The organism is Amycolatopsis sp. MEPSY49 (assembly GCF_051337345.1).
Classification (GTDB): domain Bacteria; phylum Actinomycetota; class Actinomycetes; order Mycobacteriales; family Pseudonocardiaceae; genus Amycolatopsis.
Window position 1 is genome coordinate 465,189 of sequence record NZ_JBDLYJ010000003.1, and the last position, 115,343, is coordinate 580,531.

Sequence of the window (115,343 nt, forward strand, 5' to 3'; positions counted from 1 at the left end):
TTCCATGGACTCGCTGCTCCTGTACGTCGACATCCCGTTGTTCCTGATCGCCGTCTGGCAGCTGTCCCGGCGTGGCCCGCACGCAGGCATGATCGGCGGCACAATGCTGATCTTCGTCCTGGGCGCGGGCATGTACTTCGGTGGATACCGCCACGTCGGCGGGTTCGTGCTGTTCGTCTTCGCCACCTGGTTCCTGTTGATGCAGCTGTTCAGGTTCGCCAGTTACCGCAAGTACTTCTTCCACGTGGTGCCGTTCGTGATCCTCTATGCTGTCGGGACCGCGTACCTGCTGCGGCAGCTGGAGTTCAAGAGCTTCTTCTGGTGGTACTTGCCGTTGACCGCGCTGTTCCTGACGGTGAACCTGGTTCGCCAGCTGAAGACCAAGGACGCGCGCAAGGCGTTCGCCGAGCTCGATCGGACGGTGGTGGAGGCGATGCCGGCGGGAGTGCGGCAGAGTGTCGAAAAGGAGCTCTCGGGCGGTTCCACGGTCAGGCAGTATGTGGTGAGCTCCGTGATAATCTTCGCGGCGCTCTTCGCTGCATCTTTCTACCTGTTCTTCGGTGCAGTTTGAGCAATCGTGCGGTCAGTCGCCGTCGCGACGGTCATACCGTTCGTTGTATTTGCGCATGTAGTTGCGGAGGTAGTTCCTGGTGTAGTTCTTCGAGTAGTCCTTGTCGTACACCGAGTGCCGCGCGTTGAAATGTCTGTCGAACTCAGCGTCGAATTCCGCGTCGAAACTCGAGTCCGCCCACCCGGAGCCTCGCGTACGCAGTGCTGCCCACACAATACCGCCGATGACGGCGGTAGCCACGGGAATGACGACGAGAACCCAAAGATGGGTCAACACGAAGATCGCCATCGCGACAACGATGACCGCGGGTATCGCGGCTTTCGCGAGCCGCCTGCCAACGGCTGAATCGCGGCGGGTGGCCGGCTGGTTTTCCGGCTCGACGTCAGGGGTCGTGGCCGATTCAACTTTTGGTGCGTCGATGGCTCCGAATTCCGGATGTGGATGTGGGAGATCGCGGAAAAGCAGTATCAAATCGCCGCGTGTCTTCGCGATGGCTGCCTTTGCGCTGCGTTCGCTGAACTCGTCCACGTCCAGTCGTCCGCTGCTCATATGTGTGCCCAAAGCGGCAAGCGCCGACTCGCGCTCGTCATCGCTGATCCGGATGTCGGAAGAATCGGTCACAACTGTATGGTACGTCGTCGCCAGCCTGGTCGTAACCCTGAAATTGAACTTAGTACGAGTGGGTGAGTCGTGGCGATTGAAGCCGGGCTCACTGTGATCTCCGTTTCGCGGCGTGGCCTCAGGGCGTGAGAGGCCGGCGCCGGGAATATGACCACTGGCCGACCCAGGCCAAGCTGGCGCCTACTGTGGCGGCCGACGCTGGGTGTCGCACACGACGCAACATCCGACTGGCTCGACGTGGGCCGCGTTCGCGGAACTCGTCGAGCGCAACAACGGGATCTTCGGACCGCCGGTCGTCGTGGCGCTGGCCGGTCGCATTGAACTCCGTCCTCACGGCGCCGATTCAGCGCCGTGATCGCCAGTCTGTGCGCCAGTTGCCGAACGGCCTTCCTCGACTACGGTCGCATCATCGCCGATCACGGGCGATCGCTCCTGAAACCTCGCCGCAAAATGACACGCGGCGATCTTCAGTCAGGCGGGCTGCGGTTGTCGACGTGGACCGCTGCCGTTGTCGATATCGATGAACGCGACCGGCTCTTCCTCGGCCAGCGGGGTGCCTGGACGGTGGCTTGATTCGACGAGACGTCCAGCGACCGGGCTCAGCAACTCCACGGTCTCGGAACCGTTCAAGAGCGCAGCTGCGACAAAACCACCCTCGGCGATGAAAGCGCCGGGGCGCGCGGCTCCTGGAAGCATGACGACATGAGGTGGGTTTCCTTCTGGCGTCGAAGGCGACCAGAAGAGCCCGCGCCACGGGCGAAGGGCTGCGTGAGCGGCGAACCCCAGGTTCAGGACCTGGCGCCTGATGCCGCGCCGCTCGGAGGCGACCGGTCCGAAGCTGGACGGCGGTGATGGCCTGAAGGTCGCCACGGTGCCGTGTTCCATCACGATCCCGGAATAGTTAAGCAGGGCGCCTCCGATCGGTGCCCGTAGTCGCAGGTGCACACCGTCAGGCCGCCTCACGGTGAGAAGCACGCGATCGGCGGGGAAGGTCTCGAGCATCGGCTGTTCCCAGCTCACCACCCGCAGGCGGGCCGGGTTGCCGTCCGGGAACTCGGCGGGCGCAATGCGTAGCTCGTGGACTCCCGTCCCCGAGACGACGTGCAGCAATGGCCTCGCGAGTACCTTCGTCTCAGCCGGTGGGTCTTTTTGGGTTCCGGTGCTCGGTTTGGTTACGGGACTGTCGCGCTTTCGCCCTAGAATCTCATCGAGCCATGCCATGGTCGCGGGCTGTGAGCGACGAGGTGCTTCGTCGGTCGGTCGGCGAGTGCGACGACGCCTTGCGGAGTGTGACGCGTGCCGGCCGAGCAACGTGTCCCATGCGGGGGAGTCGGAGTCTGCGTCGGTGTCGGTGTGCAGTACCGGCGGTTGTGCCGCCCTTGGTGTCGTCTGCTTCCGCTGGAGGATCTGGGGTTGACCCGTTTTGACGGACAGGGTCGTTGAGGTGTGGTCAGGCTACGTGACGTGTGGTTGTTTCGTAGGTGACGGGGCTGAGGTAGCCGAGGGTGGAGTGCAGGCGGCGGGTGTTGTACCAGCCTTCGATGTACTCGAAGATCGCCTTGTGCGCGGCGGTGCGGGTGGGCCAGGCCTGCCGGTCGAGCAGTTCGGCCTTGATGGTGGCGAAGAACGACTCGGCGACCGCGTTGTCCCAGCACTGTCCCTTGCGTCCCACCGATAGTCGCACGCCGGCGTCGTCGGCGAGGGTGCTGAACTGGCGGGAGGTGTACTGGCAGCCGCGGTCGGAGTGGAAGATCACTCCGGGCTCGGGGCGGCGCTGGCCGAGGGCGTTGCGTAGAGCGTCGGCGACCAGGTCGGTACGCAGGTGATCCGCGGTGGCCCAGCCGACGACCCGGCGGGAGTTCAAGTCGATGACGGTGGCCAGATACAGCCAGCCTTCCCAGGTATGGATGAAGGTGATGTCCCCGCACCATCGGGTGTTGATATGTGTTGCGGCGCAGGAGAAATCCCGCTGGAGCAGGTCGGCGGGCATGGCCGCTGCCGGGTCGGGGTGGTCGTGGTCCGCCACCGTTTCGGGGTCCGTCCCGCCAAGCCCGCGGTGCGCAGGAGCCGGGCGATCCGCTTGCGGGAATGCCGCCGGCCACGGGCGCGGAGTTCGGCGTGAACCCGAGGCGTTCCGTAGGTGCCGTTCGACTCGTCGTGGATCGCGACGATCTCCTCGGTCAGCTTCGCGTCGTCGTGTTCACGCGGGGAGGGGGTGGCGGCGCGGTGGGCGTAGTAGGCGGCTCGGGAGACCTTCAGCAGTTCGCAGGCACGTTTGGCGTTGCCGCTGCCGGCGTTCTCCGCCTCGATGAACGGGTACACGTTCACCGGGTCTCCTTCGCGAAGAAAGCCGTCGCTCGTTTGAGGATCTCCACGTCCTCGGACAGGCGGCGGTTCTCCCGCCGCAGCCGGGCCAGCTCGTCCCGCTCGTCGCTGGTCAGTCCACCGTCGGTGCGGGTCCGGGCGTCGCGTTCGGCCTGCTTGACCCACTCGCGCACGCCGGTCTCGGTCAGGTCGAAGTCCTTCGCGACCTGGCCGATCGAGCGGTCGCCCCGCTGGCACAGCTCGACGATCTCGGCCTTGAACTCAGGCGTGAACGAACGACGAGGCCGAGGCTTCTTCCTGCCCATGGTCTCCATGATGGAACATCCTTCCCGAGGGCGTCAGCCCTGATCTTGGATGTCCGTCAAAACGGGTCAGGCCCACGGCGGCTTGCAGCATGCGGAAGTACCCGCGCAGCAGATACTCCGGGGTGTTGGCCGGCCAGTGCCGTGCGCGGTACTGCTCAGCCCAAGTGTGCAGGCGATCGCGGTAGCCCGCGACGCGAGCCAGACCGAGCATCGTCAATGCGGCGACCTGCAGCTCTTCGTGTCCAAGGAGGAAAACGTCCGGCCCGTCAGAGCGGAAATGACTGTCTCGGGCAGTGAAGCTTCGCCCTGTCACGGTCCGTAGCTGATCGTTGACATCCCATGGTGACCAGCCGGTCAACTCAGCCAGGTCGGGCGCGGACAAACCACCGCCCGCCGCGGCTACGAGCCCCAGTAGGTCTTGTTCGGCGACCGAGCCGCGCAGTAGCCGCTTCAGTTCACGCTGCGTGTCCTCCTGAATCTCTCGAGCTTCTGCTGAGGGACTCAACGATCGAATGGTCATCTTGTCCCGGAGCGGGTGGTAGCTGGGCACATCAGTCGGGATCGGTGGGTTTGGTCGGCCAGTCACAATGACCCGCATCCCGAACGGTGGCTCCACAGGCAGCACCGCAGCAATGCTGTGAGAGTCCGGCCCGTCGTGCACTCCTCGATCTTCGTCTAGACCGTCTACCAGCAAGACGAACTGCTCGCTGCGGCGGTCGCACGCTTCGGCTGCCTCGGCGAGTAGTCCCAGCAGGTGTGCTTCCCGGTTGGACTCCGTCAAGAACGGTGGGATTGACTCGCCCAGCAGCGACAGCAGCTGCTCCATCACGTTGTCGATGAACGCGCCGCGATCGTTCTGGGCCGCCAGCCGGGCGGTGATGAAGAAGGACACCATCCGCACCCCAGCGGGGGGATGGAGGACGAACCAGGACACCAACGCCGATTTGCCTGACCACGGTCCTGCCCGCAGCCATTGGTAGGTCCCGGCCGTTGCCGGCGAGGTGCAGAACTCTGCCAGTTCATTCAGCTCGGCATCCCGGCCCAGCAGTTGGGGAGGAGCGATTCGCTGGACTTGCCTGCGATACCGAGTTTTGACTGGAATGCCGGTCAGCAGGTTGACGTCGCCGATGTGGACTCCGGAGTTGGCGTACCCGTGCGTCGCGGTCGCGGCGCCGCTGCCGGTCACCGTGATCCGTTGCCTGCGATCCGTCATTCCTCACCCACTACGCCAGCGCCGACGTCCATCGATGGCGTGCTTCAGTCCAGCTGCACTCCGCTAACAGCGTCGCCGCCCCCGGACGATTCTGCATCGCCAGTACGTTCTGCCCGAACCGAGTCGTGACCGGGCGTGCCGGTGACGCCGGTGACCGCATGTCCCCCGGAGGCCGATTTCGCCTTGCCGGTGTCGGTAACCACGATCGCCTTGCTGGTTCTGGGCGTCCGTACCACAGCCCACACCGCGACGCCGACAGCGGCGACAGCTCCCAAAGCCGATACCGCCGTCGCGACCTTGTTGGCGTCCTCCCATCGCGCGATCGCGATCCACGTACCCAGGCCAGCTACCAACACGCAGGTGACAAGCAGCGCGACACGTCCAACAGTCATACTCGATCAATCGCTGTAGGTTCCCGGATTGCAACATGCCGAACGATGCTGGTCGCGCCGTCGTCGCATTACAGCTGACCTCGCAGGTGCGTCAAGGCCTACCCGGGCAACGCAGCGGCCGCACACCTGACGCGACGTTGGCTGTCGAACTAGGGGCGATTTATGGGCGAAATTGCAGGTCGAACGACGTCGACTGGCGTCGACTCAGAGCATGAGCGATTGCAAACATCCCAGCTAGATCGACTGACGTCGACTCCAAACGACTCGAACCAATAATCCGGAGGGTTCTTGGTTCGAGTCCAAGCGGGGGAGCAAAGCCCAGGTCACAGACCTGGGCTTTTTTGCTACCCATGGGTGGGGGCGATTTGGTGTCCATCTTGACGGTCGTCCAAACGGCGGCCTGATCGCGCGGCCCGAGTGATCGCCGGCGGCTGCCGGCCCGGCCGATGTCGACGTCGCGGCCGACGATCATCGGGATGAACAAGATAGGCGAGAACCGGGTGCGAACCTGGCGGCGTGCTGGTCCGCTGGCAGCGTCCTGGCGAACCGGCGGCTCGTTTCGGGTACTGACCGCCGTCACCAACGGCGAGTTGATCGCTACCGCGCAGTTTCCGGTGACCGGGTGAGCCAGGCCCGCGAGTTGTGCCGGGTCGTCGGACGTGGAACGCACCGGTATCTGTGGTTCGTCGGCGATTGACAAGGTGCCGCCGCCGGTCGCGAATGCACTGCCTTCGGCATGACCGGGCGCGAGCGACCCATCGGTGGCATGGATGAATGTTCGCGGCTCGGTCGACAGGTGCCGTCGACCGCGGCTTTGCGTAACGGCGGACGACGGGGTCTGCCTTAGCGCCCCGCGAACCGGTGCAGGGCGTCGAGCACGGCGGGGGCGGGGGTGTCCGGGTGGTCGGTGTCGTGCAGCAGGTGATCCACTCCGGGCAGCGGCACCCGGCCCGGTCCGCCGACGTGCGCGCGGCGTAGGGCGGCGGTCAAGGCATCCGTGGTGGCGCAAGGGACTTGGGCGTCGTTCGTGCCGCAGGTCAGCATCACCCTCGTTCCCGGCCGCAGAGCTGCGGCGGTGACCGGCGGGTAGACGGCGTCGTCGCTGCGCACGAACCGGCTGCTCTGCCCTTGGAAGGCCGTGAAGAGCTGGGCGAGGACGGGCGGCAGGTCGGTGGTGTCGACCGGTCGCTGTTCGCGCAGGGCGGTGACGGCGGCGTCGATCGCCGCGTCGATCGCGCGCTGCTGCTCCGAGGTGAACTGGCCCTGCCGGGCCGCCTCGGCGGTCTGGGCGTGCAGTTGCAGCGCGACGAGGTCCAGCAGGCGGATCGCCTGCGGCTGCAGCAGGGCCAGGCCGGCTGGGCGCGGGTGGACGGTGCCGCCGAGCAGCAGTGCGGTCATCGCGCCTTCGCTGTGCCCGACGACCATCAGCGCGTGCGGGTCGGTTTCCGGCTGGTCGCGCAACACCTCGTAGGCGGCGCCGGCCTGGCGGACGAACGCGGGGTAGTCGAGGGTTTCGGGGTGGTCGCGGTAGGCGCCGAGTCCGGTGCGGCCGGTGCCGTACTTGTCGAACCGCAGCGTGGCGACCCGGTCGCCGCCGAGTGCGGTGGCCACCTGCGCCAGAGTGTCCGGAGTCGCGTGTGGTGGTTGGTTGCCGTCGCGGTCGGTGGAGCCGCTGCCGGGCAGCAGCAGTGCGGCGTGCAGCCGTTGCCCGGCACGGTGGGCGGGAACGTGCAGCGTGCCGTAAGTCGCTGTCCCGTCGGCGGTGAAGACGACTTCGCGGTCGGCGGCGGGCACCAGGCCTGGTTCCGCCTCGGCCGGGGTGGCGGTTACGGCGGCCAGCGACAGCACGGCCGCGGCGACGTGGGTGAACATCGGTTTCCTTTTCAGCGCAGGGCGTTTTCGACCAGCGTGACGGTCTCGCGCGGGTTGTCGACCTGGAGGACGAGGCGGGCGTAACGCTCGTCGGCGAGTTCGATCACGACGGCCTTCGACGCGTCCTTGACGTCCCAGAAGACCTTTTCGCCGTCGAGGTGGAACGTGCCCGCCGTGATCACGCCGGGCAGGTGGGCGCCCGGCGCGCGGATTCCCTTGGCATCGGCGGCGATGCCGGGATCCGCGGTCGCGCCGCGGACGTTGGCCAGCGGGATGGTCAGGCTGCTCTTGAAGGCCCAGAGCTTGTCGAGACCCTCGATGACGACAACGAGGTCGTCGCCGTCGATGTGGACCAGTGCCATGTCATTTTCCTTGTCAGTCAGAGGAATCGAAGCGTTGGGTCAGCGCGGCGTCGACACCCTCGGGGTTGCCGCGCAGGAGGATGCCCAATGCGGCCGCCGTGAGGCCGCCTGCCAGGGCGGTGGAAATGTCGAGCGCGTCGGCGATCGCCTGGTCGAGCGCGGCCAACGCCGCGCTCACTTCGGTGGCCACCTCCTCGTCGGCCGGGGCCCGGTCGACCGTCGCGAGCAGCAGCAGGCCGAGGTCGGCCGACGTGACGAGCCGCAGCGCGGTCGCGGCATCCGGTGCCACGGCGAGCGCTTCGGCCAAGGGGCGGACGTCGTCGGCGATGTGGCGGCGCAAGGCGGCCAGGTAGAGGCCTCGCTTACTGCCGAACGTCTTGTAGAGGCTGTTGCGGTGCACACCGAGGTGGGTGACGAGGTCGTCGACGGACACCCCGTCGAACGCGCGGCCACCGAACAACCCCACGGCGGTCCGCACCACCTCGTCCTCGTCGAACGCCCTTCGCCTGCCCATGTCGTGACAGTATCCTTTTGAGGAACGATCAGTTAAGAACGATCGTTCCTCAAAAATCGCCACTGTCGGAGGGCGTGCCGGGGCCCGGCACGCACTTGGGATCAGTCACTTCCCGAACCTGCCGTCGTCAAGGATTGGACAGCGGCTTTCTTGTCTGCTTGACACAGAGGGGAGCCATGAAGGGCGTTCGGACGCCGGGTTTCAGAGGTAACCGACCCCGGTCAGTACCTGGGCCGCTGTCCAGAGCCGTCGGCCGATGGCCGGGTCGGCCGCGTCGCGGCTGAGCCGGGCCTCGGTGACGCGGCCGCGCGTCTCCGCGAGACCGGCCGGTCCGAAGAACTGACCGCCCCGCACGCCGGCCGCGGTGGCGGCGTGCAACTGCGGCAGCGCGCCCCGTTCCACCGGCTGGGTGGCCAGCAGGCCGAGCCGTGCGATTGCCCGCCCGAGCCGGCCGCGGTGTTCCCAGGCGCGCGGGGTCAGGTTGGTCCGGGTGAGACCGGGGTGGGCCAGCACGCTCGCGATCGGCAGTTCCGCCGAACGCAGGCGGCGGTCCAGCTCGAGACCGAAGATCGTGGTGGCCAGCTTGGACCGGCCGTAGGCGGTGGTGGCCCGGTAGCCGCGTTCGGACATCAGGTCGTCGAAGTCGAGGTGCGCGTTCTTGTGGGTGATGGAGCTGAGGTTGACCACCCGCGCTTCCCGCGCCGCGGCCAGGTTGTCCAGCAGCAGGCCGGTCAGGGCGAAGTGGCCCAGCATGTTGGTGGCGAACTGCAGCTCGAAGCCGTCGGCCGAGGTGCGGCGCGGGCCGAGCAGGACGACGCCGGCGTTGTTGACCAGCAGGTCGATCACCGGGTGGTCGACGGCCAGCTTGGCGGCGAAGGCGCGGACCGATTCGAGGGAGGCCAGGTCGAGTTCGCGCACCTCGGTGTCGCCGTCGATCCGGCGGGCGGCCTGCTCGCCGGCGGCGGTGTCGCGGACGGCGAGGACGACGTGGGCGCCGTGGCGGGCGAGTTCGGTGGCGGTGACCAGGCCGAGGCCCGAGTTCGCGCCGGTCACGACGGCGACGCGGCCGTGCTGGTCGGGGATGCGGTCGGCGGTCCATCCGGTCATCTGCTGCTCCTGAAGGGGTGTCGGTGCGCTGTGCCGGCGACGTTAGGAGTGCTCCGGCCGGTGTCGGTCGGACTCGGTTCCCTGGGTTTGCGAGACCCACCTTGGGCGCCCGCGCGGGAGGCACACTGGGGGTATGAGCAGTCCCTACGCGCGCGAGCTCGGTGACTTCCTGCGCGCGCGGCGCGCCCGGTTGCGTCCGCGCGACGTCGGTCTGGAGCCGGGCGGGCGGCGCAAGGTCGCTGGGCTGCGGCGCGAGGAGCTGGCTCTGCTGGCCGGGTTGAGCACCGACTACTACCAGCGGATCGAGCAGGGCCGCGAGGTCCGCCCGTCCGACGACGTCCTGGCGGCGCTCGCCGGCGCGCTCGGCCTCGGCGACGAGGAACGCCGGCACCTGTTCGTGCTGGGTCACGCCGCCCGCCGGGCGGTGCCCGTCCCGGTGGACCGTGAGCCGGAGCGGGTGCCGGCCGGCACCCGCCGGCTGCTGCGGGTGACCGATACCCCGGCGGTCGTGCTCGGCAGGCACCTGGACCTGCTCGACTGGAACCCGATGGCCGAGGCGCTGCTCGGTGACCCGGGGGCCTACCCGCCGGACCGGCTCAACATGCTTCTGCTGCTGTTCGACGATGTGCGGACCGCACAGAGGAGCTGTCCGGATTGGGAGAAGCAGGCGCTGGACTACATCGGCATGCTGCGGGCCGCCGTCGCCGCCGACCCCACCCATCCCCGCGCCACCGCGATCGTCGGCGAGCTGAGCATCCGCAGCGCCGAGTTCCGGCGGTTGTGGGCCCGCCACGACGTTCGCGAGTCGGTGAGCGGCACCAAGACCTTCCGGGTCCCCGCGGTGGGCGACCTCCTGCTGGACTGGGACACCTACCCGCTGCCCGGCAACCCCGGACCGGTCATGCTGGTGTTCACCGCCGAACCGGGCAGCTCCGACGCGGACCGGCTGCGGCTCCTGGCGTCGCTGCACGCGTCCCGCTCCGCACTCGCCGACGAGCTCACCTCCTGACATCCCGCGTCGACTCGACCCGGCTGGCGTCGCCGAACAGGCGGCTTCGCCGCTCACGCCGTCCAGCCCGGTGGATGTCGGCGCCAAGCCCTGCGGTGACGGGCGCCGGCAGCCGGTAGCGGTCGGCGGCGAAGTAGGTCCACCAGCTCAGCCGTTCCCGCCGGGCCCCCAGCGGGCGGAGCACCCCAGGCGAGCTGTCGAGCACCCGGTGTTCGCCTTCGCGGCCCCGAGAGTTGTCGAATCGGTTGATCCCGCCACCCGGCCGGGGCGGCGACAGCCCGAACCCGTCGGCCAAGGCCGGCAGCAGTTCGATCGTCGCGGGGTTCAAGGTCCCGCCGGGCAGTGCCAATGTCCACGACCAGTCAGAGCCCGTGATCGGCATCTTCGCCCGAACCGCGGCGCCGCCGGACCTCGTCAGCGGTGGCGGCGTTGATGTGGACGAGAGTGGTGACGAAGTAGCCGATCAGGGTTCGGTGCCCCAGGCGAGGGCACCGGCCTGGTAGGCCGTCGTGGTGGCGAGGTCGCTGAACGCCGTCGCCGCGCGGTAGCTGTGGTCGTCGGCCTGGTTGAACGCCGCCCAGTCGGCCTTCGCGACCCGGATCTGGACCTCGCCGGTGTTCGCGCCGGCGGCCAGGGTGCCGCCGCTGAAACCGACCTCGACGTAGGCGTCGGCTCCCGGTCGCGGCGTGGCGAGCTTCACCACCCGCAGCGAGACGTTGGCGCAGCCGACCACCGCGTAGTCGCACCAGATCTGGTAACTCGGGTTGGTGGCGTCGCCGGTGAACCAGTAGCGCGCGGTGACGCCGGTCAGGGCGACGGACGTGCTGCCCCGGTTCACGATCTGAAGGCCCGTGCGGATCTGGTTGTCGGTGGCGCCGCTGCTGGAGCGCTGCTGGACGGCGAGCGAGCCGGTGCCGGGGTCGCCGCCGGTCGTCGTGGTCGTGACCGAAACCGAGCTGCTGGCCGGAGACTGGTTGCCGGCGGCGTCCCGCGCGCGCACCGAGAACGTGTACGCGGTGCCGGGGGTGAGACCCGTGACCTGGTAGCCGGTGGTCGTGGTGCTGCCGACCGTCGCGCCCGCCGAGTTCAGCACGTCGTACCCGGCGACGCCGACGTCGTCGGTGGCCGCGGTCCACATGAGACTGACGCTGGTGCTGCCCGCGGCGGCGGTGACGCCGGTCGGTGCCGACGGCGGGGTGGTGTCCCCTGTGGACGGTCCAGGCGGGCTGCCCCACAGCACCGTGGAGCCCTGCGCGAGCACCAGCCGCGAGGCGTTCGCGGGCGCGGAACCGCTGGGCGCGAGGCCGGTGTGCGACCAGTCGTTGCTCGGATCCCACGTACCGGCGCTGCTGATCCGGAACTGCACTTCCTTGCGGTAACGGGACTGCCCGCCGGGCGCGACCCCGCCGGAGCACTGGACGTCGACGTAGTAGGTCGAGCCGGAGAACTGGCGGACGACCGGTGCGTCACATTGGTTGTACGCGGAAGAGACCGAGATCTGGCCGGGCGTGGTGGCGCCGTCGAGCGTGAAGTAGTAGCGCAGCGAGCCGGTGAACGTGCGAGCGGGCCACGCCGACTTGTTGATCACGTACGCCTTGACCTCGGTGAACGTGCCGCCGTCGGGCTGGTTGAGGGCGCCCTGCGCCAGGATTTCCGGGCCGTCCGGGGTTTCCGCCGCCGGGAACGACGCCAGCGGCGCGCCGCCGTACTCGCCGTAGAGGCGGGCCAGCGCGCTGGTGAAGCCGGCGTTGTAGTCGAGGGCGACCTCGTTCATCGTGTAGTTGCTGCGGTCGTCGGTGTAGGCGTCGTTGGGCGAGGAGGGACCGCCGACGAGCGCGCCGTACAAGGTGTGCCGGCTCACCGTCGGTTCGGTCATGCTGTCGGCCCAGGAGCCGTGCGCGGTGCGGTGGTGCGGGTTGCGGGGCGGGTTGACGCCGAACCCGACCTCGAAGCTCGCGCCGCGGGGGTTGTCGCCCAGCGCGTAGTCGATCTGCCGGACGCCGAAGGCGTGGTACGTCGCCGCGCGCGTGGGATCGGTGGCGCGCAACCAGTCCGAATACGTCAGGGCCACGAACGCCGTGTTCGCCGCGTACCGCAGCGAGCCCCACTGGTCGAGCACGGCCTGGCCGCCGGGGGAGTAGGGCACGCGCTGGCCGTTGACGCCGGTGGTCCACCAGTCCAGCCAGCGGTTGGCGTCGGCGACGTACTCGGGGTCGCCGGTGAGCTGGGCGAGCAGCACGTAGGCGCCGTAGGACTTGTCGTCCCAGGCCAGCGTCCAGCGGTAGGACCGGGTGGTGGTCTGCGGTTCGGTGGACAGCTTCTCGTACTCGGTGCGCGCCTTGGTCAGGTAGGCGCTGTCGCCCGTGGCCTTGTAGAGCCAGATCGCGCCCCACACCAGCTCGTCCTGGTAGCCGCTCCAGGACTTGTAGAAGTTCTGGGCGTCGGTGATGCAGTTCGAGTAGGCGCCTCGGTGGTTGTCGGCGAACGAGTACAGCTGCTTGGCGTGCGTGAGCAGGGTGGCCGCGTAGGCGGGATCGTCGGCCTGGAACACGAGTGAGCCGGAGGCCAGCTGCGCGGCGGCCTCGCCGGCGAGGTCCGAGCCGGGGCAGGAGTCGTCGACGCGGTAGGCGGGCCGGGCCATGGTCATCGTCTCGGCGGGGCCCCACCACTTGTGGTCGTCGTCGCCCTTGCCGACCTGGCCGTACAGCACGTCGGGCTGCGGGTGCGCCTTGATCAGCCAGTCGGCGCCCCAGCGCAGGTTCGCCAGCAGGTACGGCCACTGGCCGGAATCCCGGTAGGCGGCGCGGTTTTCCAGGCCGCCCCAGGCGAGCATGGTCATGCTGGACTCGAACGGCAGCCCGAACTTGACGTGGTCACCGGCGTCGTAGAAGCCGCCGGTGAGGTCCAGGCCGGCGTCCTTGCCGTCGTCGAGGGCGGACGGGCCGCGCCAGGAGACCCGGTTGCCGCCGGGCAGCACGCCGGAGCGCTGGGCGTCGTAGAACCAGACGGCCTTTTGCAGGGCCTCGCCGTAGTTGAACTTTCCGGCGGCGGCGGTACCCGCGGACGCGTTGGGGATCGCGAGGCTCAGGCCGAGCACGAGCAGCGCGACGACCACCCGGGAAATCGCCTTCGTCATCGAAGTGCGCACGCCGCCTCCTGGCATCTGGGAGCGCTTCCAGATTGGAGCGTAAGGGATCGTGCCCGCCCAGTCGTGGTCCACTCGGATGAAAAATGGGAGCGCTCTCAGAAATCGGCGGGTGTGTTACCGCGTGGCGGCCCGGTAACGACCCGGGGTCCGGCCGACGAGCTCGGTGAACGCGTCGATGAAAGCTGCCCGGGTTCGCCCACCCCAGCCGGATCGCCGTGTCGGTCACCGATCGGCCTTCGCCGAGTTCGAGCAGGGCCCGCTGGACGCGCAGCAGCGTGCGCCACTGGTGGAAGCCCATCGACAGCTCACCGGCGAACAGCCGGCTGAGGGTCCGTTCACTGGAGCCGGTCCGGTGGCCCAGTTCCGCCAAGGTCGCCGGGCTCGCCGGGTCGGCGTGCAGCAGGTCGGTGACGGCCTTCAGTCGGGCGTCGCGCGGCTCCGGGAGGCGCAAGGGTTCCTGCTCGGCGCGCACGAGTTCCGAGAGGACGACGTCGAGCAGCAGCCGGGAGCGGGGACCGTCAGCGGGCTCCCCGAGCTTCGCCAGGTAGGCCTCGCGCAGCAGCGGGCTCGCCTCGAACACCGACGGCTCCGCCGGCAGCTGCCCGGCCAGCGCGGCCGGGACCTCGAGCAGCCGGATGTCGGTCCGGCCGTGCGAACGGCTGCGGTGGACGTGGAACGGCGGCACCCACGTGATGCGGTTCGCCGGCGCCACCCAGGTACCGGCGCGGGTCGACGTGACCAGCGCCCCGGTCGCGGCGTACCGGAGCTGGCCGAAGTCGTGGAAGTGCGCCGGGACGACGTCGCCGTGCGCCAGGGGTTCGCAGACCGCCGGATCGCCGGCCCGGACGAGTTCGATCATCGGCACCCAGCCTAGCCTGGCGGGTTGTCGGAAAATCCTGGCGTGACGCCGGTGGTCCGCCCGCGCGGGGACGGCCATCGTCGGGGTATGCGAGTCATCACCCAGCACGCGTTCGGGGGCCCGGAGGTCCTCACCATCGAGGACGCGTCCGCACCCCGGCCCCTGCCGACCGAAGTCCTCATCCGCGTCGAAGCGATCGGGCTGAACCCCCTCGAACCGCGCCTGCGCGCCGGTGAATTCCCGTTGCTCGGCCCGCCGCCGTTCGTCCTCGGCTGGGACATCAGCGGCGTCGTCGAGGACTCGCCGCAGACATGGCGGTTCAAGCCCGGCGACGAAGTGTTCGGGATGCCGCTGTTCCCGCGGGCGGCCGGCGGGTACGCCGAGTTCGTGGCGGCGCCGGCCCTGCACCTGGCGCGCAAGCCGGCGTCGCTCTCCCCCGTCGAGGCGGCGGCGCTGCCGGTCGTCGGGCTGACCGCGTGGCAAGGTCTCGTCGACCTCGCCGGTGTGACCGAAGGCGACCGCGTGCTGGTCCACGGTGGTGGCGGCGGGGTCGGCCACGTCGCGATCCAGCTCGCGAAATCCCTGGGCGCGTACGTGATCACCACCGCCGGCGGGGACAAACGGGAGTTCGTCGAGGGGTTCGGCGCCGACGAGGTCGTCGACTACCGGGCGGTCGACTTCACCGAGGTGGTCGCCGACGTCGACGTGGTGCTCGACACGCTCGGCGGCGACACCGCCGAGCGCTCGCTCGAGGTGCTCCGCCCTGGCGGCCACCTCGTGACGGCGGTAGCCGAGGAGGACAAGGCGCTCATCGCGAAGTTCGAGGCGGCCGGCATGCGCTTCAGCGGCATCGCGGTCGACCCCGATCCGGTCGCCCTGCGCGGCCTCGCCGACCTCGTCGGCCGCGGCGAGCTCCGGGTCCACGTGCAGGAGACCTTTCCGTTCGACCGCGTCGCCGACGCGCACCGGCTGCTCGAGCGGGGTCACCTGCGGGGCAAGGTGGTGCTCACCGTCTGATCCCCGGCGGCCGGGGCGGGGGCGGCAGCGGCACGTGCGGGTCGAGCTCGATGCCGCCGGCGCGCAGGGAGTCGTCGATGATGCGCCAGATCCAGCGCGTGAGCAGGTCCGTGAGCTCGGTCCGCGTGACGCCGCGGGGGCTTTCGAGCCACTGCGCGGTGCACGAGTCGACGAGACCGACGACGCCGAACGAAAGGACTTCGGCGACGCGTTCGTCCAGCTTGAACACCGTCAGGTAGAACTCGAACACCTGCGTGAGCTGCCGCGCGATGACGGTCTTGACGTCGGAGACCGCGTTCCGCCCGCCGATCTGGGCGTGCCGGGTCAGGTAGCGGTAGAGGTTGCCGTTGCCGGCGAGCCAGCCGGTGTGCGCGTCGACCGCGACGGTGATCATCTCCAGCGCGCTGCCCTGCGGCTCCCACACCGGCAGCAGCGCGGTGGTGATGAGCCCGGTCGCCCGGTCGGCGATCGCCCGCTTCAGGTCGGTGGCGTCGTCGAAGTGCTTGTACAGCTGGGGCCGCGCCACGCCGGCGACCTCGGCGATGCGCTCGGTCGACACGTCGGGGCCGTGCTCGGCGATCGCCCGCAGGGCGGCGTCGACGAACTCGTGCCGCCGGCGCTCCCGCTGCCCCGCCCAGCGGGCCGCCCGGCCGTCGCCGGGACCGGAGGAGGACGTCACTTCGGAGACCCTACCGGGGAGCCGAGTAGGGGCTACGCTTCTGTATCTGTTACTTTGAGGCCCGAGTTATCACGGAGCGTGGTTGCGGCGCGGATCGGAGTGCGCGATGTGGGGAGCGGTCGACGACGGCGGCCTGCCGGACGCCCGGCTGATCGCCGAGTTCCGCCGGGGCGACGCCGGCGCGGCCGGCCGGCTGTTCCGCCGGCACGCCGAACCCCTGCGCCGGCTCGCCGCGGACTTGGGCGGCCGGCCCGCCGACTGGGACGACCTGGTGGCGGAGACGTTCACCTGCGTCCTCGCGGTGCTTCGCGCCGGTGGCGGGCCGCGGGAGCACCTCCGGCCGTACCTCGTGACGACGATGCGCGACCTGGCCGCCCGGTGGGGTGGCCCCCGGCCGGAGGCCGACGAGCTGGTCGGGGCGGCTTTCCGCACCCTGCCGGCCCGCTGGCGGACGGTGCTGTGGAGCACCGTCGCCGAAGGGCGCACGGAGGCCGACCTCGCCCCCGTGCTGGGGGTCTCGCCGACCGGGGTCGCGGTGCTGGCGGCGCGCGCCCGCGAGGCGCTGCGGCACGCCTACCTGCAAGCCCAGCGGTCGCCGGCGTCGGTTTCCGGGAACCGGCGATGAACCCCACCGCCACACCCATCTTCGACGCGGTCGTCGCCGAGACCGGCGTGCAGTGGCCGGGTCCCGCGACCGACGACGACGAAACGGACCCTCCGGAGCCCCAGGTGACGGCCGTCAGCCCGTGAGCAGTTCGGTCACCTCTCGGGGGATGACTAACTCTTCTGGGTTAACTCAGTCGGCGGGTCCGGTGCCGTCGTGGCGTCACGGGCGGCGATGAGCGCCCTCGCACTCCCGAGACCGACGGGAGGGCGGGCCAGTGGGCGATCGAAACCACGCCGACGGCGCCGTGCGCAGGCTGCGCGGCCGGTGGCGGCTGGCGAGCACCACCAGCGGGTGGCGCTTCCCGAGCGACTGGGCGGTGCCCGAAGTGGACACCGTGTGCAGCTCGGCGCTGTTCCGCGGCGATCTGACGGCGGCGCTGACCGACCTCGGCGGATCACGGGCGCGGACGGGCGCCGGGCTGGCCGAGACGCTGTACGACGTCGCCGCGCTGCACACGGTGCTGGACGGCTGCGCGGACACGGCGCAGTCCGCCATGCTCCGCGCGGCCGCGATCGGCTGGGCGGACGCCGCAGGGGCCGAGCCGGAGACCGGCCCGCGGCCGGCGACGGTTGCCCGGCCGGCGGCCGGAGGTGCCTCGCACGAACGTGCCCCGAGGTCGTCGTGCCCGGCGCCGCGGGCTTGGCGGATGGCTGCCGACCCAGGGATGTCCCCGGCGCTCGACCGGGAGTAGCGCCGGGCTCGCCCCCTACGCGAGCCCGGCGCCGCGGTCCCCGATGTCCGCCTGCGCCGGGGAAACCTCGCCGCCCCGCCCGCGTGACGCCCACCCGGCCCACGACCACCCCCGCGGGGGATGCCGGACCCGGAAAAGCCCAGGCCACCGGCCTGGGCTTGCCCACCGAGCGCTACCGCGTGAACGTGAACCAGTTGATGTTGACGAAGTCCGCCGTACCTCCCGAGAACGTCAGGTAGACGTCGTGCACCCCGGTCGCCGAGGCGACGACGTTCGCCGGGACCGTCTGCCACGACTGCCAGCCCCCGTTGTTGGCGAAGTCGATCTCCGCGAGCACCGGGCCCGACACGCTGTCGATCCGCGCGCGGATCGCGCCGCTCACCCCCGCCGCCGCGCCCGACGCCAGCCGGGCGACGAACTGGCGGGGCGAGCTCGACCCGAAGTCGACTCCCGGGTACTTCAGCCAGTCGCCGTTGGCGATCCAGCCGACGTCCGTGCCGCCACCGGAATCGCTGCAGGCCTCGTTCTGCGTGCCGCTCTGGGCGCTGTAGGACTCCGCCTGGATCGTCGAGTACGCGCTCGTGCCGCCCGGCTGGGGCGTGCCACCGCCGCCCGCGCCCGGGCCCAGCGCCACCGTCCAGGACGTCGGCGCCGGGTCCTGGAGGTGGCCGTCCACCGGCTGGCTGCCCGTCGGGCCGACGTCGTCGTACGGGAACGCGTAGCCGATCGACGCGTGTTGGTGGACCAGGCGCGCGTAGTGGTTCGTCGTGGCGTCCTTGTAGTACTGCGAAGGCGCGACGCCGTCGGGCTGGTTGTTGCCGCCCGCGACCAGCAGGCTGCTGCGGTTGAGCGCGGCCGCGAGCCGGGCCGCGATCGCGCCGCGGGCGTCGCCGCCGGAGTTGTACAGCGGCCCGCTCGCGCAGCCGAAGATGTCGATCGCGCTCGGCTTGGTGAACGGCACGCCGTTGGTGTTCAAGCCGGCGAACACCAGCGTGTCGCCGCTGACCGTGCCCGTGTACGACCCGATGCTGCCCTGCCCGTTGATCGTCAGCGGCGTCGAGCGGTAGTGGTCCCAGACGGCGTTGAGGTACCCGGACCAGTAGCCGCCGAAGTCGGTCGGGGAGTGGCCGGGCGCGAGCACGCGCACCACCTTGCCGGACGAGTCGGTGACGACCAGCTGGTCCCACGGCGCCCCGTCGGCGGAGTGCTGGGCGCGCAGCCCGTCGGCGATGGCGCCGAGCGCGCCGTCGGGCAGCGGGCTGACCGACTGCGACCCCGCCGCGCCCGTCGTGGCCATGGACACCGGCAGCGCCACCATGTCGACGTAGCTGATGTTCGCGTAGAGGTTCGCGCTGTTGTAGGTGAACTCGGCGAACGTCCAGTTGGTCCGCCAGTTCGGGTCCGAGCTGGTGAAGCCGGGCTGCACGAGGCCGGGGCCCGGGTTGACGAAGAACTGGATCTTCTGGTCCGCCGAGAACCAGACGCGGCCGCCGATGATGTAGTCGCGCAGGGTCACCGTGACCTGGGACCCCGAGCCGGTGAGCGGAATGGCGTAGTCGGGGATCGGGGTCACCGGCGAGGACGGGTTGGGCAGCCGCTGGAACTGGCCGCTCGCCGTGACGAACCCGGGCCAGCCCGACGTGTCGGCGCCGCTGATGTAGGCGTAGACGGTGCCGTTGCCCGAATTGTTCTTCAGGGTCACCGGCAGGGACGCCGCGGCCCGCGCTTTCGGCGCGGTGGCGGTGGACCACAGCGACGCGCCGGCCACGGCGGTCAGACCGGCGGTGACGAAGGTACGCCTGGACAGCATGGCGCCTCCTCGGGGAGAGCGGCACGTGCGTGGCGGGGAGCACGCGTCCGCGACGGTGGGGACGGCCGAACGCTAAGGACGCCCCGGCGGAATGGTCAAGACCATTCGGCGTGGTCGGGTACGGGCGGCCGGAGAGCCTGCCCGCTAGTACATCCACCCGCGGCTACTCCATTCGAGGGCCGGATGCCTCCGCGTCGATCAACTTAGGTTGTCGCCGTCAGCGACCTTTTCCGCTAGCCGCACCACGTCCCGGCCCGGGAAGCTGAACACCGGAGCACCGCGCCGAGGCGAGCGCGGCCGAAGACCCGGCGGGAGCACTCCCCCCTCCCGCCTGCGAGGTACGACGTCCGGCGCACCCAGCCCCCAGTACGGCGCGCCGGACGTCGTGCCGCTTGCGCCAAGAGATCCACAATGGACGATCAGCCGACGGTGGCGGCGGCCTTCAGGTGCCGGCGGGCGTTGTCGGCCAGCTCGTCGATGTTGCGGTCCAGCAGCGACTTCAGGTAGCCGGGGCCGATGCCGAAGTCGTCGAACCCGGTGACCAGGCTCCGCAGCTTGTCGATCCGCACCTCGCCGCGCTTGGCGGGCATGTCGACCAGCTTGCGCTCGGCGCGCGTGCCGAGGCGCTCCTCCAGGCCGTCGACGATGTCCTCGATCGCCTCCGGCCGCCCGGACGCCACGTTGACGACCTCGTCGCGGACGCCCTGGGTGAGCAGCGAGTCGATCATCCGCATCATGTCGCCGACGTCGAGCAGGTCGCGCGAGACCCCGGAGTGCAGCGTGACCGAGCCGGAGAGCAGCTGACGGGTCAGGGACGGCAGCAGCTGGTGCGGCGACTGCCCGGGCCCGACGATGTGCGACAGCCGCAGCACGAGCCACCGCGCGCCCGAGAGCGCGCAGACGTGTTCGAGGCACAGCTTGTGCCGCCCGTACGGCGTGAGCGGGAAGACCGCGCCGCCCTCGCTGCCGACCGACTGGTCGGCGCCGTACATCCCGGTCGACGCGGTGGACAGGAAGATCACCGTGCGGCCGGCGGCGCGGCAGCGGTCGATCACGTCGTAGACCAAAGTGGACTCGCGCTGGAACGCCGACACGTCGTTGACGAGCACCGTCGAGACGCCCGCGGCGATGAGGGTGACGTCCGGGTGCCGGTCGCCGAAGTACCGCCGGGTGTGGTGGGCGATGAAGCCGTTCCCGATGATCTCCATCAGCCGATCACCGCCGCGGCGTGCGTGAAGACTTCGCGGGCGAGCCGCGCGGTGGCCACCGACGAGGAGAGCCAGGCGGCTTCGGAGTCGTCGCGCCCGGCCAGCGCGGCGACGGCGAACGAGCGCAGCGACAGCTCGAACTGGTGCGCCGGAGGCAGCCAAAGTTCCTCGACGTGGTCCTGTTCTTCGATGCGCAGCACGGGTTGCCGTCCCGGTGGCGGAGTGAAGGCGCGGTCGAGCGACAGCGCGGCGGCGCTGCCCCAGAGCTCGTACCGTGAGCGGTAGCTGTGCTGGAAACCGAAGTCGAGGGACGCCGTGACGCCGCTCGCCGAGGTGAGCAGCGCGTGCCCGGCGACGTCCACGCCGGTTTCGTCGAACTTCAGCGTGGCTCCGGTGACGCGGAGTTCGGGGCCCAGCAGGAAGAGCGCGGCGCGCAGGGGGTACACGCCGACGTCGAGCAGCGCTCCGCCGCCGAGGGAAGGCTGGTAGCGGATGTCGCGGGCGGGCAGCGGCGGGATGCCGAACGACGCGGTGAACGTCCGGAGCTCGCCGAGCCGGCCGCCGTCGAGCAGCTCGCGCACCTTCGCGTGCTGGGGGTGGTGCATGAACGTGAAGTTCTCGCGCAGCACCAGGTCCTGCTTCGCGGCCAGTTCGGCGAGGTCTTCGGCCTGGTCCAGGGTCAGCGTGAGCGGCTTCTCGCACAGCACGTGCTTCCCGGCCAGCAAAGCTTTCCGCGTCCACTCGTGGTGCAGCGCGGTCGGCAGGGAGATGTACACGGCGTCGACGTCGGGGCTGTCGAGTAGCTCGTCGTAGGTCGACGCGATGACGCCGAAGCGCCGCGCGAAGTCCACGGCCTTCTGCGGCAAGCGGGCCGCGACCTCGGTCAGCTCCAGTTCGGCGACGCCGGCCAGCGCGGGCAGCGTGCGCCGCGCGGCGATCGACGAGCAGCCCAGCGCGCCCAGGCGCAGCGGCCGGTTCACCGCAGCCCCCGCAGGCACGCGATCAGGCTGCGGGCCTGCACATTGACGTAGTGGCTGTGCCGCAGCAGCTCGTTGAGCTGGTTGAGGGTGAGCCACCGGAAGTCGGCCAGGCCGGCGTCCGGGAAGTCCGCGGGCACCTCGATGATCTGGTAGTCGCTGTAGGCGTGGTGGAACCGCCCGCCCTCTTCGGAGAGCTGGGCGGCGAAGAGCACTTGGTCGTCGCGTCTGCCCAGCACCGTGTCGAGGAACGGCGGCCGGTGCGCGGGCGGGGTGAGCACGTAGTTGTCCGGGGTGCACTGCACGGTCGGCGCCAGCTCCACCACGTCGAGGTAGCCGGGCTCGACGCGGGCGTTGAGCAGCGCGTGCAGCACCCCGTCGACGCGTTTGACCAGCAGCGCCACCACGCCCGCGCCGTGCGGGCGGACCAGCGGCTGCGTCCACCGCGCGACCTCGCGGCCGTTGGTGGTGATGTCGACGGCGATGATGCTGAAGAACAGGCCGAGCTCGTGGGAGATCTCGGCCGGCGTCCGGACCCAGTTCGCGACCTCGCCCAGCGGCAGCGAGCTGGTGCGCACGACGTGCTGGGCCTGGCGCGAGGTGATCCAGCTGAGCACTTCGGTGCGCGTGTGCAGGCTGCCGGTGTGCTGGGCCGACGAGCGCGCCACCGCCGCGGCGAGGTCGCTGACGGCGTCGGCCTCGCGGCCTTCGAGCCCGGCCGGCATGCACGACAGCACCGTGCGGGCGTCCATGTTGACGAGGTTGTCCTGCTTGAGCAGCTCGTGCAGCTGACCGAGGGTGAGCCAGCGGAAGTCGTCGGGCAGCTCGCCGTCTTCCGCGAACTCCGCGGCTTCGACGATCATGTTCCGGTTGCGCTTGCGGTAGAACCACGAACCCTGCTCCGACTGCAGGACGTCGGCGAGCACGGTCTCCGGGTCGGGGTCGCGGAAGTGGTCCAGGTAGGGGACCGGGCGCCCGCCGTGCACGCGGGTGTAGTTGCTCTTGGTCGCCTGGACGGTCGGTGAGATCTGGACGCCGTTGACGTTGCCCGGCTCGGACTTCGCCTGCATCAGGCAGTGCAGGACGCCGTCGATCTCCTTGACGAGGATGCCGAGGATGCCGATCTCCGGCTGGTTGATGATCGGCTGCGACCAGTGCGTGACGGGCCCGTGGTCGGTGTCGACCTCCAGGCCCTCGACGCCGAAGAAGCGGCCGCTCTCGTGCCGCAAGTTCCCGCTGCCGGCTTCGAAGCCCCACTGCCGGAGGTCGCCGAATTCGATGCGCCGGACTTCGTGGCGGTGGGCCAGGTTGCGTTCGGCGATCCAGCCGGCGACGAGCGCGTTCGGGGTCGCGACGCCGTCGGTGGCGGCCGCCGACTTGGCCAGCCGGTGTGGCAGCGTCAAGTCCGGTTTGCGGAGCAGGCCGGTTCCGGTGGGGCGCTCCATGGATTTCACCTCGCGTGGCCGGCGGACGGGATGTCCTAGTTGTAGCCGGGGAAATCTAGGAGGAATGCTGGTCTTCGGGCCGGTTTCGCGGGGACACTAGGCGATTCATTGGATTGCCTGTGCAGACGCCGGGGGCGGGCCGCGCGCCGACCTAGGGTGACCGCCGTGGACGTCTCCGGCCGGCATTTCGCTTTCTTCGGTTTCCCGGGCTTCGGTCACCTCCGGCCGACGCTGCCGGTCGTGCGCGAGCTCCTCGCGCGCGGGCACGAAGTGTCTTATGTGGTCGCCGAGCGGTTCGCCGGCGTCGTCGCCGAAACCGGCGCGACGGTGCTGACCTACCCGTCCGCGTTCCCCGAGTCGATGCCGGACGTGCACACCGCCGACGACCTCGCCACCGTCCTCGCGCACTACCTCGACGAGGCCTACGCCCCGCTCGCCACCGCGTGGCCCGCGTTCGCGGACCGCCCGGTGGACCTCGTGGTCGAGGACGTGCTGAGCACCGACGTCGGCGGGCTCGTCGCGCGGCGCGCCGGCTGCGGCGTCGTCCGGCTGTTCGCCGGCTTCGGCGGCAACGACGAGGTCCCGCTCAACGGCAGCGAGGTCGAGCTGGCCGGCCCGCCGCTCGACCCCGCGCACCCGGCGCTCGCGGCGTGCGGCGAGCGGATCACGGCGCTGCTGGCGGAGTTCGGCCTCGGCACCCCGCCGGACTTCCCGCCCGGGGGCGGGGAAGTCGTGGCGAACCTCGTGTTCGTGCCGCGCGCGTTCCAGCCGCGTGCCGAGTGCTTCGGCGAGGAGTTCGTGTTCGTCGGCCCGACCGGGGACGACGGCGCGGTCGCCGACAGCTGGGGCCCGCCGGCCAGGGACGTCCCCGTCGTCCTGGTGTCGCTGGGCACGTCGTCCAACAGCAACCCCGAGTTCTTCACCGCCTGTGGGCAGGCCTTCGCGGGCACCGGCTGGCGGGTCGTGATGACCACCGCCGGGCACGTCGGCGACGACGTCGCGGCGGCCATGCCCGACAACGCCGAGCTGCACTCGTGGCTCGACCACCGCGCGGTCCTCCCGCACACCGACGTCGTCGTCTGCCAGGCGGGGACGGGCTCCCTGATGGACGCGTTCGGCCACGGCGTCCCGGTGGTCGCCGTGCCGCAGCGCCCGGAGGCGCGGGTGACGGCGGCGCAGGTCGAGCGGCTGGGCCTGGGCCGCGCGCTGCTCGACGACGTGACCGGCGACGACGTCCGCGACGCCGTCCTGGCCGTCGCGGCCGACGCGGCCATGGCCAAGGAGGTCGCGCGGATGCGGGAAGCGATCCAGGCGTCCGGCGGCGCGAAACGGGCGGCGGACGCGCTCGAACGCGCCGTGCGGGCCACCGAGGGGAAAAAGGCATGAGCGACGACGACAAGCTGCGCGGGTACCTCAAGAAGGTCACCGCGGACCTGTACCGGACGCGCGAACGGCTGCGCGACGCGGAAGATCGCGAGCACGAGCCGATCGCGATCGTGGCGATGAGCTGCCGCTTCCCCGGCGGCGTCCGTTCGCCCGAGGACCTGTGGGACCTGGTGGCTTCGGGCCGCGACGCCATCTCGGGGTTCCCCGTCAACCGCGGGTGGGACCTCGACGCGCTGTACGACCCGGACCCCGACCGCGCCGGGACGTGCTACACGCGCCACGGCGGGTTCCTGCACGACGCGGACCAGTTCGACCCGGAGTTCTTCGGCATTTCCCCGCGTGAGGCGCAGACGATCGACCCCCAGCAGCGGCTCCTGCTCGAAACGGCGTGGGAGGCCTTCGAGCGCGGCGGGATCGACCCCGCGTCGCTGCGCGGCAGCAGCACCGGCGTGTTCGCCGGGGTCATGTACAACGACTACGCGACGCGGCTGACGGACCTGCCGGCGAGCCTGGAAGGCTACGTGGGCAACGGAAGCGCGGCCAGCATCGCGTCCGGCCGGGTGGCCTACACCTTCGGCCTGGAGGGTCCGGCGGTCACCGTCGACACCGCGTGCTCGTCGTCGCTGGTCGCGCTGCACTGGGCCGCGCAGGCGCTGCGGCGCGGCGACTGCTCGCTGGCACTGGCCGGTGGCGTCGCGGTGATGTCGACGCCGGTGACGTTCATCGGGTTCAGTCGGCAGCGCGGTCTTTCACCGGACGGGCGGTGCCGCTCCTACGCCGACGCCGCCGACGGCACGGGCTGGGGTGAAGGTGCTGGATTCCTGTTGCTGGAACGGCTTTCCGACGCGCACCGCAACGGACACCCGGTGCTCGCGGTGGTCCGCGGCTCGGCCGTCAACTCCGACGGCGCGAGCAGCGGGCTGACCGCGCCGAACGGGCCGTCGCAGCAGCGGGTCATCCGCGCCGCGCTCGCCGACGCCGGATTGTCCACTTCGGACATCGACGTCGTCGAAGGACACGGCACCGGAACGACGCTGGGCGACCCCATCGAGGTGCAGGCGCTGCTGGCGACGTACGGCCGTGACCGCGTGGGTGATCCATTGTGGCTCGGTTCGGCCAAGTCGAACCTCGGCCACACGCAGGCCGCGGCCGGCGTGGGCGGCGTCATCAAGATGGTCATGGCGCTGCGCAACGAGGTTTTGCCGCGCACGCTGCACGCCGAGGTTCCCTCATCCAAAGTGGACTGGGAGGCCGGTTCGGTTCGGTTGCTGCAGGAGGCCGTCGCGTGGCCGGCGGGGGAGCGTCCGCGGCGTGCCGGGGTCTCGTCTTTCGGTGTCAGCGGGACCAACGCGCACACGATCATCGAGCAGGCGCCCGAGCTTTCGGCTGCTCCCGCTGAGCCGGGCGTTCCGGGACTGGTCCCGATTGTCCTCTCGGCGAAGAGCCCCGAGGCGGTGCGCGATCAGGCCGCGCGGCTGCTGTCGCGGGTGGACGGTCTGCGGCCGGTCGACGTCGGCTACTCATCGGCCACCACGCGGACCGCGTTCGAGTACCGCGCGGTCGTCGTCGCTTCGACGGCGGAGGAACTGCGGGATGCCCTGGCCTCGCCGGTGATCGGCGAGACCACCTCGGGCAGGACGGCTTACGTGTTCCCGGGTCAAGGGGCGCAGCAGCCGGGCATGGGACGCGAGCTGTACGCCGCGTTCCCCGTGTTCGCGCAGGCTTTCGACGAGGTTTGCGCGGGCTTCCCCGGCCTGCGGGAGCAGATCTTCGGCGGCGACGAGCTGGACCGCACCGAGGTGACGCAGCCCGCGCTGTTCGCCGTCGAGGTCGCGCTGTACCGGCTCCTGGAGTCGTGGGGGCTGACACCCGACTTCGTCATGGGCCACTCGATCGGCGAGCTGGCCGCCGCGCACGTCGCCGGGGTGTTCTCGCTGGCTGACGCGTGTCGTCTGGTCGCCGCCCGGGCGCGGCTCATGCAGTCGGTGTCCGCGGCCGGGGCGATGGCGTCGGTACGGGCCACCGAAGACGAGGTGCGGCCGCTGCTGCGTGAAGGCGTGGCCATCGCGGCGGTCAACGGGCCCGAAGCCGTGGTCGTCTCCGGGGACGTCGACGCCGTCGAGGAGATCGCCGCGCGGTTCGCGGGGTCGAAGCGGCTGCGGGTCAGCCACGCGTTCCACTCACCGCACATGGACGCGATCCTGGACGAGTTCCGGGCGGTTGCTTCGACGGCTTCCTTTGGTGCACCGAAGATTCCGGTGGTGTCCAATGTGTCCGGCGAACCCGCCGACGTCGCCTCGGCGGAGTACTGGACCGAGCACATCCGGGCCACGGTCCGGTTCCACGACGGGATGCGCTGGCTGGCGGCGAACCGCGTGACGCGGTTCGTGACGCCCGGCCCCGGCGGCGCGATCGCGGCGATGGCCGGCGACTGCGTGCCGGACGCCCTGGTGGTCCCGGTCCTGCGCCGGGACCGCGACGAGGTGCGCACGTTCACCGAAGCCGTCGGCAAGCTGCACGTGGCCGGGTTCAGCCCCGACTGGCCGGCGGTGTTCGCCGGCCGCGGCGCGCGGGTCGTGGACCTGCCGACGTACGCCTTCCAGCGGAAGCGTTATTGGCTGGACGGACAGCGGGCGGTCAAGCCGGTTGGCGCGCTGTACCGGGTCTCGCAGGTTGCCGTCTCTGGCGAGGCTGTCGAAGCGGTGGATTGGCGCGGGCTGGGCTCCGCCGTTCCGCCGGTGGTCTACTTCCGGTGTGAGGCCGAGGGTGACGTCGTTTCGTCTGCTCACGGGCTGGCGCGGGAAGTATTGGAGCTGCTGCGGACCTGGCTGTCCGACGATCGGTTCGCTCGATCGAAGCTGGTCTTCGTCACGCGGGGGCTGGCCGGGGCGGCGGTGCGTGGCCTGGTCCGTTCCGCGCAGGCCGAGCATCCCGGCCGGTTCGTCCTGGCGGATGTCGCCGACTCGCTGCCCGGATCATTCGTCGTGGAAGAGCCGGAAGTTTTCTACGCCGGCGGTGAGGTCACGGCGCCGCGGCTGGTCCCGTCCACTTCGGACGGCCCAGTGCGGCTCAAGGGGACGGTGCTCATCACCGGCGGGGCCGGCTCGCTCGGAACCGAGCTGGCCCGGCACCTGGTCCGCGCGCACGACGTCCGCCGGCTCGTCCTCGTGAGCCGGCGTGGACCGGATTCGCCGGGCGCGCGGGAACTCCAGGCCGAATTGGCGGCGGTGGGTGCCGACGTTGTGCTCGCTGCCTGCGACGTCGCCGACCGGGAGGCGCTGGCTGAGTTGCTCGGCGAGGTCGGCCCGCTCGACGCGGTGGTACACGCGGCCGGGGTGCTGGACGACGGCGTCGTCGCGTCGTTGACGCCCGAGCGCCTCGACGCGGTCCTGCGGCCGAAGCTCGACGCGGCTTGGCATCTGCACGAACTCACTGAAGGTTTGTCCGCGTTCGTGCTGTTCTCCTCGGCCGCGGGAGTCCTCGGAGGGGCTGGCCAGGGCAACTACGCGGCGGCGAACACGTTCCTCGACGCGCTCGCCGCGCACCGGCGGGAGCTGGGCCTGCCCGCGGTCTCATTGGCATGGGGCCCCTGGGTACCCGAGGGCGGGATGACCGCGCGGCTCGCGGAGGCGGAGGTGGCCCGCATGCGCCACGGCGGCGTACGGCCGCTGGCGGTACGCGACGCCTTGGCTTTGTTCGACCGCGCTCTCGCCGGGCCGGAGGCGTTGGTGGTGCCGATCGACCTCGACCTCGAGCGAGTGGACACCACCCGGCCGCTGCTCGCGGGACTCGCCGGGAAACCGACCGTCCGGCTCGCCGGTGATTCCACCACCGTGGCCGCCGGCCTCCCGGAGGCCGACCGCTCCGCCGCCGCCCTGGACCTGGTCCGTGCCCAGGTGGCCGCGGTGCTCGGCCACGCCTCCGCCGCCACCGTGCGCGCGGACAGGCCGTTCGCCGACCTCGGGTTCGACTCGCTGACCGCCGTCGAGCTGCGCAATGCTCTCAGCCGCGAAACCGGCCTCACCCTGCCGTCGACCCTCGTCTTCGACCACCCCACACCGCGCGCCCTCGCCGACCACCTCCTCGGCTCCGCCAACCCCGGGCCCGCCGAAACCAGCAGCCCGAGCGCCGGCGAGCCGATCGCCATCGTCGCCATGAGCTGCCGCTTCCCCGGCGGCGTCAACACCCCCGAACAGCTCTGGGACCTCCTCGACACCGGCCGCGACGTCATCTCGCCCTTCCCCGACGACCGCGGCTGGGACCTCGACCGCCTCTACCACCCGGACCCCGACCACCCCGGCACCTGCTACACCCGCGAAGGCGGCTTCCTCGACGACGCCGCCGGCTTCGACCCCGAATTCTTCGAAGTCTCACCCCGCGAAGCCGTCGCCATGGATCCGCAGCAACGCTTGCTCCTGGAGACCGCCTGGGAAGCCTTCGAACGCGCCGGGATCGACCCCGATACCCTGCGCGGCAGCCGCACCGGGGTCTTCGCCGGGACCAACGGCCAGGACTACTCGACCCTCCTGCGCGACTCCGCCGACGACGTCGCCGGGCACCTCGGGACCGGCAACGCCGCGAGCGTCCTCTCCGGCCGCGTCTCCTACACCTTCGGGCTCGAAGGCCCGGCCGTCACCGTCGACACCGCGTGCTCGTCGTCGCTCGTCGCGCTGCACCTCGCCGCGCAGGCGCTGCGGGCCGGTGAATGCTCGCTCGCGCTGGCCGGCGGGGTCACCGTGATGGCCACCCCCGCCGGGTTCGTCGAGTTCAGCAGGCAGCGCGGGCTGGCCGAAGACGGCCGCTGCAAAGCCTTCTCCGACGACGCCGACGGCACCGGCTGGTCGGAAGGCGCCGGAATCCTGCTCCTCGAAAAGCTTTCCGACGCCCAGCGCCACGGCCGACGGGTACTCGCCGTGCTGCGCGGCTCGGCCGTGAACCAAGACGGGGCGAGCAACGGCCTCACCGCCCCGAACGGGCCGTCGCAGCAACGCGTCATCCGCGCCGCGCTCGCCGACGCCGGGCTCGAACCGTCCGAAGTGGACGCGGTCGAAGCGCACGGCACCGGCACCCGGCTCGGTGACCCCATCGAAGCCCAAGCCCTGCTCGCCACCTACGGGCACGACCGCGACCGTCCACTGTGGCTCGGCGCGGTCAAGTCGAACCTCGGCCACACCCAGGCCGCCGCCGGGGTCGCCGGCGTCATCAAGACGGTCCTGGCGCTGAACCACGAGGTGCTGCCCCGCACGTTGCACGCCGACGTCCCGTCGGAGCGCGTCGACTGGACCGCCGGGCACGTCCGGCTGCTGACCGAACCGGTTGCCTGGCCCGCCGCCGAGCGCCCGCGCCGGGCCGCCGTGTCCGCCTTCGGCTTCAGCGGCACCAACGCGCATGCCGTCCTGGAAGAAGCGCCGCCCACCGAGCAGTCCATTGCAGGCAAATCGGCCGTGGAACTCTGGCCGCTGTCCGGCCACACCGAAGCTGCGTTGTCCGCGCAGGCCGCGGCGCTGCTTCCCCTGGCCGAACACGGAACAGCCGGCATCGGCGCCGCGCTGGCCGTCCGCACGGCGTTCGACCACCGGGCGGTGATAACGGCGCCCGATCAGGCCACCGCCGTGCGGAACCTCCGGCTGCTGGCCGAGGGCGGCGAAGGCGTCGTCCGCGGCCGGGTCACCGACGAGGGCCGCTCGGCGTTCCTGTTCACCGGCCAGGGCGCCCAACGCGTGGGCATGGGACTCGCATTGCGCGAGGAGTTCCCCGTGTTCGCTGAGGCCTTCGACACGGCCTGCGCGCGGTTCGACCTCCCGTTGCGCGAGGTGATCGCCGAGGGGGGCGAGCGACTCGACCAGACGCAGTTCACCCAGCCCGCGCTCTTCGCGGTCGAAGTCGCGCTGTTCCGCCTGCTCGAATCATGGGGCCTGACGCCGGACTTCGTCATGGGCCACTCGATCGGTGAACTCGCGGCCGCCCACGTGGCGGGCGTACTGACCCTGGACGACGCCTGTACCCTGGTCGCCGCGCGCGGGCGGCTCATGCAGGAACTGCCCGCGACCGGCGCGATGGTGGCCGTGCGGGCCACGGAGGACGAGGTCCGGTCGCTGCTCACGGCGTCGGCGGACATCGCCGCCGTCAACGGCCCCGCGTCGGTCGTCGTGTCCGGTGTGGAGGAGGACGTCCTCGGCATCGCCGCGCACTTCACGCAGCTGGGCCGGGAGACCAAACGCCTGCTCACCAGCCACGCGTTCCACTCCCCGCTGATGGACCCCATGCTCGCGCGATTCCGCGAGGTGGCCCATGGTCTGTCCTATTCGGACCCGAAGATAGGACTGGTCTCCGACGCCACCGATCCCGAGTACTGGGTCCGCCACGTGCGGGACACCGTCCGGTTCGCCGACGGCGTCAGCTCGCTGGCGGCGAGAGGAGTCACCCGGTTCGTCGAGGTGGGACCGGACGCCGTGCTCGCCGCCATGGTCGGCGACTGCGTCGACGACCCGGTCTTCGTCACCGCGACCCAGCGGCGGAAGCGGCCGGACGTCGAGACGCTGCTGACCGCGGTCGCCGAGGCCCACGTGCACGGCTTCTCCCCGGACTGGACCACGCTGCACCCGACCGGCGCCCGCGCCGACCTCCCCACCTACCCCTTCCAGCGCCGCCGCTTCTGGCCGAGCGCTGGGCGGGCCGGTGACGTCACGACCGCGGGGCTCGCCGCCAGCCCGCACCCGTTCCTCGGCGCGACCGCCGAACTGGCCGGATCCGCGGGCATCCTCGGCACCGGCCGGCTCTCGCTGCGCACCCACCCCTGGCTCGCCGACCACGGCATCGGCGGCTCGGTGCTCTTCCCCGGCACGGCGTTCGTCGACCTGGCCGTCGACGCGGGTGACCGCGCCGGCCGCCCGCAGGTCGAAGAGCTGACTCTCGGCGCGCCGCTGGTGCTGCCCGCGACCGGCGGCGTCCGGCTCCAGGTCCTGACCGGCGCACCGGACGACTCCGGGGCGTGCTCGCTGAGCATCCACTCGCGCCCCGAGGACGCGGCGCCCGACAGCCCGTGGACACTGCACGCGACCGGCGTCCTGACGCCGGCGGTCCCGGCAAGCGGCGACGACCTCACGACGTGGCCGCCGCCGGGTGCGGAACTCCTCGAGACCGACGGGCTCTACGACCGGCTCGCGGACAGCGGGTTCGGGTACGGGCCCGTCTTTCGAGGCTTGCGGCGGGCCTGGCGGCAGGGCGAAGACGTCTACGCGGAGGTCGAGCTGCCGGTGGACACGGACGCGTCGGCGTTCGGGCTGCACCCGGCGCTGCTCGACGCGGTCCTGCACGCGGCGGCGTTCCTGCCGTTCGCACCCGCGCCGCACGGCAGGCTGCCGTTCTCCTGGCGCGGCGTGCAGCTGCACGCCGAAGGGGCGCGCGGCCTGCGCGTGCGCCTCACCAAGACCGGCCCCGAGGCCCTCGCGATCGCCGTCGCCGACTCGGCCGGCCGCGCAGTGGCCACTGTGGACTCCTTGACGCTGCGCGAGTTCGAACCGGACCGGCTCGCGGCCCGGCCGGACGCGCTGTACCGGCTCACCTGGCCGGTCCACGACGGCGACCAGGAAAATCCATCGTGGACAGTCGTCGACTCACTCGACGATGTCACCGACGTGCCGGACGTAGTCGTGCTGCCGTTCGCGTCGCGGCCGGTGCACGACGCGCTGGCCCTCGTCCAGAGCTGGCTCGCTCAAGACCGGTTCGCCCACGCGAAACTGGCGCTGCTCACCTCGGGCGCGGTCGTGGCCGAAGACGGCGACGGCCCGATCGATCCCGCCCTCGCCGCCGTCTGGGGCCTGGTGCGCTCTGCGCAGTCGGAGCACCCCGGCCGGTTCGTGCTGGTGGACTCCGACGGCTCGGCCGAACCCGCGACCGCGCTGGCGACGGGGGAGAGCCAGGTCGCCCTCCGGTCCGGCACGGCCAGGGTGGCGCGGCTGGCCAGGGAAACGGACGCGCTCACCGTCCCCATCGGACCGTGGCGGGTCGACGTCGCCGAGCGCGGCACCCTCGACGGGCTGACCGTCGTGCCCTGCCCCGACTTCGCCGAGCCGGTCGCGCCGGGCGCGGTGCGGATCGCCGTGCGCGCCGCCGGCGTGAACTTCCGGGACGTCCTGAACACCCTCGGCATGTACCCGGGCCCGGCCACCTCGCCGGGGCTGGAGGGCGCCGGGGTCGTCACGGCGGTCGGCGCCGGCGTCACCCGGTTCGCGCCCGGCGACCGGGTGATGGGCCTGTTCGGCGGCGCGTTCGGGCCGGTGGCCGAAGTCGACGAGCGGATGGTCTGCCCGCTGCCCGCCGGGCTGTCGTTCGCCCAGGGCGCGTCGGTGCCGGTGGTGTTCCTGACCGCGCTCTACGCCCTGACCGACCTGGGCGACCTGAGGCCCGGCGAAAGCGTCCTGGTGCACGCGGCGGCGGGCGGCGTCGGCATGGCGGCGGTGCAGCTCGCGCGGCTGCTCGGCGCGGACGTCTACGGCACCGCGAGCGTCGGAAAGCAGGACACACTGCGGGCATCCGGCCTGGCGGACGACCACATCGCGTCGTCGCGGACTCTGGACTTCGAGGCCGCGTTCCTCGCGACGACGGGCGGGCGCGGCGTCGACGTCGTGCTCGACTCGCTCGCCGGGGACTTCGTGGACGCGTCGCTGCGGCTGCTGCCGCGCGGCGGCCGGTTCCTGGAAATGGGTAAGACGGACGTACGGGACCCGGCGCAAATCGCGGCCGCGCACCCGGGCGTCCGGTACCAGGCGTTCGACCTGGTCGAGGCCGGGTACGACCGGATCCGCGAGCTGTTCGACCGGCTGCTGGCCTGGTTCGAGGACGGCGCGCTGACGCCGGTGCCGGTCACCGCGTGGGACGTCCGGCGCGCGCCCGCCGCGTTCCGGCACGTGAGCCAGGCCAAGCACGTCGGCAAGGTCGTGCTGACCGTGCCCGCGCCGCTCGACCCGGACGGCACCGTGCTGATCACCGGCGGCACCGGCGGGCTGGGGCGGCTGCTGGCCCGGCACCTGGCCGAGTCCGGCGTCCGGCACCTGCTGCTGGCGAGCCGGCGCGGCCCGGCGGCCGAGGGCGTCGACGAGCTGCGGGCCGAACTGTCCGCGCTGGGGGCCGAGGCAACGGTCGTCGCGTGTGACGCGGCGGACCGCGAGGCGCTGGCGAAGGTGTTGGCCGAGGTGCGGCTGACCGCGGTCGTGCACGCGGCGGGCGTGCTCGACGACGGGCTCGTCGAAGCGCTTTCCCCGGACCGGCTGGACACCGTCCTGCGGCCGAAGGCGCTGGCCGCGACCAATTTGGACGAGCTGACGCGGGACCACGATTTGTCCGCGTTCGTCCTGTTCTCCTCGGCGGCGGGCGTGCTCGGCGCGCCCGGGCAGGCCAACTACGCCGCCGCAAACGCTTTCCTGGACGGACTCGCCCGGCAACGGCGTTCGGCGGGGTTGCCCGCGCTGGCGCTGGCCTGGGGTCCGTGGCTGCCGACCGGGGGCATGACGGCCGGGCTGTCCGACGCCGACGTCCGCCGGATGGCGCGGTCGGGCCTGCCGCCGCTGCCCGCCGACCAGGGCCTGGCGCTGTTCGACGCCGCAGTGGACGCACCCGACGCGGTGCTGGTGCCGATGCTGGTGGACCCGCGCGCACTGGGTGCCGACGTCCCCGAGCAGCTGCGCGGGCTGGTCCGGACCACCGTCCGGCGCCGCGCGGCCGAGGACGCTCCGGACTGGCGGGAGCGCCTGGCGGCGATGTCCGCCGAGGACCGGCGGCAGGCGTTGCTCGACTTGGTGTGCGCGCAGGTGGCCGCGGTGCTGGGCTACGGCGACGTCGTCGACCCGACACGGGTGTTCAAGGAACTGGGGTTCGACTCGCTGACGGCGGTGGAGCTGCGCAACCGGCTCACGGCGGTGACGGGCGTCCGGTTGCCGGCGACGCTGATCTTCGACTACCCGACCCCGGCGGCGCTGGCGGGGTGCCTCGGCGAAGAGCTGTTCCCGGCATCGGAGTCCGAAGTGGACGATGACCTGAGCGACCTGGACGTCGACGACTTGGTCCGGCTGGCCCTCGGCACCGACGAAGGCTGAAACGGAAAGCGGCCGTCCTGGTGACCCCCCGACCGGGGCACCAGGACGGCCGCCGAGACCGTCCGCAAGGGCTTTCAGGAAATGAAGAACCGACGCCGGCCCGCGGCCGTCGTCTTGCGGGACGTCGCACTGCGGACGAAGAACGCCAGCCCCGCCAGAATCGTCACCGCGCCGCCGATCACGCCGATCGTGTGCTCGCCCGCGTTGAGGATGATCACGATCCCGCCCGCGACCAGGATCAGCCCCATGACGAGGGAAACGAACGGGCGGCCGCCTTGTTCTTTGGCCATGGGAAACTCCTCGATGACACTCGACGAAAGAAATTGCCTGTGCTCGATTCAAGCACAGCGCGAACTGCGTTGTGAGTCCTCGAAAGTCGTCATTCGACCATCGAAAGTTGACGTTCCCCGAGTTGCCGGTCGCACCGGGTGCTGGGAAGATCACGCGGGTACGGGGGTTGCAACTTTGGTTGCGGCGACAAGCCACCTTGTGCCGTAGCACGGCGGCCGTGGCAGCGGGTTCACTGGACTCAGGCACACAGGATCGAAGTACGGAGCGGGCGCTTGATCACAGCACGAGATCTCACGAAACGGTACGGCGACACGACGGCCGTCCACGGGCTGTCGTTCGACATCAAGCCCGGCGTGGTGACCGGTTTCCTGGGCCCCAACGGCGCGGGCAAGTCGACCACCATGCGGATGATCCTCGGCCTGGACGCCCCCAGCGGCGGCTCGGTCACCGTCAACGGCAAGGCCTACCGCGACCTGCCCGCGCCGATGCGCGAGGTCGGCGCGCTGCTCGACGCCAAGGCCGTCCACGGCGCGCGCACCGCCTACCGGCACCTGCAGTGGGTCGCGCAGGCCGGCGGCATCCCGCGCAAGCGCGTCGACGAGGTGCTCGACACCGTCGGCCTCAGCGACGTCGCCGGCAAGAAGGTCGCGAACTTCTCCCTCGGCATGTACCAGCGGCTGGGCATCGCGACGGCGCTGCTCGGCGACCCGCCGACCCTGCTGTTCGACGAGCCGGTCAACGGCCTCGACCCCGAGGGCATCTACTGGATCCGGACGCTGATGCAGGACCTCGCCGCCGAGGGGCGGACGGTCTTCGTGTCCAGCCACCTGATGAACGAGATGGAAGAGACCGCCGAACACGTCATCGTGATCGGCCGCGGCGAGCTGATCGCCGACATGCCGATCACCGACTTCACCCAGCGCAGCGCGCGCAGCCACGTCCACGTCGTCTCGCCGAAGGCAGCCGAGCTCGCCGAAGCCCTCGAACGCGCGGGCGCCAAGGTGACGAAGCTGGACGACGGCTCGCTCAACGTCGTCGGCCTGGACGCGCCGGAGATCGGCGACCTCGCGCTGGAGCGCCGGCTCGGGCTGCACGAGCTCACGCCGGTCCGCGCCAGCCTCGAGGCCGCGTTCATGGACCTCACCAAGGACAGCGTGCAGTACCGGTCGCACAGCGGCGCGCCGCCGGCGGAGGAGAAGGTGCTCGAGACCGTGCGGGCGCTCGCGTCGGAAGGGACGGACTGACATGACGACCGCAACCGCGTTGCCCGCCGCTAAGACTTCGCCGGGCATCACCAACACGCTCGCCGCCGAGTGGACCAAGCTCAAGTCGGTCCGGTCGACCTGGATCGTCGTCATCGCCGCGGCCGTCGTCAGCGTCGGGTTCTCCGTGCTGTTCAGCTTCCTGACCGAGCAGGACTACCAGAACCTGCCCGCCGGCCAGACGACGGACTTCGACTCGGCGGGCACCGCCATGGTCGGGATGAACCTCGGGCTCATCCTGATTTCGGTGCTCGGGGTGCTGGCCGTGTCCGGCGAGTACTCGACCGGGATGATGCGCCTGACCCTGGCGATCACGCCGCACCGCGGCCGGGTCCTGGTCTCGAAGGCCGTGGTCGTCGGGCTGCTGGCCTTCGTGCTCGGCACGGTGTTCGCCGCGGCGGCGTTCTTCATCGGGCAGCTGGTCCTCGGCATCAACCCGAACATCCCGACGCTCGGCCTCGGCGGCCCCGGCGTGCTGCGCAGCCTGCTGGGCTGGGGCGCGGAGTTCGCGGCGTTCGCGCTGCTGGCCCTGTCGTTCGGCGTGATGATGCGCAGCGCGGCGGGCGCGATCGCGACGGCGATCGGCTTCATCTTCGCCCCGGCGATCCTGGGCGCGCTGCTGCCGGCGTGGGTGCAGCGCGACATCCTGGCGTACTTCCCGGCGTCGGCCGCGGAGCAGCTGAGCACGGCCCAGCTCAAGACGGACTCGGCGACGTACCTGGGTCCGCTGACCGGCGGCGGGACGCTGCTGACGTGGGTCGCGGTGGCGCTGGTGGTCGCGTTCTCCCTGATGGGCAAGCGCGACTCCGGCTGAGAGTTCGCCGGCTGCCCGGATGTAGTGAATGACTCATTCATGTCGCCAGGCGACATGAATGAGTCATTCACGTCGTTTCGAGGGGGGCGAGGATGCGGTCGGCCGCCGTGACCGCGCCGCCGCCTTCGCGGGTGTGGTCGCGCATCGCGCGCATGCGCGCGCCGATGCCTTCGTCCGCCGCCACCGCCAGCACCGCGTCGCGGATCGACTCCGGGGTCACGCCGGTGCGGGGGATGCGGACCCCGAGGCCCAGCTCCACCACCCGCTCGGTGTTGACCTCCTGCTCGCCGTGCATCGGCACCAGCACGAGCGGCGTCCCGCAGTAGAACGCCTCCATGACGCTGCCCATGCCCGCCGACGTCACGAACGCCGACGCGTGCCGCAGCACCGCCGGGTGCGGAACCCACTGCCGTGCCTCGACGTTCGGCGGCAGGTCGCCCAGCGACGCCGGATCCACCCCGCCGCCCAGCGTCATGACGACGTTCCAGGGCAGGGAAGCGAACGCGCGGGCGCACTGGCGGAAGAAGCCCGGCTGGTCGTTGAACGCCGAGGTGCCCAGCGACACCAGCAGCACCGGGTTGCCGTTGGACGGTGGTTCCCAGCCCGTCAGCGGCCGCTGCGGGCCGAAGCACGGGCCGGTGAACGTGTGCCGCGAATCGAACGTCGGCCCCGCGTACTGGAAGTCGCGGGGGATGAGGACCAGCTTGTGGTCGCGGCCGTCGTCGAGGAACTCCTCCGCGGTCCGGCCGGGGGCTTCGGCCGCGAGCAGGCCTTGGAGGTCAGCGACGAAATCGTAAGAGTCCTCTGTGGACTCCGGAGCCGGGTAACGCGCGACGTGTGCGGGCAGCGAGTAGTGCTCGTTGGACGCGAAACACGCCGAAAGCTGGACCGTCGGACACGAGACGTCGTGGGCGAGCACGCGGCCCGCGATCCACATCGTCGAGTCGAAGGCGAGCACGTCGGGCGGGTCGTCGGCCAGGAGCTTCCGCACCGGCGCCAGCGGCCCGAGACAGCTCGAAGCGCCGGTCAGCGCCGCCGCCAGCCGGTGGGAGCCCGGGTCGCCGGCCGGCTCGTCGTACCCGAGCGGGCGGGCGCCGGTGGCCGCGATCCGGTCGGCGAACGCGCTGCCGGTCGCCACCGTGACCCGGTGGCCGCGCCGGACCAGCTCGCCGAGGACGTCCAAGACGGGAGTCACGTGCCCGTGACCGGGCAGGGTGCAGAGCACGACGTGTCGGGTCACACCGGCCATGCTCGCACCGCGTATTCAGGGATTTCGCCAGACATCCCGCCGTTAGCCTCGGGCGCGGACACTCGTGGAGGTGGCGGATGGACTTCGGCTGGACCGCGGACCAGCGGCGGCGCTACGACCGGACGGTGGCCGACACCCGAGCGGCCTTCCCGGCCGCGGCCGAGTACGCGTTCAGCCGCGAAAACTGGGCGTTGCTCGGCAAGTTCGGCGTGCTCGGCGCCAGCGTGCCCACCGGCCACGGCGGGGGCGGCCTGACCGCGCTCGAGACGGCGCGGGTGTTCGAAGCCGCCGGACGGGGCTGCCCCGACACCGGACTCGTCTTCGGCGCGGCCGCGCACCTGTTCGCCTGCACCATGCCGATCGTCGACTTCGCGCCGGAAACGGAGCGCGAGAGGCTGTTGCCCGGCCTCGCCGCCGGCGACCTCATCGCGGGCAACGCGATGACCGAGCCCGAAGCGGGCTCCGACGTCGGCGCGCTGCGGACCACGGCGACCCCGGTCGACGGCGGTTACCTGCTCAACGGCGTCAAGAGCTTCGTCAGCAACGGTCCCGTCGCCGACGTCCTGGTCACCTACGCGGTCACCGACCCGGCCGCCGGCCACTGGGGCATCACGGCGTTCGCGCTCGACGCCCACTCGCCGGGGGTCACGGCGGGTGAGCCGTTCGGCAAGCTGGGCATGGAAGGCTGCGTGGCCTGCGAGATCACCTTCACCGACTGTTTCGTGCCCGCGGCGGCGGTCCTCGGCGAACCCGGCCAGGGCTCGGCGATCTTCCAGCACTCGATGGGCTGGGAGCGGGCCTGCCTGTTCGCGCTCTACCTCGGCGTCCAGGACCGGCTGATCGACCGCTGCCTCGAGCACGTGCGCGGCCGGCGCCAGTTCGGCAAGCGGCTCGCCGAGTTCCAGTCGGTGTCCAACCGGGTCGTGGAGATGAAGCTGCGGGTCGAAAGCGCCCGCCTGCTGCTGTACCGGGCGTGCTGGGCGCTGGACCAGGGTGAGGACGCGACGCTGTTCGCGGCGCTGTCGAAGCTCGCGGTGTCCGAGGGGACGGTGGCGAGCGCGACCGACGCCGTCCAGCTGTTCGGCAGCCGCGGCTACCTGCGTGAACAGGGGATCGAAGCCGCGCTGCGGGACGCGATCGGCGGGACGATCTTCTCCGGCGCGTCCGACGTGCAGCGCCAGCTCGTCGCGATGGAATTGGGGTTGTGATGCTGCACGAGCTGGTCCTCGCCGCTGCCGAACGCACACCGGACGCCCCGGCGGTGCACTGCGGCACCACGACCGTGACCTACCGCGAACTCGACGAGCTGGCCGGCCGGCAGGCCGCCGGCCTGCACGCCGCCGGGGTCCGCCACGGCGACCGCGTGCTGATCTGGGCCGAGAAGAGCGTCGAGGTGGTGGCGCTCATGCAGGCGTCGCTGCGGCTCGGCGCGGTCTACGTGCCGGTCGCGCCGTCGAACCCGGTGTCGCGGGTGCGGCTCATCGCCGAGAGCTGCACGCCCGCGCTGGTCGTCACCGACATGGCTGCCGACTGGGGTGCGAACCCGCCGCCGCTCAGCTCGTTCGCTGAACTGTCCACATGCGACGGTGTGGCGCCGCCGGAGCACGTCGGCCCGGACGAGCCCGCCTACATCCTCTACACGTCCGGCTCGACGGGCACGCCGAAGGGCGTCCTGATCAGCCACCGCAACGCGCTCGCGTTCGTCGGGTGGGCCGCGCGGGAAACGGGCCTGCACGCAGGCGACCGGCTGGCCAACCACGCGCCGTTCAACTTCGACCTGTCGGTGTTCGACCTCTACGGCGCGTTCTTCGCCGGGGCGTCGGTGGACCTGGCGGGCGCGGACCTGTCCTACTCGCCCGTGGAGCTGGCGGACTTCCTGCACGGCCGCGGGATCAGCGTCTGGTACTCGGTGCCGTCGGCGCTGCTGCTGATGATGCGCCACGGCGGCCTGCTCGACCGGCCCGCGCCGGCTTCCTTGCGGGTCTGCGTGTTCGCCGGGGAGCCGTTCCCGATCGCCGGGGTGCAGACGCTGCGCCGCGCGTGGCCGGACGTCCGGCTGTTCAACTGGTACGGCCCGACCGAAACGAACGTCGTCACGAGCTACGAGGTGACGTCCGCCGACCTCGCGCGGACCGGAAGCCTGCCGATCGGGCGGGCGTGCTCGGGTGCGACGCTGACGCTGTCGGACGGCGAGATCGTCGTCGAGGGCCCGACGGTCATGCTGGGGTACTGGGGCGCGGCCCCGCAGCTGGGCGGCTACCGCACGGGCGACCTCGGCCGGTACGACGAGGCGGGCGAGCTGGAGTACGCGGGCCGCCGCGACGCGATGGTCAAGCTGCGCGGCCACCGCGTCGAGCTGGGCGAGATCGAGACGGCGCTGGCCCGCCACCCGGGGGTCGCCGAGGTGGCGGTCGTGGTCGCGGGAGCGGGCATCGACGCGCGGCTGCGCGCGGTGGTCGTCCCCCGGCCCGGCGAGCGCGTGACGCTGCTGGGGATGAAGGCCCACTGCGCGGCGCACCTGCCGAAGTACATGATCGTGGACGAGGTCGTCACGGCGGAGGAACTGCCCCGCACGGCGAACGGCAAGACCGACCGCGCCGCCCTCGCCCACTGACCCCGGCCCCGAAAGACGTGAATGACTCATTCATGTCGTCAGACGACATGAATGAGTCATTCACGTCATTCAAGCGGTGCGAGCGAGAACGTAGTGCGTTGGCAGGTTGAGCACGGAACCGTCGGCCAGCGTCTCCGTCGTGCGCAGCAGCAACTCGCCCCCGTCCACTACAGTAAACCCGGCCACCTCGTACACCGTCTCCAGCTCCGCCTCGCCCGCCGCCGGCTGGAGGCCGATGCCGAAGTAGATCGACACCCGCTCCAGCTTCGGCAAGTCGTTGGCGGGGTCGGCGATGAGCTGCTGCATGTACGTGTAGCTCGCCGGGGTCAGCTCCTGGTTGAACACGCACCCGCGCGCCCCGGCCAGCACGGCCAGGTTGCGCGCGCACGTCACCCGCTTCTCGACCGGCAGCTGGTGGATCACGCCCGACAGGTAGATGTTCACGTCGCCGTACCGCGCCCGGAACGCCGCCACCGCGGACGAATCCAGCACGTCCAGCAACTCGTACGAGACGTTCGGAGCGCCGTTCTCCGTCCGCGCCCGGTTCAACGCGGCTTCGGCGATGTCGACGCCGACGACCCGGTCGTAAAGCCCGGCCAGGTACCGGGTCTGGGTCCCGTTGCCGCAGCCGAGGTCGACCAGCGGCAGCGCGGGGTCGAAGTGCGCCTTGAACAGCTCGGCGTGCGCGGCCGCGCCGTCGGCGGGCTCGCAGTCCCAGAACGCCGCTCCCGCACGGTCCGGGAGGTCCGTCCAGTAGGCCTCCCAGACCCGCCCGTCCTTGTTCGTCATGGTGTGCCTCAGTTCTTCTGCCACGGGATTTCCGGTGCGGGGTAGAACTTCACGCCCGCCGCCGTCCAGCGCGGACCCTGAGCCGCCAGCCGCGAAGCGAACGACGTCCAGTCGTGGCTCGCCTGCGGCGACCAGCCGATCTCGGCGATCGCGGGCAGCCGCGGGAAGGCCAGGTAGCGGGCGTCGTCGAGGCTGCGCACGGTGTCCGTCCACAAGGGAGCTTCGACGCCGTCGATGTTCGAGTTCAGCGCGCCGGGCACGACCGCCGTCGGGTCCCAGCCGTACGCGGCCTGGACGCTGATGTCGCCCGCCCACTCGAGGCCGAGGTCACCGGCCGGGACGCCGGGCGCGTACTTCATGTCCAGGTAGGTGTAGACGCACGGCGCCATGATCAGCTTCGCGCCCTTTTGGCTGGCTTCGCCGACCTCGTTCTGGGTGCCGTCGTAGATCCAGAACTCGCCGGTCGCGCCCTGCGGCGGGGTCGCGGTGAGCATCTCCGCCCAGCCCAGCAGCTTCTTGCCGAGCTTGGCCACCATCGGCGCGACCTTCGCCATGAACGCCGTGTACTGCGCGTCGGTGAGGTCCTGGATCTCGTCGCCGCCGACGTCGAGGTAGCCGCCCGGGGTCAGCGCCGCGACCTGCGTCAGCACGTCGTTGATGAACTTGTACGTCACGGGCTTGTCGACGCACAGGTCCGACCGCGGCGCGGGGGTGAGCCCGGTGTAGACCGGCCCGGCGACGCCGTCGCAGTTGAGCTCGGCGTAGGAGGACAGCGCCGCGCCGAAGTGCGACGGCATCTCGATCTCCGGCACGATCGTGACGTGCCGGCTCTGCGCGTAGGCGACGATGTCGCGGTACTGGGCCTGGGTGTAGAAACCGCCCGCGCCACCACCGGACCCGGTGCTCGCGCCCTTCGCGGTCAGGTTCGGCCAGCCGGTGATCTGCAGCCGCCAGCCCTGGTCGTCGGTCAGGTGGAAGTGCAGGTTGTTGACCTTGTACAGCGCGATGTCGTCGATGTACTTCTTGACGTCGGCCACCGGCAGGAAGTGCCGGGCGACGTCGAGCATGGCGCCGCGGTAGGCGTAGCGCGGGTAGTCGAGGATGTGGCCGCCGGGCACGGTGAGCGTCCCGCTGAGTGAAGCGGGCAGGAGCTGGCGCAGCGTCTGGACGCCGTTGAAGAGGCCGGCGGGCTTCGCGGCCCGGATGGTCACGCCGGACGCGGTGCTGTCGAGCTGGTAGCCCTCGGCGCCGACGCGCGGGTCCGCACCACCGAGTACCAGCGAAATCCCGGGCAACGCCTTCGGCAGGGCGGGGGTGGTGATGACGGGGAGCCGGAACCGGGTCGCCGGCCGCAGCAGCCCGGCGAGGTAGTCGCCGACCTGGCGGGCTTCGGCGCCCCCGGAGGTGAACACCACCGCCTCCGGCCCGAGCCGGTAGCGGACGGCCGGGTCCGGCGTCACCGACACCGGCGCCGGCACGATCTGCTGGAGGGTGGAGACGGCCGGAACCGCCTGCGGTGCGGCGCCGGCGGGCACCACGGGGGCGAGCAGGCCGAGGAGGGAGAGGAACAGCACCCCACGCCTGGCACTTCGAGCGGTCATGAGCCGTCCATTGCGGATAGTGGTGAGTGGTCCCTTTCTCTTAACCGCCCGCTCGGGCGTGAGTCCACCCGATCGGCCGACGTCTGGGGAGACTGCTAAGCCGGGTTACTCCGCCTGCCGGAACAACTAAGGTTGTGAACCGACAACCTTCCGTCACCGGCTGTCAACCTTTGGCCGTTTTCCGCACCGGTCCCGATCCGTCAAGATCGAGTGGTACGCAAGCCACAGAAACGGGTGACCGACATGACCGACACGCCGACCTCCGTTCACTACCGCGCCTACCTGCTCGCCTACGACGTCGAGAAGGAAGACCTCTACGACCGCACGCGCACGGCGTTCCTGACCCGTGCCGGCGTGCTCACGGAGCTGGCGCTGCGCGGCAACATCGCCGACGAAGACGGCGACGCCGTGCTGGTGAAGTCCGACCCGACCGGCGACCCGGTGCTCGACCGGCTGCTGGCCCAGATCGGCAACGAGAAGCGCAGCTGGAAGTCGTGGATCCGGCACGACTACAAGGAAACCCTCGAGGCGATCGAGGAGCAGCTGGTGGAGCGGAAGCTGCTCGCGGTCGAAGAGAAAAAGGTCCTCGGCGTCGTCCCGAAGACCCACGTGACCGTGACCGACCCGGCGGTGGCGAAGGCCCTGCAGGCGCACGCGGTCGAGGTCCTGCACGGCTCGACCCCGGCGGCCGAGATCGGTGCGGACGACGCGGCGCTGGTGGCGCTGGCGGCGGCGGGCACGGTGCCGAGCGTCGTGACGCGCAAGGAGAGCAAGGGCGAGTACAAGGACCGCATCGAGGAGCTGACCGACCGCGTCGGCGAGGTGGCGCCGGGCCTGGAGAAGGCGCTGCGCGGCATCCGGTTGACGATGATCGCCGCGCAGGGCGGCCTCGGCTTCAGCGGCTGACCCCCCTACCGCACGGCGAAAGGCCCGGTGACTCGGTCACCGGGCCGTTCGCCTTTCTCGCCCTGGGTCACGCGAACGCGGGCATCACCTTGTCCGCGAACAGGTTCAGCGTGCGGGTCATCGTCTCCGCCGACTGGCCGCCGAAGTCCAGGTTCCACAGGATCACGTCCGGGCCGAGCACGTCCCGCACCTCCTCGATCCGCCCGCGCACCGTGTCCGGCGAGCCGACGACCGCCTTGGCCTCGAGCCCGTCGGTCTCCAGGTCGAAGCTGGCCATCTGACGCGCCATCGCCGTGTAACCCTCGTACGCCGGCGATTCCACGTTGTGCCAGGACAGGATCGCTTCCTTGAACGCGTTGAACGACTTCACCATGTACGGCACGGCCAGGTCGCGAGCCTCTTCGTCGCTGTCGGCGATCAGCAGCGGGATGCTCACCGCGAACTTCGGCTTGCGGCCGGAATCGCCGTGCTGCTCGAGGAAAGCGCTGCGGTACAGCTCGACGTACTCGCGCTTGCGGGCCATCTCGTTCAGCTGCGTCGAGCTGATCAGCAGGTTGAACCCCTTGCGGCCGGTCCAGTCGAAGCTCGCCGGGGTCGCCAGCGCGGCCACCCACACCGGCGGGCCCGGCTGCTGCACCGGGGCGGGGAGCGAATTCGCGTTCTCGTAGGAGAAGAACGGCGTGTCCTCGGTGACGTCCTTTTCGGACCACAGCCGGACGACGGCCTCGATCGTCGCGAGGAAGCGCTCGCGGCTGGTGTCCATGTCGACGCCGAACGCCTCGAACTCGTACGGCAGGAACGCCCGGGCGAACCCGACGTCCAGGCGGCCACCGCTCATCACGTCGACCTGGGCCGCGTGCGCGGCGATCTGGATCGGGTGGTGGAACGACGCCTGGATGCCGCCGGTCATCAGGCGGATCGACTGCGTGCGCGCGGCCACGGCGGACAGGAAAGCCAGCGGGCTGGGGGAATACCCACCGTAGGAGCGCAGGTAGTGCTCGGTCATCTTGACGTAGTCCAGGCCGAGCCGGTCGGCGAGGACGCTGACCTCCAGCACGTCCTGGAAGTACTGCGAGGCGGACGTGGTCCGCGGGTCGCAGTCCGGCAGCAGCGAGACGCCATACTCCACTTCTGATCCCTCCGATGGATGGGCTGACGAACCGCCAGCGTCGACCCGCCGACCGCGCCCGCGGTACCGGCCCTAGCAACCCAACCCTGGGGTAACCCTTAAGAACTCCCGCGCCCGGAGCTGAGGTTTTGCCTAGAGCCCGGGTGCTAGCCCGGCGGCACCCGGCACCGGGGTCAGTAGCGTCGCGGCAACCGCGTCGGATCGTGCGTAAGGGGAAATCGGTGACTCTGGGGTATCTCTTCGGTGCGAACATCTCCGATCCCGACCCGGAGCACGGCGCGCACCTCTACGAGGCCTACCCGGCGATGCGCCGGACGTACGAAGAGGTCCGCGACTGGACCGGCCTCGAACCGCGCGTCCTGCTGCGCGGCGAGTTCGAACCCCGGGGCGACCACGACCGCTTCAGCCTGGCCGGCATCCGGCTGGCCGCGCTGGCGCTCGGCATCCACGACGTCCTCGCCGCGTCCGAGATCCACCCCGGTGTCGCCGGCGGCATCAGCCTCGGCGGCCTGATCGCGAGTTCGGTGGCGGGCGCGGTGGACCGGCGCACGCTGTTCGACCTGCTGCTGCGCGAGGCGAAGACGCCGCTGCCGGACCCGGCGCCCCCGGCCCAGGGCGCGGCCATCGCCTTCCTCCCGGTCACCGAAGATCCCACGTACTACTACGGCGACCGACGTCCGGGCGTGTACCTCGGCGGCGACTTCGGCGTGCTCGCCGACGGCACCGCGCGGCTGCTGATGCTCAGCGGCACGGCCGAGGCCCTCGAGAAGCTCGTCGCGCAGAGCCCGCCCGGCATGGTCAGCGTCATCGACGGCCAGCCCTTCGCCGTCCACTCGCCGCTGCGGCAGTACGCGACCGACTTCATGGCGCCGACCGTGGCCGCGATCCCGGTGGCGGACCCGCGGATCCCGGTGTGCTCGTTCCTCGAAGAACGCGCTCTCACGACGGCCGGCGAGGTCCGGGACCTGTTCCAGCGCAACAAGACCACGACGATGAGCCTGCCGCACGTCTGCGCCGGGATGAAGGACCAGGGCGTCCGGCTCGCCTTCGTGCTCGGCCCGACGCTGCCCGCCGGGGTGCTCGACTTCCCGTTCCCCGTCGTGCGCATCACCGAGCCGCACCACGTCACCGAAGCCATGACCGCGATCTACGACTACGCCGTCGACCTCGTCGCCCCCGCCTGACCCGCACCAAGGAGAGACCGTGAGCACCCGCACGCACGAACGTGCCAGCCTGACCGACCACTGGTTGTCCCTCGACCTCGACGCGTGGACGCGGCACGTGGTGCGGCGGCACTTCAACCCGGAGCTCGGCAGCCCGTACTGGCTCAAGCGCGCCACCGAGCTGTCGTTCGACCCGATGGACATCACGCGGTACGACCAGCTCGCCGAGTTCGGCCCGTTCCCGCCCGGCGACCTGCGCGGCCTGGACCCCGGCGACCTGGTCCCGCGGATCGTGCCCCGCCCGCTGACCGGCCGTGTGTGGGAGTCCGGCGGCACCACCGGCGACCCGGTGCGCGTGTTCTACACCGAGGACATGATGACCCACCGCGTCGAGTGGCGGCGCTGGTCGTACCTCTTCGACGGCTACCAGGCCGGCCGCACCTGGCTGCAGGCGACGCCGAGCGGGCCGCACCAGATCGGCAACGGCGCGATCGAGCTGTCCGAACAGCTCGCCGGGCTCGTCTACGGCATCGACATGGACCCGCGGTGGATCAAGCAGCTCATCCGCGCCGGCAAGATGAAGGAGCTGGGGGAGTACACCGACCACGTCCTGGGGCAGATCGTCGACATCCTGCGCTCGCAGCACGTCCACTACCTCAACACCACGCCCGCGCTGCTGCAGAAGCTGATCGCGCGGCAGCCGGAGCTGGTCGCGGCGCTCGACGGCGTGCGCCTGGGCGGCACGCACATGAGCCCGCGGATGTACCAGGACTTCGTCAAGGCCCTCGACGGCGGGCTCGTGCGGTCGGGCTACGGCAACACCTTCGGCAACGCCGTGAGCCTGCATCCGGAGGACGGCGGCGCGATCCTGCCCTACGCCCCGACCTACCCGCAGGTGACGATGTCCGTCGTGGACCCTGCGGACTTCCGGCGGAACGTCGACAATGGACAGTTGAAGCTGACCGTGCTGCACGAGGACCTGTTCCTGCCCAACCTGCTCGAGCGCGACGAGGCCACCCGCTACGACACGAAGGGCGAGTGGCCGGTCGACGGCGTCTACAACGTGCGCCCGCTGCAGGTCAGCCAGGCCGCGCCGGAAGGGCTCTACTGATGGCGCCGAAGGTGGTCGTCATCGGCGCCGGGGTCATCGGCGCCGCGGTGACCTACCACCTCGCCCGGCGCGGGGCGCGGGTGCACTGCGTCGACCGCGCGGACCGGCCCGCCGCGGGCACCACGGAAGTCGGATTCGCCACCGCGACGGCGTACCGGCGTTTCCCCAAGTCGTACTTCGAGCTGAACCAGGCCGGCATCGCCGCACACGCGGAGCTGGCCGGGGACTCCGCGCCCTGGTGGCACCGCACCGGCACGGTGGCGTGGACCGACGACGAGTCGTTCGCAGGGTACCTCGCCCAGCTCGCCGAATGGGGGTGCCCGGTCGAGCGGTACGCCCCGGACGACACGTCGGTGGTCTTCCCCGCGTCCGGACCGGTCGCCTTCCTGCCGTCGGAGGGCTGGATCGACGCGGTCGCCTTCACCCGCCACCTCCTGGACCAGGCCGTTTCCCACGGGGCCACGCTGGGGCTGAACGCCGAGGTGACGTCGGTGGAACGCGGTGCCGGGCTCGCGGACGGCCGCCGGATCGAGGCCGATGTCGTGGTCAACGCCACCGGCTCGGCCGCGGACGAGCTCGGCGCGCTGGCCGGCGCGCGCCCGTTCCTCGGCCCGCCTCGGCGCAGCCTGATCGCGCACCTGCTGGTCGACGGCGACCCGCTGCGGTACATCCTGCGCGCCCCCGAGGTCAGCATCCGCCCGGACGGGCCCGGGCGCGTGGTCCTGCGCTCGGACCGCGTCGACCGCGGGCTGCCGCCACGCTCGGGGACGCCCGACCCGGAGTTCGTGAAGGACCTCCTGGACCGGGCGGCGAAGGTGGTGCCGTTGCTGGGGACCGCGACCGTCCGCACGGCCGAGGTGGTCGACGCGCGGTGCGCGCGTGACGAACTGCCGAGCGTCGGGCCGCTGTCGGCGGTACCCGGGTACTACGAGGCGGTCGCGAGCGCGGGCGTCACGCTGGCGCCGCTGTTCGGCAAGGCCCTCGCGGCCCGGATCGTCGACGGCGAGCCCGACCCGCTGGTCGACGTCTTCACGCCCGACCGGTTCGAAGCAAGCTAGAAAGTTCCCCAAAAAATCTCTCGCATACTGATCTCGCACCGGGAAACCGGTCGCGAAGGGGTGTAGCTCTCAACTGGCCAGAGCAGCGGTTTCCAACACCGACGGTTGCAGGTTCGAGTCCTGCCGCCCCTGCCACGAAACACCGGTTCCGGCCGGGCCCGCCGAACCGTTGGGAGTACCGAGGTGACCATCTGGACCGAGCTGCTGGGCAGCCAGACCCACCTCCTCGGCGAGAAGTACCGGACCCGCGTCGTCGAAGCCGGTGACGGCGAGCCGCTCGTGCTGCTGCACGGCGTCGGCGGGCACGCCGAGGCCTACGCGCGCAACGTGACCCGGCTCGGCGAGCACTACCGCGCGATGGCGATCGACCTGCTCTGGCACGGCTTCTCCGCCAAGCCGGAGTTCACCCACGACGCCGTCGGCACGTACGTCGACCAGGTGCTCGACCTGCTGGACTCCCAGGGCATCGAACGCGCGCACCTCGAAGGCGAGTCGCTCGGCGGCTGGGTCGCGTTGACGCTGGCCCTGGAGCACCCCGACCGCGTCGGGAAACTGGTGCTCAACACCACCGCCGGCATCAAGTGGAATCCGGGCTCGGTCGACGAACGGCCCGCCGAAGGGCGCGAGGCCCTGCGCGCCCGGTCGCTGGCCGCGATCGAAAACCCGACCCCGGAGACCATCCGCACCAGGCTGGAGTGGCTGATGGCCACCCCGGACCGCGTCACCGACGAGCTGGTCGAGGTCCGCCGCCGGATCTACGCCGACCCGGCCACGAACATCGCGCTGCGCACGGTGTTCGAGAACTCCTTCGGGTTCGGGTCCGGGCCGAACCGGCGGATCTCCGAAGACCGGCTCGCCACGGTGAGCGTGCCGACGCTCGTGCTGTGGTCGGACCACAACCCCGGCAGCGGGCCCGACGTGGGCCGCCGGATCGCGAAACTGATCCCGGGTGCCGCCTTCCACTGCGTCGCCGACGCCGCGCACTGGCCGCAGTGGGAGCAGCCGGACGAACACGACCGCGTGGTGCTCGGGTTCCTGGGCGGCACGGCGTGACCAGCAGGAGGACGGACCCCATGCGCATCCGCAGTCTCGCCTACGCCGGACTGTCCACTCAGGACCTGCCGGCGTGGGGGACGTTCGCCTCGGACGTCCTCGGCCTGCCCGGCCAGTGGGTCGACGACGGGCGCCTGCTGCTGCGCATGGACGAGCGGGTCTACCGCTTCGACGTCCGCCACGGCGACGCCGAAGGCCTGTCCTGGCTGGGCTGGGAGGTGGCGAGCGCCGCCGACCTGGCCGCCCTCGAACACGAGCTGGCCGCGGCCGGTGTCGCGGTGACCCGGGCGACGGCGGCGGAGTGCGCCGACCGGCGCGTCGCGGGAATGCTGTGGCTCGAGGACCCGGCCGGGCTGCGGCACGAGCTCTTTTACGGCCAGGAAGCCGACTTCCGGCCGCTGCGCCTGACGCGCGCCCTCGACGGCTACCGGACCGGCGAGCACGGCATGGGGCACGCCGTCGTCGGCGTCACCAACTACGCCGAGACGCTGGCGTTCCTGGTGGACACGCTGGGCTTCGGCGTCAGCGACACGTTCAAGGGCTTCATCGCGTTCCTGCACTGCAACCCGCGGCACCACTCGATCGCGCTGGTCGAGACCGACGAGCCCGGCCTGCGCCACATCATGCTGGAGACGACGACGCTCGACGACGTCGGCTCGACCATCGACGTCGCCTTCCAACGCCGGATCGTCACGCGCACGCTGGGCCGGCACAGCAACGACCGCGCCGTCTCGTTCTACCTCGAGACGCCGTCGGGCTGGGAGATCGAGTACGGCTGGGACGGTCTCGACGTGGACACCGAAGGGTGGTCGACGCGGCAGCTGGCCGGGCCGACCAGCCTGTGGGGTCACCACCACGTGACCGGCACCGAGATCAAGACGTCATGACCCCGGACGCCATCGACCCGGACATCACGAAGCTGTCCGGCTGGCAGCGGGAGTGGGTCAAGGCCGCCCGCGCCGAGGTCGACGAGGACGAGCTGGCGCTGCTGTGCCAGGCGGCCACCGACATCCCCAGTCCGACCGGGTGCGAGCGGGAGCTGGCCGAGTACTTCCGTGACGTGATGACGTCGGCCGGGCTCGACAGCCGGCTGCAGTCCATCGACGAGCGCCAGGCCAACCTCGTCACCCGGGTCGGCACCGGCCGCGCGGGCGCGCAGCTGCTCCTGCTCGCGCCGCTCGACACCGCGTTCGCGCCGGGGCGGGAGGACGCGCCGTGGCTCGGCGAGCGGCCTCGCGAAGACTTCACGCTGCCCGCGCAACGGTTCGGCGACAAGGTCGTCGGGCTCGGCGCGGAGAACCCGAAGGCGTTCGCCAGCTGCGCGCTGGCCGCCGCGCTCGCCGTGCACCGCTGCGGCGTACCCCTGGACGGGCAGCTGGTGGTCGCGCTGGTCGGCGGCAGCATGCCGGTGCTGGGCAGCGAGCTGTCCTCGCGGCGCAACTCGGGCATGAACGTCGGCACCCAGTTCCTGGTGGACCACGGCCAGTGCTCCGCCGACCTCGCCATCGTGCTCAAGCCGGGCTACTCGGTGGTGCACGAGGAGGTCGGGTTCGCGATCTTCCGCGTCGTCGTGCGCGGGTCGGTCGGCTACACCGGCAGCCGGCACAAAGGGCACTACACCAACGCGATCCTCGCCGCCGCCCGGATGATCGGGCGGCTGGAGGACTGGTTCGCCGAGTACACCGCGCGCAACTCGTCGGGGCAGGTGGCGCCGCAGGGCGCGATCACCGCGATCCGGGCCGGCGACGGCACCAAGCCGGCGTTCAACCCGGCGACCTGCGAGTTCTGGGTCGACCTGCGGGTCAACCCGCGCACCGCGGTGAACGACGTCGCCGGGCAGTTCGAGGCGATCGTCGCGGAGCTGCGCGCGGCCGAGCCCGCCGTCGGCGTCGAGGTCGAGCTGGTGGCGGGCCAAGCGGGCTCGGCCACCCCCGCGGACAGCCCGGTCGTCACCCGGCTGATCCGGGCCTGGGAGGACGTCGAAGGGCGGCCGCACGTGCCGGGCAAGCCGGGCAGCGGCCTGTCCGACGGCGGGGTGCTGCGCCGGCACGGCATCCCGACCGCGCGGATCGGCCTGCCGCCGCCAGAGGTGCCGAGCCCGTTCGAAGGGTTCTCCATGGGCGTCGCGGACCTGCCCGCCATGCGCCGGCTGGTCGACCTGCTCATCGGCGTCGTCGTGGACGTGACCACCCGGCAGCGGGCCGAACTGCGTGAACTCCCTGCGAGCAGTCGAGGAGAAGACCGATGACCGACACTGTCGGCGACGAGCAGGCCCCACCGGCGCGGCGACAGGCGACCGTCGGCGGCCCCGGCCGCCGCGACTGGTCGACCTGGCCGCGCTACGAGAAGGCGGCGCTCGGCTTCCGCGAGTACTGGTACCCGGTGGCGTGGTCGCGCAAGATCGGCCGCAAGCCGCGCGCGGTGCGGGTGCTCGGCGAGAAGATCATGCTGATCCGCGACGGCGGCGCGGTCCGCGCACTGCACGACCGCTGCCCGCACCGCGGGGTCCCGCTGAGCCACGAGATGTCGTCGCAGGAGTTCCCGGGCACGTGGAGCTGCTGCTACCACGGCTGGACGTTCGACCTGGAGACCGGCGTGCTGGTCGCGGCGATCACCGACGGCCCGGAATCGCCGATCTGCGGCAAGGTCACCGTGCGGACGTACCCGGTCGAGGAGGCGCGCGGCCTGGTCTGGCTGTGGCTGGGCGACGGCCCGGCGCGTCCGCTCGCCGACGACGTCCCGGAGGAGCTGCTGGACCCGGCCGCCCTGGTGGTCGGCCGCATCACCGTCCGCGAGGGCAACTGGCGCTTCGGTGCCGAGAACGGTTTCGACGACGGCCACGCGAAATGGCTGCACCGCAACGCGTTGTGGACCAAGCGCGTGAAGATGCCGGTGTGGAGCGAGATGAAGGTCATCCGCGACGGGCCGTGGATCACCCGGCGCAAGGACAAGATGCACTACAGCGCTTCGTTCCCCGGCCTCGGCGACTTCCCGAAGAAGAAGTGGTACCGCCGGCGCGAGGGCAACAAGACGAAGGTGTCGCTGCGGCTGCCGGGCACGCTGCGGGTGAAGTACGAGGAGTGGTCGCACTTCGAGTGGTGGGTCGCCGCGACGGCGGAGGACCACACGTACGTCCAGCTCGCCGTGATGAACCAGGGAAAGTGGCGCAACCGCCGGTTCTGGCTCTACTACTGGACGTGGGCGCGCTGGGTGTTCCACGGCATGTTCAACGACGAGGACCGGCTGATGGTGGAGGTCACCGACGCCCCACCGGAGCGGCTGTACCGCCCCGACGTCTCGCTGACCGAGTGGCGGCGGATGGTCGAGGAGGAGGCGCGGCGGAGCCCCGTCGAGGTCGTGAAGGAGCAGCAGGCGGAACGGAGGCGGGCGAAGCATGACTGAGCCGTTCCGGCTGGTGCTCGGGATGTCCGGCTCCAGCGGCGCGATCTACGGCATCCGGCTGCTGGAGATCCTGAAGGGCATGCCGGAGGTCGAAACGCATCTGGTGGTCACGCCGGCGGCCCGTCAGACCATTTCTTTCGAGACCGACTGGACGCCTTCGTCGGTCGCCTCTCTGGCCGATTTCACGTACCGGCCCGGTGACATCGCGGCACCGATCTCCAGCGGGTCGTTCCCGATCGACGCGATGATCGTGCTGCCGTGCTCGGTGCGTTCGCTCGGAGCTATTGCCTGGTCGCAGAACGACAGTCTGTTGGTGCGCGCGGCCGACGTGACGTTGAAGGAGCGGCGGAAGCTTGTTGTCGCCTTGCGGGAGACGCCGTTGCACCTGGGGCACCTGCGGGCGATGACGCAGGTGACCGAGATGGGCGGGATCCTCGCGCCGCTGATGCCGGCGTTCTACGGACGTCCGAAGACGTTGGGCGACTTGGTGGACCACCAGGTCGGGCGGCTCTGCGACCTGCTGGGCATCAAGCCGCCGGACGAGCTGGTCGAACGCTGGCACGGCCCTGCCGCACACTAGTCGGCTCGCATGACGTGAATGACTCATTCATGTCGTCAGACGACATGAATGAGTCATTCACGTCATTACGGTTTGGTGGAAGGTCACCCGCACCGGCGTCATCGACGGTGCGGGCGACCTTCAGTCCAGATAGGACGCCGGTACGTCCTCCAGCAGCGCGCGATGATCCACCCGCGCCACCACTTCCGGCGGCACCCGGCACGACGGCGGGAACACCGCCGGCGGCACGGGTTTCGTGCAGTCGAAGATCAGTTTCGTCTCCATCGGGCCCTTCTCCTCCCGGTTGTGCCCGTAGGTCACCGGGTTGAGCTGGCCGCCGAGGAAGCCGGGCATGATCGTCAGGTCGCGGTCGGCCTGGAACCGCGTCGCCAGGCACCACAGCGTCTCGACCTCGTTGAACACGTCGACGTCGTCGTCCACGACGAACACGTGCTTCAGCAGCGGATCGACCGCCAATGCCGCGCAGGCCGCCAGCTTCGGCTCGCCCTCGACGCGCTTGCTCATCGACAGGTACAGGTGCGAGCGCGCCATGCCCGACAGCGGGAGGTGCACGCCGGTCACCGTCGGCACCGCCTCCTTGACCCGGCGGTGGATGCTGCCCATCCGGGGGAGGCCGCCGAGCATGCTGTGCTCGGTGTGGGCGTTGAAGACGTCCACGAAGATCGGCTTGCGGCGCATGGTGATCGCGGTGATCTTCACGTACGGCTGCGGGCCGGTCCGGGTGTAGAACCGCGGGTACTCGCCGAACGGGCCCTCGACGGCCGTCGCGTCGGGGTCGGTGTCGATCACGCCCTCGATGACGATCTCCGCGCGGGCCGGCACCTCGAGGTCGACCGTCTTGCAGGGCACCATTTCCAGGGGTTCGCCGAGCAGGCCGCCGACGACGTCGAGCTCGCCGCCGATGCCCTCCAGTTTGGACACCGCGCCCATCAGCAGCGCCGGGTGGTGGCCGATGACGAGCGCCACCTCCATCGGCTTCTTCTGCTCCCGCAGCTTCCGCAGCACGTAAGCAGTGTGGTGCGCCGGGTTCACCTGGATGCCGACCTGGTCGCGGCCCTGCGCCTGGTGGCGGAAGATGCCCGCGTTGATCTTGCCGCTGTCGGGGTCGCGGCAGATGGTCACCGCCGAGGTGATGTACTTGCCCGCGTCCAGTTCCTGGTGCTTGAGCAGCGGCAGCAGGCCGACGTCGATGTCGTCGCCGGTGAGCACGACCTCCTGCACCGGCGCGGTGTCCACCGTGACCGGTTTGATCCCCGAACCCTCGCGCCGGGCGTACTCCGGCACCATGGAGTGGACGTCCGCGCCGATGCTGCGCGCGAGCCGCTCGTAGGTGCCGTGCAGGTTGATGAGCAACGGAATCTCGGAGCCGCCCACGTTCTCGAACAGCACGGCCGGGAACCCCGGGTAGGCCGGGTCGTCCTCCATGCGGTCGACGACGGCGGTGACCTCGAACTCGGGGTCGACGTGCTTGCGCACCACCTTGACCTGGTCCGGGTCCAGCTCGGCCAGGAACGTCCGCAGATCCTTTGCCATCAAACGCCTTCCGTTCGCGAGGTGGCTCGTGAACCGAGTATCCGCCCCGGTCACGGCGACGAGCGGGCGCGCACGGCAAGAACTAGGGGAATGCTTCGTCCTGGCTCCGGGGTGGCGCTCGGCGGGGGTCGCGCGGTGCTAAATGGTCTCGTCCACGAAGCCGCGCGTCGTCGTACGTCAGGAGAACGACATGACCGTAACCGCAGCGCCGCCCCGCGAAGCCGCGGCGGCCGACCTGGCCCGGTCCTGGGCCGAGGACCCACGGTGGCGCGGAGTCCGCCGGGACTACTCCGCCGAGGACGTCCTGCGGCTGCGCGGCAGCGTGACCGAAGAGCACACGCTGGCCCGGCTGGGCGCGCAGCGGCTGTGGAGCCTGCTGCAGACCAAGGACTACGTCCACGCGCTGGGCGCGCTGACCGGCAACCAGGCCGTGCAGCAGGTGCGCGCCGGCCTCAAGGCCATCTACCTCTCCGGCTGGCAGGTCGCCGCCGACGCGAACCTGTCCGGCCACACCTACCCGGACCAGAGCCTGTACCCGGCCAACTCGGTCCCGCAGGTCGTGCGCCGGATCAACAACGCGCTGCTGCGCGCCGACCAGATCAGCTGGGCCGAGGACGAAAAGGACGCCCCGCACTGGCTGGCGCCGATCGTCGCGGACGCCGAGGCGGGCTTCGGCGGCGTGCTCAACGCGTTCGAGCTGATGAAGGGCATGATCGCCGGCGGCGCCGCCGGCGTGCACTGGGAAGACCAGCTGGCCGCGGAGAAGAAGTGCGGTCACCTCGGCGGCAAGGTGCTCATCCCGACCAGCCAGCACGTCCGCACGCTGCAGGCCGCGCGCTTGGCCGCCGACGTCTGCGACGTCCCGAGCCTCGTCATCGCCCGCACGGACGCCCAGGCCGCGAACCTCATCACCAGCGACGTCGACGACCGGGACAAGCCGTTCCTGACCGGCGAGCGCACGCCCGAGGGCTACCACCGCGTCCGTGGCGGCATCGAGCCGTGCGTCGCCCGTGGCCTGGCTTACGCGCCGTACGCGGATCTACTGTGGATGGAAACGTCCAAACCGGACCTCGAGGTCGCCCGCCGGTTCGCCGAGGCGATCAAGGCGGAGTACCCGGACCAGCTGCTGGCGTACAACTGCTCGCCGTCGTTCAACTGGAAGCAGCACCTCGACGACGCGACCATCGCGAAGTTCCAGCGCGAGCTGGGGCACATGGGCTACAAGTTCCAGTTCATCACGCTCGCCGGCTTCCACGCGCTGAACCATTCGATGTTCGCGCTGGCGCGGGACTACGCCGAAGAAGGCATGACCGCTTACGTCGAGCTGCAGGAGCGCGAATTCGCGGCCGAAGCGGCCGGCTACACGGCGACGCGCCACCAGCGTGAAGTGGGCACCGGCTACTTCGACCTGGTGAGCACGGTCGTGAACCCGTCGAGCAACACCGTCGCGCTGATGGACTCCACCGAAAAGTCCCAGTTCTACTGAGCATTTCCCCAGTCGGCTCCGTGATAGAACCAATCGACGCCACATCCAGCCACGCGATAAATGGAATTCAGGACGGTCGCTCATGCGCATGCCCGAGAACCTCGAAGACATGGTTTACGGAGTCTATGGGACCACTGAAATCGCCGTGAAGCCCTGCCCGTTCACGCAGGCCGAGATCGACGAGCTCGAGACCACCAACGAGATGCTCATCTACGTGCCCCAGGAGATCTCCGAGGCGCAGATGATCGAGACCGGGAAGCTCAACACCAACTTCCGCTGGGAAGTCGAGCAGAACATGATCAAGAGCCCGATGACCGACGAGTCGCACTGGCTCGTCTGCTCGGCCTCGCCGATCCCGGAAATGCTCGGCCAGAGCACCCAGGCGATTTCCCGCGTCTACGACGAAGAGGGTCTCGACGGCATGGACTTCCGCCGTTACCTCGCCTTCGTGCTCACCTACCGCCACCTGACCAACGAATACCCGGACTACCGCCAGTGGTGCCTGCTCGTCGGCGGGCACTACGACCGCAGCGGCATTTCGCTGGTCGGCTTCGACAAGTTCGGCAACTTCGGGCACCACGGCTGGATGAAGAACTTCAAGGCCAAGATGTCCGGCGGCCGTTACGTCGCCTTCGCCCCGCGCAAGCACATCAACGCCGAGACCGTGCTGCTGGAGCGCCCGCGCCGCGGCTCGCGCAACAAGGCCACGCACGACGCGGGCACCGACTGATCCGCCCGCGAACCTGGACCTGTGCCGTCACTGGAGGAAGAACCATGGCAGACGACGAGCGCGTGGACATCACGCGGAAGCTCGTTGAGTTCGTCGAGAAGCACCTGCTGGACGGGAAGGACGTGGGCGAGCTGACCACGACCACGCCGTTGCTGGACTGGGGCCTGCTGAACTCGATCGAAACCACCCGGCTGGTCGCCTACATCCGCGAGGAGTTCTCCGTGCGCGTTCCGCCCACGGAGATGGTGGCCCGCCACTTCAAGGACATCGAAAGCATCACCGACCTGGTGACGTCGCTGCGTGCGCCGGTCGCCTGACCCCTTTCCCGACCCAGAAACGGAGAACCCGTGTCCTACGACTACGACGTCGGCATCATCGGCGGCGGCCCGGCCGGCTCCACGGCGGCTTCCTACCTGGCCAAGGCCGGCCTCTCGGTGGCCGTCTTCGAGGGTGAGACGTTCCCCCGCGAGCACGTCGGCGAGTCCCTCGTCCCCGCGGTCATCCCGGTGATGCACGACATCGGCGTCATCGGCAAGGTCGAGGCCGCCGGGTTCCCCCGCAAGTACGGGGCCGCGTGGACCTCCTCCGACACCCGCCCGACCAGCACGCTGGACTTCGACGCCGGTTCGCACGGCCTCGGCGTGGCGGAGATCGCCTACGAGGAGCGCGACCAGGACGGCGTCGACCGCGTCTACGCCTGGCACGTCGACCGCGGCCAGTTCGACTCGCTGCTGCTCAAGCACGCCGAGGAGCTCGGCGCCAAGGTCTACCAGGGGGTCCGGGTCAACCGGGTCGACTTCACCGACCGCGACCGGCCGGTGCTGCAGGCCAAGATCGGCGAGCAGCAGCTCGAGGTCGCCGTCCGCTGCGTGCTCGACGCGTCCGGCCGGCAGACCCTGCTGGGCCAGCAGCTCAAGGTCAAGGTGCCGGACAAGGTCTTCAACCAGTACGCGGTGCACACGTGGTTCGAGGGCCTGGACCGCGCGTCGCTGGCGCGCCGGCCCGAGGACGCCGACTACATCCACGTGCACTTCCTGCCGCAGGAGAACACCTGGGTCTGGCAGATCCCGATCACCGAGACCATCACCTCGATCGGCGTCGTCACCCAGAAGGAGAAGTTCAAGGAGCACAAGGACGACCTCGAGGGCTTCTTCTGGAACTCCGTCGGCACCCGGCCGGAGATGCTGGACGCGCTGAAGCAGGCGCAGCGCGTGCGGAAGTTCAAGACCGAGGGCGACTACAGCTACGGCATGAAGCAGATCGCCGGCGACTCGCTGGTGCTCATCGGCGACGCCGCCCGGTTCGTCGACCCGATCTTCTCCAGCGGCGTGAGCGTCGCGATGAACAGCGCGCGCCTGGCGGCCAAGGACGTCATCGCCGCGCACCAGGCCGGCGACTTCCGCCGCGAGCGGTTCGACAACTACGTGAACACGCTCCGCAAGGGCGTCAACATCTGGTACGACTTCATCTCGATGTACTACCGGCTGAACGTGCTGTTCACCGCGTTCATCGACGACGACCGCTACCGCAAGGACGTCATCCAGATGCTCCAGGGCGACGTCTACGACGCCGAGGAGCCGGCGGCGCTGACCGCGATGAAGGAGTACGTCGCCGCCGTCGAGGCCGACCCCACGCACCTGTGGCACGGTCACCTCGGCAGCCTGAAGGCCTCTTCTTCGGCACTGGCGCTGTTCTAGTCACCCCCCGGTCGTGAGTGGGAAACAGTGTTCCGACACTGTTTCCCACTCACGACCTCTTTGTCCGGCAGCGTGATCGGAGAGGCCAGTCATGTCATCGCTCGACGAGCGCACCACCGGCACCGCCGAGCCGGCGACTCCGGCGGGCCGCCGCCGGACCTGGGTCTCCTACCTGGCCATGGTGGTCGTCCCGGTCGTGGTCGCGTTCTTCCTGCTGCGCTCCAGCCCGGACGGCGGCGCCACGGCGACCGGGCACACCGGCGGCTTACCCGACCCGGTGGCCAAGCTGCTGTTCGCCCTGCCGGTGATCTTCCTGGCCTGCCGGCTGCTTTCGGCGGTCGCGCGGAAGCTGGCACAGCCGACGGTGATCGGCGAGATCTTCGCCGGCATCCTGCTCGGGCCGTCGTTCCTCGGTTGGGTGTGGCCGGCCGCCTACCACTGGATCTTCCCCGACTACCTGGCCTCGACGATCAACACGCTCGCCCAGATCGGCCTGGTCATCTTCATGTTCCTGGTCGGCTACGAGCTCGACGTCGAACTGGTCCGCCGCCGCAGCAAGGCCGCGGTGCTGGTGAGCCACGTCAGCGTCGCGATCCCGTTCCTGTCCGGGGTGCTGCTCGCGTTCGCGCTGCACCCCTCGCTCGGCGCCGGCGTCGACCGGCTGCCGTTCTCGCTGTTCCTCGCGATCTCGATGAGCATCACGGCGTTTCCCGTGCTGGCGAGGATCATCACCGATCGCGGGATGACGAAGCTGCCGATCGCCGCGCTGGCCCTGAGCTGCGCCGCCGTCGACGACATCACGGCGTGGTGCCTGCTCGCGCTCGTCGTCGCCATCGCCAGTGCCGGTTCCCTGGCCGCCACCGGCCTGACCGTCGGGCTCACGATCGCGTTCTTCGCGCTGATGCTGTTCGTCGTGCGGCCACTGCTGCGCCGGCTGTTCGCCCCGACCGAGCACGGCCAGAAGGCCTTGCCCACCACAGCGGTGGTGTCCGTGCTGCTGGCCGGGTTGCTGCTGTCGGCGCTGGCGACGAACGCCATCGGCATCCACCCGATCTTCGGCGCGTTCCTCTTCGGCGCGGTGACACCGCGCGGGTCGCTGCCGATCCGCCAGGCCACCGAGCAGATGCACGCGCTGACGGTGACCCTGCTGCTGCCGCTGTTCTTCGTCTACACCGGACTCCGCACGAAGTTCGACCTGATCGGTGCCGACCCGGCGTTGTGGCTGTGGTGCGCGCTGATCGTCGTCGTGGCGATGCTGGGGAAGTGGGGCGGGAGCCTGGCCGCCGCGCGGCTGTCGGGCATCGGCAGGCGGGACGCGTGGTCGCTGGGCGCGCTGATGAACTGCCGGGGGCTGACCGAGCTGGCGGTGCTGAACATCGGGCTCGACCTCAAGGTGATCAGCCCGACGATGTTCGCGATGCTCGTGGTCATGACCCTGGTGACCACGGTGGCCACCTCGCCCGCGCTTTCGCTGATCGAGCGGTACAAGCGGCGCTAGGAGCCGGCCATGCCCGACATCACGTTCCTGCCCTACCCGGCCTACGGGCACATGACGCCGGCGTTGCCGGTGGTCGCCGAGCTCGTCCGCCGCGGCCACCGGGTCACCTGCTTCACCTCGGCGGAGTTCGCGGACCGGGTCGCCGCGACCGGTGCCCGCGCCGCGGACTACGGCTGCGACCTGTCCACCGCGCAGCCGGACATCACCGACGCCGACGAGGCCGCCCGCGCGCCGCTCGACCTGCTCGAACAGAGCATGGCCGTACTGCCCGCCGTGGAACGACTGTCCACACCGGACTTGCTCGTCTACGACACGACGTTGTGGGCGCCCGGCCGGCTGCTGGCCCGGAAGGCGAACCTGCCCACCGTGCAGCTGTCGGCGACGGCTGCGTCCAACGAGCACTTCTCGCTGACCAAGGAAAACCAGGCCTTCGGCGAGGCCGTCGACCCGGCACACCCGGCGATCACCCGGTTCGTCACGCGGCTCGGCGAGCACCTGGCCGAGCACGGCCTCGGGTCGCTGACGCTGGAGGAGTTCTTCACCGGCGGCGACGAGTTCACGCTGGTGTTCCTGCCCCGGGCGTTCCAGCCGGCCGGGCAGAGTTTCGACGAGCGGTTCGCCTTCGTCGGACCCTCGGTCGGCGGGCCCGCCGGTACGTGGACGCCGCCCGCCGACGGCCGGCCGGTCGTGCTGATCACCCTGGGCACGACCGTCAACGACCGCCCGGAGTTCTTCCGCACCTGCGCCGAGGCGTTCGCGGGCCTGCCGTGGCGGGTGGTGCTCACGTTGGGGAAGCGGGTGGACCCGGCCACGCTGGGGCCACTACCGTCCAATGTGGAGGCCCATCGCTGGGTCGCGCACCCCGACGTCCTGCCGCACTGCTCGGTGTTCCTCTGCCAGGGCGGGATGGGCAGCCTGATGGAGGCGCTGTACTTCGGCGTGCCGGTGATCGCCGTGCCGCACCACCCGGAGCAGCACATCAACGCGAGGCAGATCCGGCGGCTCGGCCTCGGCGCCTCCCTGGACAAGGAAACGGTGACCGCCGCGGGCATCCGGGACGCGGTGCTCGCCGTCGACCGCGACGACGCCGTGCGCCGGCGCGTCGACCTGATGCGGCGCGAGGTGCACGCCGCGGGCGGGGCGGTCCGCGCCGCAGCCGAAATCGAGGCGCGCCTCGCGCCGCTGGCCGGAGGGAGCCGGAAGTGACCGAGCCGTTTTCGCTGCCCGTCAAGCGCAGCTGCCCGTTCGACCCGCCTGACGAGTACCGGGCGCGGCCGGCGATCAGCCCGCTCGCGTTCGAGGCCAGTCCCGGGCCGGCCACGGGCTGGCTGGTGACCAAGCTGTCCGACGTCCGCGCGGTGCTGTCGGACGCCCGGTTCAGCCACCGCAACGACCTCGTCGCGCTCGCCGTGCCGCCGCCGTTCCCGATGGACACCTACGAGCCGGAACCGGCCGCGCCCGGGGCGTTCCCGAAGATGGACGGCGCCGGCCACGCGCGCTACCGGAAGCTGGTCGCGAAGTACTTCACCGTGCGGCGGACCCGTGAACTGGTCCCGGCCGCCGAACGGATCGCCGGTGGGCTGCTCGACGCGATGGCCGCGCGCGGAACGGAAGCCGAGCTGGTCACCGCGTACGCCGAGCCGCTGGCCACCCGGCTCATGTGCGAGCTGGTCGGCGTCCCGGAGGCCGACCGCGAAGAGCTGTTGCACCACCTGAACGTCGTGGCCCGCATGCGGTACACCCTCGAAGAGCTGATCGCGGCGATCACCGTCGTCGGCGGTACTCTCGAGCGGCTCGTCGACGCGGCCTTCGACGACCCGGGCGACGACCTGCTCGGCGAGCTGGCGAGCACCGGCGACCTCGACCGGCCGGAGCTGGTCAACCTCGCGTGGGCGCTCGTCGGCGGTGGCTTCGACACCACGACGAACATGCTGGCACTGGGCACTTTCGCGCTGTTCGAGCACCGTGCGCAGCTGACGCGCGTGCAAGCCGAGCCGGAGCTGTGGCCCAACGCCGTGGAGGAGCTGCTGCGCTACCTGACGGTCTCGCACCTGGGCGCGAGCCGGGCGGCGCTGGCGGACGTCGAACTGGGGGAGCACGTGATCCGCGAAGGCGAGACGGTGGTCGTCGCGCTGCCGGCGGCCAACCGCGACCCCGAGCGCTTCCCGGACCCCGACCGGCTCGACGTCGGCCGCGTGACCCAGGGCCACGTCGCGTTCGGTCACGGCGTGCACCAGTGCATCGGCCAGCACCTGGCCCGGTTCACCATGCAGGTGGGTTTCCGGGCGCTGTTCGAGCGCTTCCCGAGCCTTCGGCTCGCCGTGCCGGCGGGCCAGGTTCCGCTGCGCGACGACATGCTCCACTACGGAGTTCACGCCCTTCCCGTCACCTGGGCGCGCTGAGTCCTTTAGGCACCGCACTAGACCTCACCTGTCCGTCGTGGACAGCGTTGCCGCGCCCGTGTTGCCGTGGACGTCGAGCAGCCGTCACAGGAAGGAAGCCGCCCGCCGATGGAGCGTGAGATGACGGGTTTTGCGAGTACTCCGGGCGAGCCGGTCGCCGTGGTCGGGCTGTCCTGCCGCCTGCCGGGCGCGGACGGTCCCGAAGCGTTCTGGCGGCTGCTGAGCGACGGCCGCAGCGCGATCACCGAGGTCCCCGCCGACCGGTGGGACGCCGGGGCGACCGGGGTCCGGCACGGCGGGTTCCTCGACGCGGTCGACCGCTTCGACGCCGCGTTCTTCGGCATCTCGCCGCGCGAGGCCGCCGCGATGGACCCGCAGCAGCGGCTGGTTCTGGAACTGGCGTGGGAAGCCCTGGAGCACGCGGGGATCGTGCCGGCGAGCCTCGGCGGGAGCGCCGCGGGCGTGTTCGTCGGCGCGATGTGGGACGACTACGCCGCGCTCGTGCACGCGAGCGACCCCGACGGGATCAGCCACCACACCATCACGGGTGTCCACCGCAGCCTGCTCGGCAACCGCGTCTCCCACTTCCTCGGCGCGCACGGCCCGAGCTTCACCATCGACTCCGGACAGTCGTCTTCGCTCGTCGCCGTCCACCTGGCGGTGCAGAGCCTGCGCCGCGGCGAGTGCCCGGTCGCGCTCGCGGGCGGCGTCAACCTGATCTTCGCGCCGGACAACGCCGTCACCACGGCTCGCTTCGGCGGGCTTTCGCCGGACGGGCAGTGCTTCACGTTCGACGCCCGCGCCAACGGGTTCGTGCGCGGCGAGGGCGGCGGGCTCGTCGTCCTCAAGACGCTGTCACGGGCCCAGGCCGACGGCGACGAGATCCTCTGCGTCATCCGCGGGACCGCGGTGAACAACGACGGCGCCGGCGACGGCCTGACCGTCCCGGACGCCGGCGCCCAGGCCGCCGCCGTCCGGAGTGCCCACGCCGACGCCGGGATCGAGCCGGCCGACGTGGGGTACGTCGAGCTTCACGGCACGGGCACGAAGGTCGGCGACCCGATCGAAGCGGCCGCGCTGGGCCAGGTCTTCGCCGCCGGGCGCACCGAGCCGCTGCCGGTCGGGTCGGTCAAGACGAACATCGGCCACCTGGAGGGCGCGGCGGGAATCGCCGGGCTGCTCAAGGCCGTCCTCGCGGTCCGGCACGCCACGCTGCCCGCGAGCCTCAACTTCACGACGCCGAACCCGGCGATCCCCCTGGACGAACTGAAGTTGCGGGTGATCGCCGAGCCGACGGGCTGGGCCGGGCGCCGGATCGCCGGAGTCAGCTCGTTCGGGATGGGCGGGACCAACGCCCACGTCGTCCTCGAAGCGGCCGACCCCGTCGCACGCCGTGCGGTGACGGACGCCGCGGCACCCTGGCTGCTCTCGGCTCGCACCGCCCCGGCGCTCCGAGCGCAAGCCACGCGGCTGCTGTCGCATGTGGACGACCACCCGGAACTGTCCGCTGTGGACATCGGCTGGACGCTGGCGAACCGCCGCACGGCGTTCGAGCACCGCGCGGTCGTCGACAGCCGGGACGGGCTGCGCGCATTGGCGGACGGACTGGGCGTCACCCAAGGCGTCACGGCCACGAGCGACGACCGCGTGGTCTTCGTGTTTCCCGGCCAGGGCGGGCAGTGGGCCGGGATGGCCGCCGAACTGCTCGACGCGTCGCCGGTGTTCGCCGCACGGGTGGCCGAGTGCGCCGCCGCGCTGGCGCCGCACCTCGACTGGGACGTCGTCGACGTCCTGCGCCACGGGACGCCCTCGCTCGAGCGCACCGACGTGCTGCAGCCGGTGTTCTGGTCGGTCGCGGTGTCCCTGGCCGCCGAGTGGCGAGCACGCGGGGTCGAGCCCGCGGCCGTGCTCGGCCACAGCCAGGGCGAGCTGGCGGCCGCCGTCGTCGCGGACGCGCTGTCGCTGGAAGACGCGGCGCGGATCGTCGCGCTGCGGGCGAGGCTGCTGGCCGACCGGATGGCCGGCCACGGCGGCATGCTGTCGGTCGACATCGCGGTCGCGGAAGTGACCGAGCTGCTCACGGCGTACCCCGGCCGGCTGTCGATCGGCGCGGTCAACGGCCCCGCGACCACGGCGGTGTCCGGCGACCTCGACGCGCTCGACGAACTGCAGGCCGAGCTGACTGCCCGCGAGGTGCGCACCCGCCGGATCGCGATCGCCTACGCCTCCCACTCCGCGCAGGCCGAGCCGTTGAAGGACGAGCTGCTGCGGTTGATCGCCGGAATCCGGCCGCGGGCCTCGGCGATCCCGTTCTACTCGTCGACCGCGGGCGGCCGGCTCGACACCGAACGGCTCGACGCGGACCACTGGTTCGCGAACCTGCGCCAGCCGGTGCTGTTCGACTCGGCGGTGCGCGCGGCGCTGGACGCGGGAATCGGCGTGTTCGCCGAAGTCAGCCCCCACCCGGTCCTGGTCGGCGGCATCCTGGCGACGGCGGCCGACCACGACCGCCCGGCCGCCGCGGTCGGCACGCTCCGCCGCGGCGAAGGCGGCCCGGCCCGGTTCGCGAAGTCGGTCGCCGAGCTCTGGACCCGCGGCGGCGCCGTCGACTGGACGTTCCCCGGCGGTCACCGCGTCGACCTGCCGACGTACGCCTTCCAGCGCGAGCGCTTCTGGCTCGACGGCGCCGAGACCACCGGAGCCACCGGAACTGTCGGTACCCCCCGATACACTGGAGATCGGGGGGCGGAGGCCCACCCAAAGCCAGGCTCACAGCCGTCCCAAGACCTCCTCGAGACCGTCCGCGCCCACACCGCGCTGGTCCTCGGCCACCCCGGCCCGGCCGCGATCGACCCCACGGCGTCGTTCAAGGACCTCGGCTTCGACTCGATCATCGGCGTCGAGCTGTGCGAGCGCCTGTCCACCGCGACCGGCCGGAAGATCCCGGCCACTTCGGTGTTCGACCACCCGACCCCCGCCCGCCTCGCCGCGATGCTGGCCGGGACCACCGACGCCGACCAGGCTCAGCCGACCCGCGCCGACGAGCCGATCGCCATCGTCGCCATGAGCTGCCGCTACCCGGGTGGCGTGCGCTCGGCCGACGACCTGTGGGACCTCGTCGCCGCGGGCCGGGACGTCATCGGCGGCCTCCCCACCGACCGCGGCTGGGACCTCGACGCGCTCTACGACCCCGATCCCGGCCACCAGGGCACGTCCTACGCCCGCCACGGCGGCTTCCTCACCGACGTCGCCGGCTTCGACGCGGACTTCTTCGGCATCTCGCCCCGCGAAGCCCTGGCCATGGACCCGCAGCAACGGCTGCTGCTGGAGACCGCCTGGGAGGCGTTCGAGCACGCGGGCATCGACCCGGCGTCCCTGAAGGGCAGCCGCACCGGCGTCTACATCGGCGCGACGAACTCCGAGTACGGCCCGCGCCTGTCCGAAGGCGGCGAAGGCGGGCATCTGCTCACCGGAACCACCGGCAGCGTCGCGTCCGGCCGGCTCGCCTACGTCCTCGGACTGGAAGGCCCGGCGCTGACCGTCGACACCGCGTGCTCGTCTTCGCTGGTCGCGCTGCACCTCGCCGTGCGCGCGCTGCTGGCGGGGGAGTGCACCCTCGCGTTGGCCGGCGGCGCGGCCGTGCTGGCCAGCCCCGGGATGCTCGTCGAGTTCAGCCGCCAGCGCGGCCTGTCGGCCGACGGCCGCTGCCGGGCCTTCTCGGCCGACGCCGACGGCACGGGCTGGGCCGAGGGCGCCGGTGTCGTCGTCGTGGAACGGCTCTCCGACGCGCGCCGCCACGGCCACCCGGTACTCGCCGTCGTGCGCGGCACGGCGGTCAACTCCGACGGCGCGTCCAACGGCCTGACCGCCCCCAACGGCCCGTCCCAGCAGCGCGTGATCCGTGCCGCGCTCGCCGACGCCGGCCTGGCACCGTCCGAAGTGGACGTCGTCGAGGCGCACGGCACCGGCACCCCGCTGGGCGACCCGATCGAAGCCCAAGCGCTCATCGCCACCTACGGCCAGGACCGCGAACGGCCGCTGCTGCTCGGCTCGCTGAAGTCGAACGTCGGGCACACCCAGGCCGCCGCGGGCATCGGCGGCGTGATCAAGATGGTCCAGGCCCTGCGCCACGGCGTCGTCCCGCGAACCCTGCACGCCGCCGAACCCAGCCCCCGGATCGACTGGTCCGCGGGCGCCGTGACCTTGGCCGTGACGGAGCAGCCGTGGCCGGAAACCGGCGCGCCCCGCCGGGCCGGGATTTCCTCGTTCGGCATCAGCGGAACCAACGCGCACGTCATCGTCGAGCAGGTCCCCGAACCCGCCCCGGCTCCCCCTGCTGAGGACGTAGTGGGCGTGTGGGTGCTGTCCGGACGCTCCGAGAGCGCGCTGGCCGACCGGGCATCGGCGTTGACCGGCACCGAGCACGGCGTGGCCGAGGTCGGCTGGTCCCTCGCGACGACGCGGACCGCCTTCGAGCACCGGGCCGCGGTGGTCGGCGAACGCGCCGAGCTGCTGACCGGTTTGCACGAGATCGCCGCGGGGACTCCGGGCGCGTCCGTGGTCACCGGCGTCACCGGTCCCGCCGGCCGCACGGTCTTCGTGTTCCCGGGCCAGGGTGCGCAGTGGGCCGGCATGGCCGCCGGGCTGCTGGCCGAGTCACCGGTCTTCGCCGAAAGGTTCGCCGAGTGCGAGGCGGCCCTGGAGTCCTTTATGGACTGCTCCCTGCGTGACGGGGACCTGGACCGGGTCGACGTGGTGCAGCCGCTGTCGTGGGCGGTGATGGTGTCGCTGGCGGCGCTCTGGCAGTCCTACGGCGTCACGCCGGACGCGGTCGTCGGCCACTCCCAGGGCGAGATCGCCGCGGCCGTGGTCGCGGGTGGACTGTCGCTTGAGGACGGAGCCCGGGTGGTCGCCCTGCGCAGCAAGGCGATCGCGGCCGGACTGGCCGGCCGGGGCGGCATGGCGTCGATCGCGGCCGACGCCGAGCGCGTCGAAGCCCTGCTGGACGACCGGATCTCGATCGCCGCGTTCAACAGCCCGTCGTCGACCGTCGTGGCCGGCGAGCCCGCCGCGCTGGCGGAACTGGTCGCCCGCTGCGAAGGCGAGGGCCTGCGCGTCCGGCTGATCCCCGTGGACTACGCGTCGCACTCGGCGCACGTCGAAGCGATCGAAGCCGAGCTGCGCGAGGTCCTCGCTCCGGTCCGGCCGCGGACCGGCGAAATCCCGTTCTACTCGACCGTCACCGCCGAGCCCGTCGACACCGCGACCCTCGACGCCGGGTACTGGTACCGCAACCTGCGCCGGCCGGTGCTGTTCCACGAGACCGCCGACGTGCTCGCCGAGCGCGGGCACCGGTTCTTCGTCGAGGTCAGCCCGCACCCGGTGCTCGGCGGCGGGCTCCAGGAGACCCTCGACGCGGCCGTGGTCGGAACGCTGCGCCGGAACGAGGGCGGTCTCCACCGGTTCCTGCTGTCGGCCGCCCAGCTGTGGGCGCACGGCCATGACGTCGACTGGTCGCCCCTCCACCCGCACCGGCGTACGGTGAGCCTGCCCACCTATCCGTTCCAGCGGCAGCGTTTCTGGCTCGATCCGGCGACCAAACCCACCGACGACACCGGGTTCTGGACCGCGCTCGAGGAGGACGCGTTCGGCCTCCGCGAAGACACGCCGTGGCGCGACGCGCGGCTCGCATTGACCCACTGGCGGCAGCAAGCCGATGTGGACAGCCGGCGCCACCGCATCGCCTGGCGTCCGCTGCCCGAGCCGGCTGCCGCACCGCTGACCGGCACCTGGCTCGTCGTCACGCCCACTCCGGGCGCTCTCGACGGACTCGGCCCCGACCTCGTCGAGGTGCTCGACACCGGTGACCGCGCGACCCTCGCCGAACGGCTGGCCGGCCTGACTCCCGACGGCGTGCTCGCCCTGCCCGCGCCCGACGACGACCCGATCGGGGCGGTCACCCGCGCGACCGTCCTGGTCCAGGCCCTCGGCGACGCCGGCATCGACGCACCCCTGTGGTGCCTGACCAGCGGCGCGGTCGCCCCGCTCGACACCGACCCGGCGCCGAAACCCGACCAGGCCGCGGTCTGGGGCTTCGGCCGCGTCGCCGCGCTGGAGCACTCCGGCCGCTGGGGCGGGCTCGTCGACCTGCCCGAGACGTGGGACGTGGAAACCTTCACGCGCCTGTCCGCCGTACTGGCCGGCGAGGAGGACCAGGTCGCGATCCGGCCGTCCGGCGTGTTCGTCCGCCGCCTGGTCCCGGCCGTCCTGCGCAAGGCGCCGGAACGGACCTGGGAAACCCGGGGCACGGCGCTGGTCACCGGTGGCACCGGCGCGCTGGGCCGCCACCTCGCCCGGTGGCTGGTCGCCCGCGGTGCCGAGCACGTCGTCCTGACCGGCCGCCGCGGCGCCGACGCCCCCGGCGTGGCCGAACTGCAAGCGGAGCTGGGGACCCGGCTGAGCGTCGTGGCCTGCGACGTCGCCGACGCGCACGCCGTCCGCGAACTCGTCGACGGCGTCGAAGATCTCAGGACGGTCGTCCACGCGGCGGGTGTCGGGACGCTCGCCGCGATCGCGGACACCGACCCCGACGCGATCGCCGACGTCCTGCGGGCCAAGGTGCTCGGCGCCCGGCACCTCGACGACCTGCTCGGCGACCGCGAGCTGGACGCGTTCGTGCTGTTCTCCTCGATCTCCGGGGTCTGGGGCGTGGCCGACCACGCCGCCTACGCCGCGTCCAACGCCTACCTCGACGCCCTCGCCGAACGCCGCCGCGTGCTCGGCCGGACCGCGCTGTCGGTGGCCTGGGGCCCGTGGGCCGGCGGCGGCATGATCGCCGAAAGCCTGCACGACGTCCTCGCCCGCCGCGGTGTTCCCGTCATCCAGCCCGAGCCCGCCCTCGCGGGCCTCGGCCAGGCGCTCGACCACGACGAGACGTTCGTCGCGCTGGCGGAGATCGACTGGCCGGTGTTCGCCGAGGTCTTCACCGCCGTTCGCCCGAGCCCGCTGCTCGCCGAGCGGCCCGGGGCGCAAGCCGGCGAAGAGCCTGCGGCCGCGTCCGGCTGGCTCGCGGCCCACTCCGGTCCGGAGCGCGAGAAGCTGGTGTCCACTGTGGTCCGGCAGCAGGTCGCGGCCGCGCTCGGGCACGCGAGCCCGGAGGCCGTCGACGTCCGGCGCGCGTTCAAGGACCTCGGTTTCGACTCGCTCACCGCCGTCGAGCTGCGCAACCGGCTGAACGCGGTGACCGGCCTGAAGCTGCCGAGCACGTTGGTGTTCGACCACCCGACGGTCGCGAAGCTGACCGAATTCCTGCTGGCCGAGGCGACTCCGGAGTCCGAAGTGGACGACGTGCCGGCCGTCGAGGACGACCCGATCGCCATCGTCGCGATGGGTTGCCGCTTCCCCGGCGGCGTCACCTCGCCCGAGGAGCTGTGGACGCTGCTGACCGACGGCGTCGACGCGATCTCCGGCCTGCCCGCCGACCGCGGCTGGGACCTCGGCTCGCTCTACGACGCCGACGCCGACGCGAACCGGCCGGGCACCACCTATGTCCGCCACGGCGGGTTCCTCGACGGCGCCACCGGGTTCGACCCGGCGTTCTTCGGGATCTCGCCCCGGGAAGCCCTGGCCATGGACCCGCAGCAGCGGCTGCTCCTGGAAGTCTGCTGGGAGGTGTTCGAACGCGCGGGCATCGACCCGGCCACGCTGGCCGGCACCCCGGCCGGCGTGTTCGTCGGCCTGACCGACCAGGCCTACGGCTCGGGCGGCGGCTCCGAAGGTGAGGACTACCTGGTCACCGGCGCGGTCTCCAGCGTCGCCTCCGGCCGGATCGCCTACGTCCTCGGCCTCGAAGGCCCGGCCGTCACGGTCGACACGGCGTGCTCGTCGTCGCTGGTCGCCCTGCACCTCGCGGCGCAGTCGCTGCGCGCGGGCGAGTGCTCGATGGCGCTGGCCGGCGCGTCGATGGTGATGTCGACGCCGAGCCAGTTCCTCGGCTTCAGCCGTCAGCGCGGGCTCGCGCCCGACGGCCGCTGCAAGCCGTTCGCCGCGTCCGCCGACGGGTTCTCCCTCGCCGAGGGCGTCGGTGTCCTGCTGGTGGAGCGGCTGTCCGACGCGCGCCGCCACGGGCACCCGGTGCTCGCGGTGCTGCGCGGGTCGGCGATCAACTCCGACGGCGCGTCGAACGGCCTGACCGCCCCGAACGGCGGGTCCCAGCAGCGCGTGATCCGCGCCGCCCTGGCCAGTGCGGGCCTGCGACCGTCCGAAGTGGACGTCGTGGAGGCACACGGCACCGGCACCCCGCTGGGCGACCCGATCGAGGCGCAGGCACTGATCGCCGCGTACGGACCGGACCGCGAACGGCCGTTGCTGGTGGGGTCGCTGAAGTCGAACCTGGGGCACACGCAGACCGCGTCCGGGGTCGCCGGCGTGATCAAGGTGGTCGAGGCGATGCGCCACGGCGTGCTGCCGCGGACGCTGCACCTCGACGAGCCGACCGCGGAGGTGGACTGGTCGGCCGGGGTGGTCGAGCTGACGGCCGAGGACCGGGCGTGGCCGGAGACCGGGGCACCGCGCCGCGCGGGCGTGTCGGCGTTCGGCATCAGCGGCACCAACGCGCACGTGCTCCTCGAACAGGCACCCGAAGAGTCTCTGGTGGACGCACTGCCGGACACAGTGGGGACGTGGGTGCTGTCCGCCCGTTCCGAGGCCGCTGTCCGCGAGCAGGCGGCGGCACTGGCGGAGACCGAGCACGGCGTGGCGGAGGTCGGCTGGTCGCTCGTGAGCACGCGGTCGGCGTTCGAGTACCGGGCCGCGGTCGTCGGCGACCGGGACGAGCTCCTGGCCGGGCTGCGCGAGCTGGCGGCCGGGAGCCCGGTGACCACCGCGACCGCGGGGGAGACCGTGTTCGTCTTCCCCGGTCAGGGCGCGCAGTGGGCGGGCATGGCGACCGGCCTGCTCGACGAGTCGCCCGTGTTCGCCGAGCGGATCGCCGAGTGCGCGGCCGCGTTGGCGCCGTACGTGGACTGGTCGCTGACGGACGTCCTGGGTGACGCGGAAGCCCTGGAACGGGTCGACGTCGTGCAACCGGCGTCGTGGGCGGTGATGGTGTCGCTGGCGGCACTCTGGCAGTCCTACGGTGTCACGCCGGACGCGGTCGTCGGGCATTCCCAGGGCGAGATCGCCGCGGCCGTGGTCGCGGGTGGACTGTCGCTTGAGGACGGTGCCCGGGTGGTCGCCCTGCGCAGCAAGGCGATCGCGGCCGGCCTCGCCGGGCGCGGCGGGATGGCGTGGATCGCCGCCCCGGAAGCCGAGATCACCCCGCTGCTGGAGCCGTACGACGGGCGGATTTCCCTCGCCGCGGTGAACGGGCCGGGCTCCGTCGTCGTCTCCGGCGAAGCCGACGCCATCGAAGCACTGCTCGCCGAAGCCGGTGAACTGCGGGTCCGCCGCATCCCGGTGGACTACGCCTCCCACTCGGCCGCGGTCGAGGCGATCGAGGCCGAACTGCGCGAAGCCCTCGCGCCGGTCCGACCCCGACCGTCGGCGATCAGGTACATCTCCGGCGTCACCGGAACCCCGATCGACACGAGCACGCTGGACGCCGGGTACTGGTACCGCAACCTGCGTCAGCCCGTCCGGTTCCACGACGCCACGAAGACGCTCGTCGAAGCCGGCCACCGGTTCTTCGTCGAGGTCAGCCCGCACCCGGTGCTCGGCGCCGGCATCGAGGAAACCCTCGACGAGACCCCGGAGCCGGCCGCCGTCGTCGGCACCCTGCGCCGCAACGCGGGCGACCTCCGGCGGTTCCTGACCTCCCTCGCCCAGCTGTGGGCGCACGGCCACGACGTCGACTGGTCGGTCTTGTATCCGGTCAAGCGCACGGTCCCGTTGCCGACGTATCCGTTCCAGCGGCAGCGGTTCTGGCTCGAACCGCGGTCCGCGACGCCGGTCGTCCGGTCCGCTGTGGACGAGCTGCGCTACGACGTCCGGTGGAGCCCCCTGGCCACCCCGCGCGCCACCACGCTCGACGCGGGCTGGCTGGCCGTGGTGCCCGCCGGGTTGGACGTCCAGGACCTGCTCGGGCCGGACGTCCGCGTGCTCGAAGTGTCCACTGAGGACCGACCCGAGCTGGCGCTCGCGCTGGCCGCCGAAGCGCCGGCCATCGGGGTGGTTTCCCTGTTGGCGTTGAACGACGAGCCGCACGACGAGCACCCCGTGCTCACCGCCGGGCTCGCCGCCAACGTCCTGCTCACGCAGGCACTGGCCGACGCCGGGATCCCCGCCCCACTGTGGTTCGCGACTCGCGGTGCGGTCTCGGTCGACGCCACCGAGCCCTTGACCAGCCCGGCCCAGGCGATGGCCTGGGGCCTCGGCGGGATCCTCGCGCTCGACCAGCCCGACCGCTGGGGCGGTCTCGTCGACCTGCCCCCGACGACCGACGCCACGACCGCCGGCCGGCTCGCGGCCGTCCTCACCGGCCATGACGGCGAGGACCAGGTCGCGTTGCGGCCGTCGGGCCTGTTCGCCCGCCGGCTGGTCCGCGCGGCGGCGGCCCCGCCGGCCGGGACCCGCTGGCGCCCGCGCGGTACGGCGCTGGTCACCGGCGGCACGGGCGCGCTCGGCGGGCAGGTCGCCCGCTGGCTGGCCGCGAACGGCGTCGAGCACGTGGTGCTCGCGAGCCGCCAAGGCGAGCACGCGCCGGGAGCCGCCGAACTGACCGGCGAACTGTCCGCGCTCGGGGCCAAGGTGACCGTCGCGGCCTGCGACGTCTCGGACCGCGAGGCGCTGAGCGAGCTGCTCGCGGACCTGCCGCCGATCAACGCCGTCGTCCACACCGCGGGCGCGGTCGACGTCGAACGGCCGATCACCGCCGTCACCCTGGCCGACTTCGCACACTTGGCCGAAGCCAAGGTGCGCGGCGCGCAGCACCTCCACGAACTGTGCGGCGACGACGTGGACGCGTTCGTCCTGTTCTCCTCCGGCGCCGGTGTCTGGGGCAACGCGGGCCAGGCGGGCTACGCCGCCGCGAACGCCTTCCTCGACGCGCTGGCCCACCAGCGGCGGGATCGTGGCCTTCCCGCGACGTCCATCGCCTGGGGCGCCTGGGCGGGCGGCGGCATGGTGGACGAGAACGTCGGCGCCCAGCTGGAACGGCGTGGCGTTCCGATGATGCGCCCCGAGCTGGCCGTCACCGCGATCCAGCCGTCGGTCGACACCGGCGGTCCGGCGAGCGTCGTCGCCGACATCGACTGGGCGAAGTTCACGCCGCTCTACACCGCTTCACGGCAGCGCCCACTGCTGCGCGAGCTACCCGAAGCGCAGCAAGAGTCCCCTGTGGACAGTGGCGGCGAGCTGGCGCGGCGGCTGCAGGCGGCGTCGGAGAACGAACGCGAGCGCGTCGTGCTCGACCTGGTCCGCGGCGAGGCCGCGACGGTGCTCGGTTTCCGGGGCCGCGACGCCGTCCGGCCCACGCAGACGCTGAAGGAGCTCGGATTCGACTCGCTGACCGCGCTCGACCTGCGCAACCGGCTCAGCGCGGCGACCGGGCTGAAGCTGCCCGCCACGCTCGTCTTCGACTACCCGACACCCGACGCCGTCGCGAAGCTCGTGCTCGACGGGCTGTTCGGCGCGGACTCCGCGGCCGACGAGCTGGACCGGATCGAGGCCGAGCTCGCCGCCCTTCCCGCCGAGCTGGTGACCGCCCGGCTGCGGAAGCTGCTGTGGAAGTGGGACGACGCGGGCGACGACGGCGACGACGACCTCGAACTCGACACGGCGACCGACGACGAGATGTTCGCGGCGATCGACCGAGAACTCGGAATCTCTTGACGTGACCGGAAAACAGGAGTCGACGCAGATGCGCAACGAGGACAAGCTCCGTGACTACCTCAAGCGGGTCACGGCCGATCTGAAGCTGGCCAACCGGCGCCTGCACGACGTCACCGAGCGCCGCGCCGAGCCGATCGCCGTGGTCTCGATGAGCTGCCGCTTCCCGGGCGGGGTCGCCACCCCCGAGCAGCTCTGGGACCTCTTGGCCGACGGTCGGGACGCCGTTTCGCCCTGGCCCGCCGACCGGGGCTGGGACCCGGACCTCTACGACCCCGACCCCGAGCGCGTCGGCCGCAGCTACGTGCGCGACGGCTGCTTCCTGACCGACGCCGCCCAGTTCGACCCCGCCTTCTTCGGCATCTCGCCGCGCGAAGCCACCGCGATGGACCCGCAGCAGCGGCTCCTGCTGGAGACCACCTGGGAGGCCTTCGAACGGGCGAACCTCGACGCGGCGGCCCTGCGCGGCAGCAGGACCGGCGTGTTCGTCGGCGCCAGCAACCAGGGCTACGCGGGCGGGATGGTCACCGCACCCGAGGGCCTGGAGGGGCTGCTGCTCACCGGCGGTTCGGCCGCCGTGCTGTCCGGCCGGCTCGCCTACACCTTCGGGCTCGAGGGCCCGGCCGTCACCGTCGACACGATGTGCTCGTCGTCGCTGGTCGCGCTGCACCTGGCGGTCACCGCGCTGCGCAACGACGAGTGCTCGATGGCCTTGGCCTGCGGCGCGACCGTGATGGCCAACCCGCGCAACTTCATCGAGTTCAGCCGCCAGCGCGGCCTGTCCGCCGACGGCCGGTGCCGCGCGTTCTCGGCCGACGCCGACGGCACGGGCTGGGGTGAAGGTGTCGGCGTCGTGCTGCTGGAACGGCTGTCCGACGCGCGCAAGCACGGGCACCCGGTGCTCGCGGTCATCCGCGGCACGGCGATCAACCAGGACGGCGCGTCGAACGGGCTGACCGCCCCCAACGGGCTTTCCCAGCAGCGCGTGATCGAAGCGGCGCTGGCCAACGCTCGGCTGGCGCCCGAGCAGGTCGACGTCGTCGAGGCGCACGGCACCGGCACCAAGCTCGGGGACCCGATCGAGGCGCAGGCCCTGCAGGCGACCTACGGCCGCGAGCGTGAGCGGCCGCTGCTGCTGGGCACGGTCAAGTCGAACATCGGCCACACCCAGGCGGCCTCCGGGCTCGCCGGGGTGATCAAGATGGTCCTGGCGCTGCGCGAAGGCGTCCTGCCGAAGACGTTGTTCGTCGGCGAGCCGACCCCGCACGTCGACTGGACCGCGGGCGCGGTCTCCCTGCTGACCGAACCGCAGGAGTGGCCCGAGACGGGTGCGCCGCGCCGGGCCGGGGTGTCGTCCTTCGGCGGCAGTGGCACCAACGCGCACGTCGTCCTGGAGGGCGTCACCGAGGAGCCCGCCGACGTCGAAGAATCCATAGTGGACACCGCGGTGTGGGTGTTGTCCGGCCGCTCCGAAGCCGCGTTGAAGGCCCGTGCGGCAGAGCTGGCCGCGCTGCCGGACGCGAACATCGCCGACATCGGCTGGTCCCTGGCGCACACGCGGTCGGCGTTCGAGCACCGTGCCGCCGTGGTCGGCCGGGACCTGCCCGCGCTGGTCGCGGGCGTTCGCGAGATCGCCGAATCCGGCACGGCCGCGGGCGTCGGCGGCGAAGCCCAAGCCGTCGGTGGCACGGTCCTGGTCTTCCCCGGCCAGGGCGCGCAGTGGGCGGGTATGGCCGTCGACCTCCTCGGCGAATCGCCGGTGTTCGCCGCCCGGATGGCCGAGTGCGAGGCCGCTCTCGGATCCTTTGTGGACTGGAAGCTGACCGACGTCCTCGGCGACGCGGCGGCGTGCGAGCGGGTCGACGTCGTCCAGCCGGTTTCGTGGGCGGTCATGGTGTCGCTCGCCGCGTTGTGGGCGGCGCACGGCGTCACGCCGGACGCCGTCGTCGGGCACTCCCAAGGCGAGATCGCGGCCGCCGTCGTCGCGGGCGCGCTGTCGCTGTCCGACGGCGCCAAGGTCGTCGCGCTGCGCAGCAAGCTGATCGCCGGCCGGCTCGCGGGCCTCGGTGCGATGGCATCGATCGCGGCGCCGGAAGCGCGGGTCGAGGCGTTGCTCGCGGCCGGGGTGTCCATCGCGGCCGTCAACGGACCCGCGTCCGTGGTGGTCTCCGGCGAGGTCGCCGCCGTCGAGGAAGTCCTCGCCCGCGCCGAAGCCGAAAGCCTGCGCGTGCGCCGGATCCCGGTCGACTACGCGTCGCACTCGGCCGTGGTCGAGGTTCTCGAAGCCGAACTGCTCGAGGCCCTGGCGGACGTCGAGCCCCTTCCCGCGCGGGTCACGTTCGTCTCCAGCGTCACCGGTGAGACGGCGTCGACCCTCGACGCCGCTTACTGGTACCGGAACCTGCGGCAGCGCGTGCGCTTCCAGGACGCCACCAAGACCCTCATCGCCGAAGGCCACCGGTTCTTCGTCGAATCCAGCCCGCACCCGGTGCTCGGCGGCGGCATCCAGGAAACCCTCGACGAGGCGCTCGACCCCGGCGCGGCGGCCGTCGTCGGCACCCTGCGCCGCGGCGAAGGCGGCCTGCCCCGGTTCCTGACGTCGGTGGCGCAGCTGTGGGCGCAGGGTCACGACGTCGACTGGACGGCCGTCCACCCGCAGGGCCGCCCGGTCGCTTTGCCGACATATCCCTTCCAGCGGCAGCGCTACTGGCTCGAGACCCCGGTCGGAACCGCCGCGGCGGACGACGGGTTCTGGACCGCTGTCGAGGACGGCGCCCTCACCGACGAGCTGGGCGTCACCGACGAAACGCCCTGGCAGGAGGTGCTGCCCGCGCTGGCGGACTGGCGCCACCGCCGCACCGAACTGTCCACTGTGGACCAGTGGCGGTACCGGATCACCTGGCACCCGGTCGCCGAACCGGCGCCCGCGTTGGCCGGCACCTGGCTGGTCGTGCACGCGCCCGACGTCTGCCTCGACGCCCTGGAGAAGGCCGGCGCGGTCGTCCGCACCCTGCGCGTCGACGAGACCGACGACCGGGCGTCGCTGGCCGAGCGGCTGCGGCACGAGTCCGCTGTCGCGGGCGTGCTCTCGCTGCTCGCGCTGGACGAGCGCGAGCACGCGACGCACCCGGTGCTTCCCCGCGGGCTGGCCGCGAACCTCCTGCTCTCCCAAGCTCTCGGCGACGCAGGCATCACCGCGCCGCTTTGGCTGGCAACGCAGGGGACCGCCGTCGTCGTACCCGACGACGAGCTGCCGCACCCGGGCCAGGCCACGACCTGGGGCCTCGGCCGGGTGCTCGCCCTCGAACACCCCGACCGCTGGGGCGGGCTGGTCGACCTGCCGGAAAACCTGGACGAGCAGGCCGCGACCCGGCTTTGCGCCGTCCTCACCGGAATCGGCGACGAGGACCAGCTGGCCGTCCGCGGCTCCGGGGTGTACCAGCGGCGGCTGCGTCGCGCGCCGGTCGAAGGCACCGCGCCCGAGTGGCGGACGAGCGGGACCGCGCTGATCACCGGCGGCACCGGCGGGCTCGGCGCGCACGTCGCCCGCTGGCTCGCCGGCCGCGGCGCCGAGCACCTGGTGCTCACCAGCCGCCGCGGGCCCGACGCACCGGGCGCCGCCGAGCTGCGGGAAGAACTCGAGGCACTGGGCGTCGAGGTGACCATCGCCGCCTGTGACGTCGCCGACCGCGAGGCACTGTCCTCGCTGGTCAGCGGCCTGCCGGAGATCCGGGCGGTCGTCCACACCGCCGGCGTCGGCCTCCTGGCGCCGCTGGCCGACACGACGTTGCCCGAGTTCGAGGAGGGCGCCCGCGCGAAGCTCGCCGGCGCCCGTCACCTCGACGCCCTCTTCGGCGACGCCGACCTCGACGCGTTCGTGCTGTATTCGTCGGTCGCGGGAGTGTGGGGCAGTGGCGACCACGGCGCGTACGCCGCCGCGAACGCCTTCGTCGACGCGCTCGCCGAGAACCGCCGCGCCCGGGGGCTCGCCGGGACCTCGGTCGCCTGGGGCATCTGGGCCGGCGACGGCATGGTCTCCGACGTCGTCGCCGACCAGCTCAAGTGGCGCGGGATCCCGTTCATGGCCCCGGAACCCGCGCTGCTCGGGCTCGGCCAGGTCCTCGACCACGACGAGCCGTTCCTCGCCGTCGCCGACATCGACTGGGAACGGTTCGTCCCGGTCTTCACCGCCGCCCGCCCGCGGCCGCTGCTGTCCGAAGTGCCCGAGGTCGCGGCCGTGCTGGCCGCCGCCTCCGAAGTAACCGAGGAGGAGACGGGCGCGGCAGGTGCGTTGCGCGCCAAGCTGTCCGCACTGTCCGAAGCGGATCAGGACCGCGAACTGCTCGGGCTGGTCCGCAAGCACGCGGCCGCCGTCCTCGGCTACACCGGACCCGAGGACGTCGACGCGTCGCGGGCGTTCCGGGAGCTGGGCTTCGACTCACTGACCGCCATCGAGCTGCGCAACCGGCTCACCGCCGCGACCGGCCTCAAGCTGTCCGCGACCCTGGTCTTCGACTACCCGAACGCGACAACCCTCGCCCGGCACGTCCGCACCGAAGTCCTCGGCGCGCCGGCACCCGAAGTGGTCGCCTCGGCGGTCGCGACCGACGAGCCCTTGGCCATCGTCGGCATGAGCTGCCGGTTCGCCGGCGGCGTCGGCAGCCCGCAGCAGCTGTGGGAGCTGATGCTGGCCGAGGCCGACGCGATCGGCGAGTTCCCCGGCGACCGCGGCTGGCGGCCCGGCTCGCTCTACGACCCGGACCCCGACCGCGCCGGCCACAGCTACACCCGCGCGGGCGGGTTCCTCTACGACGCGGCCGAGTTCGACCCGGGCTTCTTCGGCATCAGCCCGCGCGAAGCCCTCGCGATGGACCCGCAGCAGCGCGTCGTCATGGAAGCCGCGTGGGAGGCCTTCGAAGACGCCGGGCTCGACCAGGCGGCCGTCCGCGGCAGCCGCACCGGCGTGTTCGTCGGCGCCAGCGGCCACGACTACGGGCCCCGGCTGCAAAAGGTCCCCGAAGGCGTCGAAGGCCATCTGGTCACCGGCGGCACCGGCAGCGTCACCTCCGGCCGCGTCGCCTACACCTTCGGGCTCGAAGGCCCGGCGGTCACGATCGACACCGGCTGCTCGTCGTCGCTGGTCGCCCTGCACCTGGCCGGCCAGGCGCTGCGGTCGGGGGAGTGCGACCTCGCGCTGGCCGGCGGGGTCGCGGTGATGTCGACCCCGGCGCCGTTCGTCGCGTTCAGCCGCCAGCGCGCGCTGGCCGCCGACGGCCGCAGCAAGCCGTTCTCCGCCGACGCCGACGGCATGGGCCTGGCCGAGGGCGTCGGCATGCTGCTCGTCGAGCGGCTGTCCGACGCGAAGCGCAAGGGACACCGGGTCCTGGCCGTCGTCCGCGGCACCGCGACCAACCAGGACGGCGCGTCCAACGGCCTCACTGCGCCGAACGGCCCGTCGCAGCAACGCGTGATCCTGTCCGCGCTGGCCGCGGCCGGGCTCGAACCGTCCGATGTGGACGCCGTCGAGGCGCACGGCACCGGCACCACGCTCGGCGACCCGATCGAGGCGCAGGCGCTGCAGGCGACCTACGGGCGCGACCGCTCACGGCCGCTGTGGCTCGGCTCGGTCAAGTCGAACATCGGGCACAGCCAGGCCGCCGCGGGTGCGGCCGGTGTCATCAAGATGGTCCTCGCCATGCGCCACGGCCTCCTGCCGCGGTCACTGCACTCGGAACGCCCGTCCCCGCACGTCGACTGGTCTTCCGGGGCGCTCGAACTGCTCACGTCGGCGACGCCGTGGCCGGACAAGGCGGGACCGCGCCGCGTCGGTGTCTCGTCCTTCGGCGTCGGCGGCACCAACGCGCACGTCGTCCTCGAACACGATCCCGCTCCCGAACCCGCCCCCGATCGTGCGCCGGTTCCGGGCCCGGTGCCGTGGCTGGTCTCGGCCCGTTCCGCAGCCGGTTTGCCCGCCCAGGCGGCGAAGCTGGCGGCCTTTACGGGGGATGGGGACGTCGCCGACGTCGGCTGGTCCCTCGCTTCGACGCGGACCGCGTTCGAGCACCGGGCCGTCGTGCTCGGCGAGGACCGTGCGGAACTGCTGGCCGGGCTGGGTGCTCTCGCCTCCGGAACGCCGAGCGCGTCGGTGGTCACGGGTGTGGCGACCCCGGCCGGGCGGACGGTGTTCGTGTTCCCCGGCCAAGGGGCGCAGTGGGCCGGGATGGCCGTGGAACTGCTGGACTCGTCGCCGGTGTTCGCCGAGCGGTTCGCGGAGTGCGCGGCGGCGCTGGAGTCCTTTGTCGACTGGTCGCCTTTCGACGCCCTGCGCGAGTCGGCGCTGGAGCGCGTCGACGTCGTGCAGCCCCTGTCGTGGGCGGTGATGGTTTCGCTGGCCGCCTTGTGGCAGGCACACGGGGTCACGCCGGATGCCGTGGTGGGTCACTCCCAGGGCGAGATCGCCGCCGCCGTCGTCGCGGGTGGACTGTCCCTTCTCGACGGTGCCCGGGTGGTCGCGTTGCGCAGCAAGGCGATCGCCGCGGGGCTGGCCGGCCAGGGCGGGATGGCTTCGATCGCGCTCGACGCCGAGCACGTCGAGAAGCTGCTCGTGGAATGGGCCGGGCAGATCTCGATCGCGGCGTTCAACAGCCCGTCGTCGACCGTCGTGTGCGGGGAACCCGGTGCGCTGGACGAACTGCTCGCCCAGTGCCAGGCCGACGGCGTCCGGTCCCGGTTGATCCCGGTGGACTACGCCTCGCACTCGGCGCACGTGGCGGCGATCGAGAGTGAACTGCGGGACGTGCTCGCCGCGGTCGAACCGCGCACCGGCGAAGTCCCGTTCCACTCGACGGTGTCGGCCGAGCCGATCGACACCGCGACCCTGGACGCCGGCTACTGGTACCGCAACCTGCGTCAGCCGGTCTTGTTCGCACGGACTATCGAGACGCTCGAGAACGCGGTGTTCGTCGAGGTCAGCCCGCATCCCGTCGTCTCGTCGGCGATCGCCGAGATCGTCCCCGGCGCCGTCGCCGTCGGCACGCTGCGCCGGGGCGAGGGCGGCTTGGCGCGGTTCCGCACGTCGCTGGCCGAGCTGCACGTCCGCGGCGTCGACGTCGACTGGGCACCGGCGTTCCCCGGCGCCCGCCCGATCCCGCTGCCGACCTACGCCTTCCAGCGGCAGCGGTACTGGCTGGACGCTCGCGGTCATCGGCCGAGCTCGTCCACTGTGGACGACTGGCGGTACCGGGTCGAGTGGATCCCGCTCGCCGTCGCGTCCGGAACGGTCGTCGCCGACTGGCTGGTCGTCGCTCCGACCGGATCTGACACACAGGACCTCGCCGACGGGCTCGGCGCGCGCCTTTTGGAGCTGCCGTCCGATGTGGACCGTGCGCGGTGTGCCGAGCTGCTTCGCGAGGCAGGTCCGTGCGAAGGCGTGCTGTCGCTCTTGGCCGTCGACGGCCTCGAACCGAACCTGACGCTGCTGCACGCCCTCGGCGACGCCGGGATCGACGCGCCGCTCTGGCTCGCCACGAGCGGCGCCGTCAGCACCGGCGCGGCCGACCCGATCCGCGCCACTGACCAGGCGCTGACCTGGGGTTTCGGCCGGATCGCGGCCATGGAGTACCCGCAGCGGTTCGGCGGGCTCGTCGACCTCCCGGCCGACCTCGACGCCCGCGCCGTCACCCGTCTCGCGGCCGCACTCGGGTCACCTGACGAGGATCAGGTCGCCGTCCGCGCTTCCGGGGTCTTCGGCCGCCGGTTCGTCCGCGCGGAGCCGGCCGGCAGCGAACAGCCCTGGCACGTGTCCGGCACGGTGCTGCTCACCGGCGGCACCGGTGGCATCGGCGCCCACCTGGCCCGCTGGCTCGCCCGGGCCGGTGCCGAGCGGCTGGTGCTGACCAGCCGGCGCGGCCAGGACGTCCCCGAGCTGACCGCCGAACTCGCCGACCTCGGCACCGAGCTGACCGTCGCGGCCTGCGACGTCACCGACCGCGCGCAGCTGGCCGGCCTCCTCGATGGGCTGCCCGACCTGACCGCGGTGGTGCACGCCGCCGCAGTACTCGACGACGGCGTCATCGACAGCCTCACCCCGGACCGGATCGCGCACGTCCTGCGGCCCAAGGCCGAAGCCGCGCGGTACCTGCACGAGCTGACCGCGGACCGCGAGCTGTCGGCGTTCGTCCTGTTCTCCTCGCTGGCGGGCACGCTCGGCGGGCCGGGTCAGGCGAGCTACGCGGCGGCCAACACCTACCTCGACGCGCTCGCCCGCGAACGCCGTGCGGCCGGCCTGCCCGCGACGTCGGTGGCTTGGGGCGCGTGGCGTGGTGGCCGAGGCGAGAGCCTGGCCGAGCAGGGCCTGCCCGCGATGGACCCGGACCGGGCGCTTCTCGCGCTGCAGCAGGCGTTGACCGGGGACGAGACCGTGCTGGCCGTCGCCGACATCCGCTGGGACCGCTACCGCAAGACCCTCGCCCAGGGCCGGCCGAGCGCCGCGCTGCTGGGCATCTCCGAAGCCGAGGCGCCGGAAACCGTCGAAACCGGGTGGGCCCAGCGCCTGACCGGGCTCGACGTCGCCGAGCAGCACCGGCTGGTCCTGGAACTGGTCCAGGCGCAGGCCGCGGTGGCGCTCGGCTACCCGACGCCCGAGTCGATCGAGCCCGACCGCGCCTTCCGCGACCTCGGCTTCGACTCGCTCACCGCCGTCGACCTGCGCAACCGGCTGGGCGAGGCCACCGGCCTGCGGCTGCCCGTCACGCTGGTGTTCGACCACCCGACCGCCGTCGCGCTCGCCGAGCACGTCCGGCGGGAGCTGGCGGGGGACACCGCGACCGAAACCGTGGCTCCGGTGGTCGTGAACACCGACGAGCCGATCGCGATCGTCGCGATGTCCTGCCGCTACCCGGGCGGTGTCGCCGACCCCGAGGACCTCTGGCGGCTCGTCGCCGACGGGGTCGACGCCGTCGGCGAGTTCCCGACCGACCGCGGCTGGGATCTCGACCGGCTCTACGACCCGGACCCGGACAAGCCGGGCACGTTCTACACGCGCGGCGGCGGTTTCCTGCACGATGCGGCGGACTTCGACCCGGCGTTCTTCGGGATCGCCCCGCGCGAGGCACCCGCGATCGACCCGCAGCAGCGGCTGCTGCTGGAGACGTCGTGGGAGGCCGTCGAGCGCGCCGGCATCGACCCCTCGGTGTTGCGCGGGAGCCGGACCGGCGTCTTCGTCGGCTCGAACTACCACGACTACGGCGGCCGGCTGCGGCACGCGCCCGGCGAGTTCGAAGGGCACCTGGCGACCGGCAGCGCGGGCAGCGTCGCGTCCGGCCGGATCGCCTACACCTTCGGCCTGGAAGGCCCGGCGGTCACCGTCGACACGGCGTGCTCGTCGTCGCTGGTGGCCCTGCACTGGGCGGTCAAGGCGCTGCGGTCCGGCGAGTGCGACCTCGCGCTGGCCGGCGGCGTCACGGTGATCTCCGCGGTCGACACGTTCGTCGAGTTCAGCAGGCAGCGCGCGCTGTCGCCGGACGGCCGGTGCCGCGCGTTCTCCGCGGACGCCGACGGCGCCGGCTGGGCCGAAGGCGTCGGCATGGTGCTGGTGGAACGGCTGTCCGACGCGCAGCGGCGCGGGCATCCCGTGCTCGCCGTGGTCCGCGGCTCCGCGGTCAACCAGGACGGCGCGTCCAACGGCATGACCGCGCCGAGCGGACCCGCGCAGCAGCGCGTCATCCGTGCCGCGCTGGCCGATGCGGCGCTGGCACCGTCCGAAGTGGACGCCGTCGAGGCGCACGGCACGGGCACCACCCTGGGTGACCCGATCGAGGCTCAGGCGCTCATCGCGACCTACGGCCAGGATCGAGACCGTCCACTGTGGCTAGGTTCGGTGAAGTCGAACATCGGGCACACGCAGGCCGCGTCCGGTATCGCCGGCGTCATCAAGATGGTGCAGGCGCTGCGGCACGGCGTCCTGCCGCGCACGCTGCACGCCGAGACGCCGTCACCGCACATCGACTGGTCCTCGGGCCGGGTGCGACTCCTGTCCGAACCGGTCGAGTGGGCGGCGAACGGCCACCCGCGCCGCGCGGCGGTGTCGTCGTTCGGGGTCAGCGGCACCAACGTGCACACCATTCTCGAAGAGGCTCCCTCGTCGGATGAGCCGGTCGAAGCTGCTACACCACAACGGTTCACGGCCTGGTCGGTGTCGGCCCGGTCCGAAGCCGCGTTGCGTGATCAGGCCCGGCGGCTGCTGGCGTTCACCGAGTCCGAAGTGGACTCCGCCGCGGTCGCCCGTTCCCTGGCCGCCCGCGCGAAGTTCGGGCACCGCGCGGTGATACTCGGCGAAACCCTCGGTGAACTGCGTGAAGGACTGGCCGCGCTGGCGGATCGGCCCAGTGTGCGCGCCGCCCGCGCCGGCCGGACGGCGTTCCTGTTCACCGGTCAAGGTTCGCAGCGGGTCGGCATGGGCCGCGAGCTGTACGACCGGTTCCCGGTGTTTGCCGACGCCTTCGACGCGGTGTGCGCGCACTTCGACGTCCCGCTGCGGGACGTCGTGTTCGGCGACGACGCGGTCCGGCTCGACCGCACGGGCTTCACCCAGCCCGCGCTGTTCGCGCTCGAAGTGGCGCTGTTCCGGCTCCTGGAGTCCTGGAACGTCCATGCGGACTTTCTCGCCGGGCACTCGGTCGGCGAGCTGGCCGCCGCCCACGTCGCCGGGGTGCTGTCCCTGGCCGACGCGGCGAAACTCGTCGCCGCGCGCGGCCGGCTGATGGAAGGACTCCCCGAAGGCGGGGCCATGGTGGCGATCGCGGCCACCGAGGCCGAGGTCGTCCCGCTACTGGACGATCGGGTGTCGCTGGCGGCGGTGAACGGCCCGGCGGCCGTCGTGGTCTCGGGCGAAACCGAAGCCGTGCTGGACGTGCGCGAGCACTTCGCCGCGCTCGGCCGCAAGACCAAGCGCCTCGACGTCTCGCACGCGTTCCACTCGCCGCTCATGGACCCGATGCTCGCCGAGTTCGCCGCGGTCGCCGACGGTCTGACCTACCACCAGCCGCGCATCCCGGTCGTGGCGACCGGCGACGTCACGACGCCGGAGTACTGGGTGCGGCACGTGCGGGAGGCCGTCCGGTTCGCCGACGGCGTTCGCACGCTGGTCGCCGACGGGGTCACCCGGTTCGTCGAGCTGGGGCCGGACGCGGTGCTCGCCGCGCTCGTCCCGGACTGCGCCGGCCCGGCCGAGGTGAGCGTGGGATCCGTGCTGCGCAAGGGACACGACGAGGAACGGTCGCTGCTGACCGCGCTCGCCGGGCTGCACACCGCGGGCGGTGACGTCGACTGGGCCGCCGTGCACGGCCGTGGCCGGCGCGTCGAACTGCCGACGTACGCGTTCCAGCGGGAGCGGTACTGGCTGGCCGCGCCGGCCGCGCCCGGCGACGTCACCGGCGCCGGCCTCAGCGAACCGGACCACCCGCTGCTGGGCGCGTCGGTCGCGCTGGCCGGTTCCGACGGCGCGCTGTTCACCAGCCTGCTCTCGGCGACCAGTCACCCGCTGCTGGCGCAGCACGTCGTGCTCGGCAGCGTGCTGCTGCCCGGGACGGCGTTCATGGAGCTGGCCGTGCACGCGGCGGACAAGGTCGGCTGCGAGCGCGTCGAGGAGCTGACCCTCGCGGCGCCGCTGGTGCTGCCGGAGACCGGCGGCGTCCGGCTGCAGGTCGCCGTCGGCGGGCCGGACCGGTTCGGCGGCCGCTCGATCGACATCTATTCGCGCGCCGACGGCGCCATGGAGGACGAGCCGTGGACGACGCACGCGAGCGGCACCCTCGCGGCGGCGCCTGCGCCGGCCGCCGGTGACCTCACCGGGACGTGGCCGCCGGCGGGCGCCGAGCCGATCGACCTCGACGGGCTCTACGACCGCATCGCCGAAAACGGGTTCGACTACGGGCCCGCGTTCCGGGGGCTGCGCCGGGCGTGGCGGGTCGGCGAGGAGATCTTCGCCGAGGTCGGCCTGCCCGAGCCGGAGGCTGCCGAAGCCGGCCGTTTCGGCCTGCACCCGGCGCTGCTGGACGCCGCCCTGCACACGGTCGCGCTGCGCGACGAAAGCCGCGCGGTCCTGCCGTTCGCCTGGGCGGGGGTGACCCTGCACGCCGGCGGGGCGTCGACGCTGCGGGTGCGCGTCACCGGGCAGGGCGGCGACACGGTCGCGCTCGCGGTGGCCGACCAGGACGGGCTGCCGGTGGCCACCGTCGGGTCGCTGACGCTGCGGCCGGTTTCGGCCGAGCAGCTCGACGTCGCGCGGTCGGCGTACCACGAGTCGCTGTTCCGGGTGGGCTGGGTGATGGCCCCGATCACGCCGGTCAGCCACTCGGCGGCCGAACGCTGGGCCGTCGTCGGGTTGGACGTCGGGGTCCGCGTCACCAAGGCTTTGGGGACCGCGGGTGTCCCGGTCGAGTCCTATCCGGACTTCGACGCGCTCGAGGCGGCTGTGGTGGCGGGCGCCCCGGTGCCCGAAGTGGTCGTGGTGACCAGCGGCCCGCACGACGACGAAGACGTCACGCGCGCCGTCCGGACCGCCACCCACGGCGCGCTGGACCAGGTGCAGGAGTGGCTGGCGAGCGACCTGTTCGCCGGCTCGCGGCTGGTGTTCGTGACCAAGGGCGCGATCGCGACCCGGGTCGGCGAAGGCATCACGGACCTCGCGACGGCGGCCGTCGTCGGCCTGGTCCGCTCGGCGCAGTCGGAGAACCCGGGCCGGTTCGTGCTGGTCGACCTCGACGACCGCGAAGTCTCGTACGCGGCGTTGCCGTCGGCGGTGGCCTGCGGCGAGCCGCACGTGGCGGTCCGGATCGGCGCGATCCAGGTACCGCGCCTCGCCCGCGTCCCGGCGACGAGCCCGGCGCCGGTCGCCGCGTGGGACCCGGAAGGCACGGTGCTGATCACCGGGGCGACCGGGACGCTCGGCACGCTGGTCGCCCGGCACTTGGTGACGGCGCGCGGCGCGCGTCGGCTGGTGCTGACGAGCCGCCGCGGCCCAGCCGCTGAGGGCGCGGCCGAGCTGGTTTCGGAGCTGACGGCGTGGGGCGCGGACGTCACGATGGCGGCGTGCGACGTCGCCGACCGGGATTCCCTGGCGGCGCTGCTGGCGGCGATCCCGGCCGAGCACCCGCTGACGGCCGTGGTGCACACGGCGGGCGTGCTCGACGACGGCGTGGTGTCGGCGTTGACGACCAGGCAGCTGGACACGGCGCTGCGGCCCAAGGTCGACGCGGCGTGGCACCTGCACGAGCTGACGGCGGGGATGAACCTGGCCGGGTTCGTGGTGTTCTCCTCGCTGGCGGGCACGTTCGGCGGCACGGGCCAAGCGAACTATGCGGCGGCGAACGCGTTCCTCGACGCGCTGGCGCACGTCCGCCGGGCGGAGGGCCTTCCTGCGTTGTCACTGGCGTGGGGGTTGTGGGCCGAGCGCAGCGGGATGACGGGCAAGCTGGGGGAGGCGGACCTGTCGCGGCTCGCGCGGGGCGGCGTCGAGCCGATGCCGTCGGACGAGGGCCTGGACCTGTTCGACGTGGCGTGCGCGCTGGACGAGGCGGTGTTGCTGCCGGTCCGGCTGGTGGTGGAGGCGATGCGCGACCGGGTGGGCGAGGACGCGATCCCGGTGATCCTGCGCAGCTTGATCCGCACCCCGGTCCGCCGAGCGGTCCGCGCGGCGGTGGCCGACCCGGTGGACAGCTTGACCCACCGGCTGGCGGGAATGTCGGAAGCCGAGCGCGACGGAGCACTGCTGGACCTGGTCCGCACCCACGCGGCGACGGTCCTGGGATACGCGGGTCCCGACGCGATCGAGCCGGACCGAGGGTTCCTCGAGCTGGGCTTCGACTCGTTGAGCGCGGTGGAGCTGCGGAATTTGCTGGGAGCGGCAACGGGGTTGCGCCTCCCGGCGACGTTGCTGTTCGACTACCCGTCGACGACGGTGCTGGTGGAGTACCTGCGGTCCGAGCTGGTCCCGGACGTCCCGGCGGCGATCCTGCCGGCGTTGGCGGAGCTGGACCGGGTGGAGTTCGCGTTGCCGGAGCTGCTGGCGGATTCCCAGGCCCGGGCGACGTTGGGTACGCGCTTGCAGGAGCTGCTAGCCAGGGTGAACGGCGCTTCGGCGACGGTCACGGCGGTGGAGGAGAAGCTCGAGTCCGCGACGGACGACGAGATGTTCGCGCTGATCGACGAACTCGACCTCGACTGACCCGGCGGCCGGGACCCCGCCCTTCCCCAGCAGGGTCCCGGCAAAGTCGCGCGGCCAGGCCACTCCGCCACCGGTGACCAGCTCGCCCCATGTCTTGAATGACTCATTCAAGTCTTCGGAGGCCCTGAATGACTCATTCAAGACGTTGGGGCGGAACGCTGCGGACTGCGCCGGCGCGACTTTGCCGGGGCCCCGCCCTCCCGCGGCCCCACCCATCCCTGGGGGCTGACCCCGCTCCAGCGTATCGCCCACCACCGACAAAACAGCCCCGCGAACGCCGTCACCGCCGAGGTTGTCCACAACCACCCCGGCCTGTGGGCAACCCAGCTCCCAACCGCCAACTTTAGGGATTTGCGGGTCCCGCATGCGGTTCACTCGAGGCGACCACGCCGTGAACCCGGAGGTACCTGGTGGCACTGTCTGCGGACAAGGGCAACGACAAGGACAAGGTCGTCGAAGCGCTCCGGGCGTCCTTGCGGGACAACAAGCGGCTGCGCGACCAAAACGACCGGCTCACCAAAGCCGCCACCGAACCCGTCGCCGTCGTCGCCATGGGGTGCCGCTTCCCGGGCGGGGTCGCCGATCCCGACCAGCTCTGGGACCTCCTGAAGAGCGGCACCGACGCCATCGGCGGCTTCCCCGCCGACCGCGACTGGACCGCCGAGGAACTCGCCGGCAGCAACACCGCCGAGGGCGGCTTCCTCGACCACGCCGCCGACTTCGACCCCGGCTTCTTCGGCATCTCGCCCCGCGAAGCGCTCGCCATGGACCCGCAGCAACGTCTGCTGCTCGAAGTCGCCTGGGAAACCTTCGAACGCGCCGGGCTGGACCGAGACACCCTGAAAGCCAGCGACACCGGCGTCTTCATCGGCTGCAGCAACCAGGCCTATGGCTCCACCGACCTCGACGCCCTTCCCGACGAGGTCCGCGGCCACCTGCTCACCGGCAGCGCCGTCTCCGTCGCCTCCGGCCGGCTCGCCTACACCTTCGGCCTCGAAGGCCCCACCGTCACCGTCGACACCGCCTGCTCGTCGTCGCTCGTCGCGCTGCACCTCGCCGTGCAGGCCCTGCGCGCGGGGGAGTGCTCGATGGCGCTCGCCGGCGGCGTCACCGTCATGGCGACGCCCGCCGTCTTCGTCGAATTCACCAGCCAGGGCGGGGTTTCCGCGTCCGGCCGGTGCCGGTCGTTCGCCGACACCGCCGACGGCACCGGCTGGGGCGAGGGCGCCGGCCTGCTGCTCGTCGAACGGCTTTCCGACGCGCGCCGGAACGGCCACCCGGTGCTCGCCGTCCTGCGCGGGTCCGCCGTCAACTCCGACGGCGCCTCCAACGGCCTCACCGCCCCCAACGGCCTGTCCCAGCAACGCGTCATCCGCGCGGCGCTGGCCAACGCGGGCCTCAAACCGTCCGAAGTGGACGCCGTCGAAGCGCACGGCACCGGCACCACGCTCGGCGACCCGATCGAGGCGCAAGCCCTCCTGGCCACCTACGGCCGGGACCGCGAGCACCCCCTCCGCCTCGGGTCCGTCAAGTCCAACATCGGGCACACCCAGGCCGCCGCCGGCGTGGCCGGGGTCATGAAGATGATCCTCGCCCTGCGCCACGGCGAGCTGCCGCGCACCCTGCACGTCACCGAACCGTCCACGCAGGTCGACTGGACGCGCGGTTCGATCGAGCTCCTCACCGAGCACACCGCCTGGCCCGAGACCGATGGGCCCCGGCGGGCCGGCGTCTCGTCGTTCGGCGTCGGCGGCACCAACGCCCACGTCGTCCTGGAAGCAGCCGAGCCCGCGCCCGGGCGAGCCGAAGCGCCGCAAGGCCCGACGACGTGGTTGCTGTCCGCCCGCACCGCCGATGCCCTGCGCGCCCAGGCCGATCTGCTGCGCAAGACCGTGAGAGACGAGCCGCACGACGTCGGCCTGACACTGGCTACCCGCACCGCGTGGGAACACCGCGCCGCCGTGGTCGGCGACACCCTCGAAGACCTGATCCACGGCCTGGACGCGCTCGCGGACGCGACACCGTCGGCCGAGGTGGTCCGGGGCGTCGCGACACCGCCGGGCAAGACCGCCTTCGTCTTCCCCGGACAGGGCGCCCAATGGGCCGGGATGGCCGTCGACCTCCTAGAGCAGTCTCCGGTCTTCGCCGCGCGGCTCGCCGAGTGCGAGACGGCGCTCAAGTCCTATGTGGACTGGAAGCTGACCGACGTCTTGGGCGACGCCGAGGCCTTGGAACGGGTCGACGTCGTGCAACCGGCCTCTTGGGCCGTGATGGTTTCGCTCGCCGCGCTCTGGCAGTCGGCAGGAGTCCGGCCCGGCGCGGTCGTCGGGCACTCCCAGGGCGAGATCGCCGCCGCCGTCGTCGCGGGCGCACTGTCCCTGGAGGACGGCGCCCGCGTAGTCACGCTCAGAAGCAAGCTCATCGCCGAGAAGCTGGCGGGCAAGGGCGGAATGGCGTCGGTCGCGTTGCCCGAGGCCGAGATCGCCACGTGGCTGGACGGCCGGATCAGCGTAGCGGCGGTAAACAGCCCGGGCTCGGTCGTGCTGTCCGGCGAACCGGAGGCTCTCGACCAACTCGTCGAAGCCTGCGTGGCCGAAGGCATCCGCGCCCGCCGCATCCCGGTCGACTACGCGTCACACTCCGCGCACGTCGAGGCCATCGAGGACGACCTCCTGGCGGCACTCGCCCCGATCACCCCGCGTGAAGCCGCGATCCCGGTCTACTCCTCGGTGCTCGGCGACTGGGCCGGCCCCATGGACGCCGGTTACTGGTACCGGAACCTGCGCCAGACCGTCTTGTTCGACACGGCCGTGCGTGGCCTCGCCGAGGCCGGCTACACGACGTTCGTCGAGGTCAGCGCCCATCCCGTGCTCGCCGCGGCCGTCCAGGACACCCTGGACGAGCCCGTCGTCGCCGGGTCGCTGCGCCGGGGCGACGGCGGCCTGTCGCGCTTCCTGACGTCACTGGCCGAACTGTGGACGCGCGGCGCCGTCGTCGACTGGAAAGGACTCTTCCCCGGCGCACGGCCGGTCGACTTGCCCACCTACCCGTTCCAGCGCGAACGCTACTGGCTCACTCCGGCCCAAAAGGCGGCCGCGGCCGACGGTGACTTCTGGTCCGCTGTGGACAGTGGGAATGCCGAAGTCCTCGCCGGCTCCCTCGACGTCGACGCGGCGACGCTCACCGAAGTCCTGCCTGCCCTCGTCCAGTACCGCAAGCGCCGTCACGAACAGTCCGTTGTGGACAACTGGCGGTACCGGATCGCCTGGCGGCCCACGACTCCGCCCGAAGCGGACCTCACCGGCCGCTGGCTGGTCGTCGCCCCCGCCGGGCACCCGGCCGGCGATCTCGTCGACGGCCTGGCCGCGCACGGCGCCGAGCCGGTTCTGCTGACCGTCGAGCCCGGCGCCCCGCTCCCGGAGCTGCCCACCGAAGGCATCACCGGCGTCCTGTCGTTGCTCGCCTTCGCCGACGACGGCCTCTACGCCACCATCGAGCTGGCTCGGACGGTGACCGCGCCGCTGTGGCTGCTGACCCGCGGCGCCGTCTCCACCGGCCGCTCCGACCGGCTGACCAGCCCGGACCAGGCGCAGGTCTGGGGCCTGGGCCGGGTCGTGGCGCTGGAGCACCCGGACCGCTGGGGCGGCCTCGTCGACCTGCCCGAAACCCTCGACGACCGCGCGCTCGGCCGCCTGGCCCGGGTCCTCGCCGACGCGAAAGAAGACCAGGTCGCGATCCGCGCGGCCGGAGTGCTGGCCCGCCGCCTCGTCCCCGCCCCGGCCGGCCCGCCGCGAGGGGAGTGGCGGACCAGTGGGACCGCGCTGGTCACCGGCGGCACCGGCGCGCTCGGCGCGCACGTCGCCCGCTGGCTGGCCGCGGCCGGCGCCGGCCACCTCGTCCTGACCAGCCGCCGAGGACTCGACGCGGACGGCGCCGCCGAGCTGCGCGAAGAGCTGACCGCGCTCGGCGCCGAGGTGACCATCGCCGCCTGCGACGTCGCCGATCGCGACGCCCTGGCCGCCCTGCTGGCCGACGTCGAACCCCGTGTCGTCGTGCACGCCGCCGGGGTGGGCCGCTCGGCCGCGCTGGCCGACCTTGGCCGGGCCGAACTCGCCGAGACGCTGCGCGCGAAGGTCGACGGCGCGCGGAACCTCGACGAACTCCTCGAAGACGTCGACGCGTTCGTGCTGTTCTCCTCCAACGCCGGGGTCTGGGGCGGCGGTGGCCAAGCCGCGTACGCCGCGGCCAACGCCCACCTCGACGCCCTCGCGCAGCACCGCCGCGACCGCGGCCTGCCCGCGACGTCCGTGGCGTGGGGCGCGTGGGCCGGGCCGGGCATGACCGGCGACGCTTCGGGCGAACAGCTGCGCCGCCGCGGTGTCCGCGCGATGGACCCCGCGCTCGCCCTTACGGTGCTGCGGCAGGCCCTCGAAGCCGACGAGACCTTCCTGTCCGTCGCGGACATGGACTGGGCACGGTTCGCCCCCGCCTTCACCGCCGCCCGCCCGCGGCCGCTGCTCGACGAACTGCCCGAGGTCCGTCGGATCCTCGAGGAGACCGCGACCCCGGATTCCCCTGCTCAGCAGTACCTTTCCGGGCTGAGCGAGTCCGCGCGGGCCGAGGCGCTGCTCGACCTCGTCCGCGCCGAGACGGCCGCCGTGCTGGGCTATCCCGGCCCCGGCTCGGTCGAGCCCGACCGGGCCTTCCGCGACCTGGGCGTCGACTCGCTGATCGCGCTGGAGGTGCGCAACCGGCTCGTCGCGGCGACCGGGCTCAAGCTGCCCGCCGTCGTGCTCTTCGACCACCCGGACCCGCGGCGCCTCGCCGCGCGGCTGGGGCACGAGCTGATCGACGCCGGCCCCGTGGCGGCCGAGCGGCTCGTGTCCCGGGTGGACACCGACGACCCGATCGCCATCGTGTCGATGGCCTGCCGCCTGCCCGGGGACGTCCGGTCGCCCGACGACCTGTGGAACCTGGTCGCGGCGGGCGCCGAAGGCCTGACCCCGTTCCCGGTCAACCGGGGCTGGGACGTCGAAGGGGTGGGCGGGTTCGTCCACGACGCCGACGAGTTCGACGCCGCCTTCTTCGGCATCTCACCCCGGGAAGCCCTGGCCATGGACCCGCAGCAGCGGCTGCTGCTGGAAAGCGCCTGGGAGGTCTTCGAACGCGCCGGCATCGACCCGCGCTCGCTGCGCGGCAGCGCCGCCGGGGTGTTCGTCGGCTGCGGCACCCAGGGCTACGCGACCGGCCAGACCGAAGCGCCCGAAGAGGTCGAAGGGCACCTTCTCACCGGGAACGCCGGTGCCGTCGTGTCCGGCCGGGTGTCCTATGTGCTCGGTCTCGAAGGCCCGGCGGTCACCGTCGACACGGCTTGTTCGTCGTCGCTGGTGGCGCTGCACCTGGCCGCGCAGTCGGTCCGCTCCGGCGAGTCGTCGATGGCGATCGCGGGTGGTGTCACGGTGATGGCGACGCCGGGCGCGTTCCAGGAGTTCGGCAGGCAGGGCGGCCTGGCCGGCGACGGCCGGTGCAAGGCCTTCGCCGACGCGGCCGACGGCACCGGCTGGGGCGAGGGCGTCGCGCTGGTGCTGGTCGAGCGCCTCTCGGACGCGCAGCGGCTCGGCCACCCGGTCCTGGCGCTGCTGCGCGGTTCGGCGATGAACCAGGACGGCGCGTCCAACGGCCTGAGCGCCCCGAACGGCCCGTCCCAGCAACGCGTGATCCGCGCGGCACTGGCGAACGCGGGCCTCGCGCCGTCCGATGTGGACGCCGTCGAGGCGCACGGGACCGGAACGAGCCTGGGCGACCCGATCGAGGCCCAGGCGCTGCTGGAAACCTACGGCCGGGACCGCGAGCAGCCGCTGTGGCTCGGCTCGGTGAAGTCGAACGTGGGGCACACGCAGGCGGCGTCCGGTGTCGTGGGCGTGCTCAAGATGGTCCTCTCGATGCGCGAGGGGACGCTGCCGAAGACGCTGCACGTCGACCGGCCGTCGACCCGCGTGGACTGGACGACGGGCGAGGTCCGGCTGCTGACCGAGGCCCGGCCGTGGCCGTCCGGCGACCGGCCGCGCCGCGCCGGCGTGTCCTCGTTCGGGGTCAGCGGCACCAACGCCCACGTCATCATCGAGGAGCCGCCCGCGGTTCCCGCTGTCCACAGCGCATCCGAACCCGGACCGGTGCCGTGGGTCCTTTCGGGACGGACCGAACAGGCCGTCCGCGACGCGGTGCGCGGGCTCGCGACCGTCGACGGCGACCCCCTGGACATCGCGTTCGCGCTCGCCGCGCGTTCGACGTTCGAATACCGGACCGTCGTGATCGGGGAGGACCTCGGTGCAACGCCGATCGTCTCGGCCGAGCCGGGTAAGACGGCCTTCCTGTTCTCCGGCCAGGGTTCGCAGCGGATCGGAATGGGCGCGCAGCTGTACGAGCGGTTCCCGGTGTTCGCCGAGGCCTTCGACGCGGTGTGCGTGCACCTCGACACCGAGCTGGACCGTCCGCTGCGCGAAGTCGTCTTCGGTGATGCGGAACTTCTCGACCGGACCGGATACACCCAGCCCGCGTTGTTCGCGGTCGAGGTGGCGTTGTTCCGGCTGCTCGAGTCCTGGGGTGTGCTCCCGGACCACGTGGCCGGGCACTCGATCGGCGAGCTGGCCGCGGCGCACGTCGCCGGCGTGCTGTCCCTCGAAGACGCGTGCCGGCTGGTGGCCGCGCGAGCGGGCCTCATGCAGGCGCTGCCTGGGAAAGACACAGCGTCGCGAAGCGACTCCGTTGAGGGTGGCGGCGGGGGCAAGGGCGGAGGCGCGATGCTGGCCGTGCAGGCCACCGAGGACGAGGTCACCGCCGTACTGGGCGACGGCGTGAGCCTGGCCGCGGTGAATGGTCCCGAGGCCGTGGTGGTGTCAGGTGCCGTCGACGCGGTCGAACGGCACTTCGCGGGCTTGGGCCGCAAGGTCCGCCGGCTGACCGTCTCGCACGCGTTCCACTCGGCGGCGATGGACCCGATGCTGGCGGAGTTCGCGCGCGTAGCAGGTGGACTCACCTACACCGCGCCGAAGATCCCGCTCGTCTCCACAGTGTCCGGTCGCCTCGCCGGGGACGAAATACTGAGCCCGGACTACTGGGTGCGCCAGGTCCGCGAAACCGTCCGGTTCGCCGACGCCACCGACACCCTCGCCGGACTCGGCGTCACACGGGCGCTCGAACTCGGCCCGGACGGCGTGCTCTCGGCGCTGGCCGCCTTCCCGTCGGTGCCCGTGCTGCGCAAGGACCGCGACGAGTACCGCAGCCTGCTCACCGCGCTGGCCGACGCGCACACCCGCGGCCACACCGTGGACTGGGGCGCGGTTCTTCGCGCGGCACACCCTGGGTACGTCGCCCGCGCCGTCACCCTGCCGACCTACCCGTTCCAGCGCACGCGCTTCTGGCTGGAGAACCGATCGACGAAACAGCCGTCCCCGGTCGGGGAGTACGAAGTCAGCTGGCAGGCCGTCGCCGACCCCGGCGAGACCACACTGCCCGGAAACTGGCTCGCGGTGGTCCCGGCCGGAACGGACCCGCGCCTCCTCGACGACGTCCTCGAAGTCGACCCCGGCGACGATCTCGCCGGGTTGCTGCGCGACCGAGACCTCGCCGGTGTGGTGTCTACTTTGGACGTACAAGGTCAGCTCGCGCTGGTCCAAGCCCTCGGGGACGCCGGGATCGACGCACCGCTGTGGTGCGTCACCCGCGGCGCGGTCGCCGCGGCCGAGGGGGACGTGCCGGATCCGGCGCAGGCAATGGTCTGGGGGCTCGGGCGCACCGTCGCGCTGGAGCACCCGCACCGCTGGGGCGGTCTTGTCGACTTGCCCGCCGACGTCGACGACACCGTGCTCGCCCACCTCCGCGCGATCCTCAGCGGCGCGACCGGCGAAGACGAAGTCGCCCTCCGCGGATCCACGGTGCTGGCCCGGCGGCTCACCCGTCGCACGGCCCATCCGGTGACGTCGTGGCAGCCGCGCGGCACCGTCCTGGTCACCGGCGGCACCGGCGCCCTCGGCCGGCACGTCGCCCGCTGGCTGGCCGGCGCCGGTGCCGAGCACCTCGTCCTGACCAGCCGCCGCGGTCCGGACGCTCCCGGCGCGGCCGGCCTGCGCGAAGAGCTGACCGCGCTCGGCGCCCGGGTCGACGTTCTGGCCTGCGACGTCACCGACCGCGCGGCGCTCGCCGCGACCCTGGACACCGTCGGCGAGCTGACCGCCGTCGTGCACACCGCCGGGGTGCTGGCTGACGGCGTGCTCGAAGCCCTTACTCCGGCGCGGCTCGCCGAAGTCGTCGACGCCAAGGCGGTCGCGGGCCGGAACCTGCACGACCTGACCGCCGGGCACCCCCTGGACGCGTTCGTCCTGTTCTCCTCCTGCGCGGGCACCTTCGGCGCGGCGGGGCAGGGCAACTACGCGGCCGCCAACGCCTTCCTCGACGCGCTCGCCGAGCAGCGCCGGGCCCAGGGGCTGGTGGCGACGTCGATCGCCTGGGGACCGTGGGCCGACGGCGGGATGGCCACGGCGACGGCCGCCGAGGAGCACCTCGGCCGCACCGGGCTCGTCCCGCTGCGGCCCGAGCGGGCGATCGCGGCGCTGCGGGCCGCGGTCGAGAGCGGCGGCACGGCCGTCACCGTCGCCGACGTCGACTGGGACCGGTTCGCGGCCGCGCTCACCGCGCACCGCCCGAGCCCGCTGCTCGCCGGCCTGCCCGAAGTCCGGCCCGCGGCGGCCACGGATTCGCTGAAGGACAAGCTCGCCACCACGGCGGACGCGGAGAAGCTGCTGCTGAAGGTCGTGCGCGAGCAGGTGGCGTTCGCGCTCGGCCACCGCTCGGCCGACGACGTCCCGGCCGGCCGGACCTTCAAGGAACTGGGGTTCGACTCGCTGACCGCGGTCGAGCTGCGCAACCGCCTCGACACGGCCACCGGGCTGCGGCTCCCGGCGACGCTCGCGTTCGACTACCCGACCGCGACCGCGCTGGCGGCGTACCTCCGCGCGGAACTGCTGGGCGCGGTCGGCGAAACACCGGCGGCGGTGGCCCGGAACACCGACGAGCCGATCGCCATCGTCGGGATGAGCTGCCGCTTCCCGGGCGGGGTGCGCAACCCCGACGAACTCTGGGCTCTGCTCGCCGAGGGCCGCGACGCCGTGACGGAGTTCCCGGCCGACCGCGGCTGGGACACCGCCGCGCTCTACGACCCCGACCCCGACCACGCCGGGACGACGTATGTCCGCGAAGGCGGGTTCCTGGCGGGCGCCGACCAGTTCGACGCCGAGTTCTTCGGGATCTCACCCCGTGAAGCGCTGGCCATGGACCCGCAGCAACGGCTCCTGCTGGAGGCGTCCTGGGAGGCCCTGGAGCAGGCGGGCATCGATCCGTTGTCGGTGCGCGGCGCGCCCGTCGGAGTGTTCGCCGGGACCAACGGGCAGGACTACACCGCGGCCCTGCACTTCGGTGAAGAGAGCGTCGACGGCTATCTCGCCACCGGCAGCGCGGGCAGTGTCCTTTCCGGACGGATCGCCTACGAGCTCGGCCTGGAAGGCCCGGCGATGACGGTCGACACGGCTTGCTCGTCTTCGTTGGTCGCGTTGCACCTGGCCGCCCAGTCGCTGCGGGCGGGCGAATGCTCGCTGGCACTGGCCGGCGGCGTGACCATCATGTCCACGCCCGGCCTGTTCGTCGAGTTCAGCCGTCAGCGCGGCCTGGCGCCGGACGGCCGGTGCAAGGCCTTCGCCGACGAGGCCGACGGCACCGGCTGGGGTGAGGGTGTCGGCGTCGTGCTCGTCGAACGGCTCTCCGACGCGCGCCGCCACGGCCACCCGGTGCTGGCGGTCGTCCGGGGATCGGCAGTCAACCAGGACGGCGCGTCCAACGGCCTCACCGCGCCGAACGGGCCGTCGCAGCAGCGGGTCATCCGCGCGGCGCTGGCGAACGCGGGACTGGAACCGTCCGATGTGGACGCCGTCGAGGCACACGGCACCGGCACGACCCTGGGTGACCCGATCGAGGCGCAGGCGCTGCTCGCGACCTACGGCCGGGACCGCGAACAGCCGTTGTGGCTGGGTTCGATCAAGTCCAACGTCGGGCACACGCAGGCCGCGGCGGGGGTCGCCGGCGTGATCAAGATGGTGCTGGCCCTGCGCCACGGCGTGCTGCCGGCGACGCTGCACGTCGGCGAGCCGTCCCGGCACGTCGACTGGAACAGCGGCGCGGTGTCCCTGCTGACGGAGTCACGCCCGTGGCCGGAGCGCGAAGGTCCGCGCCGTGCCGGGATCTCGTCGTTCGGGGTCAGCGGCACGAACGCGCACGTCATCGTCGAGCAGTCACCAGAGCGCCCCAAGGCGGCCTTGGGTGCGTCAGACGCACCGAAGGCCGCCTTGGGTGCGTCTGACGCAACCAAGGCCACCTTGGGGCGCTTGGTGCCGTGGGTGCTGTCGGGTCGGTCGGCAGCCGCGGTTCGGGACCGGGCGGCCGCCCTGGCCGAGGTATCCGCGGACGAGGCCGAGATCGCATGGTCGCTGGTGAGCACCCGGTCCCAGTTCGAGCACCGTGCGGTCGTCCTCGGCGATCACCGCGATGGGCTGAGAGAGCTGGCCAACGACGCGCCCGGGTCGGCCGTGGTCACCGGCACCGCCGGAGCCGCGGGCGAGACGGTGTTCGTCTTCCCCGGCCAGGGCGCGCAGTGGGCGGGCATGGCCGTCGGCCTGCTCGACGAGCCCGTCTTCGCCGCCCGGCTCGCCGAATGCGCCGCCGCACTGGAACCGCACGTGGACTGGTCCCTGACCGACGTCCTGAGCGACGCGGCGGCCCTCGAACGGGTCGACGTCGTGCAACCCGCGTCCTGGGCCGTGATGGTGTCGCTGGCCGCGCTGTGGCGCTCGGCCGGCGTCGAACCCGACGCCGTCGCCGGACACTCGCAGGGCGAAATCGCGGCCGCGGTCGTCGCGGGTGGACTGTCCCTCGAGGACGGCGCGAAGGTCGTCGCGCTGCGCAGCAAGGCGATCGCCGCCGGGCTCGCGGGCCACGGCGGCATGGCCTCGGTCGCCCTCGACGCCGGCCGCGTCGCGGACGTGCTGTCCGACGGAGTCGCGATCGCGGCCTACAACAGCCCGACGTCGACGGTGGTCTGCGGCGACCCGGCCGCATTGGACGAATTGATCGCCCACTGCGCGGAAAACGACATCCGGGCCCGGCGCATCCCGGTCGACTACGCCTCCCACTCGGTCTACGTCGAAGGCATCCGCGACGCACTCCGGGAGGTCCTGACGGGCGTCCGGCCGCGCACCGGCGACATCCCGTTCTACTCCGCGGTGACCGCCGAACCGGTCGACCCCGCCACCCTCGACGGGGACTACTGGTACCGGAACCTGCGCGAGCCGGTCCGCTTCCTCGACACGACCCGGACGCTCATCGAGCGCGGACACCGGTTCTTCGTCGAGGTCAGCGCCCACCCGGTGCTGCTGAGCGCGATCCAGGAAACTCTCGACGACACGCCCGGCGTGGTCGTCGGGACGCTGCGCCGCGGCGAAGGCGACCCGCGCCGCTTCCTGACCTCGGTCGCCGAGCTGTGGACGCAGGGGCACGCCGTCGACTGGCCGGTGTTCGTCCCGCGGACGCCCACCGTCAGCCTGCCCACCTACCCGTTCCAGCACCGGCGCTACTGGCCGAAGCCCGCGCAGCCCACGACGCCGGCCGGGAACCCGCTCGACGAGCAGTTCTGGGCGGCGGTGGACCGCGAGGACGTGACGTCGCTCGCCGGCACCCTCGCGATCGCACCGGAACCGCTCGGCGACGTCCTGCCCGCGCTCGCGTCCTGGCGGCGCACCCGCGTCGAGCAGTCCACAGTAGACAGCTGGCGCTACCGGATCGCCTGGAAACCCCTTGAGACAACCGAACGGCCCCTCACCGGTGCGTGGCTGGTCGTCACGCCGGAAGGTGGCGAGCACCCCTGGCTCGACGCGGCGCCGCTGATCTTCGAGACCGCGGTCCGGGTGACCGTCGGCGACACGGACCGCGCCACGCTCGGCAAGCGCCTGGTCGATCTCGCTCGGGTGGACGGCGTGCTCTCGCTGCTGGCGCTCGACCCGGCCGGGCAGCGCGGCGTCGCGAACACGCTGCTCCTGACCCAGGCACTCGGTGACGCCGGGATCACCGCCCCGCTGTGGCTCGCCACGGCGGGCGCGGTCGCCACCGGCCGAGGCGACACGGTCACCGACGCCGGACAGGCCCAGGTCTGGGGCCTCGGCCGGGTCGTCGGCCTGGAACACGCCGACCGCTGGGGCGGCCTGGTCGACCTGCCCGAGACCGCGGACGAGCGCGACCGGCGGCGGCTGGCCGGGATCCTCGCCGCGGCGGGCGACGAGGACCAGGTCGCGATCCGGGCGTCCGGGGTGCTCACGCGCCGCCTGGTACCGGCCCCGCTCGGCGACGGCGCCCCGGCCCGCGACTGGCGGCCGGCCGGCACCGTGCTGATCACCGGCGGCACCGGCGGGGTCGGCGCGCACGTCGCCCGCTGGCTCGCCGGCCGGGGCGCCGATCGGCTGGTGCTCACCAGCCGCCGCGGCGAAGCGGCGCCCGGCGCGGCCGAACTCCGCGACGAACTGGCCGCGCTCGGCGCCGAAACGACGATCGCCGCCTGCGACGTCGCCGACCGCGCGGCCGTAAAGAGGCTGCTCGACGGCCTGGCCGAAGCGGGCACGCCCGTGCGGGCGGTGTTCCACGCGGCCGGGATCGTCCAGGGCACCGCGCTCGACGACACCGAACCGGCCGAGTTCTCGGAGGTGGTCAGGGCCAAGGTCGACGGCGCCACCCACCTCGACGAACTCCTCGACGACGTCGACGCGTTCGTCCTGTTCTCCTCCAACGCCGGCGTCTGGGGCAGCGGCGGCCAGGGCGCCTACGCGGCGGGCAACGCCTTCCTCGACGCGCTCGCCCAGCGCCGCCGGGACCGCGGGCTCACCGCGACCTCGGTCGCGTGGGGCGCCTGGCAGGGCGCGGGCATGGCGGGCGACCACGACGCCGAGGAGCACCTGCGCCGCCGTGGCGTCGGCGCGATGCCCCCGGAGCGGGCGCTGCTCGCGCTGGGACAGGCGCTCGACCGCGACGAAACCGTGCTCACCGTCGCCGACGTCGACTGGGACCGGTTCGTGCGCGGGTTCACCGCCGCACGGCCGCGGCCGCTGCTCGACGACCTGCCCGCGGTCCGCCGGGCCCTCGAAGCCCAGCGGGCCGAACCGGAGGCGACGCCGGAGTCGTTCACGGGACGGCTGACCGGCCTGCCGCCGGTCGAGCAGGAGCGCGTGGTCCTCGACCACGTCCGGGATGCCATCGCCCGCGTCCTCGGGCACGCGGGCGCCGGCGAGATCGACGCGCAGCGGCCGTTCAAGGAACTCGGCTTCGACTCCCTGACCGGGGTGGAGCTGCGCAACCGCCTGCGCGCGGCGACCGGGCTGAAGCTGCCCGCCACCCTCGTCTTCGACCACCCGACGCCGTCGGCGCTGGCCGGCTTCCTGCGCGCGGCGCTGGTCGGCGAAGAAGTCTCGGTGCTGACCGAGCTCGACCGGATCGAAGCGCTGGTTTCAGGGGTTTCCCCAGAGGATGCCGCCTTTGGTCAAATCACCAGCCGCCTTCGGACCATGCTGGACAAGCTGGGGGAAGCACGGGCGTCCGACGGCCGGCCGCGGGTCGCCCAGCAGCTCGAAGCCGCGACGGACGACGAAATTTTCGACTTCATCCACCGGGAGCTAGGCAGGTCGTGATGCCCGCGCCCTCGGTGGACCGCACGAAAGACCACAAGGGCGAGGGCGCTGGTGAACGAAGAGAAGCTCCGGGACTACCTGAAGTGGGTCACGACCGACCTCGCCGAAACCCGGCAACGCCTCCAGGACCTCGAGGCGGGGGAGCGGGAGCCCATCGCGATCGTGGCGATGGGCTGCCGGTTCCCGGGCGGCGTGACCTCCCCGGAGGAGCTTTGGGACCTCGTCGAGAGCGGCGCCGACGCGATGACGCCGTTCCCGGCCGACCGCGGCTGGGACGTCACCGGCGGCGACTACGCGCGCACGGGCGGGTTCGTCGACACCGCCACGACGTTCGACCCGGCGTTCTTCGGGATCAGCCCGCGCGAGGCGCTCGCCACCGACCCGCAGCAGCGGCTGCTGCTCGAAGTGTCCTGGGAGGTCTTCGAACGCGCGGGCATCGACCCCGGCTCGCTGGCCGGGACTTCGGCCGGTGTCTTCGTCGGCTCGACGCCGTCCGGGTACGGCCTGGGCAGCGAGACCGGCGAGGTCGCCGGGCACCTGCTCACCGGCAACGCGGGCAGCGTCCTGTCCGGCCGGCTCGCCTACAGCTACGGCCTGGAGGGGCCCGCGGTCACCGTCGACACGGCGTGCTCGTCCGCGCTGGTCGCCCTGCACCTCGCCTGCCAGGCCCTGCGCAAGCGGGAGTGCTCCCTTGCCCTGGCCGGCGGCGCGACGATCATGTCGACCCCGGCGGTCTTCCTGGAGTTCGCCCGCCAGGGTGGGCTGGCCGGCGACGGCCGCTGCAAGCCGTTCGCCGAAGCCGCCGACGGCACCGGCTGGGGCGAGGGCGTCGGCCTGCTGCTGCTCGAGCGTCTTTCCGACGCGCGGCGCCGCAACCACCCGGTGCTCGCCGTCGTCGAGGGCTCGGCCGTCAACTCCGACGGCGCGTCCAACGGCCTCACCGCGCCGAACGGTCCCTCGCAGCAGCGGGTGATCCGCGCGGCGCTGGCCGCCGCCGGGCTGTCGCCGTCCGATGTGGACGTCGTCGAGGCGCACGGCACCGGCACCACCCTGGGCGACCCGATCGAGGCGCAGGCGCTGCTGGCCACCTACGGGCAGCACCGTCCGGCGGACCGGCCGCTGCGCGTCGGCGCGGTGAAGTCCAACATCGGGCACACCCAGGCCGCCTCCGGCGCGGCCGGCGTCATCAAGATGGTCCTCGCCCTGCGGCACGGGCACCTCCCGCCCACCCTGCACCTGGACGAGCCGTCGTCCCACGTGGACTGGTCGGCCGGCGCCGTCGAGCTGCTGGGCGAGCCGATGCCGTGGCCGGAGCGCGACGCACCCCGCCGCGCCGGGGTGTCCGCGTTCGGCGTCAGCGGCACGAACGCCCACGTCCTGCTGTCGGAAGCACCCGCGGCCGAAGCGATCGAAGAGCCTCCAGCCGTCGAGGGGCCGCTGCCGTTCCTGGTTTCCGCGCGCGGTACGGCCGCCCTGCGGGAGCAGGCCGCGAGCCTCAAGTCTATTGTGGACGAAGCGGAACTGCGCGACCTCTCGTGGTCGCTGGCCACCGGCCGGGCGGCGCTTGACGACCGCGCGGTCGTCCTCGCCGACGGCCGGGACGAGCTGCTGCGCGGCCTCGACGCGCTCGCCTCGGACGGGGTCGCGCCCGGCTTGGTGCGCGGCACGGTCCGGCCCGGGAAGCTGGCCTTCCTCTTCACCGGCCAGGGTGCCCAGCGAGCCGGCATGGGCAGCGAGCTGAGCGCCCGGTTCCCGGTTTTCGCCGCCGCCTTCGACGAGGTGTGCGCGGAGTTCGACCGGCACCTCGACCGTCCACTGCGGACGGTGATCGAGTCGGGCGAGCACCTCGACGAGACGGCGTACACCCAGCCCGCGCTGTTCGCGGTCGAGGTGGCGCTGTGCCGGCTCGCCGAGTCGTGGGGGTACGTCCCGGACTACCTGCTCGGCCACTCGATCGGCGAGCTGGTCGCCGCGCACGTCGCCGGGGTCCTGTCGCTGGCCGACGCCTGCACGCTGGTCGCGGCCCGCGGGCGGCTGATGCAGGCCCTGCCCGCCGGCGGCGCGATGATCGCGGTCCAGGCGACCGAAGCCGAGATCGACCTGGTCGACGGGCTCTCGATCGCCGCCGTCAACGCTCCCGGTTCACTGGTCCTGTCGGGCGACGAGGACGTCGTGCTGGCCGCCGCCGAGCACTTCGCGGGGCTCGGCCGCAAGACCAAGCGCCTCGACGTCTCGCACGCGTTCCACTCCGCCCGCATGGACGGCATGCTCGCCGAGTTCCGGCAGGTCCTCGACGGTCTCACCTTCAACCCGCCGAAGATCGCGGTGGTCTCCAACGTCACCGGCGCCCTTGCCGACCGGCTGACCTCGCCCGACTACTGGGTCTCGCACGTCCGCGAGGCCGTGCGGTTCGCCGACGGCATCGGCTGGCTGCACGAAGCAGGCGTGACCGGGTTCCTGGAGATGGGTCCCGACGGCGCGCTGGCCGCGCTCGCCCAGGAGTGCCTGCCCGACGGCGTCGCGGTCGCCGCGCTGCTGCGCCGCGACCGCCCGGAGCCGTCGGCCGCGCTGACCGGGCTGGCCCGGCTGCACGTGGCCGGCCACGGACCCGACTGGTCGGCCGTCCTGCCCGGCGGCCGCCGGATCGACCTGCCGACGTACCGCTTCCAGCGTCAGCGTTATTGGCTGGAGCCGTCGCCCGCCACGGGAGCCGGCGACGACGCGTTCTGGTCCGCAGTGGACACCGGCACGCTCGCCGACGTGCTGAACCTGCCGGCGGACGCGGTCGGCGAACTGCTGCCCGCGCTGTCGGCCTACCGCGCCCAGCGGCAAGAGAAGTCCACTGTGGACGGCTGGCGGTACGGGATCGGCTGGACACCGGTGCCGACCGCGCCGGCCCCGCTCACCGGGACGTGGCTGGCCGTCGTGCCGGAGGGCTTCACGTCACCGGTGCTCGACGCCCTCGTGAGCCGCGGGTTCATACCCGTCACGCCCGACCGGCTGCCCGAGCACGCCGACGGTGTCCTTTCCCTGCTGGCCCTGGACGACGAGGCCTTGCCGCGCACCATCGAGCTGGTCCGCGGTGCGACCGCGCCCATCTGGGTCGCGACCCAGGGGGCGGTTTCCACCGGGCAGTCCGACCCGCTGCGGGCCCCCGAGCAGGCTCCGCTGTGGGGCCTCGGCCGGGTCGCCGCGCTCGAATACCCGCAGCTCTGGGGCGGTCTGGTCGACCTGCCCGCCGAGCTGGACGACCGCGCCCTCGACCGGCTCACAGCCGTCCTGACCTCGGGCGAGGACCAGGTGGCCTTGCGCGCTTCGGGTGTCTTCGGCCGTCGGCTGCGGCGGACCACCGGCCCGGCCGCCGAGCCGTGGTCACCGGCCGGAACCGTGCTGATCACCGGCGGCACCGGTGCGCTGGGCGCGGTCGTCGCGCGCACGCTCGCCGAAAGCGGCGCCGACCACCTCGTCCTGGTGGGCCGCCGCGGCCTCGACGCCCCGGGCGCGACGGCGCTGCGGGACGAGCTGACCGCCCTCGGCACCCGGGTCACCGTCGCCGCCTGCGACGTCGGCGACCGGGACGCCGTGGCCGGGCTCCTCGGCACGCTGCCCGACCTCGACGCCGTCATCCACACCGCCGGCGTCCTCGACGACGCCGTGCTCGACGGCGTCACCGCCGACCAGCTCGCGACCGTGTTCCGGCCCAAGCTCGACGCCGCCCGGCACCTCGACGAGCTGACCCGCGACCGCGCCCTGTCCGCGTTCGTCCTGTTCTCGTCGTTCGCGGGCAGTCTCGGCGCGGTCGGACAGGCCGCCTACGCCGCCGCGAACGCCGGGCTCGACGCACTGGCCGAGCAGCGTCGCGCCGCGGGGCTCCCCGCCACCGCGGTGGCCTGGGGCCCGTGGGGCGGCAGCGGCATGGCGGCCGACGACCTGGTCGCCGACCGGATGCGCCGCGGCGGCGTCCCGCCGATGGCGCCGCGCCTGGCCGTCGCCGCGCTGCGCCGCGCGATCGCCGGCGGGGAGCCGAACCCGATCGTCGCCGACGTCGACTGGGCGAAGTTCGTCCCCGGCTTCACCACCACCCGCCCCAGCCAGCTGCTCGGCGACCTGCCCGAGGCGCGGGACGCGATGAGCACCCCCGACGAGCAGCCCCTGGTCGCTCGGTTGGCGAATCTGTCCACAGAGGACCAGCAGACGCTCCTGCTGGACGTCGTCCGCGCCCAGGCCGCCGCCGTGCTCGGCTATCCCGGGCCGGAGGCGGTCGAGCCCGACCGGGCGTTCAAGGACCTCGGCGTCGACTCGCTGACCGCCGTCGAGCTGCGCAACGGCCTCGGCGCCGCGACCGGGCGCCCGCTGCCCGCGACGCTGGTGTTCGACTACCCGACCCCGGCCGCCGTCGCCACTTACCTGCGCGAAGAGCTGGCCGGAACGGCTGCGGCCCCGGTCGTCACGCGATCCGCCGTCGTCGAGGACGAGCCGGTCGCCATCGTGTCGATGGCCTGCCGCCTGCCCGGCGGCGTGCGCTCGCCCGAAGACCTGTGGGACCTCCTGGCCGGCGGCCGCGACGCCGTCACGACGTTCCCCGAAGACCGCGGCTGGCCGCTGGCCGACCTGTACCACCCGGACCGCGGCCACGAGGGCACCAGCTACACGCGCCACGGTGGCTTCCTCGACGGCGTGGCCGACTTCGACCCCGGCTTCTTCGGGATCTCGCCGCGCGAGGCCCTGGCGATGGACCCCCAGCAGCGGCTGCTGCTGGAGACGTCGTGGGAGACGTTCGAGCGCGCGGGCATCGACCCGTTGTCGCTGCGCGGTTCCCAGGTCGGTGTCTACATCGGAACCAACGGCCAGGACTACGCGGCGCTGCTGCGTGAGGCCGGCGAAGGCAGCTCGGACGGGCACGCCGGAACGGGGAACGCCGGCTCGGTCGTCTCGGGCCGGATCTCCTACGTCCTCGGCCTGGAAGGTCCCGCCGTCACCGTCGACACGGCGTGCTCGTCGTCGCTGGTGGCGCTGCACTGGGCCGCGCAGTCGCTGCGATCGGGCGAGTCCTCGATGGCGCTCGTCGGCGGCGTCACGGTGATGACGACGCCGGGCGCGTTCCTGGAGTTCAGCAAGCAGGGCGGCCTGGCCGAAGACGGCCGCTGCAAGGCTTTCGCCGACGGCGCGGACGGTACGGGCTGGGGCGAGGGCGTCGGTCTGCTGCTGGTCGAACGACTGTCCGACGCGCGCCGCAACGGCCACCCGGTGCTCGCGCTGGTGCGCGGCTCGGCAGTGAACCAGGATGGCGCGTCGAACGGCTTGACCGCACCCAACGGGCCTTCACAGCAGCGCGTGATCCGGGCGGCGCTGGCGAACGCGGGACTGGAACCGTCCGATGTGGACGTCGTCGAGGCGCACGGCACCGGCACGACGCTGGGCGATCCGATCGAGGCGCAGGCGCTCATCGCCGCCTACGGCCACGACCGCGCGCGGCCGCTGTGGCTGGGTTCGCTGAAGTCCAACATCGGGCACACGCAGGCGGCCGCGGGCGTCGCGGGGATCATCAAGATGGTCCTCGCGCTGGGGCACGGCCTGCTGCCGAAGACCCTGCACGTCGACCGGCCGTCGCGGCACATCGACTGGGACAGCGGCGCGGTGGCGCTGCTGACCGAGGCGCAGGACTGGCCGGAGGACGCCGGTCCGCGGCGCGCGGGCGTGTCGTCGTTCGGCGTCAGCGGCACGAACGCCCACGTGATCCTCGAGCAGTCGCCAGAGCGCCCCAATGTGGCCTTGGTTGCGTCTGACGCACCCAAGGCGGCCTTCGGTGCGTCAGACGCACCGAAGGCCACATTGGGGCGCTTGGTGCCGTGGGTGCTGTCCGGCCGGTCGGAGGCCGCGCTGCGGGATGCCGCCCGCGACCTGCTGACGCTGCCGGACAGCGAGATCGCGGACGTGGCCGCCGGGCTGGCCGGGCGGGCCGCGTTCGAACACCGGGCCGTCGTGCTCGGCGCGGACTTCGCCGAACTCGCGACCGGCTTGGAAGCCCTCGCGGCCGGCGAGACATCGGCCAACCTGGTCCAAGGGGTCCAAGCCGCCGGCAAGTCGGCATTCCTGTTCTCGGGCCAGGGCTCGCAGCGCGTTGGCATGGGGGCGGAGCTGTACGCGCGCTTCCCGGTGTTCGCCGATGCCTTCGACGCGGTCTGCGCACTGGTGGACTCCGCGCTGGACCGCCCGCTGCGGGAGGTCGTCTTCGGCGACGCTTCGCTCTTGGACGAGACCGGCTACACCCAGCCCGCGTTGTTCGCGGTCGAGGTGGCGTTGTTCCGGCTGCTGGAATCGTGGGGTGTCCGGCCGGACTACGTCGCCGGCCACTCGATCGGTGAACTGACGGCCGCGCACGTCGCCGGAGTGTTGTCCCTCGAGGACGCCTGCCGGCTCGTGTCGGCACGAGCGGGCCTGATGCAGGCGCTGCCCGCCGAGGGCGCGATGCTGGCCGTCCAGGCCACCGAGGACGAGGTCGCCGCCGTCCTGAGCGAAGGCGCGGGCTTCGCCGCCGTCAACGGCCCACAAGCGATAGTGGTCTCGGGCCAGGTCGAAGCCGTCGAGACGATCGAGCGGCACTTCGCCGAACTGGGGCGCAAGGTCCGGCGGCTGGCGGTGTCGCACGCGTTCCACTCGGCGCTGATGGACCCGATGCTGGACGCGTTCGCGGCGGTCGCCGACGGCCTCACCTTCCACGCGCCGAAGATCCCGCTGGTGTCCACTGTGTCCGGTCGGCTGGCCGGCGACGAGATCCTGACGCCGGTGTACTGGGTACGTCAGGTCCGCGAGCCGGTGCGGTTCGCCGACGCCGTCGGCGCGCTGGCCGGGCTGGGCGTGACCGGCTGCGTCGAGCTGGGCCCGGACGGGGTGCTCGCCGCGCTGGCGCAGGAGATCCTGCCCGCGACGGCGACGCTGCGCAAGGATCGGCCCGAGGAGCGGACGCTGCTCGCCGCGCTGGCCCTCCTCCACGTCGTCGGCCGCGGGCCGGACTGGGCCGCGGTGGTGCCGCCGGCGCGGTTCGTCGTGCTGCCCACGTACCCGTTCCAGCGCGAGCGTTACTGGCCGCGCGTCACGAAGGCCGCGCCCGCACCGGACGCCGGGTTCTGGACGGCGGTCGAGCGCGCCGACCTGACCGCGCTGTCGTCCACTCTGGACGCCGCGGAACTGGCCACTCTGGAGACGGCGTTGCCGCTGCTCGCCCGGTGGCACGGCGAGATGTCCACTGTGGACAACTGGCGGTACGCCGTGAACTGGCGCCCGCTTTCCGGGACCGCCGGAGGAGCGCCGGGCACCTGGCTGCTGGTCCTCCCGGAGCACGGCGTCGAGCCGGAGTTCCTCGACGCGCTGACCGCGGGCCTCGACTGCGTTCCCGTGCGCCTGGCCGAATTGCCTGACGGCGACTTCGCGGGTGTGCTGTCCCTGCTGGCCTTCGACGAGCGCCCGACGCCGGAGGGGATCCCGGCCGGCCTCGCCGCGACCCTGGAACTCGTGCAGGCGCTCGGCGACAGCGCGCCGCTGTGGTGCGTCACTTCGGGCGCGGTTTCGGTCGGTCGCGCCGACCCGGTGCGCAGCGCGGCCCAGGCGGCGCTCTGGGGTTTCGGCCGCACCGCGGCGCTCGAACACGCCGGCCGCTGGGGCGGTCTGGTCGACTTGCCGGAGGTCCTCGACAACCGCGCGGTCGCCCGGCTCGCGGGCCTGCTCGGCGGCCCCGAGGACCAGGTCGCCGTCCGCGAATCCGCCGTCTTCGCCGCGCGCCTGGACCGGGCGCCGGCCGCGGCGGACCGCTCGTGGCGGCCCAGCGGGACCGTGCTGATCACCGGCGGGACCGGCGCGCTCGGCGCCGAAGTCGCCCGCTGGCTGGCCCGCGCCGGTGCCGACCACCTCGTCCTCACCTCCCGCCGCGGCCTCGACGCCGCCGGTGCGCCGGAACTGCGTGACGAACTGACCGCCCTGGGCGTCACCGTGACCGTCGCGGCCTGCGACGTCACCGATCGCGAAGCCCTCGCCGACCTCATAGGCGGCCTCGACGGGCTGCGGGCCGTCGTGCACGCTGCCGGGGTCGCCCAGTCCGCGCCCCTCGCCGATCTCACTCCGGCCGAATTCGCCCGGTTCACCGCCGCCAAGCTCACCGGCGCCGCGAACCTCGACGCCGTGCTCGGCGACCGTGAGCTGGACGCGTTCGTGCTGTTCTCCTCCATCGCCGGCGTCTGGGGCAGCGGCGGCCAAAGCGCTTACGCCGCGGCGAACGCCTACCTCGACGGCCTCGCCCACCGGCGCCGCGCGGCGGGGCTGGCCGCGACGTCGGTGGCCTGGGGCCCGTGGGCGGGCGGCGGCATGCTCGCCGACGAAGGCGCGGAAGACCACCTGCGCCGCCGCGGCCTGCGGGCCTTGGCGCCGGACCTGGCGATCACCGCGCTGCGGCAAGCTCTCGACGCCGGCGACACCGCCGTGACCGTCGCCGACGTCGACTGGGCGCGGTTCGCTCCCGGCTTCACCGCGGTCCGCGCCAGCGCCCTGCTCGGCGACCTGCCCGAGGTCCGCGCCGCGCTCGACGTCCCGGTCGAGGAGACCCGGCGCCGGGCGCTGTCCGCCGACGAGCTGCTGGACCTCGTCCAGCGCGAAGCCGCGGCCGCCCTCGGGCACGCCGATCCGGCGTCCGTGGCCGTGGACCGGCCCTTCCGCGACCTCGGCTTCGACTCCCTGACCGCCGTCGAGCTGCGCAACCGCCTGAGCACGGTCACCGGCGTCAAACTGCCGTCGACGCTCGTCTTCGACCACCCGTCGGCCACCGCCCTCACGGACTTCCTCGTCGCCGAGCTGTTCGGCGGCGACGAGGAAGTCCCGGCCCCACGCGTCGTGGACGTCGATGAGCCGATCGCGATCGTCGGCATGAGCTGCCGCCTGCCCGGCGGCATCGACTCGCCGGAGGAGCTGTGGCGGCTGCTGGCCGACGGCGGCGACGCCATCTCGGCCTGGCCCACCGACCGCGGCTGGGACGTCGAGGGCCTCTACGACCCCGACCCCGACGCCGAGGGCAAGAGCTACTCCCGCGACGGCGGCTTCCTCGCCGGCGCCGGCGAGTTCGACGCCGCCTTCTTCGAGATGAGCCCGCGCGAGGCCCTGGCCACCGACCCGCAGCAGCGGCTGCTGCTCGAAAGCTCTTGGGAGGCCTTGGAACGGGCAGGCATCGACCCGCGGTCCCTCGCCGGGACCAGCTCCGGCGTGTTCGTCGGCGCGGGCGTCTCCGGCTACGCCGCCGGACTGCGCGTGGCTCCCGAAGGCCTCGGCGGGCACCTGCTCACCGGCAACGCGGGCAGTGTCCTTTCCGGACGGATCGCCTACCACCTCGGCGTCGAGGGGCCGGCCGTCACGCTGGACACCGCGTGTTCGTCCTCGCTGGTCGCGCTGCACCTCGCCGCCCGCTCCCTGCGCTCGGGCGAGTGCTCCCTGGCCCTGGCCGGCGGTGTCGCGGTGATGGCCAACCCCGCCGCGTTCGTCGAGTTCAGCCGGCAACGCGGTCTCGCACCGGATGGCCGCTGCAAGGCCTACTCCGACGACGCCGACGGCACCGGCTGGTCCGAAGGCGCCGGCATGCTCGTGCTGGAACGGCTTTCCGACGCCCAGCGGCTCGGACACCCCGTGCTGGCCGTGGTGCGCGGCTCCGCGGTGAACTCCGACGGCGCGTCCAACGGCCTGACCGCCCCGAACGGCCCCTCGCAGCAGCGGGTGATCCGGGCCGCGCTCGCCGATGCCGGTCTCACAGCGTCCGATGTGGACGCTGTCGAGGGCCACGGCACCGGCACCCGGCTCGGCGACCCGATCGAGGCGCACGCCCTGCTGGCCACCTACGGCCGCGACCGCGAACGTCCGTTGTGGCTCGGCTCGCTGAAGTCCAACCTCGGGCACACGCAGGCCGCGGCCGGTGTCGCCGGGGTGATCAAGATGGTGCTCGCCCTCCAGCGCGAGCTGCTCCCGAAGACCCTGCACGCCGGACAGCCGTCGTCCGAAGTGGACTGGACAACGGGTAGCGTCTCGCTGCTCACCGAGCCGGTGCCGTGGCAGGCCAACGGACATCCGCGCCGCGCCGGCGTCTCCGCGTTCGGCGTCAGCGGCACGAACGCGCACGTCATCATCGAAGAGGCGCCCGCGCCCGAACCCGAGCTGCCGCGACCGCGGCGGACCGGGCTCGTGCCGGTGGCGCTGTCCGGCCGGTCGGCGGCGGCGCTGCGGGCGCAGGCCGCCCGGCTCCTCGACCACCCCGCCGGTGACGTCGGCGACCTGGCCTGGTCGCTGGCGGCGACCCGGCCGGCCTTCGAACACCGCGCCGTCGTGCTGGCGGAAGACGCGGCCGAACTCCGGGCCGGGCTCGCGGCGCTGGCGGAAGGCACCAAGTCAGCCGGGGTGGTGCGCGGGACGGCCGCGAAGGGCCGGACGGCGTTCCTGTTCACCGGACAGGGCGCGCAGCGGGCCGGCATGGGCGGCGAGCTGTACCGCGAGTACCCGGTGTTCGCCGAAGCTTTCGACGCGGTGTGCGCGCACTTCGACGGTTCGCTGCGGTCGGCGATCGCGTCGGGGGAGCGGCTCGACGAGACGGCGTACACCCAGCCCGCGCTGTTCGCGGTCGAGGTCGCGCTGTTCCGGCTCCTCGAAAACTGGGGCGTCCGGCCCGACTTCGTGGGCGGCCACTCGATCGGCGAACTCGCCGCGGCGCACGTCGCCGGCGTGCTGTCCCTCGAGGACGCGTGCGCGCTCGTCGCCGCTCGCGCGCGGCTGATGCAGGGGCTGCCCGAGGGCGGCGCGATGGTGGCCGTCGCGGCCACCGAAGACGAGGTCACGCCGCTGCTGACCGACCGCGTGTCGCTGGCCGCGGTCAACGGGCCGTCGTCGGTCGTGCTTTCCGGTGACGAAGACGCCGTGCTGGCCGTCGCCGCGACGTTCGAAAAGACCCGGCGCCTGCGGGTGAGCCACGCGTTCCACTCGGCCCGGATGGACGGCATGCTCGCGGACTTCCGCGCGGTGGCGGCCGGGCTGACCTACCACGAGCCGGCGATCCCGGTGCTGTCGAACGTCACCGGCGCGGTGGCCGACGGGCTGACCGACCCGGAGTACTGGGTGCGGCAGGTCCGGGCCACGGTCCGGTTCGCCGACGGCGTCCGCACACTGACCGGCCGCGGTGTGACGCGGTTCCTGGAGCTGGGCCCGGCGGGGGTCCTCTCGGCGATGGTCGCGGAGTCCGTGGAAGGGATCGCCGTGCCGGCGCTGCGGGCCGACCGCCCCGAGGCCCGCACGCTGCTCTCGGCGCTGGCCGAGCTGCAGGTCGACGGCGGCGGCGTGGACTGGGCCCGGGTCGTCGGCGACGGCTCGCGCGTCGAGCTGCCGACGTACCCGTTCCAGCGCGAGCGGTACTGGCTGGAAGTGCCGGACGTCGACGGTGACCCGGCGTCGCTCGGCCAGTCCGGCGCGTCGCACGGCTTGCTGGGTGCGGCCGTGGAGCTGGCCGGCGCGGACGGCGTCGTGCTGACCGGGCGGCTTTCGGTCGATACCGCGCCCTGGCTGGGCGAGCACCGGGTGAACGGCGAAATCCTGTTCCCGGGCGCCGGATTCGTGGAGCTGGCCCTGCGCGCGGCCGACGAGGTGGGCTGCGACCAGGTCGAGGAGCTGATCCTGGAGGCCCCGCTGGTCCTGCCCGAGCACGGTGGCGTACCGGTGCAGGTCCGCGTCGAAGCCGCGGACGGATCACGGCGGGCGTTCGGCATCTACACCCGCGGCGACGACTGGGTCCGGCACGCCTCCGGAACGCTCGCTATAGGACTATCTACTTCGGACGTCTTGACCCAGTGGCCGCCCGCGGATGCGTTGCCGGTCGAGGACTTCTACCAGCGCCGGGCTGAGGCCGGGTTCGCCTACGGGCCGACGTTCCAGGGGTTGCGGGCCGCGTACCGCGACGGCGACGACGTGTTCGCCGAGGTCGCCTTGCCCGCCGGTACCGCTACGGCGGAGTGGGGGCTGCACCCGGCGCTCCTGGACGCGGCCCTGCACGCGCTGGCGTTCGCCGGCTTCTCGGACGAGCTGCCGTTCTCGTGCTCGGGCGTCAGCCTGCACGCGACCGGCGCGACCGAGCTGCGCGTCCGGTTGCGCCGGACGGGAAGCGCGATCCAGCTGACGTTGGCCGACTCGACCGGCGGGCTCGTGGCCGTGGCCGAGTCGGTGGTCATGCGCCCGGCGACCAAGCCGGCGCCGGCCGTCACGCACCACCGCGTCGAGTGGGTCGTGAGCGAGAAACAGTGTTCCAACCCTGTTTCACACTCACGACCGGCGGCGGCGATCGGTGACCTCGGGCTGGAGGAGCTACCCACTTACCGGGAGTTCGCCGAGCTGGCTGCCGCCGGTGAGGTGCCCGAGGTCGTCTTCGCGTCCTGCCGTCCCGACGACACCGACGACCTCACCTGGGCCGTCTGGGCTTCGGCGCAGCGGGCATTGGCGCTGGTCACGGCCTGGCTGGCCGACCCCCGGTTCGCCGGTTCGCGGCTGGTGTTCGTCACCCGCGGCGCGGTCGCCGTGACCGCCGGCGAGGTGCCGGACGTGGTGGAAGCCGCCGTCTGGGGTGCCGTCGAGCCAGTGCTGGCGCAGCACCCCGGCCGGTTCGCCCTCGTCGACGGCGTGCCCGTCGAGCCGGCCGCGGATCGGCTCGCGGTCCGCGACGGAGTCGTTTACGAACCACGGACCGCCGTCGTCACACCGGACGCGTGGAAGCCCGAGGGGACAGTGGTGCTCACCGGGGCCTCCGGCGAACTGGGCGCCGCCGTCGCGCGGCACCTCGTCGAGGACCGGGGTGTCCAGCGGCTCGTCGTACT

The 115,343-nt window shown here is 72.3% G+C and carries 54 protein-coding genes, 1 tRNA gene and 3 pseudogenes (1 of these 58 only partly in view); 33 read left to right on the plus strand and 25 right to left on the minus strand.

What is annotated here, in order from left to right; all coding sequences use genetic code 11:
• Window positions 1-571, plus strand: a 571-nt coding sequence (locus ABFJ78_RS16820; RefSeq protein WP_436387276.1) for a hypothetical protein, incomplete at its 5' end; no start/stop codon positions are given.
• A gap of 12 nt (window positions 572-583) precedes the next feature.
• Here ABFJ78_RS16820 and ABFJ78_RS16825 read toward each other — a convergent pair.
• The 11 genes and pseudogenes from ABFJ78_RS16825 to ABFJ78_RS16875 form a co-directional block, all read right to left on the minus strand.
• On the minus strand, window positions 584-1,192 hold the full coding sequence (locus ABFJ78_RS16825) for a DUF1707 domain-containing protein (RefSeq protein ID WP_436387277.1): 609 nt from the start codon (window positions 1,190-1,192) through the stop codon (window positions 584-586).
• Window positions 1,193-1,663: 471 nt separating this feature from the next.
• On the minus strand, window positions 1,664-2,413 hold the full coding sequence (locus ABFJ78_RS16830; protein ID WP_436387278.1) for a hypothetical protein: 750 nt from the start codon (window positions 2,411-2,413) through the stop codon (window positions 1,664-1,666).
• 229 nt (window positions 2,414-2,642) lie between these two features.
• Window positions 2,643-3,218 carry an IS3 family transposase gene (locus tag ABFJ78_RS16835; protein ID WP_436387279.1) on the minus strand — a complete coding sequence of 192 codons (576 nt, stop codon included), beginning with the start codon at window positions 3,216-3,218 and terminating at the stop codon, window positions 2,643-2,645.
• 59 nt (window positions 3,219-3,277) lie between these two features.
• Window positions 3,278-3,520: pseudogene (locus ABFJ78_RS16840) on the minus strand (IS3 family transposase); the annotation flags it as partial.
• Window positions 3,517-3,822, minus strand: coding sequence for a transposase (locus ABFJ78_RS16845; RefSeq protein ID WP_436387280.1), 306 nt, complete (start codon window positions 3,820-3,822; stop codon window positions 3,517-3,519). The pseudogene ABFJ78_RS16840 and the gene ABFJ78_RS16845, both read right to left, overlap by 4 nt.
• On the minus strand, window positions 3,779-5,035 hold the full coding sequence (locus tag ABFJ78_RS16850; RefSeq protein ID WP_436387281.1) for a hypothetical protein: 1,257 nt from the start codon (window positions 5,033-5,035) through the stop codon (window positions 3,779-3,781). Before ABFJ78_RS16850 ends, ABFJ78_RS16845 begins: the two co-directional genes overlap by 44 nt.
• A 44-nt stretch (window positions 5,036-5,079) precedes the next feature.
• Window positions 5,080-5,427 carry a hypothetical protein gene (locus ABFJ78_RS16855; protein WP_436387282.1) on the minus strand — a complete coding sequence of 116 codons (348 nt, stop codon included), beginning with the start codon at window positions 5,425-5,427 and terminating at the stop codon, window positions 5,080-5,082.
• A gap of 843 nt (window positions 5,428-6,270) precedes the next feature.
• Window positions 6,271-7,299 carry an alpha/beta hydrolase family protein gene (locus ABFJ78_RS16860; protein WP_436387283.1) on the minus strand — a complete coding sequence of 343 codons (1,029 nt, stop codon included), beginning with the start codon at window positions 7,297-7,299 and terminating at the stop codon, window positions 6,271-6,273.
• Window positions 7,300-7,310: 11 nt separating this feature from the next.
• Window positions 7,311-7,661 (minus strand): hypothetical protein, encoded by a 351-nt coding sequence (locus tag ABFJ78_RS16865; RefSeq protein WP_436387284.1) that lies wholly within the window; start codon window positions 7,659-7,661, stop codon window positions 7,311-7,313.
• A 13-nt stretch (window positions 7,662-7,674) separates the two neighbouring features.
• On the minus strand, window positions 7,675-8,175 hold the full coding sequence (locus ABFJ78_RS16870) for a TetR/AcrR family transcriptional regulator (protein WP_436387285.1): 501 nt from the start codon (window positions 8,173-8,175) through the stop codon (window positions 7,675-7,677).
• 201 nt (window positions 8,176-8,376) lie between these two features.
• On the minus strand, window positions 8,377-9,282 hold the full coding sequence (locus ABFJ78_RS16875) for an oxidoreductase (protein WP_436387286.1): 906 nt from the start codon (window positions 9,280-9,282) through the stop codon (window positions 8,377-8,379).
• A 133-nt stretch (window positions 9,283-9,415) separates the two neighbouring features.
• Between ABFJ78_RS16875 and ABFJ78_RS16880 the strand changes: the two genes are divergently transcribed.
• Window positions 9,416-10,291, plus strand: coding sequence for a helix-turn-helix domain-containing protein (locus ABFJ78_RS16880; protein ID WP_436387287.1), 876 nt, complete (start codon window positions 9,416-9,418; stop codon window positions 10,289-10,291).
• Here the strand turns inward: ABFJ78_RS16880 and ABFJ78_RS16885 are convergent.
• From ABFJ78_RS16885 to ABFJ78_RS16895, 3 genes and pseudogenes are all read right to left on the minus strand, one after another.
• A complete protein-coding gene (locus tag ABFJ78_RS16885) occupies window positions 10,281-10,673 on the minus strand; it encodes a hypothetical protein (RefSeq protein ID WP_436387288.1) in 393 nt (130 codons plus the stop codon). The genes ABFJ78_RS16880 and ABFJ78_RS16885 overlap by 11 nt on opposite strands.
• An 81-nt stretch (window positions 10,674-10,754) precedes the next feature.
• On the minus strand, window positions 10,755-13,439 hold the full coding sequence (locus ABFJ78_RS16890; RefSeq protein ID WP_436387289.1) for a glycoside hydrolase family 9 protein: 2,685 nt from the start codon (window positions 13,437-13,439) through the stop codon (window positions 10,755-10,757).
• A 114-nt stretch (window positions 13,440-13,553) separates the two neighbouring features.
• A pseudogene (locus ABFJ78_RS16895) lies at window positions 13,554-14,298 on the minus strand (AraC family transcriptional regulator).
• 87 nt (window positions 14,299-14,385) lie between these two features.
• On the opposite strand from ABFJ78_RS16895, the gene ABFJ78_RS16900 reads away from it, so the two are divergent.
• Entirely contained in the window at window positions 14,386-15,315 is a 930-nt protein-coding gene (locus tag ABFJ78_RS16900) for an NADP-dependent oxidoreductase (protein WP_436387290.1), read from the plus strand.
• Here ABFJ78_RS16900 and ABFJ78_RS16905 read toward each other — a convergent pair.
• Window positions 15,305-15,994, minus strand: a complete 690-nt coding sequence (locus ABFJ78_RS16905) for a TetR/AcrR family transcriptional regulator (protein WP_436387291.1) — start codon at window positions 15,992-15,994, stop codon at window positions 15,305-15,307. The genes ABFJ78_RS16900 and ABFJ78_RS16905 overlap by 11 nt on opposite strands.
• Window positions 15,995-16,076: 82 nt before the next feature.
• Here ABFJ78_RS16905 and ABFJ78_RS16910 point away from each other — a divergent pair, with 82 nt between their 5' ends.
• The 3 genes from ABFJ78_RS16910 (at window position 16,077) to ABFJ78_RS16920 (ending at window position 17,352) form a co-directional block, all read left to right on the plus strand.
• Window positions 16,077-16,619, plus strand: coding sequence for an RNA polymerase sigma factor (locus ABFJ78_RS16910; RefSeq protein WP_436387292.1), 543 nt, complete (start codon window positions 16,077-16,079; stop codon window positions 16,617-16,619).
• Window positions 16,616-16,744: a hypothetical protein gene (locus ABFJ78_RS16915; RefSeq protein WP_436387293.1), complete on the plus strand. Its 129-nt coding sequence runs from the start codon at window positions 16,616-16,618 to the stop codon at window positions 16,742-16,744. Before ABFJ78_RS16910 ends, ABFJ78_RS16915 begins: the two co-directional genes overlap by 4 nt.
• A gap of 131 nt (window positions 16,745-16,875) precedes the next feature.
• A complete protein-coding gene (locus ABFJ78_RS16920; RefSeq protein ID WP_436387294.1) occupies window positions 16,876-17,352 on the plus strand; it encodes a hypothetical protein in 477 nt (158 codons plus the stop codon).
• Between the two features lie 172 nt (window positions 17,353-17,524).
• On the opposite strand, the gene ABFJ78_RS16925 is transcribed toward ABFJ78_RS16920, so the two are convergent.
• The 4 genes from ABFJ78_RS16925 to ABFJ78_RS16940 all read right to left on the minus strand — a co-directional run bounded on the left by ABFJ78_RS16925 (window position 17,525) and on the right by ABFJ78_RS16940 (window position 22,792).
• Window positions 17,525-19,162: a beta-1,3-glucanase family protein gene (locus ABFJ78_RS16925; RefSeq protein ID WP_436387295.1), complete on the minus strand. Its 1,638-nt coding sequence runs from the start codon at window positions 19,160-19,162 to the stop codon at window positions 17,525-17,527.
• A 419-nt stretch (window positions 19,163-19,581) separates the two neighbouring features.
• Window positions 19,582-20,370: an NAD-dependent epimerase/dehydratase family protein gene (locus ABFJ78_RS16930; protein WP_436387296.1), complete on the minus strand. Its 789-nt coding sequence runs from the start codon at window positions 20,368-20,370 to the stop codon at window positions 19,582-19,584.
• Window positions 20,370-21,368, minus strand: coding sequence for a Gfo/Idh/MocA family protein (locus ABFJ78_RS16935; protein WP_436387297.1), 999 nt, complete (start codon window positions 21,366-21,368; stop codon window positions 20,370-20,372). Before ABFJ78_RS16935 ends, ABFJ78_RS16930 begins: the two co-directional genes overlap by 1 nt.
• Complete coding sequence (locus ABFJ78_RS16940) at window positions 21,347-22,792, minus strand: NDP-hexose 2,3-dehydratase family protein (protein ID WP_436387298.1); 1,446 nt, start codon at window positions 22,790-22,792, stop codon at window positions 21,347-21,349. Before ABFJ78_RS16940 ends, ABFJ78_RS16935 begins: the two co-directional genes overlap by 22 nt.
• Before the next feature lie 165 nt (window positions 22,793-22,957).
• On the opposite strand from ABFJ78_RS16940, the gene ABFJ78_RS16945 reads away from it, so the two are divergent.
• Both ABFJ78_RS16945 and ABFJ78_RS16950 read left to right on the plus strand, forming a co-directional pair.
• Window positions 22,958-24,178, plus strand: a complete 1,221-nt coding sequence (locus tag ABFJ78_RS16945; RefSeq protein ID WP_436387299.1) for a macrolide family glycosyltransferase — start codon at window positions 22,958-22,960, stop codon at window positions 24,176-24,178.
• Window positions 24,179-24,213: 35 nt separating this feature from the next.
• A pseudogene (locus ABFJ78_RS16950) lies at window positions 24,214-34,158 on the plus strand (type I polyketide synthase); the annotation flags it as partial.
• Between the two features lie 188 nt (window positions 34,159-34,346).
• Here ABFJ78_RS16950 and ABFJ78_RS16955 read toward each other — a convergent pair.
• On the minus strand, window positions 34,347-34,562 hold the full coding sequence (locus ABFJ78_RS16955) for a hypothetical protein (protein WP_436387300.1): 216 nt from the start codon (window positions 34,560-34,562) through the stop codon (window positions 34,347-34,349).
• 273 nt (window positions 34,563-34,835) lie between these two features.
• On the opposite strand from ABFJ78_RS16955, the gene ABFJ78_RS16960 reads away from it, so the two are divergent.
• Both ABFJ78_RS16960 and ABFJ78_RS16965 read left to right on the plus strand, forming a co-directional pair.
• Window positions 34,836-35,807 (plus strand): ABC transporter ATP-binding protein, encoded by a 972-nt coding sequence (locus ABFJ78_RS16960; RefSeq protein WP_436387301.1) that lies wholly within the window; start codon window positions 34,836-34,838, stop codon window positions 35,805-35,807.
• A gap of 1 nt (window position 35,808) precedes the next feature.
• A complete protein-coding gene (locus ABFJ78_RS16965) occupies window positions 35,809-36,639 on the plus strand; it encodes an ABC transporter permease (protein ID WP_436387302.1) in 831 nt (276 codons plus the stop codon).
• A 67-nt stretch (window positions 36,640-36,706) separates the two neighbouring features.
• On the opposite strand, the gene ABFJ78_RS16970 is transcribed toward ABFJ78_RS16965, so the two are convergent.
• Window positions 36,707-37,879, minus strand: a complete 1,173-nt coding sequence (locus ABFJ78_RS16970; protein WP_436387303.1) for a macrolide family glycosyltransferase — start codon at window positions 37,877-37,879, stop codon at window positions 36,707-36,709.
• Between the two features lie 86 nt (window positions 37,880-37,965).
• Between ABFJ78_RS16970 and ABFJ78_RS16975 the strand changes: the two genes are divergently transcribed.
• Both ABFJ78_RS16975 and ABFJ78_RS16980 read left to right on the plus strand, forming a co-directional pair.
• The gene (locus tag ABFJ78_RS16975) at window positions 37,966-39,096 is read left to right on the plus strand and encodes an acyl-CoA dehydrogenase family protein (RefSeq protein ID WP_436387304.1); all 1,131 of its coding nucleotides are present in this window, start codon (window positions 37,966-37,968) and stop codon (window positions 39,094-39,096) included.
• Window positions 39,096-40,502, plus strand: a complete 1,407-nt coding sequence (locus ABFJ78_RS16980; RefSeq protein WP_436387305.1) for an AMP-binding protein — start codon at window positions 39,096-39,098, stop codon at window positions 40,500-40,502. Before ABFJ78_RS16975 ends, ABFJ78_RS16980 begins: the two co-directional genes overlap by 1 nt.
• Window positions 40,503-40,571: 69 nt before the next feature.
• Here the strand turns inward: ABFJ78_RS16980 and ABFJ78_RS16985 are convergent, their stop codons facing one another.
• The gene (locus ABFJ78_RS16985) at window positions 40,572-41,291 is read right to left on the minus strand and encodes a class I SAM-dependent methyltransferase (RefSeq protein ID WP_436387306.1); all 720 of its coding nucleotides are present in this window, start codon (window positions 41,289-41,291) and stop codon (window positions 40,572-40,574) included.
• Between the two features lie 8 nt (window positions 41,292-41,299).
• Entirely contained in the window at window positions 41,300-42,892 is a 1,593-nt protein-coding gene (locus tag ABFJ78_RS16990) for a beta-N-acetylhexosaminidase (protein ID WP_436387307.1), read from the minus strand.
• 243 nt (window positions 42,893-43,135) lie between these two features.
• Here ABFJ78_RS16990 and ABFJ78_RS16995 point away from each other — a divergent pair, with 243 nt between their 5' ends.
• A complete protein-coding gene (locus ABFJ78_RS16995; protein WP_436387308.1) occupies window positions 43,136-43,798 on the plus strand; it encodes a GOLPH3/VPS74 family protein in 663 nt (220 codons plus the stop codon).
• A 67-nt stretch (window positions 43,799-43,865) separates the two neighbouring features.
• Here the strand turns inward: ABFJ78_RS16995 and ABFJ78_RS17000 are convergent, their stop codons facing one another.
• Window positions 43,866-44,927 (minus strand): LLM class flavin-dependent oxidoreductase, encoded by a 1,062-nt coding sequence (locus ABFJ78_RS17000; RefSeq protein WP_436387309.1) that lies wholly within the window; start codon window positions 44,925-44,927, stop codon window positions 43,866-43,868.
• Between the two features lie 221 nt (window positions 44,928-45,148).
• Between ABFJ78_RS17000 and ABFJ78_RS17005 the strand changes: the two genes are divergently transcribed.
• The 9 genes from ABFJ78_RS17005 to ABFJ78_RS17045 all read left to right on the plus strand — a co-directional run bounded on the left by ABFJ78_RS17005 (window position 45,149) and on the right by ABFJ78_RS17045 (window position 53,294).
• Window positions 45,149-46,111, plus strand: a complete 963-nt coding sequence (locus ABFJ78_RS17005; RefSeq protein ID WP_436387310.1) for a hypothetical protein — start codon at window positions 45,149-45,151, stop codon at window positions 46,109-46,111.
• 19 nt (window positions 46,112-46,130) lie between these two features.
• Window positions 46,131-47,201, plus strand: a complete 1,071-nt coding sequence (locus tag ABFJ78_RS17010) for a hypothetical protein (protein ID WP_436387311.1) — start codon at window positions 46,131-46,133, stop codon at window positions 47,199-47,201.
• Complete coding sequence (locus tag ABFJ78_RS17015) at window positions 47,201-48,259, plus strand: NAD(P)/FAD-dependent oxidoreductase (protein ID WP_436387312.1); 1,059 nt, start codon at window positions 47,201-47,203, stop codon at window positions 48,257-48,259. The genes ABFJ78_RS17010 and ABFJ78_RS17015 overlap by 1 nt, the downstream gene beginning before the upstream one ends.
• Window positions 48,260-48,315: 56 nt before the next feature.
• Window positions 48,316-48,394, plus strand: a tRNA-Trp gene (locus tag ABFJ78_RS17020).
• A gap of 48 nt (window positions 48,395-48,442) precedes the next feature.
• Window positions 48,443-49,312 carry an alpha/beta fold hydrolase gene (locus ABFJ78_RS17025; protein WP_436387313.1) on the plus strand — a complete coding sequence of 290 codons (870 nt, stop codon included), beginning with the start codon at window positions 48,443-48,445 and terminating at the stop codon, window positions 49,310-49,312.
• 20 nt (window positions 49,313-49,332) lie between these two features.
• Window positions 49,333-50,199, plus strand: a complete 867-nt coding sequence (locus tag ABFJ78_RS17030) for a VOC family protein (protein ID WP_436387314.1) — start codon at window positions 49,333-49,335, stop codon at window positions 50,197-50,199.
• Entirely contained in the window at window positions 50,196-51,560 is a 1,365-nt protein-coding gene (locus tag ABFJ78_RS17035) for a M20 family metallopeptidase (RefSeq protein ID WP_436387315.1), read from the plus strand. The genes ABFJ78_RS17030 and ABFJ78_RS17035 overlap by 4 nt, the downstream gene beginning before the upstream one ends.
• Window positions 51,557-52,714 carry a Rieske 2Fe-2S domain-containing protein gene (locus ABFJ78_RS17040; RefSeq protein WP_436387316.1) on the plus strand — a complete coding sequence of 386 codons (1,158 nt, stop codon included), beginning with the start codon at window positions 51,557-51,559 and terminating at the stop codon, window positions 52,712-52,714. The genes ABFJ78_RS17035 and ABFJ78_RS17040 overlap by 4 nt, the downstream gene beginning before the upstream one ends.
• Window positions 52,707-53,294: a UbiX family flavin prenyltransferase gene (locus ABFJ78_RS17045; protein WP_436387317.1), complete on the plus strand. Its 588-nt coding sequence runs from the start codon at window positions 52,707-52,709 to the stop codon at window positions 53,292-53,294. Before ABFJ78_RS17040 ends, ABFJ78_RS17045 begins: the two co-directional genes overlap by 8 nt.
• Window positions 53,295-53,414: 120 nt before the next feature.
• Here ABFJ78_RS17045 and ABFJ78_RS17050 read toward each other — a convergent pair whose 3' ends face one another.
• Window positions 53,415-54,827, minus strand: coding sequence for a UbiD family decarboxylase (locus ABFJ78_RS17050; protein WP_436387318.1), 1,413 nt, complete (start codon window positions 54,825-54,827; stop codon window positions 53,415-53,417).
• A 190-nt stretch (window positions 54,828-55,017) separates the two neighbouring features.
• Here ABFJ78_RS17050 and aceA point away from each other — a divergent pair, with 190 nt between their 5' ends.
• The 11 genes from aceA to ABFJ78_RS17105 all read left to right on the plus strand — a co-directional run.
• Window positions 55,018-56,313: an isocitrate lyase gene (aceA, locus tag ABFJ78_RS17055; RefSeq protein WP_436387319.1), complete on the plus strand. Its 1,296-nt coding sequence runs from the start codon at window positions 55,018-55,020 to the stop codon at window positions 56,311-56,313.
• 109 nt (window positions 56,314-56,422) lie between these two features.
• A complete protein-coding gene (locus ABFJ78_RS17060; protein ID WP_372666802.1) occupies window positions 56,423-57,043 on the plus strand; it encodes a hypothetical protein in 621 nt (206 codons plus the stop codon).
• 44 nt (window positions 57,044-57,087) lie between these two features.
• Window positions 57,088-57,360, plus strand: a complete 273-nt coding sequence (locus ABFJ78_RS17065) for an acyl carrier protein (RefSeq protein WP_436387320.1) — start codon at window positions 57,088-57,090, stop codon at window positions 57,358-57,360.
• A gap of 30 nt (window positions 57,361-57,390) precedes the next feature.
• Window positions 57,391-58,740, plus strand: coding sequence for an NAD(P)/FAD-dependent oxidoreductase (locus tag ABFJ78_RS17070; RefSeq protein WP_436387321.1), 1,350 nt, complete (start codon window positions 57,391-57,393; stop codon window positions 58,738-58,740).
• Window positions 58,741-58,831: 91 nt separating this feature from the next.
• A complete protein-coding gene (locus tag ABFJ78_RS17075; RefSeq protein WP_436387322.1) occupies window positions 58,832-60,238 on the plus strand; it encodes a cation:proton antiporter domain-containing protein in 1,407 nt (468 codons plus the stop codon).
• 9 nt (window positions 60,239-60,247) lie between these two features.
• Window positions 60,248-61,444 carry a macrolide family glycosyltransferase gene (locus ABFJ78_RS17080; RefSeq protein ID WP_436387323.1) on the plus strand — a complete coding sequence of 399 codons (1,197 nt, stop codon included), beginning with the start codon at window positions 60,248-60,250 and terminating at the stop codon, window positions 61,442-61,444.
• Window positions 61,441-62,640, plus strand: coding sequence for a cytochrome P450 (locus ABFJ78_RS17085; protein WP_436387324.1), 1,200 nt, complete (start codon window positions 61,441-61,443; stop codon window positions 62,638-62,640). The genes ABFJ78_RS17080 and ABFJ78_RS17085 overlap by 4 nt, the downstream gene beginning before the upstream one ends.
• 120 nt (window positions 62,641-62,760) lie before the next feature.
• Entirely contained in the window at window positions 62,761-74,469 is an 11,709-nt protein-coding gene (locus tag ABFJ78_RS17090) for a type I polyketide synthase (protein ID WP_436387325.1), read from the plus strand.
• Between the two features lies 1 nt (window position 74,470).
• Window positions 74,471-88,690: a type I polyketide synthase gene (locus tag ABFJ78_RS17095; protein ID WP_436387326.1), complete on the plus strand. Its 14,220-nt coding sequence runs from the start codon at window positions 74,471-74,473 to the stop codon at window positions 88,688-88,690.
• A 410-nt stretch (window positions 88,691-89,100) separates the two neighbouring features.
• Window positions 89,101-102,465, plus strand: coding sequence for a type I polyketide synthase (locus ABFJ78_RS17100; RefSeq protein ID WP_436387327.1), 13,365 nt, complete (start codon window positions 89,101-89,103; stop codon window positions 102,463-102,465).
• Window positions 102,466-102,516: 51 nt separating this feature from the next.
• Window positions 102,517-115,343, plus strand: the 5' portion of a protein-coding gene (locus ABFJ78_RS17105) for a type I polyketide synthase (RefSeq protein ID WP_436387328.1). 11,431 nt of this gene lie beyond the right edge of the window; only the first 12,827 of its 24,258 coding nucleotides appear in the window; it begins with the start codon at window positions 102,517-102,519; its stop codon lies beyond the right edge, outside the window.

Coding starts and splice junctions, on each gene's coding strand:
- ABFJ78_RS16830 (WP_436387278.1), bottom strand. CDS start 2,413: ATGGCATGGCTCGATGAGATTCTAGGGCGAAAGCGCGACAGTCCCGTA.
- ABFJ78_RS16845 (WP_436387280.1), bottom strand. CDS start 3,822: ATGGGCAGGAAGAAGCCTCGGCCTCGTCGTTCGTTCACGCCTGAGTTC.
- ABFJ78_RS16850 (WP_436387281.1), bottom strand. CDS start 5,035: ATGACGGATCGCAGGCAACGGATCACGGTGACCGGCAGCGGCGCCGCG.
- ABFJ78_RS16855 (WP_436387282.1), bottom strand. CDS start 5,427: ATGACTGTTGGACGTGTCGCGCTGCTTGTCACCTGCGTGTTGGTAGCT.
- ABFJ78_RS16860 (WP_436387283.1), bottom strand. CDS start 7,299: ATGTTCACCCACGTCGCCGCGGCCGTGCTGTCGCTGGCCGCCGTAACC.
- ABFJ78_RS16865 (WP_436387284.1), bottom strand. CDS start 7,661: ATGGCACTGGTCCACATCGACGGCGACGACCTCGTTGTCGTCATCGAG.
- ABFJ78_RS16870 (WP_436387285.1), bottom strand. CDS start 8,175: ATGGGCAGGCGAAGGGCGTTCGACGAGGACGAGGTGGTGCGGACCGCC.
- ABFJ78_RS16875 (WP_436387286.1), bottom strand. CDS start 9,282: ATGACCGGATGGACCGCCGACCGCATCCCCGACCAGCACGGCCGCGTC.
- ABFJ78_RS16880 (WP_436387287.1), top strand. CDS start 9,416: ATGAGCAGTCCCTACGCGCGCGAGCTCGGTGACTTCCTGCGCGCGCGG.
- ABFJ78_RS16885 (WP_436387288.1), bottom strand. CDS start 10,673: ATGCCGATCACGGGCTCTGACTGGTCGTGGACATTGGCACTGCCCGGC.
- ABFJ78_RS16900 (WP_436387290.1), top strand. CDS start 14,386: ATGCGAGTCATCACCCAGCACGCGTTCGGGGGCCCGGAGGTCCTCACC.
- ABFJ78_RS16915 (WP_436387293.1), top strand. CDS start 16,616: ATGAACCCCACCGCCACACCCATCTTCGACGCGGTCGTCGCCGAGACC.
- ABFJ78_RS16925 (WP_436387295.1), bottom strand. CDS start 19,162: ATGCTGTCCAGGCGTACCTTCGTCACCGCCGGTCTGACCGCCGTGGCC.
- ABFJ78_RS16930 (WP_436387296.1), bottom strand. CDS start 20,370: ATGGAGATCATCGGGAACGGCTTCATCGCCCACCACACCCGGCGGTAC.
- ABFJ78_RS16940 (WP_436387298.1), bottom strand. CDS start 22,792: ATGGAGCGCCCCACCGGAACCGGCCTGCTCCGCAAACCGGACTTGACG.
- ABFJ78_RS16955 (WP_436387300.1), bottom strand. CDS start 34,562: ATGGCCAAAGAACAAGGCGGCCGCCCGTTCGTTTCCCTCGTCATGGGG.
- ABFJ78_RS16965 (WP_436387302.1), top strand. CDS start 35,809: ATGACGACCGCAACCGCGTTGCCCGCCGCTAAGACTTCGCCGGGCATC.
- ABFJ78_RS16975 (WP_436387304.1), top strand. CDS start 37,966: ATGGACTTCGGCTGGACCGCGGACCAGCGGCGGCGCTACGACCGGACG.
- ABFJ78_RS16980 (WP_436387305.1), top strand. CDS start 39,096: ATGCTGCACGAGCTGGTCCTCGCCGCTGCCGAACGCACACCGGACGCC.
- ABFJ78_RS16985 (WP_436387306.1), bottom strand. CDS start 41,291: ATGACGAACAAGGACGGGCGGGTCTGGGAGGCCTACTGGACGGACCTC.
- ABFJ78_RS16990 (WP_436387307.1), bottom strand. CDS start 42,892: ATGACCGCTCGAAGTGCCAGGCGTGGGGTGCTGTTCCTCTCCCTCCTC.
- ABFJ78_RS16995 (WP_436387308.1), top strand. CDS start 43,136: ATGACCGACACGCCGACCTCCGTTCACTACCGCGCCTACCTGCTCGCC.
- ABFJ78_RS17015 (WP_436387312.1), top strand. CDS start 47,201: ATGGCGCCGAAGGTGGTCGTCATCGGCGCCGGGGTCATCGGCGCCGCG.
- ABFJ78_RS17030 (WP_436387314.1), top strand. CDS start 49,333: ATGCGCATCCGCAGTCTCGCCTACGCCGGACTGTCCACTCAGGACCTG.
- ABFJ78_RS17035 (WP_436387315.1), top strand. CDS start 50,196: ATGACCCCGGACGCCATCGACCCGGACATCACGAAGCTGTCCGGCTGG.
- ABFJ78_RS17040 (WP_436387316.1), top strand. CDS start 51,557: ATGACCGACACTGTCGGCGACGAGCAGGCCCCACCGGCGCGGCGACAG.
- ABFJ78_RS17045 (WP_436387317.1), top strand. CDS start 52,707: ATGACTGAGCCGTTCCGGCTGGTGCTCGGGATGTCCGGCTCCAGCGGC.
- ABFJ78_RS17050 (WP_436387318.1), bottom strand. CDS start 54,827: ATGGCAAAGGATCTGCGGACGTTCCTGGCCGAGCTGGACCCGGACCAG.
- aceA (WP_436387319.1), top strand. CDS start 55,018: ATGACCGTAACCGCAGCGCCGCCCCGCGAAGCCGCGGCGGCCGACCTG.
- ABFJ78_RS17060 (WP_372666802.1), top strand. CDS start 56,423: ATGGTTTACGGAGTCTATGGGACCACTGAAATCGCCGTGAAGCCCTGC.
- ABFJ78_RS17065 (WP_436387320.1), top strand. CDS start 57,088: ATGGCAGACGACGAGCGCGTGGACATCACGCGGAAGCTCGTTGAGTTC.
- ABFJ78_RS17075 (WP_436387322.1), top strand. CDS start 58,832: ATGTCATCGCTCGACGAGCGCACCACCGGCACCGCCGAGCCGGCGACT.
- ABFJ78_RS17080 (WP_436387323.1), top strand. CDS start 60,248: ATGCCCGACATCACGTTCCTGCCCTACCCGGCCTACGGGCACATGACG.
- ABFJ78_RS17090 (WP_436387325.1), top strand. CDS start 62,761: ATGACGGGTTTTGCGAGTACTCCGGGCGAGCCGGTCGCCGTGGTCGGG.